The following is a 114,910-nucleotide window of genomic DNA, read 5'->3' as shown; positions in this document are numbered from 1 at the left end:
TTGGAAGTCGGCCCCGAAACAGGCGCCCCCTCCATTACCAAGGATTTGTCGTTGGCAGAGACTGCCGAACTGATCTACGGGGTTAATGCAGAGGGCGGTAGCGCCACGATCAACGTTGAAGGTAGCGCGCTCCTGAACAACGCGACGCTGACCGTCGCCGGCGTGCCGGGCGAATACATTGAAACCCGTGAGCACACGGTCATCCGCGCGGGGAAGATCGAAGGAGCGTTCGGCACGGTCTCCAGTAAGCTGGCCTTCATGACGGCGACGCTGACGCCCACCGATACGCAAGTCCACCTGACTTACGCCCGCAACGATGTTCCCTTCGAGCAAGCAGCAACGACCGAAAACGGCCAGGAATTTGCGACCCATATCGAAGCGCTGCAACCGGCCAAACCAGCAGCGCCCGCCCCCGTCGACGTGCCCACCGTTGCACAGGCAGCCGCAGCCAAACCCAGGATCGAAGCCCCGGCAATCAAACCTGCGGCGCCGCCAGAAATCACCAGCACCGCACCAGACCCCGGCGCCCCATTGCAAGCGGCCAAGCCAGTCGCAAAACCCAACGCCGCCATCAACGCCTTGCTCGGCAGCGATATGATGACCGCCGCCGACGCCATCGATCAACTGAGTGGCTATAACACTGCGGATCTGGGCAACGCCACCTTGAGCAGCATGGCGCCGATCAGCAGCGCAATGCTCTCGGCCATGGGCCAGAAAAACCCGGGGAGCGTGCATGCTGACGGTCAAGTCTGGGTTCAGGCCATCGGTAACAGCGGCAGTATCGGCAAACAGTTGGGCAGCTATGCGCTGAGACACTCGAGCAGAGGTGTGATGCTGGGAACCGACTGGGCCATCAGCCCGGATTGGCGCCTGGGCGTGATCGGCAGCAAGACGCAAACCCGGCTGGACAGCCGGCAGTTCGAGGGTCGGCTCGACAGTTGGCACCTGGGCGCCTATGCCTTGCGCCAGGACGGGCCATGGGCCCTGCGCCTGGGCGCCGTTTACGGCAATCATGACGGCAGCAACAAACGCCATGTGGTCTTCAACGGTTTCAGGGATCGCCTCAAAGGTCGTTACGATGCCCATGCGCAGCAGGTCTTTGGCCAGCTCGGTTACAACCTGAACATCGGGCACTTTGATATCGAGCCTTATGTCGACCTGGGCTATCAACGCTACCAACGCGATCGCTATTCAGAGAAAGGTGGCGACGCGGCGTTGCAGTTCAACGGCCAGACCCAGGACTATTTCCACAGCAACCTGGGCCTGCACCTCGCCCGGTCCTTCTCTCTTGACCAAGGCATGCGACTGACGCCGCGCTTGAGTCTCGGTTGGAAACATCACTACGGCGAGACCCGAGGCACTTCCCGCCAGGGCCTGGCCGGCGCAGGCAAGTCGTATACCGTCGAAGGCGTCGAACTGGACCGTGACAGCCTGCTCTTGGAAGCAGGGCTGGAGCTGGCCGTTTCGCCTCAGCATACCCTGGGGGTGAGTTACATGGGTGAAGCCGGCCAGGACAACCGCAACGGGGCGCTGACGGGCCAATGGCGAATGATGTTCTGACAAGCAAAAAAAAGGGGAGCACATGCCCCCCCGAGGTTAAACGTTTGTATCGAGGCTGTTAGCTCAGCCTTCGATCTCGATCAGGATCTCGCCCGGATTGACTCGGTCGCCCTTGGCGACATGAATGGCGGTGACCTTGCCGGCGATAGCCGCCTGCACTTCGGTCTCCATTTTCATGGCTTCGGTGATCAGCACCGCTTGGCCCGCCTTCACCACATCGCCCTCCTTGACCAGCACATCGACGATGTTGCCTGGCATGGTGGTGCTCACATGGCCCGGCGCAGTGGCTTGTTTGCGCTTGCTGCTGCCGCCGCCGACAAACTCATTGAGCGGTTCGAACACGACCTCTTCGGGCATGCCGTCGATGGACAGGTAGAAGTGCCGCTTGCCTTCAGCCTTGACGCCCACCCCGGTAATGTCGACGCGGTAGGTTTCGCCGTGAACGTCGATGACGAACTCGGTCGGCACGCCTTCACCGCTCGCCGAGCTCACACTGCCCGCCTCAGGGATTGGCAACAGCACTTCCGGGGTCAAGGTGCCGGCTTCGCGTTCTTCGAGGAACTTGCGGCCGATGTCCGGGAACATGGCGTAGGTCAGTACGTCTTCTTCGGATTTGGCCAGTGCGCCAATTTCGCCACGCAGCTTGGTCATTTCCGGTTTGAGCAGATCGGCCGGACGCACATCGATCACGTCTTCGCTGCCGATGGCCTGGCGGCGCAGCTTCTCATTCACCGAACCTGGAGCCTTGCCGTAGCCGCCCTGCAAATAGAGCTTCACTTCGTTGGTGATGGTCTTGTAGCGCTCACCGGCCAGCACGTTGAAAAACGCCTGGGTGCCGACAATCTGCGAGGTCGGGGTCACCAGGGGCGGGAAGCCAAGGTCTTCGCGCACCCGTGGAATCTCTGCCAACACCTCGTTCATGCGGTTCAACGCGCCCTGCTCTTTGAGCTGGTTGGCCAGGTTGGAAATCATCCCGCCCGGTACCTGATTGACTTGCACCCGGGTGTCCACCGCCGTGAACTCGCTTTCAAACTGGTGGTACTTCTTGCGCACCGCATAGAAATACAGGCCGATTTCCTGCAGCAATTCCAGGTTCAGGCCGGTGTCGAACTCGCTGCCCTTAAGGGCCGCGACCATCGATTCGGTGCCTGGATGGCTGGTGCCCCAGGCGAAGCTGGAGATCGCGGTGTCGATGTGATCGGCGCCGTTTTCGATCGCCTTGAGCTGGCACATCGCGGCCAGGCCAGCCGTGTCATGGGAGTGGACAAAAACTGGCAGCGACTGCTCGCTCTTCAGCGCCTTGACCAACTCACCCGTGGCATATGGGGTCAGCAGGCCGGCCATGTCCTTGATCGCCACCGAGTCGCAACCCATGGCTTCCATTTGCTTGGCCTGGGCGACGAAAGCCTCAATGGTGTGCACCGGGCTGGTGGTGTAGGCGATGGTGCCCTGAGCGTGCTTGCCAGAGGCCTTCACCGCCTCGATGGCGACCCGCAGGTTACGCACGTCGTTCATCGCATCGAAAATACGGAACACATCGATGCCGTTGACCGCAGCCTTGGCCACGAACGCCTTGACCACGTCATCGCTGTAATGGCGATAGCCCAGCAGATTCTGGCCGCGCAACAGCATTTGCAGACGAGTGTTGGGCAGCGCCGCGCGCAGTTGACGCAAGCGCTCCCACGGGTCTTCCTTCAGGAAACGCACGCAGGCGTCGAATGTTGCGCCGCCCCAGACTTCCAGCGACCAGTAGCCGACTTTGTCGAGCTTGTCGCAGATCGGCAGCATGTCTTCGGTGCGCATGCGGGTGGCGAGCAGCGATTGGTGGGCGTCGCGCAGGATTGTGTCGGTAACAAAGATCTTCTTGGACATGGTCATACTTCCTTACAGGCCTGCGTGGGCGGCAATGGCGGCGGCGATGGCCAAGGCCAGCTCTTCGGGTTTGCGCTTGATCGAGTAGTTGGTCAGCTCAGGATGGCTTTCGACGAAGCTGGTATTGAACTGGCCGCTACGAAATTCCGGATTGCGCAGGATTTCCTGGTAATACGCCGCGGTGGTCTTGACCCCCTGCAGGCGCATGTCATCCAGGGCCCGCAGGCCACGGTCCATGGCTTCTTCCCAGGTCAGCGCCCAGACCACCAGCTTCAGGCACATCGAATCGTAGAAGGGCGGAATGGTGTAGCCGGTATAGATCGCCGTGTCGGTGCGCACGCCTGGGCCGCCGGGGGCGTAGTAGCGGGTGATCTTGCCGAAACTGGGCAGGAAGTTGTTTTTCGGGTCTTCGGCGTTGATCCGGAACTGCAGCGCGAAGCCACGATGATGAATGTCTTCCTGCTTGACCGACAACGGCAGGCCGGAGGCGATGCGGATCTGTTCGCGAACAATGTCGATGCCGGTGATTTCTTCGGTGATGGTGTGTTCCACCTGCACCCGGGTGTTCATCTCCATGAAGTACACCTCGCCCTCGGCGAGCAGAAACTCCACGGTGCCGGCATTTTCGTAGCCCACGGCCTTGGCGGCGCGCACCGACAGGTCACCAATGTAGGCGCGCTGCTCAGGTGTCAGTTGCGGGCTGGGGGCGATCTCGATCAGCTTCTGGTTGCGACGCTGGATCGAGCAATCACGCTCGAACAGATGCACCACGTTGCCAAAGCTGTCACCCAGGATCTGCGCTTCGATGTGTTTGGGATTGACGATGCATTTTTCCAGGAACACTTCCGCCGACCCGAACGCCTTGGTGGCTTCGGAAATGACGCGCGGAAAGGCCTGTTCGAGTTCTTCACGGCTGTTGCAGCGACGGATACCCCGACCACCGCCACCGGACGTAGCCTTGAGCATCACCGGATAACCGATGCGGTCGCCTTCGGTCAGGGCCTCTTCGATGCCCGCTACGTTGCCTTCGGTGCCCGGCGTGACCGGTACGCCGGCCTTGATCATGCTGCGACGCGCTTCGGTCTTGTCGCCCATGCGGCGAATGACTTCAGCCGACGGGCCGATGAATTTGATCCCGCGTTCGGCGCAGATGTCCGCCAGCTCGGCGTTTTCCGAGAGAAAACCATAACCGGGATGCAACGCATCACAACCGGTTTCCACGGCCAGGTTCACCAGTTTGCGCGGGTTGAGATAGCCGGCCAGCGGATCGGCGCCGATACTGTGGGCCTCGTCTGCACGCTTGACATGCAATGCGTGGCGGTCCGCGTCGGAATAGACCGCGACCGAGCGAATGCCCATCTCGGCGCAAGCACGCACGATGCGGACGGCAATCTCACCACGGTTGGCGATCAGGATCTTTGTTATCACTTGGTGGTTCCCTTGAGCCGGTGGTACCACGACCTGGAGCTTCAGGTCGACGCGTGACCAGATGTAACAATCGGTCGCAGCACCACACTAGTCCTGGCTGGGGATTAACAAAAATGAATATTTATTGGGTCGTGCATAAGCAAAGACTTATAGTTGATCCATTCGTCCCGGGCCGGAGCCTATAGAAAATGCGTAAGTCATTGATGCGTATGACATTGCGTCAACTGCAGATTTTCAATGAGGTATGCGACCTGAGGTCTTACAGCCGCGCAGCCGACGAAATGTCTCTCACACAACCGGCCGTGAGCCTACAGATTCGGTCGCTGGAGGAGCTGATTGGCCAGCCGCTGTTCGAGTACGTAGGCAAAAAACTCTACATGACCGAGGCCGCCGAAGCCCTTCAACGCGCCAGCCGGGACATCTTCGGGCGCCTGGAAAACCTCGACATGCAATTGTCGGACATGCAGGGCTCGCTGCAAGGCCAACTGAAGCTGGCGGTGGAATCCAGCGCCAAGTACTTCGTGCCGCACCTGTTTGCCGCTTTCAAGCGCCAGCACCCGGAGGTCAACCTCAACCTCACGGTAGTCAATCGGGGCCAAGTGATCCGAAGGCTCTCGGACAACCGGGACGATTTGGTAATCATGTCCATGGTGCCTCAGGACATGGGCCTGGAATTCCTGCCATTTCTCAACAATCCAATCGTCGCCGTGGCGCCGCCCGACCACCCGCTGTGCCACATGGGCCCGCTGCGCCTGCAAGACCTTGAGCCGTATACGTTGCTGCTGCGCGAGCCGGGGTCAGGCACGCGGCTGGCCTGCGAGGAATATTTCAAGGAGAAACGGGTGCATTTCAGCCAGACACTGGAAGTGGCGTCGGCGGAGGCCCAACGCGAATGCGTGCTGGCGGGGCTGGGCGTGGCGCTGCTGACGCGCCACGCCGTAAGCCGGGAGCTGGTATCCGGCGCTCTCATCGAGTTGCCGGTGGAGGAGCTGCCGCTGTACCGCAGCTGGTGCCTGGTGCAGGCCAGGGCGAAGCGCCTGTCACCGGTGGCTCACGCCTTCCTGGCGTTCGTTCGCGGCGAGCGCGCTCAGATCATTGGCCTGGTTGGTCGTTTCGACGGGAAGCCGCCGGTGCTGCCTGCCAATAGTTGAATGCTGCTGCGTCCGGAAACTCGCTGATTTCGGCCAGCAACTGGCGCTGCTCATAGCGGTCTTCGATGGCACGACGGAACGCCATGCGGCGCTGGTCTTCCTGCTGACGACGGGTTTTGACGGCGCTGCGTTCTTCGTAGGACTGGGTCATGTCGAGACTCCCAAGACGTATACGGGAGCTTTACGATGAAGGCGCGGGATGACGGTTTGGCGGCGCGAGCGTTACAGAACGATGAATTCGGGCAAATGCCGTTTTGTGGCGAGGGGATTTATCCCCGCTCGGTTGCGCAGCAACCGCAAAAAACGGGGCCGCTGCGCGCCCCAGCGGGGATAAATCCCCTCGCCACAAAAGCCTCCTCGACAAAGAATCGGAGAGACCCAATCAGTCATCCAGCGCCTTCACCGACTTGGGCGACAGCCGCAGGCTGCGCAGGCTGCGCTTCACGCTCTTGAGATGGTTGACCAGGCTCGGGCCGCGCGCCATGGCGACGCCCATCGCCAATACGTCGATCACCACCAGGTGGGCAATGCGCGAGGTCAACGGCGTGTAGATCTCGGTGTCTTCATGCACGTCGATGGCCAGGTTCACCGTCGAAAGCTCGGCCAGTGGCGTCTGGCTCGGGCACAAGGTGATCAACGAGGCGCCGCTTTCGCGCACCAGGTTGGCAGTGATCAACAAATCTTTGGAGCGCCCCGACTGGGAAATGCAGATCGCCACGTCGGTGGGTTTCAGGGTGACCGCCGACATCGCCTGCATGTGCGGGTCGGAATAGGCCGCCGCCGTGAGCAGCAAACGGAAAAACTTGTGCTGGGCATCCGCCGCCACCGCGCCTGAAGCACCAAAGCCATAGAACTCGACGCGCTGAGCCTGAGACATGGCTGTGACGGCTTTTTGCAAGGCCACCGGATCGAGTTTCTCGCGAACCTCCATCAGGGTATGCAGCGTGGTGTCGAAGATTTTCAGGCTGTAGTCGGCGACCGAATCGTCTTCATGGATGGCAAACTGACCGAAGCTCGCACCCGCGGCCAGGCTTTGCGCCAGTTTGAGTTTCAGGTCCTGAAAACCCGAACAACCGATGGCTCGGCAGAAACGCACAATGGTCGGTTCGCTGATGCCAACGCTGTGGGCAAGATCGGCCATGGAGCTGTGCATCACGGCCGCAGGATCAAGCAATACGTGATCGGCGACTTTCAGCTCCGACTTGCGCAGCAGATGGCGTGACTGGGCGATGTGTTGCAACAGGTTCAAGGGACTGGACTCTTGTTATTGGCAGAAGCCGGGATGTAGCAAGCTTGTAGTTATACTACAAGAATCGGCTTTTTGCCCGCCCAATCCGTAACTCAATCTCCCGGTTTCATGCCGCATGCGTGCCATGTAGCAACGGCGGGCTAGCAATCATCCCGATTGGCCCATAACAACGCGGCCAACCCTTGGGCCTCAACCGGTCGGCTGATGAGATAGCCCTGAACCTCATCACAGTGTTCGGCTTTCAGAAATTCGAGTTGCTCTGGTCGCTCGACGCCTTCGGCCACCACTTTGAGCGACAACCCATGGGCCATTGCTATGATTGCCCGGGTAATGGCCGCGTCTTCGCTACCCTCCACCAGCCCACGAATGAACGCCTGATCGATTTTCACGTAATCCACCGGGATGCGCTTGAGATAACTCAGAGACGAATAGCCCGTGCCAAAATCATCGATCGCCAACTTGACGCCGAGGTCGCGCAATTGCTGGAACGTGGCGATGATGTGTTCGACGCTGTCGAGCAACTGGCTTTCAGTCAGCTCCAACTCCAGGTATTGCGGTGCCAGACCGGTTTCTTCCAGCACTTGCCGAACCAGGCTGACCAGCTTGCCCTGGCGCAACTGATGCACCGACAGGTTGACCGACACCCTGATCGGCGCCAGGCCCTCACGCTGCCATTGGCACGCCTGCCAACAGGCCTGGCGCAACACGAACTCGCCGATCGGCCCGATCAGCCCGGTCTCTTCGGCCAGGCTGATGAAGTCTCCCGGCGGGACTCGCCCCATGAGCGGATGATCCCAGCGCACCAATGCCTCGGCGGCGTTCAGGCGGCCTGTCGCCAGGCACAATTTGGGTTGATAAAAAACCTTCAATTGCTGCTCTTCCAGGGCCTTGCGCAGCTGGTTCTCCAGTTGCAGCCGCTCCAGCGTGCTGGCCTGAAGGCTGTCGGTATAGAACTGGAAATTGTTGCCGCCCAAATGCTTGGCATGTTGCATGGCCATGTTCGCCTGACTGACCAGCGTGGAAATCTCCCGCGCGTTGTCAGGCAACATACTGATGCCGATCGAGGCACTGACCACCAGTTCATGGCCCTCGATGGTCAGCGGCAGGCGCAGCTTGGCGGACAATCGGGTCGCCACCCGCGCCAGGCTGGAGAGGTTGCCGTAGGCATCGAACAGCACCCCGAACTCATCGCCGGATAAGCGGGCGATGGTGTCCGCTTCGGGCAATGCATTGATCAGACGGCGGGCCATCTTCTGCAACAGCTGGTCAGCAACATCATGGCCGAGGCTATCGTTGAGGAGCTTGAAACGGTCCAGGTCGATATGCAGCAATGCCAGGCTGCGTCGTCCGCCCTGGCGTACCCGTTGGTGGGCTTCGTGCAGGCGCTCGCGGAACAGTGAGCGGTTCGCCAGCCCGGTGAGTTCGTCGTAATGGGTCAGGTAGCGCATTCGCTCTTCGGACTCGCGCCGGGCCGAAAGATCGGCGAAGAAGCCCACGATATGGCTGACATTTCCCCGAGCATCACGCACCACGTTCAGTTGCAGCCACTGCGGATACAACTCGCCATTGGCCCGGGCCTCCACCAGCTCACCTTGCCAGGTGCCGTACTGCTTGAGCGCCTGGCGAATGACCGGGTAGTGCCGACGGGCATCACGACTGCATGGCAGATCGACCACATTGCGCCCGAGCATGTCATCGATATTAAAACCGGTGACCCGCGTGAAGGCCTGGTTGGCGGCCAGCAGCGCGTAATGCGGGTCAAAAATCACAATGCCTTCGCTGGCGGCCTCGAAAACCGTGGCCGCCAATTGGCGCTGTTGCTCGAGCTCTTTACGAGTGCTGATGTCTCGCCGGGTGCCGACCATGCGCAGCACTCGGCCACTCGGGCTGCGCTCCACGGCCCGACCGCGGTCTTCGATCCAGACCCAATGGCCATCGCCGTGACGTACGCGGTATTCGATCTGGTAGTCCTCGCTGCGGCCTTTGAGGTGCTCAACGAGGGCGCGTTTGAGGGCCGGCACGTCTTGAGGATGCAGGCGCGGGGTCAGATGGCTGAGCATCGCTGTGATGTACTCGGGCTCCAGGCCGAACAGTTCCTTGAGCTGGGTGTGATGGACTTCGTCGGTTTGCAGGTTCCAGTCCCACAGCCCCAACTCACTGGCCTTGAGCGCCAGGTCAAGACGCGCTTCGCTCTTGCTCAGGGCCTGGCTGGTCGCCTCCAGTTCGAGACTGCGCTGTACCACGCGCGCCTCCAGTCCTACCTGGGCCGACCGCAGTTTTTCCTCGGCGCAGCGGCGTTGTTCGACTTCCCGGCCAAGCGCCTCGTTGAGTTGCGCGCTACGGGCTTGCGCCTGCTGCAAATGTTCGATCAGCGCCTGATTCTGAAACCTTCGCAGCATGCCACTTTGTATCAACCGGTTGACCTGCCAGGCGACCACGCTGAGCGAGACCAGTACGACCAGCCCGAGCCAGCCCCATCCGCGCTGCTGTTCATCACCGCCCCAGAATAGATAACCGATGGCCGGCAACAGGCACGGCAAGGTAAAGGACAAAAATGCCGGGAGGCTCACGGCATAGGCAACGCTGGCCGACAGGGTAGCTGCGCCTATCAGGCCGAAGACCCAGGCTTGTTGCTCGAAGCTGTCAGTCGGAACCAGCGCGATGCCCGCCCCGGCCAACGTCAGGCCGGTCATTGCCGAGCCGAGCAAAAACATTCGCAGCCAGACCGGGTGCGCCTGACGGCTGGGTATCGCTGAATCGAAGGCTGCCACCTGAATGACCCGTAGCGCTACCAGCGAAAGCAACCAGACCAGCCAGACGCTGACCTGAAAATGACGCGAAGGCCCCCACAACAACGCGGCGCAAACCAGGCCGTTGACCAGCATGAACAGCGTGGGCAGCAGCGAACCCTGATACAACAGCCTTGTGCGTTCGACCGCCATTTCCGTGGCGTACTGCTTGCAGATGATCCGTGGTTCCACACAGGGGCCCGCCAGATCGGAATTTAGGGTCATAGGCACTTGTTCTTGTTCTTATTCAGCGGAGCATGGAGAACCCGAAACATTCAGCGAGCATACACAAGGCAACGGCCATCCCACACTGCCCAAGCTGATAAAAATGCTGAAAAAGTCGCTATTTCATTGGGTCACGGGCCCTTCAAGCGAGCCCCGGCAATGCCTGTGGCCCATGACCAACCGGTCATCCCCAACCGGTCTTTTATCGGCTCGCGCAAAGCTCGGTTTGCCCGGGGTGCCGCCGCACCCTAGAATGCCTCGATGCGCGATGATCTCTCCCTTCTGCTGAACTCCCTCAATGACGCCCAACGCCAGGCTGTAGCAGCCTCAGTGGGTCGACAGTTAGTCCTGGCCGGTGCCGGCTCCGGCAAGACCCGAGTGCTGGTGCACCGTATCGCCTGGTTGATCCAGGTCGAGAACGCCTCGCCCCACTCGATCCTGTCGGTGACGTTCACCAACAAGGCCGCTGCCGAGATGCGCCATCGCATCGAGCAGTTGATGGGCATCAACCCGGCCGGCATGTGGGTCGGCACCTTCCACGGCCTGGCGCACCGCTTGTTGCGGGCACATTGGCAGGAAGCCGGCCTGAGCCAGACGTTCCAGATTCTCGACAGCGACGATCAGCAGCGGCTGGTCAAGCGGGTGATCCGTGAGCTGGGCCTGGATGAGCAGCGCTGGCCGGCTCGTCAGGCCCAGTGGTTCATCAACGGCCAGAAAGACGAAGGCCTGCGCCCGCAACACATCCAGGCCAGCGGCGATCTGTTCCTGGCGACCATGCGCAGCATCTATGAAGCCTACGAGGCGGCGTGCCAGCGCGCTGGTGTGATCGACTTCTCCGAACTGCTACTGCGCGCACTGGACCTGTGGCGCGACCACCCAGGCCTGCTGGCGCACTATCAGAAGCGCTTCCGGCATGTGCTGGTGGACGAGTTCCAGGACACCAACGCCGTGCAATACGCGTGGTTGCGCCTGCTGGCCAAGGGCGGCGACAGCCTGATGGTGGTGGGTGATGACGATCAGTCGATCTACGGCTGGCGCGGCGCCAAAATCGAGAATATTCATCAATACTCGGCGGACTTTCCTGACGCCCAAGTGATCCGCCTGGAACAGAACTACCGCTCCACCGCCGGCATCCTCAAGGCCGCCAACGCCCTGATCGCCAACAATACCGGGCGCCTGGGTAAAGAGCTATGGACCGACGGCGGCGAAGGCGAAGCGATCAACCTCTATGCCGCCTTCAACGAACACGATGAAGCCCGCTACGTGGTGGAAACCATCGAGAGCGCGCTGAAAACCGGCCTGGCCCGCAGCGACATCGCCATCCTGTATCGCTCCAACGCCCAGTCCCGGGTATTGGAAGAGGCCTTGTTGCGCGAACGTATCCCGTACCGCATCTATGGCGGCCAGCGCTTCTTCGAGCGCGCCGAAATCAAGAACGCCATGGCCTACCTGCGCCTGCTGGAGGGCCGCGGCAACGACGCAGCCCTGGAGCGGGTAATCAACGTGCCGACCCGGGGCATTGGCGAGAAAACCGTCGAAGCGATTCGCGACCACGCGCGCCACAGCCATGTGTCCATGTGGGAAGCCATGCGCCAGCTGGTTGCCAACAAAGGCATGACCGGTCGCGCCGCCGGTGCACTGAAGGCGTTCATGGACCTGATCGAAGACCTGGCCACCAAATGCACGGACATGCCGCTGCATTTGATGACCCAGACCGTTATCGAGCAGTCCGGCCTGATCGCCTACCACGAAGCGGAAAAGGGTGAGAAAGGCCAAGCCCGGGTGGAAAACCTTGAGGAGCTGGTCAGCGCCGCCCGAAACTTCGAGAACACCGAGGAAGACGAGGAGTTATCGCCACTTTCGGCCTTCCTGAGCCATGCCTCGCTGGAAGCCGGCGACACCCAGGCCGACGAGCATGAAGACAGCATCCAACTGATGACCCTGCACAGTGCCAAAGGCCTGGAATTCCCCTACGTCTTCCTGGTGGGCATGGAAGAGGGCCTGTTCCCGCACAAGATGAGCCTGGAAGAGCCGGGGCGCCTGGAAGAGGAACGACGCCTGGCCTACGTTGGCATCACCCGCGCCATGCAGAATCTGGTGCTGACGTACGCCGAGACCCGGCGCCTGTACGGCAGCGAAACCTACAACAAGGTGTCGCGCTTCGTACGTGAAGTGCCCAAAGGCCTGATTCAGGAAGTGCGGCTGTCCAACAGTGTCAGCCGTCCGTTCGGCGGCGGCCAGCAGCAAAGCACCAGCAGCCTGTTTGGCGGCAGCGACATCCCGGAAACCGGCTTCAGTCTCGGCCAGACCGTACGACATTCGGTGTTCGGCGATGGCGTGATCCTCAACTTCGAAGGCGCCGGCGCCCAGGCACGGGTTCAGGTGAACTTCAGCGAAGGCAGCAAGTGGCTGATGCTGGGGTATGCCAAGTTGGAAGCGATCTAGAGATTTCGTAAGAAGCACCTTGCTGTGGGAGCAAGGCTTGCCCGCGAGGCGGTGGCACATTCGACACAGATGCGTCAGACCGATCGATATCGCGGGCAAGCCTTGCTCCCACGGGTCTCTCCCCTTCCCACATTAGCTTCCGACCGAACTTATTTCCTTTTCCTACAGCCCAAAGCGAACAGACCCTCTTGCGCGGCTGAACCTGAACCTCACCTGTCACGCAAAAGCCCGAAACACTCTGCCGCTAGCCAGCAACAGTTCACCTGTGCAACATGGCGCGCGTGCTATCCACAAATGGGAATGCCCTTATATGAAACGTTTTCTTAGCATCGCCATGGCGTTGTGCATCGGCCTGACGATGGCCATCGACGCCAATGCCGCCAAGCGCTTTGGCGGTGGTAAAAGCTCGGGCGCTGCCCCGACCCACCAGACCAGCCAGATGGCACCGTCCTCTGCGGCCGGCTCTACCGCGGCTACTGCGGGCGCGGCCGGTGCGGCTGGCGCCGCCACCAAGGCCAGCGGTGCTTCGCGCTGGCTCGGCCCCCTGGCCGGCATCGCCGCCGGTGGCCTGCTCGCCTCCATGTTCATGGGCGACGGCTTCCAGGGCATGCAGATCTTCGACATCCTGATCATGGCGGTCATCGCCTTCCTGGTCTTCCGCTTCATTGCCGCCCGTCGTCGCAAGCAGCAGGAGCAACTGGCTCCGGCCGGTCATGCGCCGATGCAACGTGAGGTGTTCAACCAGCAACCGGCCAGTGGTTCGATCTTCGGTGGTTCGGCAGCCCCCGTGGCTGCTCGTCCGGTGATCAATGCGCCAGCCTGGTTCAACGAAGAGCGCTTCATCGAAGCTGCGCGCAACCATTTCATGTCCCTGCAGCAACACTGGGATGCGAACGAAATGGACAAGATCTCTGAGTTCGTGACCCCGCAACTGCTGGAATTCCTCAAGCGCGAGCGGGCCGAACTGGGCGATGGCTTCCAGTCGACCTACATCGACAATCTGCAAGTACAGCTGGACGGTGTTGATGATCGCGCCGACAAGACCATCGCCACCCTGACCTTCAGCGGTGTGTCGAAGGACTCGCGCTTCGACAAGGGCGAAGCGTTCAGCGAAAGCTGGAACATGGAACGTGCCCTGGGCGATGACCAGCCTTGGCTGGTGGCCGGTATTCGCCAGAACGGTTGAACCTCTGCGCGTTTTGCATGTTGAAATAAAAGAACCCCGGCTCAGGCCGGGGTTTTCTATTTCACGGTTGCATCTATAGCGAGCTACTGTATAAACCGCTCCATATAAACCGCGCCATCGAGAAAGAGGATCCCGGACGTGGAAGAAATCATCGAACAATTGCGTGAAGCCAACGAACCCGTACCGGTTCCACTGGAGTTGCCTGACGAAGACTTGCTGGTAGAGATCGAAGAGCAGCTGTTCATCGATATTCCGTTCGTATTCAGAGAATTTTTGCTGACGGTCAGCGATGTCGTCTACGGCAGCCTGGAACCGGTGACCGTCACCGATCCACAGTCCCATACCTATCTGCCAGATGTGGCCGCCAATGCCTGGGATGCCGGTGTCGACCGTAGCCTGATCCCGATCTGCCAGGACGGCGACGACTATTACTGCGTCGAAGAAGACGGGACCGTGGTGCTGTGGCAGGCCGAAGAAGAGCTGATTGCCGAAGAAACCTGGGAATCCGTCTGGCACTGGGCCCGGGACGTCTGGCTGGAAAGCTGATCCGCCGCACGCCCGCCGTCGGTCAATGCCCGGACGATTCTTTGTGATTGTCCAGGGTCTCCAGCAAGGCCACCTGCATCCGCGTATGCAGCCGGACGAACCAGCGCCAGAGCAATGCCGCCACGGCCGTGGCCACCACCGCGATCAGTACCAGCAACTTGTTGGTCGGTAGAATACTGGCCGACAAGGCTGCCAAGAGCAGGAAAATCATCAGCAGCGAGAGGATCGGGATCACTTCTGCGATCACTCGACGCACGCGCTGGGTGTGACGGCCGGCCATCTCCGGCTTCACGCCCATTTCCGCCAGCAGCATCGACAACGCCTTGAGCTTGCGATACGCGGCGATCAAAAACGGCAGCGACAACAACAACGCCCCGCCCCAGATCAGCGCCTTCTGCCAACTCGGGTCGCTGATCCAGGCTTGCAGATAGGCCGACATCTGTTCGGCAAAGTAGCCACCGGCGATAAAAATCGCGATGACCAGCGCCAGGTTGATGCCCACCTGCAGCAAAATCCGCCGGATCATGGCGGCTAACAGCGCGCCCTCCCCTTGGGGTTGAATGCTGCGAAGCCACTCGCCATACATTCCCAGTACCCTCGACAACCGTTGGGGCATGACGGCAGCCAGCCTGACCGATAAAGGGTCGGCGGCCCGGATCAGGTAAGGCGTCAGCAGAGTGGTCAGTACCGAAACCGCGACCGCTACCGGATAAAGGAAATCGCTGGTGACCTGCAAGGTCATCCCCAGCGATGCGATGATGAAGGAAAATTCGCCGATCTGCGAAAGCCCCATCCCGACTCGCAGCGAGGTCCGCCCGTCGTTGCCGGCAATAAAGGCACCGAGGCCGCAAGATAGCACCTTACCCAGCACCACTGCGGCGGTAATCACGGCGATCGGCCAAGCGTATTGGAGCAATATGACCGGATCGAGCATCAGCCCGATGGCGACGAAGAAAATCGCGCTGAACAGGTCGCGCACCGGCTCCACCAGCCGCTCGATTTTCAGCAACTGCCGCGACTCGGCCATGATCGCACCGATCAGAAACGCTCCCAGCACCATGCTGTATTCCAGCTTTACCACCAGTAGGCAAAAGCCGAAACACAGGCCCAGCACGGTGATCAGCAACATCTCGTCGCTGTCGAACTTCGCCACGTAAGCCAGCAGCCTGGGCACCAGCAAAATGCCGATCACCAGCGCAACAATCATGAATAACGACAATTTGCCGACCGTGGAGAACACCTCACCGGAGCTGACCGTCCCGCTGACAGCGATGCTCGACAGCAAGGCGATAATGCCGATGCCCAGGATGTCCTCGACGATCAGGACCCCAAAGATCAGCTGCGCAAAGCGCTCGTTCTTCATCTTCAGGTCATTGAGGGCTTTGACGATGATGGTGGTCGAGGAGATGGCCAGGATTGCCCCGAGGAACAACGAGTCCATGGTGTTCCAGTCGAACCAGCGCCCGATTTCGTAGCCGATCCAGATCATCAACACAATTTCGAGGAACGCTGCGATGAACGCCGTGGCACCCACCTTGAACAACTTGCGCAGGCTGAACTCCAGCCCCAGGTAGAACATGAGGAAGATGACCCCCAACTCGGCCAGGGTCCTGATCGTCTCTTCGTCGTGGATGAAACCGAACGGCGGTGTATGCGGGCCGATGATGAAGCCAGCAACGATGTAACCCAGCACCACCGGTTGTTTGAAACGATGAAAGAGTACGGTGACCAGCCCCGCTGCCATCATGATGATTGCCAGGTCTTGAATAAAGCTGATGGCATGCATGGTGGGGCTCCCTGTTCAAATGACCTATCACAGAGCCGGATAAGCCCGTTTCCATTGTAGGAAATACCCTCGCAAGGGGCTTTTGAAGGGTACCACCGCGACTTCCGACAAAAAGACAGTGCAATATATGGAAACAGATCCACCGGGGCGTGACGGCTACCCCAGGCGCAGCGTCCCGATACTGGTAGTTTGAAAACCTTCCAGCACCCGCAGAGGTGCACTCCCGAAATTGCTGCCTTGAACCGTGAGTACGTTATGGAACCCGGAAACGCCCAGCTGTCGATGACGGTGTTGATGACCCCCGATATGGCCAATTTCTCTGGCAATGTCCATGGCGGCACCCTGCTCAAATACCTCGACGAAGTCGCCTACGCCTGCGCCAGCCGCTACGCCGGGCGTTATGTCGTGACGCTGTCGGTTGACCAGGTGATATTCCGCGAACCGATTCATGTCGGCGAACTGGTGACCTTTCTGGCGTCGGTGAACTACACCGGCAACACGTCAATGGAAGTCGGCATCAAAGTCGTGACCGAGAACATTCGTGAACGCTCGGTGCGCCACACCAACAGCTGCTTCTTCACCATGGTCGCGGTGGACGACCAGCGCAAACCCGCCGCCGTCCCGCCATTGCAACCGCAGAACAGCGAAGAAAAACGCCGTTACGAACAAGCCCAGCAGCGTCGGCAGATTCGCCAGGAGCTGGAGAGGCGGTATCAGGAAATCAAGGCGGATGGGCCTTAACAGATCCGCCCGGCTCGCGCCCATAGGGATGCGCGTTGATCAGAGGCTGATCGGTACAGCTTCGAACCTTACCCTTGGATGGGTGATCCGGTCCTGGGCGCGTACCAGTTCCAACTCGTAACTGGCACACGCCTGGGTTTCCAGCAGGACTTCGTGCACGGCTGCGGCCGTGAATTCGAGCGCCGCCACCAGACTGTCACCCAGCAACACCCGCGCCAGGAACAGTCCCGAGGTGAGATCACCCACGCCCACCGGCTGACGAGGGAAAGCGAGTAACGGGCGGCGCAGATGCCAGCTACCGTCGGCGGTCACCAACAACATTTCGAAACTGTCCTGCGGCTTGCCGGGATAGGCCAGATGCTTGACCAGCACGGCCTTGGGCCCGCGGGCCAGCAGCGAACGGGCCATGGCCAGGCAGTCCAGCAGCGACTGCGGCTTGCGGCCCGAAAAACTGTCCAGTTCCAGTTGGTTCGGGCACATGATGTCCGCCACGCAAGCAGCTTCTTCCAGCAGGAAATCGCTCACCTCGGGCGCCACGATGCAACCCTTCTCCGGATGCCCCATGACCGGATCGCACAAGTAAAGGGCCTTGGGATTGCACGCCTTGATCCGCTTCACCCCGGCCAGAATCGCCCGCCCTTGGGCGGCGCTGCCCAGGTAGCCGGACAGCACCGCGTCACAATTGCCCAGCTCGCCGATCGCCGCGATGCCCTCTACCAATGCCGGTATCTGATCAGAGGCAAGCACGTCACCGGTCCACTGTCCGTACTGGGTGTGATTGGAAAATTGCACGGTGTTGAGCGGCCACACGTTCACCCCAACCCGCTGCATAGGAAAGACTGAAGCACTGTTACCGGCGTGACCGAAGACCACATGAGACTGGATGGCAAGCAGATGAGGGGTACGTTTCATGCGGGACATTTCCGTAAAACGATTGAAATTCAAGCCGCGCAGTATGCGACTAAACACAGCCTGTACGACAGACCGGCGACACAGTTAAGCTGACAGCAACTTGTTGGAGCACTTCGTTCATGCTGACCCTTGGAAACATTTTCGTGCTGATGCTGCTGGCCACCGCCGGCGCCTGGCTGTGGCACAACCATGGCTTGCGCGAACGAGCGTTGGCGAGGGTCATGCAACATTGCGCCAACCTCAAGATCGAGCTGCTGGACGGCAACGTGGCGCTGAAAAAGATGGGGTTCGTCAAAGACGCCAGCGGACGCCGGCGCCTGGCCCGTATCTATAACTTCGAGTTCACCGTCACGGGTGAATCGCGCCATTCGGGCACCATTACCCAGTTCGGGGCCCACAGCGCGCAAATCGAGCTGGCGCCCTACCCAATGCCGTTCGAAGAGTCAGCGCCGACGCCGGTCGAACCGGTCCAGACCAAGCCTAGGGCCGAAGTCATCGAGTTGAGTCAGTGGCGTCAGGAACACAACAAGTGGAAGCCCTGAAGCAAGGCTGACTCACCGGCACCGACATTTCGCCACACCGGCTTGCAGCGCTGCCACGTCTTGAGGCCCATCAAAAATCAATTCGATTCGTGAGTCCTGGCGCCACTCGCTGGCCTGCCACCGCAGCGTCGCGCCCTCCAGTGCATTGGCTGAACGCCAGCCATCGGCGCTGTGGATAACCATCTTGGCCCGTTTCCAGCCGCAGCCTTGTAGCCAGTGCGTCAGCGTCGCCGTGTCCAGTCGCTGACTCGGATGCCAGCGCCAGCCAATACTCCAGCCACCTTCCTGTTGCTGATACAGGCAGATCGGCAATGTCGGGTCGGTCCAGATGGCCGGCATCTGCCCCATGTCCCTGGGTAGATTCACGTTATCCACAGCCCCGCTTCCGCGAGCCGCAAGACCTGGCAGTCGCTCGATCGGCAAGGCTGCCTGTTGGGTCCAATACAAGGCAATCTCCGGCAATTGCGCCGTGATGCCCAGGCGTTCGGTTTCGCTCAGGTGCTCGGATTTGTTCAGCACCACCAACCCTGCATCGGCCAGAGTTTGCCGTTGGGCCTCGGGCAACGGCGTGCCCTCCGCCATCGCTCGGGCATCGAGCACCAACACGCAAGGCTGAACCGCCAGCACGCCGAGCCATGGCACTTCGTTCAGTTGCCGCATCAACTGCGCCGGATGACCCAGGCCGGAGGGCTCGATAAACAGTCGATCCGGACGCGCCTTGCGCAGTAAACGAGCGAGGCCGATCTGAAAGGGCGCGCCGTTGACGCAACACAAACAGCCCCCGGCCACTTCGCCCAGTGCGATACCATCGGCAGCCTGGGTCAGTAGTGCCGCGTCTAGACCGATCTGACCAAACTCGTTGATCAGCACCGCCCAGCGCTCCTTCGCCGGGCGCTGCGCCAGCAATTGCTTGATCAGGCTGGTTTTGCCAGCACCCAAAGGGCCGGCGATGACGTGGGTGGGGATATTCTGCAACATAATCGGCGGCTTTCGATGGAGGTGAACATGCGGTTGATCGGCGGTTTGTTATTCGTGCTGACCTCAAGCCAGGCGCTGGCCCAGGCTTGTGTCGTGCATAGCCAGGCAGAACGGCTCGATGTGAAAGTCTGCCAGCAGAACCGCAATATTCCACCGAAACTGTTCGCCAACGGCTTCTGCCAGCCAAACCTTGCCGGACAAAAAGTCGAGGTACAGTACGTCGATCAATGCCCTGGCGGCGCGTTTGGCATCTGCAGCAATGCCCAGGTCGCCAATATGCCCTACCGCCAGGATATTCACTATTACGGCGTGGCCACCGATGCGGCCTATCTGCAGCCGTTTTGTGAAGGGCAAAGTCAGGGCAACTGGCGCACGCCTTAGGCGAGCCAGTCCAGAGTAAGGATCAACCGACGCTGCCCTGGCGGCAGCTGCGGCGAACGATGGATCAGGCCCCTGCCCTCGTTTCCGTGCCACTTCTCGCCTTTGAGCAGCGCCACATCACCGCTGACAAGTTGCTCAACCGCACGGGGATCACTCGGCTCAGCCTCAGGTTGCGCCAGACATCGACGATCCATCCCACCTTCCTTTAGCCACTGGCTGCCGGCACCAGCGTACGTGGTGATCAGCCGTACCGGCACATGGTCGACGTGAAAACGCGGGCACATGGCCTTGTCCAGCGTTCGCAGGCGCAGGCCGACACGTCTGGCACCCAGCAGGCAGGCAAACGCACTGATCAGCCAGGAGACATCGGCGATGAAGCCTTCATAGCCCTGCAGATCGCTAAAGCCTTCGGCGAGGCCTTCCAGTGCCGGTTGAGCGTCCTCCTGCGGCAGGTCGAGCACCTGCGATTCGGCCAGGGGCTGATCCATGGACAGCACCATGGCCGCAAAATCGCTGATGTGCGCCGGCAACTGACGTTGCCAGACCGCCAGATTGGTGTCGTCGTCCAGAATGTGCGTCAGGATCCGCGGGGTATCGCCCTGAACCTGGCGTACCTGTACTTCCCGCTTCGGACTGGGCGCCAACATCACGCTGCGACCTCCTCATGCCAGGGGCCGAACGGGTCCGGCAGCAAGCGCCAACTGTCGACGCCAAGGGCCATTTCCGCATCGCTGAGCAGGCAAGCGTCCAGTTCGGCGGTCAGTTGCGTGAAGTCGATATTCTGGCCGATGAATACCAGCTCCTGCCGGCAATCACCGGTGGTGGGAAGCCAGTTTTTCAGGATGGCTGCGGTACTTTCCTCATCTTGCGGCCATTGGCTTTTCGGCACAAACCGCCACCAGCGCCCGGCGAATCCATGCCGCATCAAGCCGCCGGCCTGGGACCAACTGCCCGCTTCCTCATGTTTGCTGGCCAGCCAGAAGAAGCCCTTGGAGCGCAGGAGCTTGCCATTGGTCCACGGACGGTCGATAAAGCTGAAAAAACGCTGGGGATGAAACGGCCGGCGCGCTCGGTAAGCCGTCGAGGCGATGCCATATTCTTCGGTTTCGGGCACGTGCTCACCGCGCAGTTCCTGTAGCCACCCCGGTGCTTGAGCCGCGCGCTCGAAGTCGAAAAGGCCTGTGTCGAGGATCTTCTCCAGCGGTACCTGGCCCATGACCATGGGAATAATGTGCGCCTGAGCGTTGAGCCGCTCCAGGATCGCGATCAACTCCTCCCGTTCGTGACGGCCGATCAAGTCGATTTTGCTGATCAGAATCACATCGGCGAACTCGATCTGCTCAATCAGCAGATCAGTAATGGAACGCTCATCCTCCTCCCCCAGGGTTTCGCCTCGTGAAGCGAGGCTTTCGGCCGCCTGGAAATCCAGCAGGAAATTGACACCATCGACCACCGTCACCATCGTGTCGAGCCGTGCCACATCGGCCAGGCTGCGGCCCTGTTCATCACGAAAAGTAAAGGTTTCCGCCACCGGCAAGGGTTCGGAAATCCCCGTGGACTCGATTAGCAGATAGTCGAAACGACCTTCCCTGGCGAGCTGGCCGACTTCTTCCAGCAGGTCTTCGCGCAACGTGCAGCAGATACAGCCATTACTCATCTCCACCAGTTTCTCTTCAGCCCGGCTTAGGGTGACATCTCGCTGAACTTCGCTGCCATCGATGTTGATCTCGCTCATATCGTTGACGATCACAGCGACGCGCAGGTTGTCGCGATTGCGCAGGACGTAATTGAGCAATGTGCTTTTACCGGCGCCGAGAAATCCGGACAGCACGGTTACAGGGAGACGACTGGGCACCAGGTATATCCTCATCGGGCGGGCGGCGCTGACGCGCTTGAACGCATGTCGCGGCTCTTTTTTCAGGCTTGGGTTCGGTTCTAGGCCAAGGCATTTTAATGTTATACTATAACAACTGAATTTGACCAGCCTTCGCTACTCAACCATTCCGATGAAAAAAAATGCGCCATTTTCTGAAATTCCTATTCGCAAGCCCAATGCTGCTGATGGCACTGGATGTCTCAGCCCACAGCTCTTTGTTGGCGAACTGCACTCGCAGCGCGAATTTACTGGCCTGCGTGGATGGGCAAGGCAATGCCTACAGTGTCATGACGGCCGGAAACACCCTTTACCTGCGAGGATTTGAAGTGAGTAGCCGTCGCTATTGGGCGCAAACAACCAGTCGTTATGGCCAGCTGACGTTCTTTACCGGGGTGGCTTCTAATGGAGAGAGCTGGGTCGGATACAGCCGGCGCGTGGGCTGGACGACAATCAATCGCTTCTCAAGCTCGGGTGGGAGCACCGGGAAGTTTTTATGCGGACGTATAAGCGGTTGCCAAGATGCACCACGCTGATGTTTCACGTGGAACGCTGCTAGAACTATCACTCTGAGCAAAATGAAACTGAGTTCATAAAAAATCCTGGCGGCATGAATTGTTATACTATAACGTGAATTTCATGCCTATGACGGATTTTGAACATGAACGCGTTAACTCTGCCAGATGTTGCTGCACAGGCTTCGCGCCAAGCCCTACCCCTCGATTGGGTGGGCATGCGCGGCATCGCGGTACCCGTATTGATCGACGGTCAACGTCTCACCGCGATCGCCGATGCCGGTGTCAGCCTTGACGACGGAGAGGCCCGTGGTATCCATATGTCACGCTTGTATCTGGCACTGGAGCTACTCGAAAACGCAGCGCTGTCTACCATGCTGCTACGCCAAATCCTGCAGCAATTCCTCGACAGTCACGCAGGCCTTTCCCACGAAGCTTCGCTGGGTATCCGAACCGACCTGCTGCTCAAGCGACCGGCGCTAGTCAGCCCATTGGCGGGCTGGAAGCGCTATCCGGTCAACATCGAAGCTCAGCTGAAACATGATGTGTTCCACGTGGAACTGAGTATTCAGATTGCTTATTCGTCCACCTGCCCTTGCTCGGCCGCACTCGCCCGTCAGTTAATCCAGCAGCAATTTGTAGACGACTTTGCCAATCAGGCACTCGAGCATGCCAGCGTCTTGGCCTGGCTAGGCTCCTCAAAAGGTATCGTCGCCACGCCGCACAGTCAGCGCAGTACGGCCACCGTGAATCTGCGGCTGAACGCAGGCGTCGACGATCTGCCACTGTTGTCCATCATTAATGAAGCCGAAGCAGCCCTCGGCACAGCTGTACAAACTGCGGTGAAACGGGCCGATGAGCAAGCCTTCGCGCTCGCCAATGGTCAAAACCTGATGTTCTGTGAAGACGCGGCGCGCCGGCTAAGCATGGCGTTGAGGCGATCACCCGACATCGCCTCTCTCGATGTGCGAGTCGTGCATGCCGAAAGTCTGCATGCCCATGATGCCGTGGCGCAAAGCCGTTGGGTTAGGGAGGCTCTGTGATCCGTTGCCAGTCATTGCGCTGGGGCGCCCCGGGCCACCCCCTCACCCCACCCTTGAACATAGAACGACCGGCGGGAAGCCTGACGGCCATCATCGGTGCCAACGGTTCGGGGAAAAGCAGCCTGCTGAAAGTGCTGGCCGGCCTGCAAAAACCTTTATCGGGCAAAGTCGAGCTGGATGTTCCACGTCGCGGCAGCGTCTCGTTTCTGGCGCAACAGCAACATCTGGACCGGCAATTCCCTATCAGCTTGCAAGAGCTAGTGGCAGCGGGATCCTGGGGTAGCAGGCACACGCCAGCCATGCGCCGCCATCGATTGAACGCCGTACTGCAAGACTGGGCGCTGGATGGCCTGGAGCATCGCTCGTTGATGGCGTTGTCTGGAGGTGAGCTGCAACGCGCCCTACTCGCCCGCTTGAGTCTGGCCCAAGCGCCTCTGCTGTTGCTCGACGAACCCCACGCCGCCCTCGACGAACAAGGCCAGGCGCTATTGTGGAAACACCTACACGGCTGGCACGCCGAGGGCCGCACCCTGGTGGTGGTTTGTCATGATCTCGCTGCGGTGCGCCAACATATTCCTCATACATTACTGGTCAGCCAGGCCGGCTGCACGCTGGGGCGCAGTGTCGATTTGATTGCCCAACAAGCCTTCACGCAGGTGGCCTGATGCTCGCGGCCACCCACCTCTGGCAACCCTTTCAGGAATTTGTCTTCATGCGCCGGGCACTACTGGGCGGCCTGGTACTTGCCTGCAGCACGGCACCGCTTGGTGTGTTTTTGATTCTGCGACGCATGAGCCTGATCGGCGACGCCGTTGCTCACGGCATCTTGCCCGGTGCAGCTCTGGGGTTCTGGTTCGCCGGGCTGAGCCTGCCCGCCCTGACGCTGGGTGGACTCGGTGCAGGCTTGAGCATGGCCGGGCTGGCGGCCTGGATCACCCGTCGCACCGGCCTGCGGGAAGACGCAAGCCTTGCGGCGATATACCCCATTTCCCTGGCCGCCGGCGTGCTGATTCTCGGTATGGCCGGCAAACGCCTGGACTTGCTCCACTTACTGTTCGGCTCCGCACTGGCGGTGGATGGCCCGACGCTCACCGGCATGCTCTGGGTTTCGGGAATCAGCCTGATCGCCATGGCGTTGATTTACCGTCCGCTGCTGCTCGACACCCTGGACCCTCTTTTCCTGCAAACCGTCAGCCGTCTGGGCCCTTTGGCCCATGGCGTGTTTCTGACCTTGGTCGTGTTGAATCTGGTCATCGGCTTCCAGGCCATCGGCGCGCTGATGGTGGTCGGCCTGATGATGTTGCCTGCTGCCGCTTCCCGATTCTGGAGCCGCCGTTTGCCGGCTCTGATGGGCGTTGCGGCGTTGCTTGGATGTCTGTCGGTGTGGCTCGGGCTGTTGTTGTCATTCCACTTTTCGCTACCCAGCGGACCGGCCATCGTGCTGGTAGCGGGCACGTTTTATTTGCTGTCCGTGGTGTTCGGTCCGGTGCACGGTTTGCTGCGCCGCCCGCCTTTACTCACATCCCAATGAGGTGTTTCCCGATGCGCGTTCTGCTCGTGCTGTTCAGTCTGATGCTGTCCTTGTCCACGTCTGCCGCCGAAAAGCTCCAAGTGGTGACCAGCTTCAGCATCCTTGCCGACATGACCCAAGAGGTCGGCGGTGAGCATATCCAGATCACCAACCTGGTTGGGCCGGACGCAGATGCACACACCTACGAACCCACGCCAGACGACGCCAAGGCGTTGCTCAGCGCAAAACTGATCATCAAGAATGGTCTGGGTTTTGAACCGTGGCTGGATCGCCTGGTCACCAGCACCGAAACCAGCGCCCCAGTGATCAGCGCCAGCCGCGGCGTTATTCCTCGTTCGCTGGATGAAGACGGCGAGACTGTTCCCGACCCGCATGCCTGGCATAACCTGGCGAACGCCGAACTGTATGTCAGGAACATCACCAAGGCGCTGGAAACCGCCGACCCGGCCCACAAGGCCGACTACGAACGTAACAGCCAGGCGTATCTGAAAAAGATCTACGCGCTGCTCGCCGATGCCAAGGCCAAGCTTGGCGCCTTGCCGCCGGGTAATCGCAGGATCGTCACGTCCCACGATGCTTTCGGTTACCTCGGCCAGGCCTATGGCATCGAGTTTATCGCGCCACAGGGGCTGTCCACTGAACGGGAACCCTCGGCCGCCGACGTCGCGGCGCTGATCACTCAGATACGCGAAGCGAAAGTAAAAGCCGTGTTCATGGAGAACATCAAAGACGCACGCCTGCTCAAGCAGATAGCCGCTGAAAGCGGTGCACACATCGGCGGCACGCTGTACTCCGATGCGCTCGCGGCCAGCGGACCGGCCAGTACCTTCACCGGGCTGTTCGAGTACAACCTCAATACATTGTACGAAGCGTTGAGCCGGCCATGATTTACAAGCGCTCTTGAACGAATGTCTGTGGGAGTAAAGCCTGCTCGCAATGCGGACAAGCCTTACTGCCACAGATCGACCAAATCCTGCTACAGAACGGGACTCAAGCCCTGGGCTTGACGGTCCCGCAATCCTGCCCCAACCATACGGCGCGAGTGTCCAGGCTGCCGTTCTGCTGGATGCCGGTGGCATTGAATGTGCCGTTGACCTGGGTAGTGAATTCCCGATCGCTCTGGAATGTCGCGACACCGTTGCCTTGGGCTTTCGGACAACTGAAACGAAACTTCCACTGATTGCCAGTGCGCTCGGTGATCTGCTGTTTGCACCCCGATTGCGGGTCTTGCAGCGGAATGTCGTTGGTCTGGACCTGTTCCGGGGTCAGGCATACGCGGATGCCCTTTCCGCCCATGGTGATGCCCTGCTTTTCCAGCATCGCCCGTTGCTCTGGGGTGATCTGGTTTTGCAGTTGGCCAAGAATCAGTTGCAGGTCTGGCAGATTCTGGTTGTCGACCTTCATATTGCTTGTAGTCAGTTCCCACAACCCTGGTTGAAGCATCTGCGCCTGAGCCGCCGCAGAAACCGACAAACCAACCGTCAGGGCCAAACCCAGCAGACAAACTTTCATCACAAGCACTCCAGAGGACAGTGGCCGTTAGACGTCTCCCACAGGCTTCGGTTCAGGCTCGGCAGACGTGAATTAAATAGCGACATCCGCCGTGGAACATGGTCTGTTAAGCATTGAAACTTCAGGAGCAAGGCCGCCCATGGATTACTTCGGTCCGCACGTTTTCGGTTACCTGATCGCACTGCTTCACACGTTGGGCTCCGTCGCCGCCGTTCACGCGGTGCTGACGGTACGCACCGCTCAGGGTTCCATCGCCTGGGCCCTGTCGTTGGTATTTATCCCCTACCTGACCTTGATTCCCTATCTGGTGTTCGGCCGGAGCACGTTCGACGGTTATATCAAGGCGCGCCGGCAAGCCAACGAAGAAATGCGCAAAGCCGTCTCCGAGCTCAACTGGCGGCCATGGGTCGAAGAAGCTCTCACCGCCCGCGCCTCTGAGGCCTATGCCTCGTTACGGGCGATGCCCAAGCTGGGGCGCACGCCGTGCCTGGCGAACAACCAGGTGCGCTTGCTCATCAATGGCTTCGCCACATTCGAGGCGATTTTCGAGGCCATTGATAATGCCCGGCAAGCCGTGCTGATTCAGTTTTTCATCGTCCACGACGACCGCCTCGGTCAACGTCTGAAAACGCTGCTCTTGAAGAAAGCCGCTGAAGGCGTCGCGGTGTATCTCCTTTATGACCGCATTGGCAGCCATTCCCTGCCCCACCGCTACGTTCAGGCGTTGCGCGACGGCGGTGTTCATGTCAAAGCTTTCGCCACCCGTAGCGGCTGGCTTAACCGTTTCCAGGTCAATTTTCGCAACCATCGCAAGATCGTCGCGGTGGACGGCGTCTTGGGATTCGTCGGCGGGCATAACGTGGGCGATGAGTACATGGGGGAAAAGCCGCCTCTGGCGCCATGGCGCGATACCCACGTCGAAGTACGCGGGCCCGTCGTGGCGAGCATGCAAGAGTCGTTTGCCGAAGACTGGTTCTGGGCGGCCCGTTCATTGCCACCGCTCATCTTGCCGGACGCGTACCCGGATGACGGCGTGCTCTGCCAATTGTTGGCCAGCGGTCCGGCCGACGCCTACGAAACCTGCTCATTGTTTTTTGTCGAGGCGATCCATGCGGCCAGCGAACGGGTCTGGATCACGACGCCCTATTTCATTCCGGATGAGGCGGTATTCGCTGCGTTGCGCCTGGCGGTATTACGTGGGGTAGACGTGCGCATCTTGCTGCCCTCTCGGCCAGACCATAAGGTCGTCTATGCCGCGTCGAGCCTGTATGCGTTTGAAGCAGTTCGAGCGGGCGTGCGGGTGTTTCGTTATGAGCCGGGGTTCCTGCACCAGAAAGTCGTACTGATTGACCGTGAAATCAGTGCCATCGGCAGCGCCAACCTGGACAATCGTTCGTTCCGGCTGAACTTCGAAGTGATGCTTCTGACCGTGGATATCTCGTTCGCTACGCAGGTCGAGCAGATGCTCGAGAACGACTTCGCCCAAGCGCTGGAAATAGACAAACAGGAAAGCCGGGAGACCCACCGCCTGCAGAAGATCGGCATGCGGATCGCCCGGCTTATCTCCCCGATACTCTAAGTGGCGCACATCGGGTCAAGGGGTATAGATGTCGTCGCGAGTCCAAGGCAATTCATGGCTGCCATCGGCGTGCGTCTTCACCGCCAGGATCTGGTGCAGGTTGATCCAGCCCTTGGCGAATGCGTAGGCGCATCCGGCCAGATAAAGGCGCCAGATCCGCAGCGCTTGCTCCGGTACTTCTTTGGCAGCGGCCGCAAGGTTATCTTCCAGTCGCTCACTCCAATGATCGAGCGTGCGGGCGTAATGCATGCGCAGGCTTTCCACATCGACAATTTCCAATCCCGCTTCGCTGATCTGGGCAGAAATCATCGACAGGTGCGGCAGCTCGCCATTGGGGAACACATACTTCTCAATGAATTCGCCCGCGCCCCGTCCGACCGGGCGGCCGTCGGTGTGCTTGGCGGTGATGCCATGGTTCATCACCAATCCGCCCTCGCGAACCGCGCCGAAAAGCGTTTTGCAGTATTGCTGAAGATTGGCATGGCCAACGTGTTCGAACATGCCGACGCTGACCACCTTGTCGAAGCGACCATCCTGGGGCAGATCCCGATAGTCCAGCAACTGCAACTCCACCTGACTCTCAAGCCCCTGCGCCTTGACCCGTTCGCGAGCGAGGGTCAATTGCGCCTGGCTGAGGGTGATACCAAAGACCCTGGCGCCAAATTCCTGGGCGGCGTAGCGGGCCAACCCACCCCATCCACATCCCACATCCAACAGATAATCACCGGGATGTAGCCGCAGTTTGCGACACAGATGACGAAACTTGGCTTGCTGGGCTTGTTCGAGGGTTTCGCTGCCGGTCTCGAAATAGGCACAGGAGTAGGCCATGTCGCTGTCGAGCCATAGCTGGTAGAACGCGTTAGAGAGGTCGTAATGATAGGAAATCGCTTTGGCGTCGGTTTCCTTGTCATGCGCTGAACGCACCGGCTGATTCTCAACATCGTCTTCAACCAGCGCTTGGCTCAGTTCATCACAGACTCGAATGACTTCGTTTATTGAACCTTCGAGCTCCAGCTTGCCTTCAACAAACGCCGCCCCCAACGCATTGAGACTGGGGTGGGTGAATTGCGCGACCATTTGTGGGTCCTTGACCACGATGGTGACGCTGGGATCGGCACCCAGCGTAAATTCATGGCCGTCCCAGAGCCGCAGCCGAAGCGGTAAATGCAGATTCTGTAAGGCCGGTGGAAGTTGCGCGAGCATGAGATATCCCCCCTTGTTTCAGACGTCTGAAATGAGGGTAGACCATCCTGGAAAAGTAGCAGCCTATGGAATTTATAGCCTTTTTCTATCGCGCTCACCCTCCCTCCCTTCTGAGGGTCATTTTCAGCATTTAGATCCCCGGGTGCGTTTGCTGAATAAGAGCCAGCCAACAAAGACCGGCACCCTGAGCAAACCCATTTGTTCCACGTGGAACTAAATTCTGCAAACCCACCCATCTCAATCCTGACCCTTGACCGAGGTATTCGAAAACGCACACATTACGCTCATAATTTTTCTCAAGCCGAGCGGGAGAAGAGCAATGAGCAACTACGACGTGATCATTCTGGGCGGCGGCCCTGGCGGGTATAACGCGGCGATTCGTGCCGGGCAGTTGGGCTTGAAGGCTGCCTGTGTCGAGGGTCGAGCCACCTTGGGTGGCACCTGCCTGAACGTTGGCTGCATGCCTTCCAAAGCGTTACTCCACGCCTCGGAGCTGTACGAAGCAGCCATGGGAGCGCCATTCGCCAATCTGGGCATCGAAGTCAGCCCCACCCTCAACCTTGCTCAAATGATGAAACAGAAAGATGAGAGCGTGGCGGGCCTGACCAAGGGTATCGAATTCCTGTTTCGCAAAAACAAGGTCGAATGGATCAAGGGCTGGGGCCACATCGACGGGCCCGGCAAAGTGACGGTCACCGGTGAAGACGGTAGCAAGACCACACTGAGCGCCAAGGACATCGTCATTGCCACCGGCTCCGAGCCTACTCCCCTGCCGGGTGTGGAGATCGATCAGCAGCGCATCCTCGATTCCACCGGGGCGTTGTCCTTGAATGAAGTGCCGCGCCATCTGGTGGTGATCGGCGCGGGCGTCATCGGTCTCGAACTGGGTTCGGTCTGGCGACGCCTGGGCGCACAGGTCACGGTGGTGGAATACCTCGATCGCGTCTGTCCTGGCGTGGATGGCGAGGCCGGCAAGACCTTGCAACGGGCCCTGGGTAAACAAGGCATCCAGTTCAAACTGAGCGCCAAAGTCACCGGCGCCACGTCCTCGGCCAGCGGCGTGCAATTGCGGGTTGAGCCGGCAGCAGGCGGTGAGACGCAGATCCTGGACGCAGACTATGTGCTGGTCGCCATTGGTCGCCGGCCGTACACCCAAGGGCTGGGGCTTGAGAACGTCGGGCTCAGCACCGACACGCGCGGCATGCTCGCCAACAAGGGCCACCGCACCGAAGCACCCGGCGTGTGGGTGATTGGCGACGTGACATCCGGGCCAATGCTGGCCCACAAGGCAGAAGACGAGGCCATGGCCTGCATCGAACAGATCGTCGGCAAGGCCGGCGAGGTCAACTATGAGCTGATCCCCAACGTTATTTACACCCGTCCGGAACTGGCCAGCGTCGGCAAAACCGAAGAACAGCTCAAGGCTGAAGGCCGTGCCTACAAAGTCGGGAAATTTCCGTTCACGGCCAACAGCCGGGCGAAGATCAACCACGAGACCGAAGGTTTCGCCAAAATACTGGCCGATGAACGGACCGATGAAATCCTCGGCGTACACCTGGTGGGACCAAGCGTCAGCGAGATGATCGGGGAATACTGCGTCGCCATGGAGTTCAGTGCTTCTGCCCAGGACATCGCCCTGACCTGCCATCCACACCCTACCCGCTCGGAAGCCTTGCGCCAGGCGGCGATGAATGTGGAAGGGATGGCGACACAGATGTAATGCGTGAATTCATCCACAACACGGTGGGAGCAACTTGCTCCCACCGTGCCTGGTTATACAAAAAAGGGTCAGTTAGCCGAGATCCGACGCTTGCGCTGGCGACGGTTGATCAATCCCAGCCCCACCGCCACCACCAACAGGCCACCGGCTATTTGCAGCCAAACCTTGTAGGGCCGCAACACCGAACGAATCGGCTCCAGGGCCTGGGTCACGTAGCGTTTGTCCGCGTTGCGGAAATCAGGATAAGGGCAGTGCCGGCCAAAATCCCAGGCCCAATCCACGTAAGGGCCATGCTGCACATAACGTTGATACAACGCACGTTGCTCCGCCAGGCTGGAGTCATACCCGACAGCGGCACATAACACCGCCGCAAACGCATGGCTGGTATGGGGCAGGTTATCGGCCGCCTGGCTCGCCAACGCCGTGGCGACATAACGATAGTGATAACGGGCGTCCGGTTGCGCAGCGCTGGCCTGCTGACGTTGCCACTCGCCTTCGGCCACCAGCGGACCGACCTTCAGTTCGACGGGTTCCAGGCTGTAGTTGCCGCCGAAAGTCGCGTAGTCCGGAGCCATCTCGTAACCCAGCAGTTCCATGCCCCATCTGCGCGCCACCCAGGACGCATTGAAATACGCCTCGGCCCGTCGAGTGGGCCACCACCTGGACTCGGCTTCCTGACGCAACTGCCCATAAGCTCGGGCCTGGTTCTGTAGCTCGACGTTGTCGAAGTAGTCCGGCGCCTCGTCGTAGCGTCCTTCTCGCAGCAAGCGGCGCCCCAGCAGATTGCGTAGGCTCGCGGCCACCGGCAGTTGCACGTAATTGTCGCGATCCTGTTGGCTCAACGGCGGCACAGCCGGGACTTGAGCATCGACGTACTGCTTGAGCTCGTCGACTGTCAGCACACGCTCAGCGACCGTAGCGGCGTCATACCAATAGATACTCTGGCTGCGGTAGAGTTGATCGAAGGCTTGAAGGTAGTCGCCCCGTTGCAAGGCCAGGATCGCGCTTTCACCTTCGACCCGACACTTGGGTTGCACCGACTCGTAATTCCAATCCGGCGTGCGTCGCTCGCCCCACGACTCGTCCTTCGGAAAAGCCTGGGCGGCTTTGGCATAAGCCGCCGCCGCGGCGCCTTTGTCACCGTCGCGCACCGCCAGTTTGGCCCGTAGCCACCAAGCCAGCCCGCTATCCCCGGCCTTTTCCAGGAATGCTTTGGCGGCGGCATAATCGCCTTGCTGATAGTTCACCGCCGCCAGACGGTCGGCATCCTCGAGGTTGTCACGGGTGCTGGCTTGCAGCAATTTGACGAGTCTCTTCTCGCCGGGCGGTTGCTCACCGAAAGACCAACCGATGCGGCTGAGCAACGAGGCGGTGAGCAGTTGCTGCACTGCTTTGCCTTTGAGCAGGCGCATCAACTGCTCGTCCGGCAGCTCGCCCAGGTCACCGACCAATTGCTTCAACGAACTGTAGCCGACCTCGGAGCCCAGCAGGTTCTGGCTGGCGTAGAGTTCAATGGCGCTGTTCCAATCGTTACGGGTGTAGGCAACCCGGGCTTCTTCGCCGAGGCTGGCGACACCCAGCTCCAACGGGTCGCTGAAGCCACTGATGCTCAACTGACGAGCCTGGCGGAACGCCTCTTGAGCCTGGTCCAGTAATACTGCCGGTTCACCGCTACCCGCCTCGGTGCTCATGACGAACAATGCTCGCCCCAGGGAATACGCAGCCCACGTGCTGCGCAGCCGGCGCTCGTTCGCCGGCAACGCGAGCAACTGACGGAACGAATCGACGGCTTGCGCATGCTCGCCAGCATTGAAGGCCGCCGCGCCGATCGCGTACAAGCGCAGTTCGGCAGGCAGATTCGCCGCTTCAGGGGTGACGTGCTGAATGTCGGTCAGCGCCCGCACACGCTCCACAACTGCTTGCTGCGGCGGGGTCAGGCCCAGCCGTTCGGCCTTGTTGCGTTGTTCGACGTAGGCAGGCAAATCACCGTAGCGCTGATCCGGGTTGGCCGTCGCATCGGTGGCCGGCTTGAGCCCGGCAATGGCATGGCCGAGGCGACTGATCTCGAAGCGAAAGCTGCCTTCGGGCAAATCCGTCAGCGATTGGCTGCGATTATCCAGCAGGCGCATCGGGAAGTCCGGTCCGCAGGCCAGCGCTTGACCCAACGGCAGGCTGAGGCTCAGGCAGAGCAGACGACTGGGCCACTTACGGGTAAACATTCAAACCTCCTTGGTCAATTTTCGTACAACGCGCCCAGCCAACGGCACGCTGGGCACCGGCGGCCAGGCGGCCTTCCTGAATGCGGGTGAAGGTAAGCAGTCCGGGAGTTTGTTGCAACGTGTACCCCGCCAGCGCGTCAGCACCGTCGCACGCGCCAACCACCAAGGTCAGACGCTGGGGCCAGGGACTGTCGAGGTTGCCCTGATTAACCAATTCAATATCGTAAAGTCCGTCCTGTTCCTGCACACGCAAGCCCAGCCGACTGTCCAGGCCGTCTCCCCGCGCCACGGCACCGAGGGTGGTCAAACTCCAGGCGCGTCGGTCCGCCGCCAGCGGCAGGCGAAACCAGATCAGCCCAGCCAGGTGGGTCGGCGGGTCGACGCGCAGTTCTGTCACCAGCCCGGCCACCTGCTGCGGCTCGGCCAGCAGCTCACGACGCTCGCCGCCTTGATCGATCGGCACTTCGCTTTCAACCACCGGCACCCCACTCTCCTGAGTCAACAGCGCCACGCCATACGCCGGCAGGGCCAGATAGAACGGTCGCGTGGTCACATCGCTCCAGCGCTCAGCCCAAAGCAAAGCCTGTTTCGGGTCGAACAGCCCCTGCCGGGGATCGCTGACCGCATGGACCTGCAACACGCTGCTGTCCACCGTCCGCAGCAGCCCTGGCAACGCAGGGCTGTCAAGCCAGGCCGGCAGCGCCGTGATGCTCAGCCCCAGCGTGGTGGGCAGGGTTTGCCGCAAGCGGGTCAGAAAAGCGCCATAGGCAGGCAACCGTGCATTGCCGGCGTCGTGATCGATCTCGATCCCTACTGGGGCCAGGCCTTGCGCTTGCCAGTCGCTCAGCAGTTGCTGGATCTGCGCGATCACATCGTCCTGATCCAGAAATTTGAGCTGACCGTCCAGGCGTATCACTGCGATCAGCGGTCGACCGTCCGCCTTGAGCAGTTGCGCATCGATCCGCGCGCGGCTCCAGCCAGCCTGGGGAAAGGCCTGCAAGGCAAGGATGCGCAGGGTGGAAAAGTCCCTATGGCTTTGACGCAGCGCCGGCACGTGGGCCTGCGTCCACTGGCGCTGCCAGACATAAAGTTGTTGATCGAGAGCCGGGGCCGCAGCCTGTTCACACCCGCTTAATAGCCATGCGGCAAGGGTCAGCGATAGCCGGAAAAGAAAAGCCATGGAATCTCAGCCCTCTAAAAAGGCTGGCAGATTAACCCCTCCCACGCCGAGCACAAATGAATTCAATCTCTGTACCTTGTCACTCAGGCTTACGCGCAATAATCACCTGACTCTTGGCCACCACCGCATCCAGCGCCTGCTTGATCTGCGCGCCGCGGGGCGAATTGAGCACCGCTTGCCAGGTGTCGGCCCAATGGTTGAGCAGCGGGTGGTCGGCATTGCTGAAATCGACTTTCGCTTCCCAGAACAACAGCATCCACATCGACCAGTAGAAACCGTACTGGCTGTGACTCAACACTTCCAGCCCGGCCTCGCTGACCATGGCCTTGAACTGCTCTTCGCTGATGATGCGAATGTGGTTGGGCTTCTGGAAATACTCCGGAGCGGCGATGTCCTTTTGCAGGTCTTCGGAGCTGGGGTGCGGCACGCTCAACAGGTACAGCGCGCCGGGCCGGCCGACCCGGACCAGCTCGGCGAGAAACTGCGCCGGGTCGTCGACATGCTCAATGACTTCCGTGGACACCACACGGGTGACCGTCCCATCGGCAATGGGCAGCGGGTTGCAGTCGGTCACATGGCATTCGACGTCACGCGCCGGAGTGTCGCTCAAGCGCTGACGGGTGGCCTCGACCTTGGCCGCGTCGATGTCGGCGATGATGATCTTCGCCCCACGCATGCCACAAAAATGCACGTTGCCACCGTCGCCGCAGCCAACGTCGAGCAACGTGTCTTCAGGCGTAACCGGGAAACCGCTGAACAACTCTCCGGTTTGCTGATTGAACCAGCCGCTGAGCATCGCATCGTGCAGCCCGAGCATATACGGATCGACCTTGTCGGCCGCGGGCGTTGCGGGCGCGGGCGTGCCCGAGGTGAGTTTCTTCAAAAGGCTCAGCATGAAGGGGCTCCAGAGACGGGAAGGACGGGACGGGCGGCACGCAGGCGCTCAACCAGTTGAGCGCCGCGCTGGCGCACGGGCATTTCAACCATCCGATAGTTGAGTTCACTCAACAGCCCGATCAGCGTCAAGGCACAGGCAAGGGCCAGCCAGGGATCACTCGCCACGTCCGGCGACCCCAGCGGGGCGAAACGAAACCACAGTTCGCGCAGCAGGAAAAACACCGGGATGTGGATCAGATAGATCCCGTAGGAGCGGCTGCCAACCCAGGTCAGCGCAGTTTTCAACGGGCTGCGGGGCAGCAGATAGTCCCGGTCATAGGAGGCCACCCACACCAGCACAGCACTGAGCAGCGCGATGACTCCGAGACGGTAGAATGACAGATTGAAATGCTCAGTCGCGATCCAGGCCATCACGCAGCCTAGGCCTGCCATCAGCAACACACCCAGCCCGGGCCAACGTAGCCACTTGGGTTCAAACCGCCAGTAATCGGGGCGCAAACTCCAGATCGACAGCAGCACGCCGAGGGCCAGGGCGTCTGTGCGGATGACCGAAAGCCACACCGCGCGCCAGGTGAAAAACTGCACCAGCACCACCGCCAGCAGCACCCAGACCAGATACCGGCGGGAGACGAACACCAGCAGCGGCAGAATCAAATAGAACTGCTCTTCCAGCGAGAGCGTCCAGTACACAAAGCTCGCACCATATTCATAACGCATGAATGCATCGGCAAAACGCAAATTGGCGAATTGCAGAAAACCGGCCAGGGTCGCCTGTACATTGGCTTGCACACTGCCGAACGCGCCGGAGCGATTGAAAAACAACGCAGCCAGCAGCATCAACACCAGCCAGAGCCACGCCGACGGCAGTAGGCGAAACGCCCGGCGAATCCAGAATTCCCGGGCAGTGGCCCAGAACTCCCGAGAAGTGTCACAACCGCGCAGTTGCGGGATCAGACTGCGGCCAATGACAAAGCCCGATATTGCGAAGAACAGATCCACGCCCCACCACAGCTGGAAGCTACCGGAAAGAGCCGCCAGGCGCGGCCACCCACCGGGAAACGGCATGCCTTGTACGTGATGAAACAGCACACCCATTACCGCAACGGCGCGCAACAACTCGATGTCCATGATTCGCTTGCTGCTCATGCCGAACTCCGGGCCGCAGGATCGGGTTTGCGGGCAATGATGACCTGGCTCTTGGGCATGAACTGATCAAGCACCTGCTTGATCGCCAAGCCATCGGGTTGCGTCAGCAGAGCCTGCCAGACGCTCGCCCAGCGCTCCATCAGCGGCGGGTACGGCGCCTGGATGCGATCACGCACCGCACCCTCAAGGTTGCGACCGGCCGCGCGTTCGCTGGCCCAGAAAAAAATCATGCCCATGACCCAGAAAAAGCCGCTGGCCTGGCGATGCTCGATGACCAGTCCCGCGTCCTCGACCAATGCCGCGAATCGTTCGGCACTGAAAATCTGCACATGATTGGGTGACCGGAAGTAACCCGGCGGTGCGATGCCTTGCTGCAAATGCTCGCCTACCGGGGCCGGCACGCTGAGCAGGTACTGCGCCCCTGGCCGGCCCATGCGCACCAGCTCGGCCATGAATGGCTCGGGTTGGTCGACGTGCTCAAGCACTTCCATGCACACAATTTTGCTCGCGCAGCCATCGGCCAGAGGCAACGGCAAGCTATTACTGACCAGGCTCAGAAACGGCGCGCGGGTCTGGGCCTCGACCTGGCGAGCCAGGTTTCGCACCTTGTCGTACTCGCTGTCGGTAAAAATCACCGAAGCGCCCTGGCGCACTGCAAACAAGGTCGCCACGCCCTCCCCGCAACCGACGTCCAGCAAGGTGTCCTGGGCGGTGATAGCGAAGCCTTTGAGCAGTTCGCCGCTGTCGTTGAGAAACCAGCCGTCGAGCATTGCATCGTAGAGGCCCACGTCACGGGGCGACACGGCGGCAGTCGATGGCGGCGCCACGGGTACGACGGGCGGCCTGAGCCACGCCAGCAACCGCCCGATCATGGCTGTTGCGCGTTCCGGCGACGCTCCAATATCTGTTCAAAAAAAACCCGCAGACGCTGCTCGGCGTTGGCCTGACTGCAGAACGTTTCCAGGCTGCGCACCGCATGGGCCGACATGCGGCGATAACGCTCGGGGTCGTTCTTGGCCACGTCATAGCTGGCGCGATAGGCCGAACACAGTGAGTCCCAATCGGTGACATAACGCAGCGTACGGAACGCTGCACGGGGGTCATGGGGCCAGGCCGTCAGTTCCTCAGTGCAATCAATGACAAAGGCATTGTCGTGGTCGATGTAATCGGCCATCGCCGTGTTCAAGGGCGCAATGGCCGGCCGGCCGCAGGACATGAACTCCATCAGCGGCAAGCACTGCCCTTCGCCGTAGGAGCTGTTGACCACGTAGCGAGTGGCCTCCACCAACCGCTCGTAATCCGCGTCCGCCAGGTAACCGTGGATCAGCACGATGCGACAACGGTATGACTGGTTCTTGTAGACGTGGTGCAGCATGTCGTTGAGTGCGGCGGTGACGTCGTGGTGGGTCAGCTTGAGCACCAGCGTTGCGTCAGGAACGTCGCGGAACGTCGCGCAAAATGCGCTGATCATGTCCTTCCAGTTCTTGCGTCCGTCGTAAGGGTTGAAGACCGACGTATACACCACCCCATCCAGAAGCAGCTCGCAGTCCTGGGCCGGAGCGTCAAAAACCAGCGCCGTACCGGCCTGGTGCGCTGGCGGGCCGTAGGGCCGCAGGTCGACGGTGCGGCTGTCGATCAAAAGCCCGCGCAACTGCAGTCGCATGTGATCGACCGTGGGTCGCTGGGCCAGCATCGCACCGCGCGCGTAAAACCGGTCCCATACCGGAGCGGCAATGGCGACGATAGGAAAATCGCCACCCATGACTTCCCGCACAGCGTTGACAGTGAAGCTGGAATGGGTAATCGCCATACCGGTCGCGCCAAGGACCACCCGCCAGTCGTGCCGTGGCTCACCCTGCCAGCTTTCGGTCGGGATGGTGCTGAACTCCCAGGCGAAGACGGGAATCGTCGGGCAGGCGTAGTGGGCATCAGTGCGATGGGGCGGGGAAAAGGACAGGAAGACACAATCCTCGCCACGCCCCAGGCAATCGGCATAGAGCTGATCGACTTCTTCTTCCGGTCGGGTCACTTCAACGACCTGCCCCAGCCGCTCCAGCACCGGGCGAAACTCCTTGAGCACGAAGTAATAGCTGTATTCGGGTTTGCCGAGGTTCGCCAGAATGTTGCTCTGATTGGTTTCCGAATAAACGATGATCAGCATGATGTGGAACCCACCTGGGCCAGCAGCGGCGCATTCTCGGCACGGCCTTGCGGGGCCAGGAAATCCACCAGGCGCTGCTGCACCGGGGCAAAGCCGCAATAACGCCGCATGCGCTCGTTCGCCGCCACCGCCATGGCCTGGTAGGCCTGCGGCTGATGCCGGGCCATGGCGTAGCTCTGCTGATAAGCCAGTTTCAATGAGCCCCAGTCGGGTCGATGGCGCAGGGTGCGGTACAAAATGCGCGAATCCTCCGGCCAGATGGTGGGTTCATGGCTGGACTTGACGATAAAGGCCACCTCGGTATCGATGTAGTCACGCATCGCCGTGTGGTCCGGCGCGATGACCGGGCGCGCGCAAGACATGAACTCCATCAGCGGCAGGCACAAACCTTCACAGCGCGAAGCATTGACGTAAAAACTCGCCGCGCCATACAAGCGGGCGAACTGTTCGTCTTCCAGATAGCCATGCATCACTACTACTCGACAGCTGAACGGCGATAGCTGAGACAACAGCGTGAGTAACTCGACGTAGTAGGTCGACAGATCGTTCTGAGTCATTTTCAGCACCAGCGTGGCGTCCTCGACGTCCCGCAATGCCCAACAAAATGCCGTGATCAAGTGATGCCAGTTCTTGCGACCGTCATCGGGGTTGAACACGCTGACATACACCACCCCGCTGACTTCGGTCTCCACCACCTGATGGGTATCGGGCAGAACCGCTTGGGGATGTTCTGGTGGTGCAGGCTCTGGAGTGGACTCGACAACATCGGGCAACGGCGGTGCCGGCCCTCTCAAAACCCTGCTCATCGACACGCGCACTGGCACAGGCACCAGGTCGCGGATCGCTTCTCGATACCAGCTCAGCAGGTTGTGCCTGAACAGCCACAGAGAACCCTGCTCGGGCTTACCAGTGGAAGCACGGAGGATTTCACGCAGGTAATGACGAGAAATGAATGCGCGCCGTCGCCAGGTCAGGGGCGGCTCGATGATCGGTTCCGGTAGTGGCTCGGGTTTTTCTTCCAGGAGCGGCGCAATCAAGCCATCGGCCGAAAGGCCAAGGGGGCGGCTGTCAATGATGCAGCCTTTGATCTGCAAGACCGTGCCCGGATTGACCGGTGTGATGGGATATTGCTCACGAACCGCAGCGAAGCGCTCCCACAGTGGCGTGGGCAAAACCAACACCGGGAAATCCTCGCCCAACGTACGACGGATCGCCTCGGCTGTGTGGCTGGACAAGGTAATCACCCGGCCATGGCGCGCCAGCGTGCGGCTCCAGTCATGCCGCAGGTCGTCATCCCAGTGCTCGGCCGGGATCGAGTCGAACTCCCAGGCCACCACGCAGACCATTGGGCATAGCAGATCGACAGGCGTCTTGTGGGGGGGTGAAAACGAGAGGAACAGGCAGTCCTGCCCCGTCTGCTGCAACGTTTGATAAAGCGGATCGACCTCGGTGACCGACGACACCACATGCACCCGACCCAGGCTTTCCAGCACGGGGCGATAAGCCTTGAGCACGAAGTAATAACTGTACTCAGGGCGGCCGAGGCTCTGGCTGATGGAGTGATCGTTTACGTCCGAGTAAAGAATGAAATTCATGGCATCCCATCATGGAGCGGCCATCCCGGCGACTCCACCTCATGACGGTCGACTCACGAACCGGCCCGGCCAGGAGGCCGTTGCTCGTCGATTGTCTGCGTACCCGTCTCGTTCTTGTTTTTAGTGGCCCTTGCCCCGTGGTTCGACTTGAAATCGACATCGCGGGGATCGTGACAAGGGGCATTCTAAACACATCCGCCAAGGGTTCGTGAACAGGCGGATGAGAATAAACCGGCTATAAATATGAGAACTGACCGGTCACGGTTTGTGTGGTTGAAATTGCTGCGAAATTGGCACAGATTGGCAACCAAACAACTACAACAAAAACTTCAATGGGCTGACTTTTTTTGTGGATTTCTCCGAACTTACGGAAATTTCCTACTTAAAACTGGCCACAGACGAAGTTGCATCATGAGGGCTGGTGCTTGAAAAAACGTCTGTTCGTTACAGGCCTCGGCGGTTTCGTGGGACGCCACCTCAAATCTCGCCTGGATGCTTGCCATGGCTCCTGGCAGGTGATGCCCGTGGCCACTCGCTATGACCTGACGGACAGCAAGACCCTTGAAGGGCTCTGGCCCGAGCTCCCCGATGCCGTGATTCACCTGGCGGGCCAGACATTCGTTCCCGAAGCCTTTCGCGATCCGGCCCGCACCCTGCAGATCAACCTGCTTGGCACGTTGAATCTTCTCCAGGCCCTCAAGGCTCGGGGGTTCTGCGGGACATTTCTGTATGTCAGCTCTGGTGATGTTTATGGCCAGGTCAGTAATGACGGATTTCCTATTACCGAACAACAACCCCCAGCCCCATGCAACCCATACGCAGTAAGTAAACTGTCGGCAGAACTGTTAAGTCTGCAATGGGGTATCAGTGAAGGCTGGCCTGTGGTGGTAGCACGCCCGTTCAATCATATTGGAACCGGGCAGAAAGAGCACTTCGTCATCGCGAGCGCAGCACGACAGATCTGCCGAATCCGGCAGGGGCTGCAAACGCCGCAACTCGCCGTAGGCGATATTGATGTCACACGCGACTTCCTTGATGTCGACGATGTTGTTTCGGCTTATCTCGCGCTGCTGGAGAAAGGAACATCTGGTCGAATCTACAATATCTGTTCGGGCCGTGAGCAAAGCGTACGCAGCCTGATCGAACAGCTCGCAGATATCGCTCAGGTCGAAATACAATTGACCCAAGACCCTGCACGCATGCGCGCGATGAGCCAACGACGCGTCTGTGGCAGCCATGCCCGACTGCACCAGATAACAGGATGGAAGCCGGATACAACAACACAACAATCCTTGAGAGCAATCCTATCCGACTGGGAAACACGGGTGCGGCAGGAATGAAAAAAACACGCCTAAAGGATCATCAGGGCAGGGCAGTCTGATGTTGCTAACCTTGCACCGCGCGCTGTGGAGCTACCGCGGTTTCGTCCTTGGCAGCGTCAAACGCGAGTTCCAGGCGCGCTATCGCAACTCTTTGTTCGGCGCGTTGTGGACCGTGCTCAACCCGCTGTCGATGATCCTCGTCTACACCGTGATTTTTTCCCACATCATGCGTGCCCGCCTGCCGGGGGTGGACGATGGCATGGCCTACAGCGTCTACCTCTGCGCCGGGCTGCTGACTTGGGGGCTGTTCGCCGAGATCACGACCCGCAGTCAGGGCATGTTTCTGGAAAACGCCAACCTGCTGAAGAAGATCAGCTTTCCCAGGATCTGTCTGCCGGTGATTGTGCTGTTCAACGCCGGGATCAACTTCGCGATCATCCTCGGGCTGTTTCTCGGTTTTCTGTTGATCACCGGCCGCTGGCCAGGAATGACGTTACTGGCGCTGGTGCCCTTGCTGGCCCTGCAAGTGATGTTCGCCGCCGGGCTGGGCATGTTGCTGGGGATCCTCAATGTGTTCTTTCGCGATGTTGGGCAACTGTTCGGCATTTGCCTGCAATTCTGGTTCTGGCTTACGCCCATTGTTTACCCGATGACCATCCTTCCACCGTCGATCCAGCAACTGCTGGCCCTCAACCCCATGACAGCGCTGATGCAGAGTTACCAGAATTTGTTTCTGTACAACCAGTGGCCGGTCTGGAGTTCGCTGACACCGCTATTGGTCATCGGCCTACTGATGTGCGTCACCGGTTTGCGGATGTTTCGACGCCGCGGCGGTGAAATGGTGGATGAACTCTGATGGGGCATTTACGCGTCAGTGGCCTGGGCAAGGCCTACAAGCAGTATCCGAACCGCTGGAGTCGGTTGTTCGAGTGGCTGATTCCCTTTTCCCGCCCGCGTCATCAATTGCACTGGGTCCTGCAGGGCGTCGATTTCGAGATCCAGCCCGGTGAAGCCGTCGGCATCGTCGGGGTCAACGGCGCGGGCAAAAGCACCTTGCTCAAAATGATCACCGGCACCACCCAACCCACCTGTGGCCACATTCAGCTGCGTGGCCGCGTCGCGGCGTTGCTGGAACTGGGCATGGGGTTCCACCCGGATTTCACGGGCCGCCAGAACGCCTTCATGGCCGGGCAGTTGCTGGGCATGCAAGTGGAGGAAATCGAAGCATTGATGCCGCAGATCGAAGGTTTTGCCGAAATCGGCGAGGCCATCGACCAGCCGGTACGCACCTACTCCAGTGGCATGCAAATGCGCCTGGCCTTCAGCGTCGCCACGGCCCGCCGCCCGGATATCCTGATCGTCGATGAAGCTCTCTCGGTGGGTGACGCCTACTTCCAACATAAAAGCTTTGAGCGCATCCGCAGTTTTCGCAAGGCCGGTACAACGCTGCTGATCGTGTCCCACGACCGCTCGGCGATTCAGTCGATCTGCGACAGCGCCATCCTGCTGGAACACGGGCGCATGGCCATGCGCGGCAAGCCGGAAGAGGTGATGGATTATTACAACGCGATGCTGGCCCAGCGCGAGGGTCAGATCGTCCGCCAGGAAATGCTCGCCAACGGCCAGGTACGTACCATCTCCGGCACCGGGGAGGCCGGCATTGTTGATGTTCAGCTGTTGAACAGTGAGGGCCAGCCGGTGGAAGTGGCCGAAATCGGCCAACCGATGGTGTTGCAGGTGCGGGTCGAGATCCGCCAGGACATCGAGCGGCTGGTGCTGGGTTTCCTGATCAAGGACCGCCTCGGTCAGCCCATGTACGGCATCAACACCCATCGCCAGGATAAAGCCGTGACCGACCTCAAGGCCGGCGAACGCGTCACCTTCCGTTTCAGCTTCGACATGCGCCTGGGCAAGGGCAATTACTCCGTCGCACTGAGCCTGTCCCGGCTGGATTCGCACCTGGACCGTAACTTTGAATGGCGCGACTACGGGCTGGTGTTCCACGTCATCAACAATCGCCAGGAAGATTTCGTTGGCTGTTCGTGGCTGCAGGCCCGCACCAGCATCCAGCGCGCGGCTTTACCCACGGCCGAAGCACTGACGCAAAAGGAACTGCCATGACTCGCCTGCTGATGGAATGCACCTACGTGTATGAACACCCGCAAGCCAATTCCGGGATTCAGCGGGTAGTGCGCAACGTCATCCGTGAATTGCCGGCCAAAGACCGGGAACGCGAACGCATTCCGGTGGTGATGCTGCAAGGCAAGCTGTACGAAGTAAAAAGTCTGGCGCCACTGCCCTCCAAGGGGTTGGACCTGGCCAGCTTGCGCGTGCGCCTGGAGCAATTTGCCAACCTGTTCTGGCTCAGGCACCGGACCCTGGAGCGGCGGCGCCCTTTCAGCCAGTCACGGTGGGCCCGTCTCATGCTCTACCTCGGTTGTCGGCTATTGGCCCTGGGCTTTCTGAGCATTCCGATGCGCGTGCTGGATCGTCTCCTCAAGCACCAGCACGTCCCGGCGCGTAGCGTGCCTCTGCAACACCGGCCCGGCGACCAACTGGTGCTGCTGGACTCTTCCTGGCACGCCGATTTCTTTCCTCTGGCCGAACAGCTCAAGCGCGATGGCGTCGGGATCGTCTCGGTGATCTACGACCTGATTCCCCTGACCCATCCGCAGTTCTGCGATGCCGGGCTGGTGAAGGTGTTCAATCATTGGTTCGACTGGATTGCCCGCACCGCTGATGGTTACATCGCGATCTCCAGCACCATCCGTGACCAGGTTCGCCAGGAGATGGAGCGGCGCGTCGGCGTAGATCAGGTAAGTGAACGCTGGTTCGACTATTTTCACCTGGGCAGCGAACTGGATTTAGTGGATGCCACCAGCGCCATCGACAGCAAACTGCTGCGAGTATTCACGCAGCCCGAGCCGGTGTTCCTGATGGTCAGTACCATCGAACCGCGCAAGAACCATGCTTACCTTCTGGATGCGTTCGACCGCGCCTGGGCCGCCGGTTCCCGGGCACGATTGTGCATCGTTGGGAAAATCGGCTGGAAATGCGAAACCCTGATCGAACGTATTCGGCGCCACCCGCAACTCAACAGCCGCCTGTTCATGTTCAACAATCTCTCGGACCATAGCCTGGAACATGCCTACCAACACGCTACGGCGCTGGTATTCCCGTCCTATGTGGAAGGCTTCGGGCTGCCTTTGGTGGAGGCCATGCAACGGGGCTTGCCGGCGATGGGCAGCGACATCGAAGTGTTTCGGGAAATCGGCGGTGAATTCATGGCTTATTTCGACCTCCACGACCCCCAGAGCCTGGCGGACTTGGTCACGGGCATGGAGCACAGCGGCGTGTTCCCGGCCAGTCGCCACCTTGATCAATGGCAATGGCTGAGCTGGCATCAAGCCAGTGCGCAACTGGTGGAACGCATCGAACACCATAGGGATGATGCGCGCATCGACAGGGAAACAGCATGCGGATAGCTCTCAACGCCCGGATTCTCCAAGCGCCACGCACCGGCATCGGTCATTACGTGGCCGAACTGGTCACTGCCCTGGCCGAGGAGCCGGACGTGCATTTATCGCTGTTCCACGGTTGGGGCTGGAGCGCCCAGTTACCGCAAGCGGCCACGCCAGGTTATTCGAGGTTTTCACCTTTGCTGCGACAGGTACCAGGAGCCTATCGGGCGCGCCGCTGGCTGGAGCAGAAACGCTTCGATCAGGGCCGTTCCCGTGCCATCGACCTGTATCACGAACCGAGTTTGTGGCCCCTGGCCTTCGAAGGGCCGACGGTAATGACCCTCCATGACCTGACCCACCTGCGCTACCCCGAGACGCAACCACCGGCACGCCTGAAAGAGATCGAGCGACGGTTGAACCGCGCCGTGGAGCAGGCGCACCTGATTCTGACCGACTCGCAGTTCATCGCCAATGAAACGATGCAGCATTTCGGCCTGCCCGCCGAGCGCGTTCGGGTCGCGCCACTGGGTGTCGCGGCGCGCTTTCATCCGCGCGATCCCGAGGTCATCGACGAGGTTCTCAAGGCCCATGGCCTGGAGCCAGGTGGTTATTTTTTGTGCGTCGGCACCCTGGAACCACGCAAAAACCTGTCATTGGCCCTGCGTGCCCACGCCGGCTTATCCGAATCGGTACGTCAGGCTTTTCCGTTGTTCATAGTAGGAATGAGCGGATGGCAGCGCGCACAGCTCAATGACGAGTTGAAAAGCGCCCTGGCGGGCGGTCATGTTTGTCTGGCGGGGTATCTGCCCGACGAGCAAGTTGCCCAGTTGCTGGCGGGGGCACGGGCGCTGATCTTTCCGTCGCTCTATGAAGGTTTTGGCCTGCCGGTGCTCGAAGCCATGGCCAGCGGCACCCCGGTGATTACCACGCGCTGCTCGGCGATGCCGGAAGTGGCCGGGGCGGCCGGCAATTATTGCGAACCCGACGATCCCCAGGGCATGCGCGAAGCCATGGGCCGGTTGATCGAAGATCGCCTGCATTGGCAGGCGTGTCGTGAAGCCGGGTTGCAACAAGCAGCGCTTTTTTCCTGGCAACGGTGCGCCAAGGTGACGGCCCAAGCGTATCGCCAGGTTCTGGGAGGTTGAATGCGAGTCCTGCACTTCTACAAAACCTATCTGCCGGACTCCATGGGCGGCATCGAACAGGTTATTTTCCAGCTGTGCGACAGCAGTGACCGATTGGGTATCTCCAACACCGTCCTGACGTTGAGCAACGATCCGGCCCCGGCTCCGATCGGCATCCGACAGCACACCGTTCATCAGGCCCGGATGGACTTCCAACTGGCCTCCACCGGATTTTCCTACAGCGTTTTCAAGAAATTTCGCGAGCTGGCGGCCGAAGCGGACGTGATCAATTACCACTTCCCCTGGCCGTTCATGGACCTGGTGCATTTTTGCAGCGCGGTGAAAAAACCCTACGTCGTCACTTATCATTCCGACATCATTCGCCAGCGGCTTCTGCTGAAGCTGTATCGCCCTCTGATGCGACGCTTCTTGAACGGCGCGGATCGCATCGTCGTAGCGTCGCCTAACTATGTGCACACCAGCGAGGTGCTCAAGGAGTACCGCAATAAGACCCAGGTCATCACCTACGGCTTGAACAAAGCCAGTTATCCACAGCCTGAGGCGGAACGCATCGCGCAGTGGAAGGCGAAACTGGGCGAGCGCTTCTTTCTGTTCGTGGGGGTGATGCGTTACTACAAGGGCCTGCACATTCTCCTCGACGCCCTCAAAGGTGTGGATTATCCAGTGGTCATCGTAGGTGCCGGTCCGCTGGAGAAAGAACTGCATGCCCAGGCTCAGGCGCTGGGCTTGCGCAACCTGCATTTCCTAGGACGCCTGGGAGATGAAGACAAAGTGACATTGCTGGAGCTGAGCTACGCCATCGTGTTCCCTTCGCACCTGCGCTCCGAAGCCTTCGGCATATCCCTGCTGGAAGGCGCGATGTTCGGCAAACCGATGATCTCCAGCGAAATCGGCACCGGCACCAGTTACATCAATATCCACAATGAAACCGGCCTGGTGGTGCCACCGAGCAACCCCGACGCTTTCCGGGAGGCAATGCGCACCCTGTGGGACAACCCGATACTGGCCAAGGAAATGGGCGGCAGGGCCGAAGACCGTTACCGGCAGTTGTTCACCTCCGAAGAGATGGGCCGCAAATGGGTGCAACTGTACGAGGCGTTGCTGGAGCAAAAAGCGCTTTCCTACGCGTAATACCAGCCCTTGAGGCGAGCGGACAAATCCCCTCGCCTCAAGGTTGCTCACCTCATTTCTCAGGCGTGCGTTTGCAAACCGGCAGCCGTACGCGGCATGCCGACGAACCCGGGCAAGGCTTCGATCCGCGCCAGCCACGCACGCACGTGGGCGTAGTCCTCCAGCGACACATTGCCCTCCGGGGCATGGGCGATGTAACTGTAGCCGGCGACATCGGCAATCGTCGCAGCATCCCCCGCCAGATACCTGCTGTTGCTCAAATGTTGATCAATGACTTTCAGCAAGCTATGGGAGCGGGAGATCGCATCTTCTGCGTTGTAGGGCGCGCCGAATACCGTGATCAGCCGCGCAGTGGCCGGCCCCGCATGGAGCGGCCCCGCTGCCACCGACAACCAGCGCTGCACCCGAGCGGCGCCGACCGGATCCGTTGGCAGCCAGCGGCCCTTGCCATATTTGTGCGCCAGGTACAGCAGAATGGCGTTGGAATCGGCCAGCACCATCCCGTCATCATCAATGACCGGCACTTGGCCAAAGGCATTAATTGCCAGGAAGTCTGCCTGTTTGTGGGCGCCTTTAGCCAGGTCGACGAAAATCACCTCGACGGGCAGCTCAAGCAAGGAAAGCATTAGTTGTACGCGATGTGCGTGGCCGGAAAGCGGGAAGTGATAAAGCTTGATGGGGTTCATGGTCGACTCCGCTGCAAATGACGCCATCAGCAGAACGGCGTCGATGGGGTCATCTTCCGCTTGAACTCAGGACTAGAGAATCACCCATATATGCAATCCATTGTTTCAAGCAACGAAACAATGTCTCAACCTTTCAACGCCGGATGCTCGCGCAATGCACGGACGATAAAATCAACAAAGCTGCGGACTCGCGCCGGCGCTTTGCGCCCGCCTTGATACACCACATGGATCGGCAGGGGTGGCAACTCGAAGTCAGCCAGAACGATCTCCAGTTCACCGTTGGCGACGTTGCCCGCCACCTGATAGGACAGGACCCGCGTCAACCCCAACCCCTGGCAGGCTGCCGTGATTGCGGCCTGGTTGGCTGTGACCACCAGTCTCGGCGCGGGCCGCACAGAAAGGGGTTGCCCTGCGTCGATGAACGTCCAGTTTCTGATCTGGCCGGTGGCCGATGAAGCGACCACTGGCGTGTGCTCCAGATCCTGCGGGTGTGCGGGTCGGCCATGACGAGCGAAGAGATCTGGAGAACCGCAAACCACCCGCCGCACTTCACCGACACGGACAGCGTGCTGGCTACTGTCGGGCAACTCGCCAATGCGCACGGCAATGTCTATGCCCTCCTCGACCATGCTGACAATACGGTCCAGCAACAAGGCATTGATGCTCATCTCGGGGAATCGCTGCAGGTAATCGACCAGCACCGGCGTGACAAATAACTGACCGAACAGCACCGGGGCGGTAATCGTCAATTGCCCGCGGGGCTGGGCGTGACTGCCGACCGCTGAATCCTCGGCTTCCTGCAGATCAGCCAGAATTCGCCGGCAGTCCTCGAGAAAGCGCTGGCCGGCTTCGCTCAGGTAGACGTTGCGGGTGGTGCGCACCAGCAAGGGTGTACCGATGCGTTGCTCCAACGCCGCCACGGCACGTGTGACGCTGGCCGCCGACAGGCCCAGGCGTCGCGCAGCCGCCGAGAAACCGGAGTCCTGGGCAACGGCGACAAAAACCTGCATTTCCTGAAACCTGTCCATTTAGCCCCCGATGAGAAACCCTGATACAAGTTGGTTGCGCACCTCAAATCAGCGCCGCACCGCCATTGTAGGGGGCCGCGCCAGCAAACCACAGAGCAACGCCACCGGGCACAGGAACATCGACCCGGTCAATTGCGGCTATGCTTGTTACCATCGAGCATACTTTCATGACAATTTAATGACTCGAACCATGACGTAAGTCTTGTGGACACGGGCTTACTCGCAAGCCCGTGTCCACAAGTTGCGTGCCTCACTGGCGTCCATCGGAAGGCCCCTTTTTGTGAACGTTTTTTACCGCGGCTTCACCCACCCCCTCGCCCCTCTCATCGCCCTGGCCGGATGTGCATTAATCATCCCCATGAGCCTGCGCCTCTCGCTGGGATGGTCCGATCCGCTGGGCTATCTGTCTGACCTGGGCAGCGGCGGGTTGCTGATCGTGCTGCTTTATCGTCGTCCCTGGTGGGTGGCATTACCCATTTTGCTGGTCTGGAGCATGCTGACGCTGGCCAGCATCGAACTGGTCAGTGCTGTCGGGCGCATGCCCACCCTGTCGGACCTGCCTTACCTGACCGACCCGCAATTCGTCGAAAACTCCACCAGCGGGGGCTTCGCCCATCCCTGGCTGGCAGGGCTGCAGCTGGCCGCGTTGCTGGTCTGGCTGATCGTACAGTGGCCCCGCCGGTTGTATCTGGCGCCTCGCTTGCCCCGCCACGCCTGGGCGCTGCCGGTAGTGCTTTTGCTCAGCCACAGCGTGGTGCAATCCTGGCGACCCAGTGAGGCAGACCAATGGAACCTGTTCAATCTTCCCCACCAACTCGTCACGGCGGCCGTTGCCGCCGGGCAGGATCGTACCCAGCTATGGCTTGAAGATGATGCAGTGGTTCAAGCCCCGCCAATGGAGGGTCTTACCCGGCTCGATCTTGAAGGTCAGAAAATCCTGCCTGCCCCAGGCCGGGCCCGCAACGTCCTGATCATCACCTTGGAAGGCATCCCCGGCGCCTATGTGGGCGTCAACCGCCAGGCCCTGAAAAGCAGCTATCAGGAAGACTTGATGCCGCACCTCAGTGCCTGGGCCCAGCGCGGTATGAATACCCCCGATTACGTCCTGCACAACCATCAGACCATTCGCGGGCTGTACTCGATGCTGTGTGGCGATTACGAAAAATTCGACGACGGCACACCCAAAGGCGTCGAGATGTTGAACCTGACCCGGCGCAATCAGGCTTGCCTGCCGGCCCAGTTGCGCCGCAATGGGTTCTCCACTCATTTCCTGCAAGGTGCGGGCCTGCGGTTCATGGCCAAGGACCGGATCATGCCGCACATCGGCTTCGACACCACCCTGGGCATGGACTGGTTCACCAAGCCTTCCTATCTGGAGTTCCCTTGGGGCAAGGACGATAAGACATTCTTCGAAGGCGCGCTGGATTACGTAGGGCAACTGCAACAGGCAAAGAAGCCCTGGATGCTGACGCTGCTGACGGTGGGTACGCACCAGCCCTACTCAGCGCCGGATGACTACCTGCAACGCTACGACACCGCCAAGCAGGCGGCCGTCGGTTACCTGGACGACGCGCTGGGCAACTTCATGTCGGGGCTGGAACGCCAAGGCGTGCTGAAAGACACCCTGGTGATCATCACCTCGGACGAATCCCACGGCATCGACGATGTGCGCCTGGCGTCATCCTGGGGTTTCAACCTGACATTGGCGCCGGAGCCATTGCCCCGGATCAAGTCAGGGGTTTACGGTCATGTCGACCTGACTGCCTCAGTCCTCGATTACTTCGGTTTCAAAGTGCCCAAGTCATTGTCCGGTCGCTCGATGTTCAGGGATTACTCAACGGGCCGAGAAATCATGTCGTTCACCAACGGCAAGCTGCGCTATCACGACGGTAAAGGCACGTTCACCGAATGCGATTTTCTGCAACGTTGCCGCTTTTACTCCAGCGAAGGCTTCATCACTGAGCGCGTCACTTATGGCGGGCAATACAGCGGTCAGCGCGCCAGGCTGATCAGCGCGCGAGGCTCGGCTCTGGACCGCAGCCTGCTACGCACCCCCCTCAACCAGCATTATCAGTTTGGCAGCGCCGATCAAATCCCGCTTCCGGCCCAGATCACCAACGACTGGACCGATAACCTGATCGGCGCCCAGTACCTGGAGATGCCCAAGGGCTCACAGACCCGCGTCAGCCTGACCATCCGCGCCCTGGGTCCGGACAATGCGGCCTATATTTCCCTCAAGGCCAAAGAGTTCGAGCAGGATGTAGCGATCGACCTGCCGACGGAAGTGGCGGTGACGCCCGAACAGCCGCTGGTGATGAACATCCGTTTCGATAACCCGCAACCCCGCAAGGCCTTCTCTTTCCATCTGCTGGGGCACGGGGTGGGCGCCATCGAAATCAGTGACTTCAGTGTCGTGACCGAACTGCCGGAGCAAACGGACCAGTCGGATTACCTGAACGTCGTCCAGGAAGACAGTGATGCTCAGTCCAGTTGAATGAACATCACGCAGCCCATGAGCAGCACTGAGCCTTACATCGCCCCGGGCTGAATTGATCAATGATTGACCCATTACTTAAGGATCGAACGCAATCAGCAGAGCGGCGCGCAATAACTCGCGCACCGCCTATGTTGACTGAATGGCTTTTTTGAAACCCAGGCTCAAGCTCTCGGCCTTAGCAAGCAGCAGACTAATCCAGCAACCGATGCAACTTGGCGTACTGCAACAGCATGATGGTTTTGCCGTCGCAGATATCTCCGGTTTCGATCATGCCCAACGCCTTGTCGAGGGGCATCTCCAGCACTTCGATTTCCTCGCCCTCGGCTTCCAGCCCACCGCCCTCATGCTGTTTATCTTCGTCGAAGTATTCACCGACGAAAAAATGCACGCGTTCGGTCACCGAGCCAGGGCTCATGAATGCCTCGAACACCTTGCGTACATCCTGAACGATATAGCCGGTTTCCTCCTGGGTCTCCTTGCGGATGCAGGTGTGCGGGTCGTCGTTATCCAGCAGGCCGGCACAGGTTTCGATCAATAGCCCCTCGTGGCCATTGACGAAGGCCGGGAAGCGGAACTGCCGAGTCAGCACCACAGTCTGCTTGGCCTTGCTGTACAACAGGATGGTCGCGCCGTTGCCACGATCGTAGGTCTCGCGGGCCAGTTCGCGCCATTGGCCATCGCGGCCGAGGTAGTCGTACGTGGTTTTACGCAGCACGTACCAGTTGTCCGAGAGCACTTCGACTTTCTTGATGCGCACGCGATCTTTGGTGTTTGCCAGTGTCATTCAGCCGTTCCATATCCAGTGTCTGAAAGCGGCAGAGCGGCCGTAAAGGCCAACGGCCTGCCATGATTGAGGGCAGGCTAGCAGAGGCAGGCTCGATCACTCCAGCGCGGTGGCAAACACCTTGCCGGGGTTCATCAACCCGGTCGGATCCAGCGTTCGCTTGATGGCACGCATCAACTCGATCTCCAGCGGATCCTTGAAATGGGCCGCCGCGGCCGGCTTGGCTTGCCCCAGGCCATGTTCGGCACTGATGCTGCCGTTGAAAGCGCTCGTCATCTGGTAGATGACCTGCATGATCGCTTGTTCCTGGGCCTTGAACGGGGCATCGGCATGGCCCAGCGGCTTGCTGATGTTGTAGTGCAGGTTGCCATCACCCATGTGACCGTAAGAAACAATGCGTACGCCGGGAAACGCCTGTTGCAAGGCGCTATCGGTGCGCTCGATGAACACCGGAATCTGGCTGACGGGCACGCTGATGTCATGCTTGAGGCTCGGTCCTTCATGATTCTGCGCCTCGGAAATACCTTCGCGCAGAGCCCACAATGCCGCAGCCTGAGTCTGGTTGCTGGCGATCACGGCATCGATCACCCACCCGGCCTCAAAAGCATGGCCCAGGCCACTTTCAAGCAACGACTCCAAAGGCGCGTCAGGCACCGTGTCGCGCAATTCGATCAAGGCGTACCACGGGTGCGGCCCCTGCAAGGGGTCACTGCAACCGGCCACATGGTCCAGAACGAACTCCAGGCTCTGGCACGACATCATCTCAAAACCCGTCAGACGGTCGGCGCACAGGCTGCGAACATGCCCGATCAGGTCTACGGCGGCCTGCGGAGAAGGCAGCGCGACCCAGGCGGTTGCCGTGCTGTGAGTCGCGGGAAACAACTTGAGCACCGCCGCCGTGATAATTCCAAGCGTGCCCTCTGAGCCAATGAACAGATGCTTGAGGTCGTAACCGGTGTTGTCTTTGCGCAGGCCTCGCAAGCCGTGCCAGACACGTCCATCGGGCAATACCACCTCCAGCCCCAGGGTCAGCTCGCGCATGTTGCCGTAACGCAGCACTGCCGTGCCACCGGCGTTGGTGGCCAGATTGCCGCCCACCGTGCAACTGCCTTCGGCCCCCAGTGACAGGGGGAACAAGCGACCGGCCTGGCTGGCGGCTTCTTGCAACTGCTGCAGAATCACCCCGGCCTCGACCGTAATGGTTTCATTGGCCAGGTCGATTTCGCGGATGCGCTTCATCCGGGTCAGGGACAACACCACCTGGCGGCCAGACGAATCAGGGATCGAGCCACCACACAATCCGGTGTTGCCGCCCTGCGGCACCAAGGCAACGTGGGCGTCATGGCAAAGCCGCACCACCGCCGCCACTTCTTCAGTGGTGGCCGGGCGCACAACCAGTGCGGCCCGGCCTTGATAAGCGTTACGCCAGTCAGTCAGGTAGCTGTACATAAGTTCAGGATCACGCACCAGCCCCGCCGCACCGACCACGTGCTCGACGCTTTGGATCAAGGTGTTCCAGGCCATAGGGTCGAGATCGGCCGAAGGGAGCGGATTGGGGGCTTGCATGACAGACTCCGGACGTTTGAATTCGGCTGCTGCAGCGCACATCGTGCGTTGCAGCAGTGGAAGCGACCGATTGAGATGAACTAGCTGCGCATCAGCTCAATGGCGGCACTTTTCTTGTGACGGATCACCGTCACCAGGTGCCAGGAGACAGACGCCGCTGCGAGGGCCAGGAAGACCGCCGAGATCGGCGTGGTGAGGAAACCGCTGAAGTTGCCATCCGAGAGCATCAGACCGCGACGCAGGTTGGTTTCCGCCATAGGTCCGAGGATGAAGCCAATGATGAACGGCGCAATCGGCAAGCCACCTTTGACGAAGCCATAGCCCAGCAAACCGAACAGCAACACCGCCCAGACGTCGAAGATCCGGCTGTTCAGGCCGAACGCACCGACTACGCAGAGCACCAGGATGATCGGCAGCAGAATGTGCTTGGGCACCGCCAACAGCTTGATGAAGATGCGCAGGCCGTAGAACTCCAGCACCAGCATCAGCAACGAGGCCAGGATCAGCGCGGCAAAAATGGTGTAGACCAGCGGCCCCTGACTGATGAACAACAGTGGGCCCGGCTGGATCCCGTGAATCATGAAGCCGCCAAGCATCACTGCCGTGGTGGTGTCACCGGGAATCCCCAGGGTCAGCAACGGGATCATCGCACCGCCAATACCGGCGTTGTTCGCGGTTTCACTGGCGACCACGCCCTCGATGGAGCCTTTACCGAATTCTTCCGGGTGTTTGGAACGCTTTTTTGCCGCGATGTAGGAAACAATGTTCGAGGTGCCAGCGCCGATGCCCGGCAGGATCCCGATGCCCAGGCCAATGAACGACGAGCGGGTCGCATTCGGCAACTGGCTGATGAACTCCTTGATTGAAAAACCAAAGCCCTTGACGCCCTTCATGCTGATGCTCTGTGGCTTGGCACGGTGGCTCAAGCGGGCGCTTTCGGCGAATTTCAGCACTTCGGCGACCGCAAACATCCCAATCATGACGGTCAGCATGGCGAAGCCACCGTTAAGACTCGGCAGGTCAAAGGTAAAGCGCCGGATGGCCTCGACCGGGGCGATCCCGACAGTCGAAAAGGCAAAGCCCAGGGCACCGGCAAACAACCCTTTGACCAGCGATCCGGTGGACAGTGTGGCAATCAGGGTTAGCGAGAAAACAGCGATGGAGAAATATTCGTGGGGACCGAAACTCAAGGCCACGTCAGCCAGGATCGGGGCGATAAACATCAACGCCGCAATGCTGAAAATCGTGCCCAGGAACGAGAACACCACGCCAATGCCCAGCGCTTTGACGCCCTGGCCCTTTTTCATCATCGGCGAACCATCGAACGTGGTGGCGATGGAGGCCGGCGTACCCGGTATGTTAAGCAATATCGCTGAAATCAGCCCCCCCGAGGTGGCGCCGACAAACAGAGCAACCAGCAGTGACAGACCTGTTGCCGGGCCCATCGAATAGGTCAGCGGCAAGCACAGGGCGATGGCCATGGTTGCCGAAAGACCGGGCACCGCACCAAAGACGATCCCCACTGCAACACCGAGAGTGATCAGGACAAATACATAGGGCGAGAATACGGCACCAAAGCCTTGTTGCAGGAGCTCAATCATCACCGTCCCCTAGAAATCCAATAGACCGATGGGCAGCATCAAATCGAAGCCCTCACGGAAGATCACAAAAATCAATGCTGCTGAAACGACCGCGATCAAGGCATAAAGCCAGTGCTTGACCTTCTGATCCGCGGGGGTCAACACGATGAATTGGGCGTAGAGGTAAAGCGCGGTCATGATCGCGAAACCGACGATTTCCAGCAGTGCGGTATAGAGCGTCACCAGCGCGATGGATTTGATAACGGTCGGGTAATCGATCGACTCAGGTGCTTCGGCGGGCTCGCTGGGTTCGGCACGTTGCTGGGGCAGTTTTTTCCAGGCCAGCAATTGCAACACACCCAACAGGCACAGCGCGCCGGAAAGAATCCAGGGCACAAAAGCGGCGTCGACAAAACTGCGGCGCGGCAGATTTGCAGTCAACAACAGGTACGCCACACCGGCACCGAGCATCGCCAGGCCGGCGAACAATTCATTTCTTTTGTAGGTATCCATACAGGATCCTCTTTCACTTGAAGGGCCGAGCAAAGGGGCGCCTGCCAATACGGTAAGCGCCCCCTCCTGTTTCCCAGGATTTACTTGGCTTTACGCATTTCGTCCTTGAACTGCATGAAGTCGTCACGGGTCTTGGTCAGGGTAGCAATGGCTTCTTCGGTGCCCTGGAAGCTGACAGGCTGCTTGAACGATTTCTTGAGTTCTTCAGCGTATTCAGGTTCTTCGGTGATTTTCTTCATGGTGTCAGCCATTTTCTTGACGATGGCCGGGTCTGTGCCTTTCGGGAAAGCCACGATGTAAGGCTTGTCCAGGACCAGATCCACGCCCTGCTCCTTGAACGTCTTGACGTCACCCAGCAGTGCGTTGCGCTCCGCGTTAGGCTGGCCCAGCGCAGTCATCTTGCCGCTGGCAATGTAGTCCTGAACCGAACCATAGCTGATAGCACCCAGGTCAATGCGCTTGCCCAGCAAGGCCACCACTTTTTCCGAAACGGTGCCGCTGTCGACCATCTTCAGTTTGACGCCGGCGAGCTTCTCGAACATCAACCCTTGCAGGTGCGAGAAATTGCCCATCTCGGTGCCGTAGGTGATGGTGCCAGGCTTGGCCTTGGCTTGTGAAATCAACTGGTCGAGGGTGTCGATACCCGAGCTTTTGGCAGAGACGAACACCGCGCCTTTATCGACGCCGGCGATGCAGGAGACATCAAACGCGTCGAAGCGATCTTCCGACAACCCTGCCACTTCGTTAACGATCATCTGACCGGTGTGGGTGAACAGAATGGTGTTGCCATCTGGCGCCGCGCTCTTGACCGCGTCGGCGGCAATGGTGCCGCCCCCGCCCGCCATGTTGGTGACCACCATGGACTTGCCTGTCAGCTTGGTGAAGTACTTGGCCATCATCCGTGCGTTGAAGTCGGTATCGCCGCCGGCGTTGGCAATAACCACCACCTGCACCGGACGTGTCGGCCAGTCGCTCGCATCAGCGGCAACGGCCGTTCCGGCCGTAAGGGTCAAGAAAGACGCGATGAGAGAGGCGCATAGTGTTTTTTTCATTATTTTTCTCCAGAGATGCTGCCGTAGAAGGTGTTGCTAGGGCGTTGGGTGTGACGAGGATGAATCGGGTGCGTGATCACCCTGCGCGCAGTGGCAATGCCAGACGGGAGCGCGGCTCGAGGCGAACGGTGCAAGGGGGTTTGCCGGGGCGAACAGATTTGACTGGCTGAAAAGCCGTGAGCCGCCTGGCGGGAGTGCGAAAACGGGAAGAGATGCGCCCCTGCACTTTTATGCAGAACGGGCAGAGAGCGATGCTGATGAGCCGTCGGAGCGAATGGCATAGCAGGGCCTGCGTCGATTTTATTATTTTATGTCATACGTTGTCGTACGACTTGGCCGATTATCGTCACCTAAAATAATTTTTGTCAACGCGGATATTTGTTGAATCGGTGAGAGGAGGAAGACGTGGCCTCATGTTTACGCTCATGAGGAGAAATGCGCGGGGGGAAGATCGGACGAGCGGCGGCTCAGGGATGCCCTTCAGAAGCCGGGATGTGAAGGGCAGCAGCCTATGACGCCAGGGTGCAGAGGAGACGAAATCACCTCCGCAACCCCGGCTGCCAAGGCTTACTCCACTGTCACAGACTTCGCCAAGTTACGCGGTTGGTCGACGTCTGTGCCCTTGAGCACGGCGACGTAGTACGACAACAACTGCAGCGGGATCGTGTAGAGGATCGGCGACAGGATGTCGTGGATGTGCGGCATGTGCACCACGTGAGTACCTTCACCATTGGTCATGCCGGCCTTCTCGTCGGCAAAGACAATCAGCTGGCCGCCACGAGCGCGCACTTCCTGCAGGTTGGACTTGAGCTTTTCCAGCAGCTCGTTGTTGGGTGCCACGGTGACCACTGGCATGTCGTTGTCCACCAGGGCCAGGGGGCCGTGCTTGAGTTCACCGGCCGGGTAGGCTTCAGCATGGATGTAGGAAATCTCCTTGAGCTTCAAGGCCCCTTCCATCGCCACTGGGAACTGGGCGCCACGGCCCAGGAACAGGGTATGGTTCTTCTCGGCAAACAGCTCGGCGATCTTTTCCACTGTGCTGTCCATGGCCAAGGCTTCGCCCAGGCGGGCCGGCAGGCGGCGCAGTTCTTCTACCAGTGTTGCCTCGACGCCCTCACCCAGCGTGCCACGCACCTGGCCCAAGGACAGGGTCAACAGCAACAAGCCCACCAACTGCGTGGTGAACGCCTTGGTCGACGCCACACCGATTTCACGGCCGGCCTGGGTCAGCAGGGTCAGGTCGGATTCGCGTACCAACGAACTGATGCCGACGTTACAGATCGCCAGGCTGGCGAGGAACCCTAACTCCTTGGCGTTACGCAAGGCGGCCAGGGTGTCGGCGGTTTCACCGGACTGGGAAATGGTGACGAACAGGGTGTCGGGTTGCACCACCACTTTGCGGTAGCGGAACTCGCTGGCGACTTCGACCTGACACGGAATACCAGCCAGTTCTTCCAGCCAGTAACGAGCCACCATCCCGGCGTGGTAGCTGGTGCCACAGGCAACGATCTGCACGTTGCGAACCTTGGCGAACAACTCGGCGGCCTGTGGCCCGAACGCCTGGACCAGCACCTGGCTCTGGCTCATTCGGCCTTCCAGGGTGCGTTGCACCACAGCCGGTTGTTCGTGGATTTCCTTGAGCATGAAGTGGCGGAACTCGCCCTTGTCGGCGGCTTCGGCGCCGTCACGGTATTGAACGGTCTCACGCTCCACGGCTTTGCCGTCGATGTCCCAGATCTGCACGCTGTCGCGGCGAATTTCGGCGATATCGCCCTCTTCCAGGTACATGAAGCGATCAGTGACCTGACGCAGTGCCAACTGATCGGAAGCCAGGAAATTCTCCCCCAAGCCCAGACCAATCACCAACGGGCTACCGCTGCGGGCGGCTACCAGACGATCCGGCTGCTTGGCACTGATCACCGCCAAGCCATAGGCACCGTGCAGTTCCTTGACGGTGGCCTTGAGCGCCGCAGCCAGGTCCATCAGGTCTTTAAGCTTATGATTCAGCAGATGGGCGATCACTTCGGTGTCAGTGTCGGAGGTGAATACGTAGCCGAGTGCCTTGAGTTGTTCACGCAAGGCTTCGTGGTTCTCAATAATGCCGTTGTGTACCACCGCCAAGTCGCTGGAAAAGTGTGGGTGGGCATTACGCTCGCACGGCGCGCCGTGGGTGGCCCAACGGGTGTGGGCTATGCCCAGGCGACCGACCAGCGGCTCGGCCTCCAGCGCCTGTTCCAGTTCGCTGACTTTACCTGGGCGACGCATGCGTTCGAGCGTCTCATCGTTGGTAAACACCGCCACACCGGCGCTGTCATACCCGCGGTATTCGAGGCGCTTGAGGCCTTCGAGCAAGATTGCTGTGATGTTGCGTTCAGCAACGGCGCCGACAATTCCACACATGCTATTTCTCCTGGCTGACAGACGCGCAGATCACATGGATCCCACGGGCCTGAATCTGATCGCGTGCCTCCACGGGCAGGCGATCATCGGTAATGAGGGTATGGACGCTGCTCCACGGCAGTTCCAGATTGGGGATTTTTCGGCCGATCTTGTCGGCCTCCACCATCACGATCACTTCGCGGGCAACCTCAGCCATCACACGGCTCAGGCCCAGCAGTTCGTTAAAGGTGGTGGTGCCTCGGACCAGATCGATGCCATCGGCACCGATAAACAACTGGTCGAAATCGTAGGAGCGCAGGACCTGCTCCGCGACTTGGCCCTGGAACGACTCGGAATGAGGATCCCAGGTGCCACCGGTCATCAACAGCACCGGCTCATGCTCCAGTTCGCTCAGGGCACTGGCGACATGCAGGGAATTGGTCATCACCACCAACCCCGGTTGCAGGCCGAGCTGAGGAATCATCGCCGCCGTGGTGCTGCCGCTGTCGATGATGATCCGCGCATGTTCACGGACCCGCTTCACAGCGGCCCGGGCAATGGCCTGTTTGTATTTGGAGACGGCTTGCCCGTTATCGGCGACCAACTCCTGCGGCATGGGCACCGCGCCACCGTAACGACGCAGCAGCAAGCCATTGGTTTCCAGTGCAGCGAGGTCCTTGCGAATCGTAACTTCTGAGGTTTCGAAGCGCTTGGCCAACTCATCGACACTGACCTCGCCCTGCTCTTGAAGCAAGGCAAGGATGTTGTGGCGGCGCTGTGGTGTGTTGCGCTTTGACATAAGGATAAGTTTCGATTCGAAAGATAACGTAAGCAATCAAAACCTATTGCAGTGAAATCGTCAAGGCGAGGGAAGAAAAATTCAGAAATCATAAACACAATGTGGGAGCGGGCTTGCTCGCGAAAGCGGCGTGTCAGGCGGTACTGCTTGACCTGATACACCACTTTCGCGAGCAAGACGGCTCCCACATAGGATCTGTGGATAACTTAGCTTTTCTTGATTTTTACCGGGCGCTTCCAACCATCGATGTTGCGCTGCCGCGCACGGGCCACAGCCAGTTGAGACTTATCCACATCCTGATTGATGGTTGAACCCGCCGCCGTGTTCGACCCATCACCGATGGTCACGGGCGCGACCAGCGAGTTGTTGGAACCGATGAACACGTCTTCACCAATGGTCGTCTGATACTTATTGGCACCATCGTAATTACAGGTGATGGTGCCGGCGCCAATGTTGGTGCGTGCACCAATTTCAGCGTCACCCAAGTAGGTCAAGTGACCGGCCTTGGCGCCTTCGCCCATGTGGGCATTCTTGAGCTCGACGAAGTTACCCACATGGGCGCGGGCTTCCAGCACGGTACCCGGACGCAGGCGAGCAAATGGGCCAGCGTCGCTGCCTTCGCCCATGACGGCGCCTTCGAGGTGACTGTTGGCCTTGATCACCACGCCTTTGCGCAGGGTACTGTCCTTGATCACACAGTTCGGGCCAATGACCACGTCGTCCTCGATGATGACCTTGCCTTCGAGGATAACGTTGATGTCGATGACCACATCGCGGCCGACGCTGACTTCACCGCGCACATCGAAACGGGCCGGGTCGCGCAGGGTCACGCCCTGCGCCATCAGGCGGCGGGCGGCGCGCAATTGATAGTGACGCTCCAGTTCAGCCAGTTGCCGGCGATCGTTGGCGCCCTGCACTTCCATGGCATCCAGCGGCTGCTCGGTGGCGACCACCAGCCCATCGTTGACAGCCATGGCAATCACATCGGTCAGGTAGTACTCGCCTTGGGCATTGTTGTTCGACAAACGACTCATCCAGTCGCCCAGTCGCTCAGCCGGCACGGCAAGGATCCCGGTGTTGCCTTCGGTGATCGCGCGCTGGGCTTCGTTGGCGTCCTTTTGCTCGACAATCGCTGTCACCTGCCCGTCGGCGTTGCGCACAATGCGACCGTAACCCGTGGGGTCGTCGAGTTCGACGGTCAACAGGCCCAATTGCTGGGGAGCAGCATGCTTGAGCAGGCGCTGCAAAGTATCGACTTCAATCAGCGGCACGTCGCCGTAGAGAATCAGTACTGTCTCGGCGGTAATAAATGGCACGGCCTGGGCCACTGCGTGGCCAGTCCCCAGTTGTTTATCCTGCAGGACAAAATTAAGGTCATCCGCCGCCAGGCGCTCACGCACGGCGTCCGCCCCATGGCCTATCACCACGTGAATGCGCTGTGGATCAAGTTGCCTGGCGCTGTGGATAACATGACCGAGCATGGAGTTGCCGGCCACCGGGTGCAATACCTTGGGCAGCGCCGAACGCATGCGAGTGCCTTGACCCGCCGCGAGGATAACGATTTCGAGAGACATGACTGGCTACCAATCCTGGGTGGTCAGCGGCTGCGACCAGATGATGAGTGTCGGGAAAAGAAAAAAGGGTAGCCGAGGCTACCCTTTTTAATCAATCACACAGAAAGCAGACGGCTTAGCCGCCGAACTTCTTGCGGATCTGCTGGACGGTGCGCAGCTGGGCTGCGGCCTCGGCCAGACGTGCAGCAGCAGAACCGTAGTCGAAATCTGCGCCTTTTTCGTTCAGGGCCTTCTCGGCAGCCTTGACGGCTTCCTGAGCGGAGGCTTCGTCCAGGTCGGCAGCACGTTGCACGGTGTCGGCAAGGACCTTGACCATGTTCGGCTGAACCTCGAGGAAACCACCGGAGATGTAATACACCTCGGCTTCCCCGCCCTGCTTGATCAAGCGGATCGGACCTGGTTTCAGATTAGTGATCAGCGGTGCGTGACCCAGAGCGATACCAAGATCACCCAGCTCACCATGCGCAACCACCATCTCGACCAGACCGGAGAAAATTTCCCCTTCCGCACTGACGATATCGCAATGGACTGTCATAGCCATCTGATTGCCTCAACCTAAATTAGCGCCCGTTGCCGGGCGCCGGGATTACAGTTTCTTGGCTTTCTCGATCGCTTCTTCGATGCCGCCGACCATGTAGAACGCTTGTTCTGGCAGGTGGTCGTAGTCACCGTTGAGGATGCCTTTGAAGCCAGCAATGGTGTCTTTCAGGGAAACGTATTTACCCGAGGCACCGGTGAAGACTTCAGCCACGAAGAACGGCTGCGACAAGAAGCGCTGGATCTTACGAGCGCGGGATACCAACTGCTTGTCGGTTTCCGACAGCTCGTCCATACCCAGGATCGCAATGATGTCCTTCAGCTCTTTGTAGCGCTGCAGCACGTACTGAACGCCGCGAGCGGTGTCGTAGTGCTCCTGGCCGATCACGTTCGGGTCCAGCTGACGCGAGGTCGAATCCAGTGGATCTACCGCTGGGTAGATACCCAGGGAAGCGATGTCACGGGACAGAACGACGGTGGCGTCCAAGTGGGCGAAGGTGGTCGCTGGCGACGGGTCGGTCAAGTCGTCCGCCGGTACGTATACCGCCTGGATCGAGGTGATCGAACCTTCCTTGGTCGAAGTGATACGTTCTTGCAGAACGCCCATCTCTTCAGCCAGGGTCGGCTGGTAACCTACTGCCGAAGGCATACGGCCCAGCAGTGCGGATACTTCAGTACCGGCCAGGGTGTAACGGTAGATGTTGTCAACGAACAACAGTACGTCGTTACCTTCGTCACGGAACTTCTCGGCCATGGTCAGGCCGGTCAGGGCTACGCGCAGACGGTTTCCCGGCGGCTCGTTCATCTGACCGTAAACCAGTGCCACTTTGTCCAGAACGTTGGAATCCTTCATCTCGTGGTAGAAGTCGTTACCCTCACGAGTACGCTCACCCACACCGGCGAACACGGAATAGCCGCTGTGCTCGATGGCGATGTTACGGATCAGTTCCATCATGTTTACGGTCTTGCCCACACCGGCACCACCGAACAGACCGACTTTACCGCCCTTGGCGAACGGGCAAACCAGGTCGATAACCTTGATGCCGGTTTCCAGCAGGTCGTTACCGCCTGCCTGTTCAGCGAAGGATGGCGCAGGACGGTGAATGCCCCAGCGCTCTTCGGTGGCGATCGGGCCAGCTTCGTCGATCGGGTTGCCCAGCACGTCCATGATCCGGCCCAGGGTCGCTTTACCGACCGGTACGGAGATGGCAGCGCCAGAGTCGATCACGTCCAGACCGCGCTTCAAGCCTTCGGTGGAACCCATCGCAATGGTACGAACCACGCCGTCGCCCAGCTGCTGCTGAACTTCCAGAGTGGTTTCCGCGCCTTGTACTTTCAGCGCGTTGTAGATGCTCGGTACGCTGTCGCGTGGAAATTCCACGTCGATAACGGCGCCGATGATTTGAACGATACGTCCGCTACTCATAGCTGGATCCTCTGAATATTTGAACCGTTAAACCGCGGCAGCGCCGCCGACGATTTCCGAGATCTCTTGGGTGATCGCAGCCTGACGCGCCTTGTTGTAGATCAGTTGCAAATCACTGATCAGATCACCGGCGTTGTCGGTAGCGTTCTTCATCGCGATCATCCGCGCCGCTTGTTCAGCTGCGTTGTTCTCGACCACCGCCTGGTAAACCTGCGACTCCACGTAGCGGACCATCAAGCCGTCAAGCAGCTCTTTGGCATCCGGTTCGTAGAGGTAGTCCCAGTGGTGCTTGAGTTCCTGTTCCGGGGTCGCCACCAGTGGAATCAACTGCTCCACGGTAGGCTGTTGCGTCATGGTGTTGATGAATTTGTTGGATACCACGGACAGGCGGTCAATACGGCCTTCCAGGTAAGCATCCAGCATCACCTTGACGCTGCCGATCAGATCATTGATCGACGGCTCTTCACCCAGGTGGCTGATAGCTGCAACGACGTTACCGCCGAAGTTGCGGAAAAAAGCCGCACCCTTGCTACCAATCACGCACAGATCGATCTCGACGCCTTGTTCACGGTTTACAGCCATGTCCTTGACCAGGGCCTTGAACAGGTTGGTGTTCAAGCCACCGCACAGACCACGGTCACTGCTCACCACAACGTAACCGACGCGCTTGATGGCGCGCTCGATCATGAACGGGTGGCGATATTCCGGGTTGGCGTTGGCCAGATGACCAATTACCTGGCGGATGCGCTCCGCGTAGGGACGGCTAGCAGCCATGCGCATTTGTGCCTTGCGCATTTTGCTGACCGCCACTTTTTCCATGGCGCTGGTAATCTTTTGCGTGCTTTTGATGCTCGCAATCTTACTGCGAATCTCTTTTGCGCCTGCCATGTAACACCTATCAGGTTAGCAAGCGGGAGCCTTGCGACTCCCGCTGCGGCTTACCAGGTTTGGGTGGCCTTGAACTTCTCGATACCGGCTTTCATGCCAGCGTCGATTTCGTCATTGAAGTCACCCTTCACGTTGATCTTCGCCATCAAATCGGCGTGATCGCGGTTGAAGTAAGCAATCAGCGCTTGTTCAAAGCTGCCGACCTTGGCGATTTCGACGTCAGTCAGGAACCCACGTTCAGCGGCATACAGCGACAACGCCATGTCAGCAATCGACATTGGAGCGTATTGCTTCTGCTTCATCAGCTCGGTAACGCGCTGACCATGCTCAAGTTGCTTACGGGTCGCTTCGTCCAGGTCAGACGCGAATTGGGCGAATGCCGCCAGTTCACGGTACTGAGCCAGAGCGGTACGGATACCACCGGAAAGCTTCTTGATGATCTTGGTCTGAGCGGCACCACCTACACGGGATACCGAAACACCGGCGTTCACAGCAGGACGGATCCCGGAGTTGAACATGGCCGATTCCAGGAAGATCTGACCGTCGGTGATGGAAATCACGTTGGTCGGAACGAACGCGGAAACGTCGCCAGCCTGGGTTTCGATGATCGGCAGTGCGGTCAGGGAACCGGTTTTGCCGGTCACTGCGCCGTTGGTGAACTTCTCTACGTACTCTTCCGAAACGCGGGATGCGCGCTCCAGCAGACGGGAGTGGAGATAGAACACGTCGCCTGGATAAGCTTCACGGCCTGGTGGACGGCGCAGCAGCAGGGAAATCTGGCGGTAAGCCACTGCCTGCTTGGACAGATCGTCATAAACGATCAGCGCGTCTTCACCGCGGTCGCGGAAGTATTCGCCCATGGTGCAACCGGAGTACGGTGCCAAGAACTGCAGCGCAGGAGATTCCGAAGCACTGGCAGCCACGATGATCGTGTTGGCCAGGGCGCCGTTTTCTTCCAGCTTGCGAACCACGTTGGCGATAGTCGATTGCTTCTGACCGATTGCCACGTAGACGCAGAAAATGCCGCTGTTCTTCTGGTTGATGATCGCGTCGATCGCCAGAGCGGTTTTACCGATCTGACGGTCGCCGATGATCAGCTCACGCTGGCCACGGCCGACAGGGATCATGGCATCGACAGCCTTGTAGCCAGTCTGTACCGGCTGGTCTACCGACTTACGCCAGATCACGCCTGGAGCAACTTTCTCGACCGCATCGGTCTCGGTGTTGTTCAGCGGACCTTTGCCGTCAACAGGGTTACCCAGTGCATCGACTACGCGACCCAGCAGTTCCTTACCTACCGGAACTTCGAGGATGCGGCCAGTGCACTTGGCGCTCATGCCTTCAGCCAGAGATGTGTATGCGCCCAGTACCACGGCACCTACAGAGTCTTGCTCCAGGTTGAGGGCCATACCGTAGACGCCGCCCGGAAACTCGATCATCTCGCCGTACATGACGTCGGCCAGACCGTGAATCCGCACGATGCCGTCAGATACGCTGACGACAGTGCCTTCGTTACGGGCTTGGGAGGTCACATCGAGCTTGTCGATGCGGCCCTTGATAATTTCACTTATTTCGGAAGGATTGAGTTGCTGCATTGCTCTGCTGCCCCTTCAAACTCAAGATTTCAATGCTTCGGCAAGTTTCGCGATTTTGCCGCGAATCGAGCCATCGATAACCAGGTCACCGGCGCGGATAACGACACCACCAATCAAGGCAGGGTCTTCCGTAACGTCCAGACGCACTTCCCGGTTGAGTCGTGCACTGAGAACCTTGGCGAGTTTGTCTTGCTGTTCTTGGTTCAATGCAAAAGCACTGGTCACTTCCACGTCTACCGACTTCTCTTGCTCGGCCTTGTACAGGTCGAAAAGAGCGGCGATCTCCGGCAGAAGCGGGAGACGGTCGTTTTCGGCAACGACGTGAATGAAATTCTGTGCCTTGGCATCGAACTTGTCGCCGCACACGTCAATGAACGTGGCGGCCTTTTCTGCGCTCGTCAGTCGCGGGGCCTTGAGCACGCGCTGCATGGTGTCGTCTTGCGACACCGCTGCTGCCAGGCCGAGCATGGCTGACCAATTGGCCAGTTGCTGGTGGGCCTGAGCGTGCTCGAAGGCCGCCTTAGCGTAAGGTCGGGCCAACGTGGTCAGTTCTGCCATGATCGCCCTCGCTTAAATTTCAGCAGCCAGTTTGTTTACCAGCTCTGCGTGCGCGTTTTGATCGATTGTGGCACCCAGGATCTTCGAAGCACCGCCAACAGCCAGGGCACCCACTTGGGCACGCAGGGCGTCTTTGACGCTGTTCAGTTCCTGTTCGATCTCGGCTTGAGCCTGAGCCTTCACACGGTCAGCTTCGACGCGAGCCTGTTCACGGGCTTCGTCGACAATCTGGGTACCGCGTTTCTTGGCTTGCTCGATGATTTCAGCTGCCTGAGCTTTCGCTTCGCGCAGTTGCTGACCCACTTTCTCATGGGCCAACTCCAGGTCGCGAGCTGCTCGGCTGGCAGCGTCCAGACCATCCGCGATCTTCTTTTGACGTTCGTGCAATGCCGCAATGACCGGAGGCCATACGAACTTCATGCAGAACAGTACAAAAATCAGGAACGCAACGGACTGGCCAATCAGGGTCGCATTAATGTTCACGCCAACACCTCGCAGTTACGTTGTCCATCACACCAATCTACTCGAGACATCCGAGTAATCAGCCAGCGATTTGACCAACGAACGGGTTCGCAAAGGTGAAGAACAGAGCGATACCAACACCGATCATGGTCACGGCGTCGAGCAGACCAGCCACGATGAACATTTTAACTTGCAGCATTGGAACCATTTCTGGCTGACGCGCGGCGCCTTCCAGGAACTTGCCGCCCAGCAGGCCGAAACCAATTGCGGTACCCAGTGCGCCCAGGCCGATCAACAGTGCAACAGCGATAGCGGTTAGACCAACTACAGTTTCCATCTTTCCTCCCGACTTTTACGTCGTATGGTTTAGGTTTTTTAGATTAAAGCGGTAAAACAAATCGTTTCATCAAGCCCGTTCGGGCCCCTTCCCGTTTAACCGGGAAGGACATCAGACTAGTCGAGACTGGCCTTAATGGTTTTCTTCGTGCGCCATCGACAGGTAGACGATGGTCAGCATCATGAAGATGAACGCCTGCAGGGTGATGATCAGGATGTGGAACACAGCCCACGCCCACTGCAGAACCACACCCAGGCCGCTGAGCCAGAGCAGACCGCTGCCGAACATCACGGCGATCAGGATGAACACCAGCTCGCCGGCATACATGTTGCCGAACAGACGCAGGGCCAGGGAGATCGGTTTGGCGATCAGGGTCACGAATTCCAGAAGGAAGTTCACCGGGATCAGCAAGGCCTGAACGAAAATGTTCTTGCTGCCGAACGGATGCAGGGTCAGTTCGCCGATGAAGCCGCCGATGCCCTTGACCTTGATGCTGTAGAAAATGATCAGTGCGAACACCGAGAACGCCATGCCCAGGGTCGCGTTCGGGTCGGTAGTCGACACGGCGCGGAACGGAATGTGCGAATCGCCGGAGATCAGGATGGCCAGCTGAGGAATCCAGTCGACCGGTACCAGGTCGATGGCGTTCATCAGGAACACCCAGACGAAGATGGTCAGTGCCAGCGGTGCGATCACCGGGCTACGCCCGTGGAAGCTGTCTTTCACGCTGCCATCGACGAATTCGACCAATACTTCAACGAAGTTCTGCAGTGCACCAGGCTGACCGGAAGTCGCCTTCTTCGCCGCCATGCGGAAAAGAAGTACGAAGATCAGACCCAGTGCGACCGACCAGCCGAGCGTATCGACGTGGAAGGCCCAGAAGCCCATTTCCTTGGCTTCTGCTGCGGTGTGAGCAAAGCCCCAGCCGCCATTGGGTAGCTGCCCGAAGGTCAGGTTCTGCAAGTGGTGCTGGATATAGCCCGAAGCGGTTGTCTCTGCCATGGTTGCCTCAAACGCCCTAAGGTCTCGAAAGTCTTGTTCTCATTAGCAGGGGAGCGAACCAGCTAACCAGTTGGGTCAGCACGAAGACGCTGAATACAGCCAGCGGCGCCAGTGGCTTCACACCTGCGAACGTCAATGCAAACAGCACTGCCGTCAAAATCAGTTTCCCCGCCTCACCGGCATAAAATGACCGGACGATGGCTTGGGCTGCTCGGGCGCCGGAAAACCGAAATGCCCTGTGAGCGAAATAAATATTGGGAAGCAAGGCTATCAGGCCTCCGCAAAGCCCTGAGTATCCGGCGACGACTCCCTTCCATTGCCAGAGCGCCAAAGCAGCGATCAGTACAACGACGAATTGGGTCATCAACACCGGGAAAACAGCCAGACGATGGAACGGCAAGCGGTTTGGCGTGCGTGTTTCCATCACTTTTGCTCTCCAATGGTCGGCCGCCATAATTCAATAACTTGGCATAATTTGTGCCGACAAAATGCGCGCAGAGTATAGGGGCGGTTCTGCCCCTATTCAACTGCCAGGTAGTGATTTCCGACTGCGCGCTACAAGCGCAATTGTTTCAGCGAATGTGCGCAAGGACACCTTGCAGCTCATCGAGGGAGTTATAACCGATCACCAATTGCCCTTTGCCCTTCTTGCCGTGGCGAATCTGCACCGCAGAGCCTAGCCGCTCGGCCAGGCGCTGCTCCAGGCGTGCGATATCCGGATCGGTTTTCGGGGCTTCGACAGGGGCCGGCTTACCACTGAGCCACTGACGAACCAATGCCTCGGTCTGGCGCACGGTCAGACCTCGTGCGACAACGTGTCGCGCCCCTTCAACCTGTTGATTTTCCGGCAAACCGAGCAATGCCCGGGCGTGACCCATTTCCAGATCGCCATGGGACAGCATGGTCTTGATGACTTCCGGCAACGCAATCAGGCGCAACAGGTTCGCCACGGTCACGCGGGACTTGCCCACTGCTTCGGCGACCTGCTGTTGGGTCAGCTGGAACTCCTGCTGCAATCGCTGCAGGGCCACTGCCTCTTCGATCGGGTTGAGGTCTTCGCGCTGGATATTCTCGATCAGCGCCATGGCGATGGCGGTTTCATCCGGTACATCGCGGACCATCGCCGGAATGGTTTCCTGGCCGGCCTGCTGGCTGGCTCGCCAGCGACGTTCGCCGGCAATGATCTCGAAGCGCCCGTTGGCGATCGGCCGAACCACGATCGGCTGCATCACGCCCTGGCTCTTGATCGACTGGGCCAGCTCTTCCAGCGCCTGCGGGTCCATGTCTCGACGCGGCTGATATTTGCCGCGCTGGATCAGGTCCAGCGGCAGGTGCTGCAACTCGCGCTGATCGACCTGTACGGCCTGCTCTTCCAGCGAACTGACAGTGGGACCACTGAGCAGTGCATCCAGTCCACGTCCGAGACCTCGTTTCTTGACGGCCATGGGGTTTCCTTAAGTTGGCTGGGCAGCAGCGGTGCGTGGGTTTCGGCGCTGACGGCGAACCATCTCGCCCGCCAGGGCCAGGTAGGCCAGCGCGCCCCGGGATTGTTTGTCATAGGCCAGGGCCGGCATGCCGTAACTCGGCGCTTCGGCCAAACGGATGTTACGCGGAATGACCGTGTCGTAGAGCTGCTCGCCGAAGTGTTCCTTGAGCTGGGCCGATACGTCGTTCATCAGGCTCAGGCGCGGGTCATACATGGTCCGCAGCAGGCCCTCGACTTTCAGCTCCGGGTTCAGCAGCTCGGCAATGCGCTTGATGTTATCCACAAGGTCGCTCAAGCCTTCCAGGGCGAAGTACTCGCACTGCATGGGGATAATTACTCCATCGGCGGCCACCAGAGCGTTGAGGGTCAGCATCGAAAGCGAAGGTGGGCAGTCGATCAGGATGTAATCGTAATTTTCCCGAATCGGCGCCAAGGCGCTGCGCAAGCGGCTTTCCTTCATCTGCATTTCCAGCAGAACCACTTCGGCCGCCGTCAGGTCACGGTTGGCCGGTAGCAGTTGGTAACCGCCGTGCTCGGAGAAATGCATGGCCTGGCCCAGATCGCATTCGCCGATCAGGACATCGTAAATGGAGTTTTCCAGCCCATGTTTATCCACACCGCTACCCATGGTGGCGTTGCCCTGTGGATCGAGATCGATCAGCAACACCCGGCGCTTGGTCGCGACCAGGGATGCTGCGAGGTTGATGCAGGTGGTGGTTTTACCCACACCACCCTTCTGGTTCGCTATCGCGAATACCTTAGCCATTGTTGCTTGTATTCCCAATCATGCCGTGCGGCGCAGTATCAGCAGATGGCGTTGGCCTTGGCAACCGGGTACGGCCAGGGCGTGTTCGCTATCGAGGTGGAAGTCTGCCGGCAATGCTACCAGCTCATCGGCCGGATGAACGCCCTTCATTGCCAGCCAGCGCGTATCGGCATCGCCCAGGTGGCGAGTCCAGTTGCTGAAGTTCTCCATGCTGCTGAATGCCCGGGAAATAATCCCGTTGAAAGGCTGGGCAGGCTGGAACGCTTCGACACGGCTGTGGATAACTTGCAGGTTATCCAGTTTGAGTTCGAGTTTTACCTGAGTCAGGAAGCGGGTTTTCTTGCCGTTGCTGTCCAAGCAGGTCACTTGCGAGCGCGGAAACAGGATCGCCAGCGGGATGCCCGGCATGCCACCGCCACTGCCGACATCGAGCCAGCGACCGTCTTCGATGAAGGACATGACGCTGAGGCTGTCGAGCAGATGGCGCGACACCATCTCATCCGGATCGCGCACGGCGGTCAGGTTGTAGGCCTTGTTCCATTTGATCAACAGGGCCAGATAGCCCAGCAGTTGCGCGTGCTGGGCTTCGGTCAGGCTGACGCCGAGCTGACGGGCACCTGTGGATAACTCTTCGGCGTGTTGCGAGGTGACCATCGAACTCAAGCGCTTTGCTCCAACTGACGGCCCGCGCCGCGTTTTTTCAAATGAATCATCAACAGGGAAATCGCCGCCGGGGTCACACCGGGGATGCGCGAAGCCTGACCCAGGGTCTCAGGGCGAGTAGCACCGAGCTTGCTCTGAATTTCTTTCGACAGCCCGGAAATGCCCGTGTAATCGATATCCACAGGCAGTTTCGTATCTTCACTGGCGCGCAGTCGGGCGATTTCGTCCTGCTGACGGTCGATGTAGCCGGCGTATTTGGTCTTGATCTCAACCTGTTCGGCCACTTGCGGATCTTGCGCGCCCTGGCCGGTGACTTCCACCAGCCCGACGTAATCGATTTCCGGGCGGCTCAAGAGGTTGAGCAGGTTATATTCGTGGGTCAACGGCGTACCGAATTTCGCTGCAATGGCATCGCCCTGCTCGGTGCCTGGACGAACCCAGGTGCTTTTCAGACGTTGCTCTTCGAGCTCGATACTCTCGCGTTTCTTGCAGAATGCAGCCCAGCGAACGTCATCGACCAGCCCCAGCTCACGACCTTTCTCGGTCAGGCGCAGGTCAGCGTTGTCTTCACGCAGGATCAGGCGATATTCGGCACGGGAAGTGAACATCCGGTACGGTTCCTGAGTCCCCAGGGTAATCAGGTCATCCACCAGCACACCGATATACGCCTCATCGCGGCGCGGGCACCAACTGTCTTTGCCCTGGGCGCGCAGCGCGGCGTTGGCTCCGGCCAACAGGCCTTGGGCACCGGCCTCTTCGTAACCGGTGGTGCCGTTGATTTGTCCGGCAAAAAACAGGCCGCCGATGACTTTGGTTTCCAGGCTGTACTTCAGGTCCCGCGGGTCAAAGTAATCGTATTCGATGGCATAGCCCGGACGAACGATGTGGGCGTTTTCCATGCCGCGAATCGATTGCACGATCTGCAGTTGCACATCGAACGGCAGGGACGTGGAAATTCCGTTCGGGTACAGCTCATGCGTCGTCAGGCCTTCGGGTTCGATGAAGACCTGATGGCTTTCCTTGTCGGCAAAACGATGGATCTTGTCTTCGATCGACGGGCAGTAACGCGGGCCGACCCCTTCGATCACGCCGGAATACATGGGCGAACGATCCAGGTTGGCAGCAATGATCTCGTGGGTACGGGCGTTGGTATGGGTGATCCAGCAGCTCACCTGTTTCGGGTGCTGCGCTTTGGAGCCCATGAACGACATGACCGGAATCGGCGTATCGCCCGGCTGCTCCGTCATCACCGAGAAATCCACAGACCGGCCATCGATGCGCGGTGGCGTACCGGTTTTCAGGCGACCGACACGCAACGGCAGCTCACGCAAACGCTGAGCCAGTGCGATTGAGGGTGGATCACCTGCGCGACCGCCGGAATAGTTCTGCATGCCGATGTGGATAAGTCCACCGAGGAAGGTCCCGGTGGTCAGCACCACGGAATCGGCGAAGAAGCGCAGGCCCATCTGGGTCACGACACCACGCACCTGATCCTGCTCGACGATCAGGTCGTCGGCTGCCTGTTGAAATATCCACAGGTTCGGCTGGTTTTCCAGGATTTCGCGGACAGCGGCCTTGTACAGGACACGGTCGGCCTGGGCACGAGTAGCCCGTACGGCCGGGCCTTTGCGGCTGTTCAATACGCGGAATTGGATACCGCCCCTATCGGTGGCCATGGCCATCGCGCCACCAAGGGCATCAATTTCCTTGACCAGGTGGCTTTTGCCAATTCCACCAATGGCAGGGTTGCAGCTCATGGCGCCGAGGGTTTCCACGTTATGCGTCAGCAACAGGGTTTTAGCCCCCATGCGTGCTGATGCAAGTGCTGCCTCGGTACCGGCATGACCGCCGCCGATGACGATCACTTCAAAACGGGAAGGGAAATCCACCACGCACCTCGTGCCTGCTTAATTCAGGTAATTCGGAAAATAGATTTGAGCCTGGCCTTGAGCGTTTTTCGAGCCAGGTCGGCAAGTATAGGGACTTCCCCTTTCCTAAAGAACCCTTTGCACAAAATTTAACCAGCTGTGGAAAAGTCGAGGTTAAAGAAATTAAAAAGAAAGAAATTTATAAAACCTTTGTTTTTATGTTTATTCTTACTGACCGACGTTTCTGTGGATAAAGCTCTGAAGGCCTTTATATCCGATATGTACAGAGATTCAAAACCCTGTGTCCAGGTGGGGCTGAGGGGGTTGGATAACCGGTGTAAGCCTGTGGATGAATGGGGTGGTTATCCACAGGGGCTGTTATCTTCAGTTTTTAAGGGGGTTTATCAACTGAGCTCAGGGTCAGTTATTCACAGGGCTTAATCCACCGTAAAACTGGCCCTTGGGCCAACTATCGGCCACAGACAAGCCGCCAAGCGGGGCAATCGTTTCAAGAAAGGGAAGAAACCTGGCTGCATGGGCTCGTTGGATGGTCCAGAGCAGCCGGTTCTTTAGGGATGGGTTACTTACCGATGCAGAAGCTGGAGAAGATTCGACCAAGCAGGTCATCAGAGCTGAAGGCCCCGGTAATTTCCCCGAGAGATTGCTGGGCCTGGCGTAAATCTTCGGCCAGGAGCTCACCGGCGCCGGCGAGGGTCAGTTGCGCGCGACCGTGCTCCAGCGACGCGCTGGCATGGCGCAACGCCTCAAGGTGCCGACGACGGGCGCTGAAGCTGCTTTCCGAAGTCTGCTCATAACCCATGCAGGCCTTCAAATGTTCGCGCAGCAACTCCAGTCCCATATCCGCGGATTTCGCGCTGAGGCTAATGGTGACGTGGCCATCACCACTGACCTCCAGGGTTACAGGTTCCCCGGTCAGGTCGGCCTTGTTACGAATCAGCGTGACTTTCGAAGGGGCTGGCCGGGTTTCCAGAAACTCTGGCCACAACGCGAAAGGATCATCGGCTTCCGGGGCTGTGGCATCGACCACCAACAAGACCCGGTCAGCCTCGCCAATGGCTTTGAGCGCACGCTCCACGCCTATTTTTTCCACATGGTCGTCGGTATCGCGCAGGCCGGCTGTGTCGACTACATGCAGGGGCATGCCATCGATGTGGATATGTTCACGCAGAATATCCCGGGTGGTGCCGGCGATCTCGGTGACAATCGCGGCCTCACGGCCTGCCAAGGCGTTGAGGAGGCTGGATTTGCCTGCATTTGGCCTTCCGGCGATCACCACTGTCATACCATCGCGCAACAGGGCGCCTTGCCCGGCTTCGCGCAGTACTGTGGATAACTCATCGCGGACTTTGTCGAGCATGCTGAGCACGTGGCCATCGGCGAGAAAGTCGATTTCTTCCTCAGGAAAGTCAATCGCTGCCTCGACGTAGATCCGCAGGCCGATCAGTTGCTCGGTGAGGTTATGCACACGCTGGGAAAAAGCGCCCTGCAGGGAACGCAACGCATTGCGCGCAGCCTGTGCAGAACTGGCTTCGATCAAATCAGCGATGGCTTCGGCCTGGGCCAGGTCGAGCTTGTCGTTGAGGAACGCGCGTTCGCTGAACTCGCCTGGCCGTGCAAGACGACAACCCAGTTCAAGGCAACGTTTGAGCAACATGTCCAGGACAATCGGCCCGCCATGACCTTGCAGTTCCAGCACATCTTCGCCGGTGAACGAATTGGGGCCGGGGAAATACAAGGCCAGGCCCTCATCGAGCACCTGCAGGTCATCACTGAAAAAAGGGCCGTAGTGAGCAAACCGTGGTTTGAGTTCTCGACCGCTGATGGCCTTGGCCGCGACGCTGGCCAGAGGTCCCGAAATACGGACGATGCCGACTCCCCCACGACCTTGGGCAGTTGCTACGGCGGCAATGGTTTCACGAGGTGCGCTCATAAACCGGTATCCAGACAAAAGTGGCAGATAGCAAAACGCCCCACTAGGGGGCGTTTTGTGTGGTTATCCACAGAGCAAGTTACGCCTCGGCTTTTTTCGCAGCCGCTTCGATCTTACGCGTGATGTACCACTGCTGGGTAATGGACAATACGTTGTTCACCACCCAGTACAGCACCAGGCCCGCAGGGAACCACAGGAAGAAGAAGGTGAAGATGATCGGCATCATCTTCATGACCTTCGCCTGCATCGGGTCCGGAGGTGTTGGGTTCAACTGCTGCTGGATGAACATGGTTGCGCCCATGATGATCGGCAGGATGAAGAACGGATCCTTGATCGACAGGTCGGTGATCCACAGCATGAACGGTGCCTGACGCATCTCCACGCTTTCCAGAAGCACCCAGTACAGCGCCAGGAACACAGGCATTTGTACGAGAATCGGCAAGCAACCACCCAGCGGGTTGATCTTCTCTTTCTTGTACAGCTCCATCATGGCCTGGGACATTTTCTGCCGGTCATCGCCATGTTGTTCTTTCAAGGCGGCCAGCTTCGGTGCCACTGCGCGCATGCGGGCCATCGATTTATAGCTGGCGGCTGACAACGGGAAGAAGATCCCTTTGATCAGCATGGTCAGGAAGATAATCGACCAGCCCCAGTTACCGACGAGGCTGTGGATATGTTGCAACAGCCAGAAGATCGGCTGGGCAATGAACCACAGGAAACCGTAGTCCACGGTCAGTTCCAGACCTGGGGACAACTCTTTCAATACCGCCTGGCTCTTTGGACCGGCATACAAAATAGCGCTGGTTTCAACGGTTGCACCTGGTGCCGCGGTCAATGCTGGACCGGTGTAGCCGACGATGTAGTTGCCTTTGCTGTCTTTACGCGTCTGGACGACGTTGTTTTCGCCTTTCTGCGGAATCCAGGCGGTTACAAAATAGTGCTGCAACCAGGCAACCCAGCCACCTTGTACGGTTTCCTTGAGCTGCGCCTTGTCCATGTCTTTCATGGACACTTTCTTGTACGGCTCCGAACTTGTCCACAGGGCAGCGCCCAGGTAAGTCGCGGTGCCGGTGGCAGTGCTCGAGGATGGATCGGAACTGGCGTCACGCTTCAATTGCGCAAACATCGCACCAGACCAGGGCTGTGCGCTCTGGTTGTCGATCAGGTAGGAAACGGTCACGTCATACAGGCCACGTTTCAACGTGAAACGTTTGATGTAGTTGACGCCGTCCTTGCTGAACTTCAGGTCCACGACCAATTGGTCCTGACCGTCGGCCAGTTGATAAGTCTTCTTCTCGGAGGAATAAACCGGGCGACCGGCCGGGTTGGCGTCCGGACCGTTGGCGCCGATCAGACCACTTTGGGCCAGGTAGGTCCGCTCATTGCCGTTATCGAACAGCTGGAATGGAATTTCCGGATGGTCCTGGCGGCGCGGATACAACGGCAGCTTCAACTGAGCGACGTCACCACCTTGTGGATCGATTGCCAGATCGAGCACGTCGGTCTTGATCTGGATCAGATCCTTGCTTGCAGCCACAGGGGCTTCGGCAGGAGCAGTGGTATCGCTTGCCGCGCGCGGGATGTCGTCATTGCTGGCGGTATTATTGCCAGTCGTGGTGTCCGGCAAGCTCGGTGCGGTATTGCTGGCTGCAACATTCTGAGTCGGCAAGGCTGCCTGGCCATAGTCCTGGTTCCATTTAAGAACCATGACGTAGGACACGATTGCCAGGGCGACGATCAGGATCGTGCGTTTGATATCCATGATTACTCGGCCATCGAAGAAGAACGGGAGGTAGGGATAGGCGGAACCGGGTCATAACCGCCGGGATTCCACGGATGACACCGACCTAAACGACGAAAGGTCAGCCAGCCACCGCGCAGAAGGCCATGATTTTCTATGGCTTCATACGCGTAGCAAGAACAACTGGGGTAGAAACGACAGTGACTGGCCATCAGGGGACTAATGGCGTAGCGATAAAACTGGATCGGAACGAGTGCCAGTTTACGCATCGGGACTGTCTACCCCTACAGTTTCGGTGTTGACTGCTGGCGGTGCTGGCTTGTTACGAGCCAAGCGCTTCCAGAGTTTGCCGAAATGCTGAATCAATTCGGGGTTTTCTACGTCACCCAAACCTTTGCGCGCGACGATAACAATGTCCCAACCGACCAGTGAATCCTGGTTCAGACGAAACGATTCGCGCATCAGACGTTTGAGGCGATTGCGCTGAACGGAGAGCTTGACGCTCTTTTTCCCGATAACCAGCCCTAGTCGGGGGTGATCAAGATCGTTGCTGCGCGCAAGGAGCAGGAGATTTTTCCCCGGAACCTTGCCGGTAGGGGAGTCAAAGACTGCCTTGAAATGCCGGGGTGTAAGCAGACGCTTTTCCCGACTGAAGTCCTGACTCACCTCCAGTGCCGGATTATCAAACTGCCAGACGCGCACGACCTTTGGCGCGGCGACGCGACAGGACGGCACGACCGTTCTTGGTAGCCATGCGAGCACGGAAACCGTGGGTACGAGCGCGTTTGATAGTGCTTGGTTGGAAAGTACGTTTCATGTCGTGTTACCTGGGTTCGTCCACAACGGGCCGGAATGGCCCCCGTTTTAAGAGACCGGGGATTCTAGAGAAAGCAAGCCTCTAGGTCAATTTCCAACCAGCGTTTACTTCAAATAGATGTCCTGCTTGGACGGCGGCTTCATCTCAGGCCTCCGGATATAGAAATAAAAAGAAGGGAATTATTTAAAGCTTTTCTGTAAAGCTTATAAAAGCAAGGCTGGCACCTTTCTGTGGATAACCATGTCTAGCCCTTGTAATTCGCCATGTACAGAGAATGACAAGTACAGGGGAAAGCAGTGTTCTGCCTGTGCTGCACCGTCGGATAAGCTGTGTGTGGAATGGTCAGTTATCCACAGGACGGTTATCCACCGAGTTCAACCCTCACTTGTGTAACGGGCTCAGGGGCGGTTATCCACAGAGCTTATCCACCGACCGCCTGTCGTCTTGCGCTGGGTTAAGGCATTGATAAATCATGGTAGATGAGCAACCTGCATGTGGATAAGTGGACGTCCGCTCGCTACAATGGCCGCTTGTTTTTGCCTCACCGGCTTTCAACTTAGGGGATATCCGTGTCAGTGGAACTTTGGCAGCAGTGCGTGGAGCTTTTGCGCGATGAGCTGCCTGCCCAACAATTCAACACTTGGATCCGTCCGCTACAGGTCGAAGCCGAAGGCGACGAGTTGCGCGTCTACGCACCGAACCGTTTCGTTCTCGACTGGGTTAACGAAAAGTATCTGGGGCGGGTCCTTGAGCTGCTTGATGAGCACGGCAATGGCATGGCGCCTGCGCTGTCCTTATTAATAGGCAGTAAACGCAGCTCGGCACCGCGCGCCGCGCCCAACGCACCGTTGGCAGCTGCGGCCTCCCAGGCCCAGGCCGTAGCAGCGCCGGTTAACCATGCCGCGCCGGCCCCTACGCCGGCCCCGAGCAAACGTAATGCCCAAAAGGTGGCCGAGGTCAGCGAGGAGCCCTCACGGGACAGCTTCGACCCAATGGCCGGCGCCAGTTCCCAACAAGCTCCGGTGCGCGCCGAACAGCGCACCGTTCAGGTCGAAGGTGCACTCAAGCACACCAGTTACCTGAATCGCACCTTTACCTTCGAGAACTTCGTTGAAGGCAAGTCCAACCAACTGGCGCGGGCGGCAGCCTGGCAAGTCGCGGACAACCCCAAGCACGGCTATAACCCGCTCTTCCTTTATGGTGGCGTGGGCTTGGGTAAAACCCACTTGATGCATGCGGTGGGTAATCACCTATTAAAGAAGAACCCGAATGCCAAGGTCGTGTACCTGCATTCCGAGCGTTTCGTGGCCGACATGGTCAAGGCGCTGCAACTGAACGCGATCAACGAGTTCAAGCGTTTCTACCGTTCGGTGGATGCGTTGCTGATCGATGACATCCAGTTCTTCGCCCGCAAGGAACGCTCCCAAGAAGAGTTCTTCCATACCTTCAACGCATTGCTTGAAGGCGGGCAGCAGGTCATTCTCACCAGTGACCGCTACCCGAAAGAAATCGAAGGTCTTGAAGAACGTCTCAAATCGCGCTTCGGCTGGGGCCTGACGGTCGCTGTCGAGCCGCCGGAGCTGGAAACCCGGGTGGCGATCCTGATGAAGAAGGCTGATCAGGCCAAGGTCGAACTGCCTCACGACGCTGCCTTCTTCATTGCCCAGCGTATCCGCTCGAACGTACGTGAGCTCGAAGGCGCCCTCAAGCGGGTCATCGCTCATTCGCACTTCATGGGCCGCGATATCACCATCGAGTTGATTCGCGAATCCTTGAAAGATTTGTTAGCGCTTCAAGACAAGCTGGTTTCTGTGGATAACATTCAGCGCACGGTTGCTGAATACTACAAAATCAAGATATCCGACCTGCTTTCCAAGCGTCGTTCGCGTTCAGTGGCCCGCCCGCGTCAGGTGGCGATGGCCTTGTCCAAGGAACTGACCAACCACAGTCTGCCGGAAATTGGCGATGTGTTTGGTGGACGCGACCACACCACGGTGTTGCACGCCTGTCGTAAGATCAATGAACTTAAGGAATCCGACGCGGACATCCGCGAGGACTACAAGAACCTGCTGCGAACACTGACCACTTGATGACCACCAGCGCAGCTTATTAAGGCAAGGGACTAGACCATGCATTTCACCATTCAACGCGAAGCCCTGTTGAAACCCCTGCAACTGGTCGCAGGCGTCGTCGAACGCCGCCAGACCTTGCCGGTACTTTCCAACGTGCTGCTGGTTGTCGAAGGCCAGCAATTGTCGCTGACCGGTACCGACCTGGAAGTCGAGCTGGTCGGTCGTGTACAGCTTGAAGAACCGGCCGATCCGGGGTCCATCACCGTGCCGGCGCGCAAGCTGATGGACATCTGCAAAAGCTTGCCTAACGATGCGCTGATCGACATCAAGGTCGATGAGCAGAAGCTCGTGGTCAAGGCCGGCCGCAGCCGTTTCACCCTGTCGACCCTGCCGGCCAACGACTTCCCGACTGTGGAAGAGGGCCCAGGCTCGCTGACCTGCAGCCTTGAGCAAAGCAAACTGCGCCGTTTGATCGAACGCACCAGCTTCGCCATGGCCCAGCAGGACGTGCGTTACTACCTCAACGGCATGCTCCTGGAAGTGTCCGCCGGTATCATCCGTGCCGTCGCTACCGACGGTCACCGTTTGGCCATGTGCTCGATGCAGGCCGATATCGGTCAGCCTGACCGCCATCAAGTCATCGTCCCGCGCAAAGGGATCCTGGAGTTGGCACGCCTGCTGACCGAGCCGGACGGCAATGTCAGCATCGTCTTGGGCCAACACCATATCCGCGCCACCACGGGTGAATTCACTTTCACGTCGAAGTTGGTTGATGGCAAGTTCCCTGACTACGAGCGCGTGCTGCCCAAAGGCGGCGACAAGCTGGTCCTGGGTGACCGTCAGGCCCTGCGAGAGGCGTTCAGCCGTACTGCGATCCTGTCCAACGAGAAGTACCGCGGCATCCGTCTGCAACTGGCCAACGGTCAATTGAAAATCCAGGCGAACAACCCGGAGCAGGAAGAAGCGGAAGAAGAAGTGGGCGTTGAATACAACGGCGGCTCCCTGGAAATCGGTTTCAACGTCAGCTACCTGCTCGACGTCCTGGGCGTGATGACCACTGAGCAAGTGCGTCTGATTCTGTCGGACTCCAACAGCAGTGCGCTGGTGCAGGAGTCCGATAACGACGACTCGGCCTACGTCGTCATGCCGATGCGTCTGTAATCATGCCCAGCAGAAGCTAGATGTCCTTAAGTCGCGTCTCGGTCACCGCGGTGCGCAATCTGCACCCGGTGACCTTCTCCCCTTCCCCCCGCATCAATATCCTTTACGGCGCTAACGGCAGCGGCAAAACCAGCGTTCTGGAAGCTGTTCACCTGCTGGGGCTTGCCCGGTCGTTTCGCAGCACCCGTCTGTTACCGGTCATCCAATACGATCAGTTGGCCTGCACGGTGTTTGGGCAGGTGGAATTGGCTGAAGGGGGTCATAGCGCCTTGGGGATTTCGCGGGATCGGCAAGGCGAGTTCCAGATTCGCATAGACGGACAGAACGCCCGCAGCGCTGCGCAGTTGGCGGAGATCCTGCCGTTGCAGTTGATCAATCCGGACAGCTTCCGCCTGTTGGAGGGCGCGCCGAAGATTCGTCGACAGTTTCTCGACTGGGGTGTGTTCCACGTGGAACCACGGTTCATGGCCACGTGGCAGCGCTTGCAGAAGGCGCTGCGCCAGCGAAATTCCTGGCTGCGGCATGGTACACTTGACGCCGTTTCGCAAGCGGTTTGGGACAGGGAACTGTGCCAGGCCAGCGCTGAAATAGATGAATACCGCCGCGCTTACATCAAAGCCTTGAAACCGGTGTTTGAGCAGACCTTGAGCGAACTGGTTGAGCTTGAGGGGCTGACGCTCAGCTATTACCGGGGCTGGGACAAGGACCGGGAGCTGAGCACCGTACTGGCTGGCTCGCTGCAGCGGGACCAGCAGATGGGCCATACCCAGGCTGGACCGCAACGCGCTGACTTGCGCCTAAGACTGGGCGCACATAATGCCGCGGACATCTTGTCCCGGGGGCAGCAGAAGTTGGTGGTGTGTGCCTTGCGTATTGCCCAGGGCCATTTGGTCAGCCAGGCTCGACGCGGTCAGTGTATTTATCTGGTGGATGACTTGCCGTCCGAATTGGACGAAGCCCACCGTCGCGCGCTCTGCCGCTTGCTGGAAGACTTACGCTGCCAGGTTTTTATCACCTGTGTAGATCACGAATTACTGAGGGAAGGCTGGCAGACGGAAACGCCAGTCGCTCTGTTCCACGTGGAACAGGGCCGTATCACCCAGACCCACGACCATCGGGAGTGAAGGCATTGAGCGAAGAAAACACGTACGACTCAACGAGCATTAAAGTGCTGAAAGGCCTGGATGCCGTACGCAAACGTCCCGGTATGTACATTGGTGACACCGACGATGGCAGCGGTCTGCACCACATGGTGTTCGAGGTGGTCGACAACTCGATCGACGAAGCCCTCGCCGGCCATTGCGATGACATTAGCATCATCATCCACCCGGATGAGTCCATCACTGTTCGCGACAACGGTCGTGGCATCCCGGTAGACGTACACAAGGAAGAAGGCGTTTCCGCAGCCGAGGTCATCATGACCGTGCTGCACGCCGGCGGTAAGTTCGATGACAACTCCTACAAGGTATCCGGCGGTCTGCACGGCGTCGGTGTATCGGTCGTGAACGCACTGTCCGAGGAGCTTGTGCTCACCGTTCGCCGCAGCGGCAAGATCTGGGAACAAACCTACGTCCACGGTGTGCCTCAGGCGCCGATGGCCATCGTAGGCGACAGCGAAACGACCGGTACCCAGATTCACTTCAAGGCTTCCAGCGAAACCTTCAAGAACATCCACTTCAGCTGGGACATCCTGGCCAAGCGGATTCGTGAACTGTCCTTCCTCAACTCCGGTGTCGGCATCGTCCTCAAGGATGAGCGCAGCGGCAAGGAAGAGCTGTTCAAGTACGAAGGCGGCCTGCGTGCATTCGTTGAATACCTGAACACCAACAAGACCGCGGTCAACCAGGTGTTCCACTTCAACGTCCAGCGTGAAGATGGCATTGGCGTGGAAATCGCCCTGCAGTGGAACGACAGCTTCAACGAGAACCTGTTGTGCTTCACCAACAACATTCCGCAGCGCGATGGCGGTACTCACCTGGTGGGTTTCCGTTCGGCGCTGACGCGTAACCTGAACAACTACATCGAACAGGAAGGCCTGGCGAAGAAGCATAAAGTCGCCACTACCGGTGACGATGCCCGTGAAGGCCTGACGGCGATCATTTCGGTGAAAGTGCCGGATCCGAAGTTCAGTTCCCAGACCAAGGACAAGTTGGTGTCTTCCGAAGTGAAGACCGCGGTAGAACAGGAAATGGGCAAGTACTTCTCCGACTTCCTGTTGGAAAACCCCAACGAAGCCAAGTTGGTGGTCGGCAAGATGATCGACGCCGCCCGCGCCCGTGAAGCCGCGCGCAAGGCCCGTGAGATGACCCGCCGCAAAGGCGCGCTGGACATCGCCGGTCTGCCGGGCAAACTGGCCGACTGCCAGGAGAAGGACCCTGCCCTGTCCGAACTGTACCTCGTGGAAGGTGACTCTGCTGGCGGTTCCGCCAAGCAGGGCCGCAACCGCCGCACCCAGGCCATCCTGCCGCTCAAGGGCAAGATCCTGAACGTGGAGAAGGCACGCTTCGACAAGATGATCTCCTCGCAGGAAGTCGGCACGCTCATCACTGCGCTGGGCTGTGGTATCGGCCGCGATGAGTACAACATCGACAAGCTGCGTTATCACAACATCATCATCATGACCGACGCCGACGTCGACGGTTCGCACATCCGCACCCTTCTGCTGACGTTCTTCTTCCGTCAGTTGCCGGAGCTGATCGAGCGAGGCTACATCTATATCGCCCAGCCGCCGCTGTACAAGGTCAAGAAAGGCAAGCAAGAGCAATACATCAAAGACGACGACGCCATGGAAGAGTACATGACGCAGTCGGCCCTGGAGGATGCGAGCCTGCACCTGAACGAAGAGGCCCCGGGCATTTCCGGCGAAGCTCTCGAGCGCTTGGTTAACGACTTCCGTCTGGTGATGAAGACCCTCAAGCGCCTGTCCCGCCTGTACCCGCAGGAGCTGACCGAGCACTTCATCTACCTGCCGGCCGTCAGCATGGAACAGCTGTCCGATCACGCAGCGATGCAGGATTGGCTAGCCCAGTACGAAGTTCGTCTGCGCACTGTAGAGAAGTCTGGCCTGGTGTACAAAGCCAGCCTGCGTGAAGACCGTGAACGTAACGTCTGGCTGCCAGAGGTCGAACTGATCTCCCACGGTCTGTCGAACTATGTCACCTTCAACCGCGACTTCTTCGGCAGCAATGACTACAAGACCGTCGTCTCTCTGGGCGCGCAACTGAGCACCCTGCTGGACGAAGGCGCCTACATCCAGCGCGGTGAGCGCAAGAAAGCCGTCACCGAGTTCAAGGAAGCCCTTGAATGGCTGATGGCCGAAAGCACCAAGCGCCACACCATCCAGCGCTACAAAGGTTTGGGCGAGATGAACCCGGACCAGCTGTGGGAAACCACCATGGACCCAGGTTCGCGCCGGATGCTGAAAGTCACCATCGAAGATGCCATTGGCGCAGACCAGATCTTCAACACCCTGATGGGTGATGCGGTCGAACCTCGTCGTGACTTCATCGAAAGCAATGCGTTGGCGGTGTCTAACCTGGATTTCTGATCCAGCCACCCTGCCCCAACGAAAAAGGCCAACGCATATGCGTTGGCCTTTTTTTTCGCTTGTGGGTCCTAACTCGCTACCGAAGCCTCACTCCCCGCTGCCACGCTTTCCAACCGATACCCATACCCATAAATCGTCAGCAACTGCCAACCCCGATCCGCCGTCAGCCCAAGCTTGTTGCGCAGGCGGTAGATGTGGGTGTCGAGGGGGCGGGACGAGGTCATTTCTTCGTGGGTCCAGAAGCGTTCGTAGAAATATTCCCGGGACAGTGGGCGGCCCAGGTTGGCGAACAGGCAGCGGGCCAGACGGTACTCTCGTTCGGTGAGGCTGATGGGCATGCCGGCGCGGGTGACGGTGAGTTCGGCGTCGTCGAATTCCAAGTCGTTGAATACCAGCACGTCGCTGGCTGGAGCGCGTTGCAGGTTATGGCGCCGCAACACGGCGGTGACCCGGGCCTTGAGTTCGTTGGGCCTGAAGGGTTTGCTCACGTAATCGTCGGCTCCGGCATTGAGGGCCTGGACCACATCGTGCTCGCCGTCGCGGCTGGTGAGCATGATGGCGGCCGGTGGCGAGTCCATGTGCTCTCGCGTCCAGCGCAGCAGCGACAACCCGCTGATGTCGGGCAATTGCCAGTCGAGAATCAACAGGTCAAAGGTTTCCCGGCGCAGTTGCCGCAAGAGGTCTTCGCCGCGTTCGAAACTGTGCAGGGCCCAGGCTTGCTCACCCCTGCCGGGGATTTGTTGTAGTGTCTGTTCCACCCGGCGCAGCTCCGCCGGTTCGTCATCCAGTATGGCGACACGCATGGGATGCGATTCCTTGATCTCGAAAGTAACGGACATCATCAGGGTGGCCATGCAATCTGAACAAATATTCCACTCGCCCGATGCAGTGTCGACGAGCCGATAAGTTGTCGGGTTGCAGGTTCCCCTGTCGCTGGCAGTGACAATACCGGCTCATGACGCTCAGGGAAAGGCAGCAGCGCGCCGCCTATCGAGTCCGCTATAGTCTTTGGTCTTCAGCCTATCGGTGCGACGCGCGACCTCCATGAAAAAAAACTCTCGTTCTTTTGTTCCGTCAGGGTGCCTATGAGCAACCAGCGCCGTCGTGAAAGTCGTGAACCGACCCAAGTCCAACGTATGTTTCGCCAATGGGTGCGGGAATGGTTGTGGATAAGTCTGGTTCTGTTGCCGCTCACCGCGCTGTTATCATTCAGTACCCAGCCCACTCGCCACGGGCCAGAGGCGGCGTTGTTGTCGGTGCTTGTGGTTGCCGTCGTGCTGGGCTTGCTATTGCTGCGCCCTCGCCTGGCGTTATGGACGACAGTGGGTGGAATGAGTGTGGCCCTGCTGATCAGTGTCGTACTCGGGGCTGAAGGCTGGTGGTGGTCGCCCATGGCGAGCGTGCTGGGTATCGTGTTTGGCTATCTGATCTGGAACTGGCGTCGCCTGAGCGTGGTGCTGGCCTACTTTGGCTGGGAACTGGCGCGCCTGGATGCGGAACCCAAAGTGTTCCCCGAACGGCGTCGTGCCCCTTACACGGGCAGTGACCGCTTGCAGGGCCAGATCATGGCTCTGGAACAAGCCATGGGGCGAACCCGGGACACCCGCCGCTTTATTGCTGACGGCCTCGAATACTTGCCTGTGGCCACAATGATCAGCGATCCCCAAGGCAGGATATTGCTCGGTAACCGCAGAGCTCGAGAGCTTTTCGGCCATGGCTTGGCGGGGGGCGATGTATTGGAACATCTCGCACAGCTCGGTTACCCAGGACTGGAACGTGGGCAGCCTCACCGGTTATCCACATTGCCACTGGTGGAGTTTCGCGACAGTCGAGAGCGAAGCTTGCGTCTGGAACGCGCGCCGCTTTTGCCTGTTGATGGTGAGGCGCCGATTGGCTGGTTACTGAGCCTCATCGACCTGAGCGCGGAGCGCGAAGCCGAAGAGCAACGCAGCGTGATGCTGCGTTTTTTGTCCCATGATTTGCGCGCGCCCCACTCAGCGATCCTGGCCCTGCTGGATGTGCAGCGGCATCAGACGGGGGCGAATAATCCGCTCTTCGATCAGATCGAGCGCCAGGTGCGTCGCGCCCTGGAATTGACCGACGGCTTCGTGCAATTGGCCAAGGCCGAATCCGAAGCTTACCAGTTCCAGCCGACGCTGTTCGCCATGCTGGTGCTGGATGTACTTGACCAGGCGCTGCCGATTGCTCAGGTAAAACGCATCCAGTTGATTCATGAAATAGAGGATGAAGAGGCGATGGTGAGGGCGGATCAACCATTGTTGACCCGTGCCCTGTTCAATCTGCTGGAAAATGCCATCAAGTACAGCGCGCCCGACGCCTGCATTTCGCTACAGGTTCATTGCACGTCGGGGTGGTTGATCTGCAACGTCGCCGACCAAGGCAAGGGCATCAGTGCCGAAGAACTGCCGGACCTGTTCAGTCAGTACCGCCGGTTTTCATCGGCCCAAGGGGTTGATGGCATTGGCTTGGGATTATCGATGGTCAAGGCAGTGGTTGACCATCACGGGGGGAAAATCGAATGCCATAGCGTGGTCGGTAAAGGCACGACGTTCAGTCTGCGATTCCCGTTGTTGGCAGAGTAAAGATCGTCCGAACGCGGCCCGAGCTTTCGGACGATCTTTTGCTGCTATAAAAACTTATGCACCTGGAGGCGGGTTTTATGTGTTTATGAAATATGCATTAAAAACAAAGACATAAGGCACAAAAGTAACGGATTTCAAAAAAACGGTACACAGGTTATCCACAGATATCAAACAGCGGCTTGTTCCGTGGGCACTTCCGCGACGGGGCCGGGGGGAAGCGAACCCATCTCCCGTTGTGTCTGTTCATTCCAGGCTTGTACGCGCTCGTTGAGATCGGCAATGGCGCGGGGACCGCTACCTTCGGCATACATCGGTTCGCCGATTACCACGGTGATGACGCCCGGGGTCCGGAGCCAGCCACCCTTGGGCCAGAACTTGCCGGCATTGTGTGCAATCGGCAGCACTGGCAGGTTAGCATTTACCGCTAAAGCGCTACCACTGCGGGAGAATTTTCCGATGGTCCCGTAGGGAACGCGTGTCCCCTCCGGAAAGATCAGCACCCAAACCTTGTCCTTGAGCAGCTCATCGCCTTTTTTCGCCACCTGTTTGAGAGCCACCTTGGGGTTGTCCCGGTCAATGGCGATTGGACGCAGCATTGCCATGGCCCAACCGAAAAAAGGTACGTACAGCAATTCGCGTTTGAGCACTTGGCTCAGGGGCTCGAAGTAAGCCGACAGGAAGAACGTCTCCCAGGTGCTCTGATGGTTGGACTGGATCACGCACGGTTGGTCAGGCACGTTTTCGGCGCCTTTTACTTCATACCGTATCCCCAGAAAAACCTTGCTCAGCCACAGCGCGCAACGGCACCAGTACACATTGATAAAACGGTAGCGCGTTCTGAACGACATGAACGGTGCGACAAAAAAACTCAAGGAGCACCACAACAACGAACTGGTGCCCAGCAGCAGGTAAAAGAGAAAGGTTCTGATGGCCTGCAATATCGACATAGCGGCATTTACCGTTGCGGGCAATGCCCGCCTGTTGAAGCGCTTCCCGAACAGTCCTTGATCAGGATGTCTTGGGAGCTCTAATTGTGGATAAGTTCAGCGGCAATCGCCGCCAAGTCTTCAAAAATCAAGGTGCCCACCGGCAGGGTCTTGCCCAGAGTCTTTTCGCCTTTCCCGGTCTTTACTAAAACTGGCTGACAATCGACGGCCTTGGCCGCCTCCAGGTCACCGAGGCTGTCGCCGACGAACCACACACCCGCCAGCGCTACGTCGTAATACGCGGCGATGGTTTTCAACAGGCCGGGCTTCGGCTTGCGGCAATCGCAACCTTCGTCCGGCCCGTGTGGGCAATAGACAATCAGCCCGACTTCCCCGCCCTGCTCGGCCACCAATTCGCGCAAGCGCTCATGCATGGCCTCAAGGACCGCCAAGTCGTAGTAACCGCGGGCAATGCCCGACTGGTTGGTGGCAACCGCCACCGTCCAGCCGGCCTTGCTCAACTGCGCAATGGCTTCGATCGAACCGGGGAGTGGCAACCACTCCTCCACCGATTTGATGTAAGCGTCGGAGTCGTGATTGATCACTCCGTCCCGATCGAGAATCAGCAGTTTCAACAGCAGCCCCTCAACCCAGCATGGAAATGTCGGCAATATTGAGGAACAGGCCCCGCAGGCGGGCCAGCAGTGCATAGCGATTCTTGCGCACGTCCTCGTTGTCCGCATTCACCATCACGGCTTCAAAGAACGCATCGACAGGATCGCGCAGTGCTGCCAGGCGTGCCAGCGCTTCGGCATACTCGCGCTTTTCCATAAGCGGTTGCACAGACGTAGACGCCTGCTGGATAGCCGAGTTGAGAGAGAACTCCACGGCGTTATCAAAGTAACGTGCCTCAGGTACGCTGAAAATGGTCGGCTCGACCTTGCTCAACAGATTCGACACCCGCTTGTTCACCGCCGCCAGGGCTGCCGCTTCCGGCAATTGGCGGAAAGCCTGCACCGCTTGTACGCGCTGGTCGAAGTCCAGGGCCGAACCCGGCTTCAGGGCGCGTACCGATAGGTAGGTGGCCACATCGACGCCTTCGTCTTCATAACGCGCACGCAGGCGGTCGAAGATGAATTCCAGCACCGCATCGGCCAAGCCGGCAGATTTGACCTTGCTGCCGAACGCGTTGACGGCGAATGCCACGGCGTCGTTCAGGTCCAGATCCAGTTTCTTGTCGATCAGGATTCGCAGCACGCCCAACGCCGCACGACGCAGGGCGTAAGGGTCTTTGCTGCCGGTGGGCAGCATGCCAATGCCGAAGATGCCCACCAGGGTGTCGAGCTTGTCGGCAATGGCCACGGCCGCACCGGTCAGGGTGGTCGGTAGCTCTGCACCGGCACCGCGCGGCATGTACTGCTCGTTCAGCGCCAGGGCCACGTCTTGCGGCTCGCCGTCGTTGAGGGCGTAGTAGTAACCGGCGACACCTTGCATCTCCGGGAACTCACCAACCATTTCGGTGGACAGGTCGCACTTGGACAGGATACCGGCCCGCGCCGCGCGCTGAGCGTCGCCGCCGATGCGTGGAGCGATGAAGGCGGCCAGTTTCGACACGCGCTCGGCCTTGTCGTAGACGCTGCCAAGTTTTTCCTGGAACACCACGTTCTGCAGGCGTTCGTTGAAGCTTTCCAGAGGCTGTTTCTTGTCTTGCTTGAAGAAGAACTCGGCGTCGGTCAGGCGCGGACGAACGACTTTTTCGTTACCGGCGATGATCTGCTGTGGGTCCTTGCTTTCGATGTTGGCCACCGTGATGAAGCGCGGCAGCAACTTGCCTTCGGCGTCGAGCAGGCAGAAGTATTTCTGGTTGTCCTGCATGGTGGTGATCAGCGCTTCCTGGGGCACTTCAAGGAAACGTTCCTCGAACGAGCACACCAGCGGCACTGGCCATTCCACCAGCGCGGTCACTTCGTCCAACAGGTTTGGCGGCACGATGGCGGTGCCTTCCTGCTGGGTGGCCAGCTCTTCGGTGCGCTTGCTGATCAGTTCGCGGCGCTCGTTGGCGTCGGCCAACACGTAGGCCGCACGCAGGTCGGCCAGGTAGTTGGCCGGCGAGGTGATGCGCACGCTCTGCGGATGATGGAAGCGATGGCCGCGGGAATCGCGACCGGCCTTCTGCGCCAGAATCGTGCAATCGATGACCTGATCACCTAGCAGCATCACCAACCATTGGGTCGGACGCACGAACTCTTCCTTGCGCGCGGCCCAGCGCATGCGCTTGGGAATCGGCAAGTCATTGAGGGAGTCTTCAACGATGGTCGGCAACAGGCTGACGGTCGGCTTGCCCTTGATGCTCTGGCTGTAGCGCAGCTTCGGCCCGCTCTGGTCGATTTCGCTCAGGTCCACGCCACACTTCTTGGCGAAACCCAGCGCGGCCTGGGTCGGATTGCCGTCGGCATCGAACGCGGCCTGGCGTGGCGGGCCGTCGAGGTTGATGCTGCGGTCCGGCTGCTGCGTCGACAGGGCGGTGATCAGCACGGCCAGACGACGTGGCGCGGCGTAGACATGCTTGGCTTCGAAGTTCAGGCCAGCGGCTTGCAGGCCTTTTTCGATACCGGCCAGGAATGCATCGGCCAGGGTGTTCAGGGCTTTGGGTGGCAGTTCTTCGGTGCCCAGTTCAACCAGAAAATCTTGAGCACTCATTGTGCAGCCTCCAGCTTAGCCAACACTTCATCACGCAGATCCGGGGTCGCCATCGGGAAGCCCAGCTTGGCACGGGCCAGCAGGTAGGCTTGCGCAACGGAACGCGCCAGGGTGCGCACACGCAGGATGTATTGCTGGCGCGCGGTCACGGAAATTGCCCGGCGTGCATCCAGCAGGTTGAAGGTATGGGACGCCTTCAACACCATTTCGTAGCTCGGCAACGGCAGCGGCTGGTCCAGTTCGATCAGGCGCTTGGCTTCGCTTTCATAGAAATCGAACAGTTCGAACAGCTTCTCGACGTTGGCGTGTTCGAAGTTGTAGGTCGATTGCTCCACTTCGTTCTGGTGGAACACGTCGCCATAAGTCACCTTGCCGAACGGGCCGTCAGCCCACACCAGGTCGTAGACCGAATCCACACCTTGCAGGTACATGGCCAGGCGTTCCAGGCCGTAGGTGATTTCGCCGGTGACCGGGTAGCACTCGATGCCGCCGGCCTGCTGGAAGTAAGTGAACTGAGTCACTTCCATGCCGTTGAGCCAAACTTCCCAACCCAGGCCCCAAGCGCCCAGGGTTGGTGATTCCCAGTTGTCTTCAACGAAACGAATGTCGTGCACCAGCGGGTCGAGGCCGACGTGCTTGAGCGAGCCCAGGTACAGCTCCTGGAAGTTTTCCGGGTTCGGTTTCAGCACCACCTGGAACTGGTAGTAGTGCTGCAGACGGTTCGGGTTTTCGCCGTAGCGGCCGTCAGTCGGGCGGCGGCTGGGCTGCACATAAGCGGCGTTCCAGGTTTCCGGGCCGATGGCACGCAGAAACGTGGCAGTGTGGAAAGTGCCGGCGCCTACTTCCATATCGTAGGGCTGAAGTACCACGCAACCTTGCTCGGCCCAGTATTGCTGGAGGGCGAGGATCAAGTCTTGGAAGGTACGCACGGCTGGCGTAGGCTGGCTCACGAAATTCACCTGTTTCTTGGGCTGCGATTTAAAGAGCGGGAGTATACCCGATTCGTTCGTGCGCACGCCCCCTGGAGCCTTATGCCACGCTGCTTTTGGTGTTCTGACGATCCGTTGTACATGGCTTATCACGATCAGGAGTGGGGCACGCCGCTGCGCGATGCGCAGGGTTTGTTCGAGTTGCTTTTGCTCGAAGGGTTCCAGGCCGGGCTGTCCTGGATCACCGTTTTGCGCAAACGCGAGCGCTACCGGCAAGTGCTGTTCGGCTTTGACGTACAGCGGGTGGCGCAGATGAGCGATGCCGAGATCGAGGACCTGATGCTCGACCCCGGTATCATCCGCAACCGCCTCAAGCTCAAGGCCGCCCGCCGCAACGCCCAGGCCTGGCTGGCCCTGGAGGATCCGGTGGCGTTCCTCTGGTCGTTCGTGGGCGACAAGCCGGTCATCAACCACTTCAAGGACCGCTCCGAAGTGCCGGCCATCACGCCCCAGGCCATCGCCATGAGCAAGGGCCTGAAAAAAGCCGGGTTCACCTTCGTCGGGCCGACCATTTGTTACGCCTTGATGCAGGCCTCGGGCATGGTCATGGACCACACTCAGGACTGCGACCGTTACGCCGAGCTGGCAAACGGTGGTTAGAATAGCCGCCTCGCAACACGCCCATGAATTCAGGAGTGACCTGTGGATAAGTTGAAAGGCGCCTTGCTGGTCGGCGCTCTGCGGTTGTTTGCCCTACTGCCCTGGCGCGCGGTGCAGGCATCGGGTTCGGCCATTGGCTGGCTCATGTGGAAGCTGCCCAACCGCTCCCGCGACGTGGTGCGGATCAACCTCGCCAAGTGTTTTCCGGAGATGGACCCGGCCGAGCGCGAGCGCCTGGTGGGCCAGAGCCTCAAGGACATCGGCAAATCCCTGACCGAAAGCGCCTGCGCCTGGATCTGGCCGGCCCAGCGCTCCATCGACCTGGTGCGGGAAGTCGAAGGCCTGGATGTATTGAAAGAAGCGCTGGCCTCCGGCAAAGGCGTGGTCGGCATCACCAGCCACCTGGGCAACTGGGAAGTGCTCAACCACTTCTATTGCAGCCAGTGCAAACCGATCATTTTCTACCGCCCGCCCAAGCTCAAGGCGGTGGATGAACTGCTGCAAAAACAGCGGGTACAGTTGGGCAACAAAGTCGCGGCCTCCACCAAGGAAGGCATCCTCAGCGTCATCAAAGAGGTCCGCAAGGGCGGCCAGGTGGGCATCCCCGCCGACCCGGAACCGTCCGAATCCGCCGGTATTTTCGTGCCCTTCTTCGCCACCCAGGCCCTGACCAGCAAGTTCGTACCCAACATGCTCGCCGGAGGCAAAGCCGTCGGCGTCTTCCTCCACGCCCTGCGTCTGCCCGACGGCTCCGGCTACAAAGTCATCCTCGAAGCGGCGCCAGACGCCATGTACAGCACCGACACCGAAACCTCCTGCGCCGCCATGAGCCAAGTGGTGGAGCGCTACGTACGGGCCTACCCGAGCCAGTACATGTGGAGCATGAAACGCTTCAAGAAACGTCCGCCGGGCGAGGCGCGGTGGTATTGAAGGCTTGTTGCTTCATATGAGCGACACAGGATTTGTGGTGAATGCAGGATCTGGGACCAAAAACCCACGTGGGGGCCGAGCTTGCTCGCGATGACGGCAGCACATGCAACATCAATGCAAGCACACCCACCGCTATCGCGAGCAAGCTCAGCTCCCACAGGGATTTGTGATGGATGCGATGTTTGTGAACAACCCGGAAAAACTGTGGGAGCGAGCCTGCTCGCGATTGCGCCCAGACGGCGGCCGCTGAATCAACCGACTCCCTCTCCTGTGGCGAGGGGATTTATCCCCGCTGGGCTGCGCAGCAGTCCCAACCAAGGGTTCGTTTTATCTAACGGACTGTCACCGCAACCGTCGTTGAAGTTGCGAAAAGTTTTGAAGTTTTGAAAGCCGAATGCCCTAAGCTTGCTTCTTCCCAATCAGCCAAGGACGCGTCAATGAGCATTCGAGGTAAAGACCGCCAGATCGATAACATCGAGTTCAATGTCAGCGACATCGCCCGAAGTAAAGCCTTCTATGCAAGCGCATTCGGCTGGAGTTTCGTCGACTACGGCCCGACCTACACCGAATTCAGCGACGGTCGCCTGACCGGTGGCTTCACGACCGGTGAACCTGTACGCCCGGGTGGCCCGTTGATCATCCTGTACGCCGATGACCTTGAGCGTACCCAACTCAGGCTCGAAGCCGCAGGGGCGGCCATCAGCCGTGACGTGTTCGCTTTCCCAGGTGGCCGACGTTTCCACTTTATCGATCCGGACGGCTATGAATTGGCGGTGTGGTCGGCTTCCTGATGGCTGAGCAAAAACGTCAAGCGAGGATCCACCTTCGAGGGTGTCACCGCCACGATCTCGGCGTGCACGACATCTTCCGCCACGAATGGATCGCTGCCGATCCGATCCTCAAGCTGGGCTAGCGTGGCCCCACTCGCCAACCCCATTTCCCACCGCAGCACTTGTAACCCTTGATGGCTAAAGGCTATCTTCCGATAATCCCTCCCCTCAAAAAAGCACATAAGGATTTGCTGTGAAGAAGCTCTACCTGGCTCTACCGGTCTGCGCACTGCTGCTCCAAGGTTGCGGCGTGACCATGACCCGTTATGAACCCAATTTTCAGAACGTTCAGCAGCTCAAGCAAAATGAGCCCATGCAGTACCTGCGCGAAGCACAGGTGAACGCTGATTCAGGCCAAGGGTCGTTGATGGTGCGCTTGAACCCGATTTCTTCGCCCGTGGGCAGCGTTCCATTGCACATCCAGGCAGCCATCAACGATGAACTCCGTCAGGCTGGCCTGCTGGACCCTCGTGCTGATCGGCAGCTGCAGGTTCAATTGATCAAGAGCCAGCTCACCGCAGGCATGAGCAGCGGTCACGGCGAACTGGCTGCACGCTTTACGCTGCGCAAAGGTGATCAGGTTTTATACGAAACCACTAAAGATGTGCAGCGTGATTGGGACAGCAGTTTCTTCGGTCCGATCGCCATTCCGGCTGCCGCGAACAACTACAACCCTATGGTGCAGGACCTGCTCAAGAGCTTGTACAGCGACCCACAGTTCACTCAAGCATTGAAGTGATAAAAAAAAAAAGAGCCGCGATTGCGGCTCTTTTTTTATCGGTGTCAGCCCCGTGGAATGTGGGCGTCGACAGCGGAGTATTTCATGCGGTTATTGTCGACCCAGTTTTTCAGCAGCGCATTGACCTGCCGGTTGAAGGTGTCGGTGATGGCGGCCTTGGGTGTATTACCTGCTAGCGGCAGGAACCAGATGCCCATCCACGTATTGACCGCATCATGATTGCTGGCCTTGTCCAACGCTTGACCATGATCGTCCAGGGTTTCCAGGCTCATGCTGTACTGGTCGGTTGCCAACGCAGGGATGATCGTGAACGTGAAGCCACTGATGAACGCCAGGACCATTTGCCCACCGCCTGGCGCATGGTTGTACACCTTCAATCGAAGGCTGTAGTCACCTGGTTGCTTCTGGAACTCGTCGAAAACCACGCGTCCAAAGAGCCCTGATTCATCGAAGGTTCGTTTCAGCTCGGGCTTGAGCATGTCACGAGCTTGCGGTACCTCGGTGGCCTTGGCATTGTCGGGTTCGCCCTGATAGAAATCGAAGTCGACATAGACGTTCGGCTTGTTCGAGTAACTGGCCATTGAAGGCATATTTACGGGTGCTACTTCATCTTTGGTGAAACTGGCGCATCCACTGAGGCTCAAGGCCAAGGTAAGGCCTATGGCTTTTCCGAATTGCATATCAACTTCCTTGCGTAATTTTCAACAGGCCGCTCACGGAGGAGCACGAATTCTAGCGGGACCCGTTTGAAATCAAAAGGCCATCATGCCAATAGCCTGCATCCATTGCCTCCAAGCACGATAAAGAGAAAAGTAATTGTTCTCAAAAATAACCAGCCAGGAATACCCCACACCCCCCTGATTCACTAATCAAGGAGTCACGCTCATGAAAATCGACTTCACCGGACGCCACGTCTTAGTCACCGGCTCCACCAGCGGTATCGGCTTTGCCACAGCCAAAGGCTTCCTGGAAGCCGGCGCCCACGTGGTCATCAATGGCCGCAGCGAGAGCAGCGTGGAGGACGCGTTGCAGCGGTTGGGTGACCTTGCTTCAAAGGCCGCTGGCTTTGTGGGTGACCTTAGTCATGAGGCTGGCTGCCGGGCATTGATCGCCAAACACCCAAGCTTCGATATCGTCATCAACAACTTGGGCATTTTCAAACAGGAAGATTTTTTCGAAACATCGGACAGCGAATGGCAGCGCTTCTTCGAAACCAACGTGATGTCGGGCGTACGTGTCTCCAGGGCTTACGCGCCGGGCATGGTCGAGCGTGGTTGGGGGCGGATTGTGTTTATCTCGTCGGAATCGGGCCTGAATATTCCGGCCGACATGATCCACTATGGCTTCACCAAAACCGCCCAACTGTCCATTGCTCGCGGCCTGGCCAAGCGCCTCGCCGGCACGGGTGTCACGGTGAACTCAGTGTTACCGGGGCCGACGCTTTCCGAAGGGGTTGCCCAGATGCTCCAGGCAGACGTCGAGCGCAGCGGGGACAGCCTGGAAAAGGTCGCAGCAGATTTCGTCAATCAGCACCGCAGCACCTCGATTATTCAGCGCGCCGCGCGCGTCGAGGAGGTTGCCAACATGATCATCTATGTCAGTTCGGAGCAGGCTTCGGCCACCACGGGTGCGGCGCTGCGGGTCGATGGTGGCGTGGTGGACAGCATCGTTTAGGATCCCGCGACACGGTGCAAAAAAACGCCGCTTCCTCATGAGAGATAAGCGGCGTTTTTTGTTTTGGAAGCAACATGGGTTGATTCGACCGGCTTTCGGAGCGGTGATGGGGATTGTTCAGCCCACTCTGTTTTCCATCAGGCGATCCGAGCCGCCTTCAGCGACACGGTTTTCGATCAAGCGATCCGAGCCGCCTTCGGCCACGCGGTTTTCGATCAGGCGATCCGAGCCGCCTTCAGCGACACGGTTTTCGATCAGGCGATCCGAGCCGCCTTCAGCTACGCGGTTTTCGATCAGGCGATCCGAACCGCCTTCGGCTACGCGGTTTTCGATCAGGCGATCCGAGCCGCCTTCGGCTACGCGGTTTTCGATCAGGCGATCCGAACCGCCTTCGGCTACGCGGTTTTCGATCAAGCGATCCGAGCCGCCTTCAGCTACGCGGTTTTCGATCAAGCGATCCGAGCCGCCTTCGGCCACGCGGTTTTCGATCAGGCGATCCGAACCACCCTCAGCGAGCGTAGGTTGAACAAAAGAAGTCGCGAACGCATTGCCGAGGGACAGTGCCAGAAGCGAGCCAACGAGAGTTTTGCTGAGAGTGTTCATGTCCTGATCCTTTTATTCGTGTTTGAGTGAGTTAGACGGTGACGTGCAAACGGACGTCGACGTTGCCACGTGTTGCGTTGGAGTACGGGCAAACCTGGTGAGCCGCGTCGACCAGCGCTTGAGCATCGGCTTGATCCAGACCTGGCAGGCTGATGTGCAGGTCGATGTCCAGACCGAAACCGCCAGGAATCTGGCCGATGCCAACGTGTGCCGTGATCGAGGCGTCAGCAGGAATGCTGCGTTTGCTCTGGCTGGCGACAAACTTCAGTGCGCCGATGAAGCAGGCCGAGTAGCCGGCTGCGAACAGTTGCTCAGGATTAGTGGCTTCACCGCCGGCACCACCCAAGGCTTTTGGCGTGGCCAGTTTCACGTCGAGAATCTTGTCGCTGGAAACAGCACGGCCATCACGGCCACCGGTGGAGGTTGCGACTGCGGTATAGAGAACGTTCATGGTGTTTCCTCTCTTGCTGTTAGGTTTGATCGATTTTGATTTGCGCTAAATGTTTGTGCGCTAACCAGTTGCGATAAAGTTAACGGACAAATAGTTAGCGCGCAAGATAAATTTTTAAGAATTTATCAGCTTTGACTTAACCATTTGATATTAAAAGAGATTTATTTCTAAGGAGGCGCAGTGCCGCCAGCTTAGGTGGGCCCGAGGTGAGCAAAGGGGAAGGAGGTGCTAGGGGGTATCAGCGGGGCCAGCCCAATTGCAGGCCTTCGGAGAGAGGGGTTCAAAGCGCAAGGATGGTCTTCTGGATCGTTTCCACGCTTGCGTGGGAATGCCGCCAGGGACGCTCCGCGTTCCGCTTCTGGAAGGAGACGCAGAGCGTGGACACGATCAATTCCGATCGATGAGGCAAAACCAACCCGACTAAGCAACAGCCACTCGGTTGCGCCCCAACGCCTTCGCCCGATACAGGGCCTTATCCGCATCGTTCATCAAGCTGTGAAGATCCTTTTTACAGGCCTCCGTAGACGCGACGCCGAGGCTGGCTGATATGCATTGAACAGGTTCGATCATCAGACCCGCAATCGTATCAATGAGCTGTTCTGCAATCTGGGTGGCGACCTCAATAGACGTATCCGGCAGCAAAATGGCGAACTCTTCCCCACCCAGCCGGCCGTGAATGTCCGTCGCCCGAAACGACGAACTGATGACCACCCCCATCTCGCGCAAAACCTGATCCCCGACCTGATGGCCGTAGGTGTCGTTGATGCGCTTGAAGTGATCCATGTCCAACATGACGGCGCACAACCCTACTCGGTTGGCCTTACATTCGTCATAAAGCTGCTGGGCATGCTCGAAAAAAGCCCGCCGACTCTTCAGGCCGGTCAGTTCATCGGTTTGGGCGGCACGGGTTGAAATGCTGTTTGCCTGTTCCATTTCACGTGTGAGTCGAAAAGCGGTTTCCAGTGCCTGGGCCATTTTGTGTGTAGCGCGGGCCGCAAATGCTGCGAACACCAAAATCGACAGGGCGATGCCCACTTGAATCGGCGACGGTTGAAACAGCAGCCAGGCGGTGCATGGCAATAGAACCAGACCAATGGAGACCAGGGTCATGTCGCGATAGGCGGAGTAGCAAGACACCGCGCTGACGGACATCCCGACGGTAAAGAGCATGACCAGTGCCTGCGACAAAAGATCGTCCGCCGGCATGACAACGAATGCGCCGCCTCCCCAAATGCTGGCGGACAACACGAGCGTGATCCAGTATTTGCGCTCCCAGCGTTCAGGCGTGCGCTCACTTTCGTCGCTGCGAACATAGGCAACAAACAACCCGATGCGCAGCAGCGTCGATGCGGTCAGGATGGCCAGCCAGCCAAAGATGACGCTGTGTTCAAAACGGTCCCAGCACAACCAACACAGCATGATGGCTGCGAGATAGCTCCCGAACACCGCCGAAACGGATTGGCGAAACAGTTGCTGCAGTCGGTCAGTTCGCACCTGCTCGGCTATGAAGAAATCCTGGTCACTCCGTGATCCTGAGCCATGCATGTGATCCACCTGATCGTGATGCAGCTTAAAAAGCGATTGTGGCACCCTGCCACCAACGCAAACAACTGAATTACACCCACGGCCCCAATTGAACCAAAACCCCGTGGCGAGGGAGCTTGCTCCCGCTGGGCTGCGAAGCAGCTCTAACCATTCCTACAGACAACTCGTATCATCTTCTTTACAAGATCAGGCGGGAATCAATCCTGCTTCTCGGTAGCTCAAGATCAGATCATCGAACAGACCAACATCCGCCCGAGTTCGCGCGATTAACTGAGCACCCGCAACAGCGGTGTAAATGGCGCGGGCGCGGCGTTCGCATTCTTCTGCCCTGCCTGCTTCAGCCTCTGCCAACAGCTGGGCGAGCCATGTCACGTTAACGTCCGCAAAAGTCCTTATCTCCCGTGACACCTCCTCGGGAAGGTCTTCGTATTCCGCTGCCATGAAGCTGGACAGACAAAGCTTGTTGCCGTCTTCAAGCGACTTTCGAAAAATGGAGGGGTACAGCTGCAAGCACTCCTTCGGATCGGAATTGGCGGCACGTATCTCTTCAAGCATGCGCAGCGCGTCCTGCCAGTAGCGTTCAGCAACCGCCGCAGCCAGGCCCGCCTTGCTCGGAAAGTGGTAGTAGATGCTGGCGTTCTTGATACCCACCTGGTCGGCAATGCTACGGAAATTGATTCCACTGTAACCGTGCAGCTGCGCAGCGGATCTGGCCGCCGCCAGGATGGCTTCTCGAGCATTTTCGTTCACGTTGCCACCTCGCTTCGAGTGTTCCACTCATTCATGCGCCCGGATTCTACTCTCTGATGAGCTTACCTGCCAATTGTCAGGTAGGGGCTTGACAGTACCACGGCCTCGCCTCAGTCTTTACCTACCAATTGACAGGTAGGTGCACAAAATCATGACTTCTTCCCGGCAGCGCATTGATGTTCCCACTCATCCCACGATGAAAATCTACGATTGGTTCAACGGTCCTTACCCCGCCCGAGTGCGCATTGCCCTGGCGGAAAAAGGCTTGTTACCAAACATCGAATTTGTATCGGTGAATCTCTGGACCGGTGAACACAAGAAACCTGAGTTCCTGGCCATCAATTACTCCGGGACCCTGCCCGTACTGGAGCTGAACGATGGGACGCGGATCGCGGAGTGCACGGCGATTACCCAATATCTGGATAGCCTGGACGGTCATCCGACGCTGACGGGCGAAACGCCTGTTGAAAAAGGCATCATCCATATGATGACCAAGCGTGCCGAGATCGAGTTTCTCGATGCCGTCAGCGTGTACTTCCACCATGCCACGCCTGGCCTCGGCCCAGATGTCGAGCTGTACCAGAATGCTGAGTGGGGCGTCAGGATGGGCGATAAGGCGATCAGAGGCATGCGCTATTTCGACAACCTTCTCAAAGACCAGCCCTTTGTGGCGGGTGACAAGTTTTCGATGGCCGACATTGCGGTACTGGGGGGGATGATCTTCGCCTCGCTGGTGAAGCTCCCCGTTCCTGATGAGTGTGCTGCATTGCGAGCCTGGCACGCCAGGATGCAAGAGCGCCCTAGCGTCGAGACATGGCGTGCCATGGTCGAACGTGACGCTGCGTAGCACTGATAGTGACTCCAGCGCCAGCATGAAAAAGGGGCAAGGGCTAATGCCAGCCAGTTAAGGATCAAACGACACAAACCTGTGGGAGCAAAGCTTGCTCGCGATGGCGGCAGCCCCGTCAACGCGTTGTCGACTGGCTCACCCCAATCGCGAGCAAGCTTTGCTCCCACAGGTTTGGGGCTTAACTGACTGGCATTAGGGCAAGCCCAACGCGCTCATTGTTTACGGGTTACTCGACTTGCGACAGCTTGGCGTCGTCGCAACCGGCAGCACGGCACTCGCGCTCGACAGCTTTGAGTATGACGATACGCGCCTCGGTCTTCTCATTGGCACAGTCCAGGTAGAGCAGGCCATCGTTGGAACAGGCGTTGTCACGAATCTTGATCCACTGGATTTGAGCGGCTTTCACCTTTTTCTTTTGATCCGGGGTCAGGGCACTCATGGTCTTCTTGTATTGATCATTGATTTCCTGATCCGACTGAACCATTTTCAGCGACGCGCAATAGGTCCTGTCATAAGCGTTTCTAGGGTTATCGCAACTCATCGCAGATGCCGATGCTGATGCCATTGCCAGCAATGCCCCAACCCACAAAGACTTGATCACCATTTCTCTCCCTGAATGCCCTCTATTCATTAGAGGTCGCGGCGGGGAATTTATCATGGGGGTTGTTGAACAATGAAGCAGATCCTAGGGGGCATTCGGCCCGAACAAGGGGCAAATGCTGATAGGGGGTCGGGAGCAAGAAGCAGGAAGCATCGCTATTGTTGACCGACCTGCGCCTGAGGAGCTCTCAAGGTATCGCAGCCTGGTGAACACGTATCGCAAGCTGTTCCAAATCGCTGAGATCGGTTGACGGTCTCCCGGCGACCTTGGCTGCCTCGTCCCAGCGGCGCAAACGCAGGCTGTCGGCAAACAATGGGTCGGCCTCGAAGGCCTCCGCTTCACGGGGCGTCATCGGCCCACCCTGCCAGTCAAGGGTCTGCCGGCTGGCCTCACTCAACCCCGCCAGATAAGCCGGATCGCGCCAGCTCAGGTAACGCTTGGCGTCTACATGCCGCGCCACCAACCCCGCCAGGCGCTGGGAGAAGCCCAACCCCCGCAGCCAGTTTGCGCCCACCCGCTCATGACCTCGACGGCCCAGGCCGGCCATTGAATTTTCCGCCGTCAGCGGCGCACAGAAGTGCCCGACATCATGGCAGAAAGCGGCCAGCACCAGCTCCTCATCCGCCCCTTCGTCACGCGCCAGTTCGGCGGCCTGGACCATGTGTTCGAGCTGGCTGAGCGCCTCGCCGATGTAGTCCGCCTGCGCCTGCTGGCGGCACAGGGCAAACAGCCCGGCCACCGCCTGCCCCGCCCTCATGCGACGCACGCCTGCGACCATTCTTCTTCGCCGAGCAACGCCGCCAGGCTGCGCTCGCCGAGGCCGAGGCCGACGCTCATGCCCAGGCCGGTGTGCATCAGTACGGCGCTGACGCCTGTCCCGGCTTGCACCACGCTGAACGGGCCGGGTCCGCGCGAGCCGTATACGCCCTGCCAGCGTTCCAGCACCTGCAGCTTGCCGTCCAGGGTGTGCTCGGCCAGCGCCAGCATGAGGTCGTCCACGCCCTCGGCATTGAACGGCGAGGCGTCGCTGCCGTAGTCGTGGGAATCGCCGATGATCAGCTCGCCATAGGGCGTCGGGCTGACCAGCAGGTGGATGCCGTGGATTTCCAGTTCTGGCTGCTCGTGGCGGATCTGCGCGCGGATGGCTTCGGCTTCCGGCAGATCGGCGAAGGCGCCGTAATGCACGCAGCTGAGGCCGGTAAGCACCGCATGTTGCAGGTCCAGCGGCTGTTGCAGGCGGGCGCGCAGCATCTGCAAGCGACACACCGAAGGCTGGAGCGCGGCCAGCGGCTCGGCCAGCAACGTCTGATAATCGTGTCCGGAGCAGACCACGATGTGCCTGGCGCTGAAACTTCCGGCGCTGGTCAGGGCGCTACCTGGCTCGACGTCACGCACCAGGGTGGAGAAGTGGAACTGCACGCCCAACCCGCGCAGGTATTCGACGATCTGTGGCAGCGCCTCACGGGAATACAGCTGCTGGTCGTCGAGGCCATGCAGGGCGGCGCGATGGTGGGCGAAACGTCCGCCGTACAGTCCATGCAGGGCTGCGCCGCGCAGTAGCTCGACGCGGTAGCCCTGTTCACGGGCGCGGCCCGCGCAGAAGGCTTCGAGCAAGGCTTCTTCGGCTTCGCTACGTGCAAACAGCAGTGAGCCCTGTTGCTTGAGCTGCAGGCCGGCGGCCTGGCCCAGCTCGGCCCACAGGCCGCGGGATTGGCGGGCCAGCTCGAGCATGACGCCGGGTGCCTGGCCAGTGACCAGGGCCTGGCCGAAGTTGCGGATGGAGGCGCCGAGCGGCGTGTGGCTGCGCTCGAACACACGTACCTTGAGGCCGCGCTTGGCGCCGGCCCAGGCATGGGCGAGGCCGAGCATGCCGGCACCGACGATCAACAGATCGCAGTCGTGCTGACTCATGGGGAAACTCCTGGAACGAAAAAGGTGGCCGCCAACGCAGCCGGATGAATCAACGTGCAGCAACGATGGGCAGAACCCCTCTGACAAGGCTGGCGTGTGCTGAAGCAAACCCGCGTTGCACTGTCAGCAGGGTTCTGCCGGCCATGTCACTGGGCTACAGGTTCGGACTTGCCGTCGTAGCGCTTGCGCCATTCAGCGAGGATCTTGTCGCGGTTCTCCGAGGCCCAGGCGAAGTCGTTCTTGATCAGGCGCTGCTCGTAGTCAGCGGGCAGTTCCTGGAAGCGCTCGGCGATGCCCGGCTGGGCCAGCACGGCGAAATTCGCCTTGTATAGGTCCATGGCCTCGCGGCTGGCGGAGAAGTCGGCGAGCTTCTTCGCCGCTTCCAGCTGCTCGGTGCCCTTGATGATGCCGGTGGCCTCGATCTCCCAGCCCAGGCCTTCCTTCGGCAGGACGATGTCCAGCGGCGCCCCCTTGCGCTTGAGCTGCACTGCCGGGTACTCGAAAGAGATGCCAATGGGGAACTCGCCAGCGGCGGCCAGCTTGCACGGCTTGGAACCGGAATGGGTGTACTGGCCGATGTTTTGGTGCAGCTTGTCCATGTAGGCCCAGCCCTGCGGCTCGCCGAAGGTCTGCAGCCAGGCGCTGACGTCGAGGTAGCCGGTGCCGGACGAAGCCGGGTTGGGCATGACGATCTTGCCCTTGTACACCGGGTTGGTCAGGTCTTCCCACTTGGTCGGCTTGGGCAGGCCCTGCTTCTCGGCCTCGATGGTGTTGAAGCAGATGGTCGCGGCCCACACGTCCATGCCGACCCAGGCCGGCGGGTTGGCGGCGTCGCGGTAGTTGGCGCCGATCTTGTCCAGGTTGGCCGGGGCGTAGGCTTCGAGCATGCCCTGCTGCTTGAGTACAGCCAGGCTCGAGCCGGCCAGCCCCCACACCACATCGGCCTGCGGGCGATCCTTCTCGGCCAGCAGCTTGGCGGTGACGATGCCGGTGGAGTCGCGTACCCACTTGATCTCGATATCCGGGTGGAGCTTTTCGAAGGCGGCCTTGTAGGCGGCCAGCTGTTCCACTTCGAGGGCGGTGTACACGGTCAGCTCGGTGTTGGCCTGGGCCTGCATGGCGCAAGCGGCGAGCAGGCCGGCGGCCAGAGCGGTACGTTTGAACATGAAGAGCTCCTTGGTTGGCATTGCGTGGCGTTGGTTATTCGAATTCAGTTGGCTTGCGGGCTCTCGCCCCGGGCCAGGCGAGCGTTGATGGCGTCGATCACCGACGGCAGTTCGGCGAGGGTGTCGATCAGGTAATGTGGCCGGCTCGGCGCGAACAGCGCGTCGATGCGCGTGCGCTCGGCCTCGCGCTGCGCGGGCGTCAGGGCCTGGTACTGCGCCCAGTCAAGGCCCAGGAAGTTGCCGGAGAAGCGCAGCGCCACGGTCCACATGCCGGCGCTGCGGCCTTCGAGGATGCCCGGCTCGGTGTCGTCGACCTTGACGCAGGCGGCCACATCGTCGAGGCCGAGGGCGATGACGTTGGCCAGCGCCTGGGCCGGGCTCGGCCGGCCCTTGGGCACCTCGTCGGTGGCCACCACGTGGTCTGGGCGGTATCCGTTGGCGGCGGCCAGCTCGACCACTTTGTCCATCACCTGTTTGGGATAGCCGGAGCAACTGCCGAGCTTGAGCCCGCGCTCGCGCAGCGCGGCGATACACGCCAGGGCGCCGGGGATCAGCGCCGAGTGCTCGCCGACCTTGGCGATCTGCAACGGCATGAAGCGCTCATAAATCGCCGTCACATCTTCGTCGCTCGGCAGACGGCCGAAGCGGCGTTGGTAGCGCTCGGCAATCGCCGGCAGGTTGCACAGGGCGCGGATGTGGTCCCACTTGCCCATGCCCATCGGCCCACGCGCTTCGTCCAGGCTGATCTCGACGTCGAAACTGGCGAAGGCCTCGACGAAGATGCGGGTCGGCGCGAAGGAGCCGAAATCGACCACGGTGCCGGCCCAGTCGAGAATGGCGGCGTGCAGGCGGTCGGGGTGTTGGTAGTGCATGGCAGTCTCCAGGGTAATCAATGGCCGGCGGCCGTGCGCCAGGCTTGGGCCCGACGCAGCACGCCGCGTGAGGCCCCCGCCAGCAGCAGCGAAACCGCGGCCGAGGTGAGCAGGATCAGGGTGGACATGGCGGCGGCGCCGCCGACATTGCCGGCGTCGTCCATGTTCAGCACGGCGATGGCGGCGAGCAGGCTGTCCGGGCTGTAGAGGAAGATCACCGCCGACACCGTGGTCATCGCCGAGACGAACAGATAGCGCAGGATGTCGAGCAACGCCGGCAGGCAGATCGGCAGGGTGACGCGCAAAAAGTGGCGCAGCAGTGGCACCTTCAGCGACAGCGCGGCGGCCTCGAACTCGCCATCGAGCTGGCGCAGCGCAGCGCTGGCGGTCAACTGCGCGGTAGTCAGGAAGTGCGCGATGGTACACGCCACCAGCAGGGTCAGGCTGCCATACAGACCGTGCAGCGGATTGCCCGGCAGGTTGAAGAAAAACACGTAGCCCAGGCCCAGTACCAGCCCCGGCACCGCCATCGGCACGAAGCTGAGCAGGCGCAGGGCCTGGGTCAGCGGGCTCTGCCGGGTCTTTTCCAGCAGGTAGGCGCCGGTGAAGGTCAGCAGGCTGCCGAACACGGCCGTGCAGCTGGCCAGCATCAGACTGTTGCGGTACACCTGCCAGCCGCCGGGCAGTTCGGAAAAAACGTAGTGGTGCAGCGACAGCGACAGGTCATAGGGCCAGAACTTGACCAGCGACGAGTACATCGCCATGCCGAACACGCCGAGCAGCGCCGCGCAGATCAGCAGCACCACGGCGAGAAAGGCCAGGTCGCGGCGGCGCGACGGTTGCGGGTGGTAAACCTGGGCTCGGCCGCTCATTGCCTCGCGCTGACGACGGCGCAACCACAGGTCGACGGCGAAGCTCAACAGCGCCGGCAGCAGCAGGACCATGCCGATCAGCGCGCCGCGGCCGAACTGCTGCTGCCCGACCACTGCTTTGTAGGCCTCCAGCGCCAGCACCTGATAATCGCCGCCGACCACCATCGGCACGCCGAAATCGGTGATGCACAGGGTGAACACCAGGCAGAAGGCCGCGAACACGCCCTGTCGGCTGCCTGGCCAAGTGATGCTGCAAAATGCCCGCCACGGTGACGCGCCCATGCTCGAGGCGGCGTCGAACAGGCGCGCATCGGCCAGGGCCAGAGCCGAAAGCAACACCATCAGCGCATGGGGGAAGGTGTAGATGGCTTCGCCGATGACGATGCCCCAGAAGCCATAGATATTGTCCGTGAGCAGGTGCCGGAGCGCGCCCTGGTTGCCGAACAGGTAGATCAGCGCAATGCCCGGCAATATCGACGGTGCCAGCAACGGTAGCAGGGAAATGCCGCGCCACAGGCCCTTGGCCGGCACGCAGGTACGCTGCAGCGCATAGGCGAAGGCGTAGGCCAGCGGCACGACAATGGCGGCCACGGTCAGCGAGACCGCCAGACTGTTGCCCAGCAGCCAGCGGAAGTTGGCACTGGTGAACAGCTCGGCCGCCGCCGTCAGCCCACCGCCCTGCCCGGGTTCGCTGGCGAAGCCGCGCCAAAGCATGGCCAGTAGCGGCAGCAGCACGGCGAGCACCAGCAACACCAACAGCAACCACTGGCCACCGTGAACGAATATCCGGTCGGCCAGGTCGGCAGGCAGGCGCCGCGCGCCGGCCTGGGGCTTGCTCAGCAACACCTGCTCCATCAGACGAACACCTGCAGGCTGCGCGGCGGCAGGGCCACCCAGATATGCGAGGCGGCCAGGCGCGGCATGGCGTCCGGCGCCAGCTCGGCAAGCAGGGCATGCCCCGGCAGGGCGTCCAGCTCGAAACTCAGGCGGCAGCGATTGCCAAGGAAGGTGATCTCACGCATCTGTGCGCTGAACAGGTTGTCTTCGTGTACCGGCGGGTTGACCACCACCGCCTCGGGGCGGCAAAACAGGCGACCGCGTTCAGCCGGGCGGACGCCGTGCAGACGCAGGCTCAGTTCGCCAACCCGGGCGTGCTCGCCGTCGCGCTCGTAGGGCAGCCAGTTGCCCTGGCCGACGAACTCGGCGACGAAAGGTGTGGCGGGCGCGCGATAAATCTCCTGGGGCGCGGCGTACTGCTCGACCCGGCCGTGATTGATCACCGCGATACGGTCGGCCATGAGCATGGCCTCGTCCTGATTGTGGGTGACCATCACGGTGGTGATACCCAGGCTCTTCTGTAATCGGCGCAGCTCACCGCACAGGTGTTCGCGCACGCGAGCGTCGAGGGCCGACATCGGTTCGTCCAGCAGCAGTAGTTGGGGCGCCGGCGCCAGGGCTCGGGCCAGGGCCACGCGCTGTTGCTGGCCGCCGGAGAGCTGGCCGGGATATTTCTGCTCGCTGCCCTTGAGGTCGACCAGCTCGAGCATCTCGGCGATCCGCCCACGGATCGTCTCGCGGCTGTTGCCGGCCAGGCCGTAACCGATGTTCTGGGCCACCGTGAGGTTGGGAAACAACGCGTAGGATTGGAACAGAATGCCGTAGTCGCGGGCCTGCGGTGGCAGCGTGGAGACATCCCGGTCGCCAAAGAAGATCTTGCCGCCGTCCTGGCGCTCCAGCCCGGCGATGCAGCGCAGCAGCGTGGTCTTGCCGCAGCCCGAGGGGCCGAGCAGGCACACCAGCTCACCGGCAGAGACGTCCAGCGACACGCCATCCAGCGCCTGAAAGGCACCGAAGGCCTTGTGGATGTCGCGCAGTTGCAAGCTGACCGTAGCCATGGCGGAACCTCGTCGGTGGAATACGAGGCCCATCTTGGACACGGGGTGCTAAGGCTTTATGGCAATTGGGCAAAAGCTGCTGATAGTGGCATCGGTGGATTTATGTAGTGCTTTCACCCAAAAGGCGAGCGCGAGGCACCCTACGAGGTGCTCGCGGCTTCCCGCGCCAACGCCAGAAAGACCGCCGGCAGGCGCGCGCTGCGGCGCTCCTTGAGGCAGTAGAGGTATTCGGCAATCAGCGGTGCCCCTTCCAGCTCGATCACCCGCAACTCGGTACTGGTCGGCACTTCGTGGCGGGCGATGATGCTGATGCCGATATTGCGCAGCACCGCTTCACGAATCGACTCGCGGCTGCCAATCTCCAGTAACGAGCCGAGCGCCACGCCGGCGTCGCGCAGCAACTGCTCGGTGAGCACGCGAGTGGTCGAACCTTTCTCGCGCATCAACAGGCAGTGCCCGGCCAGGGCCGCGAGCGGCACACGCTCCCGCGCGGCCAGTGGATGACTACGGTGTACGGCCAACACCAGTGGATCGTGGCCCAATAGCAGGCGAGTCAGCCGCGGGTCCTCGACCAACAGCGAGGAAGCGGCAAGGTCGACGCGGTAGTCCTCCAATGCCTCGATCACCTGCTGAGAGTTACCGATCTCCAGCGTCACCTCGCACTGCGGCAGTTGCTCGCGAAAGCGCCGTACCAGGTCGAGCATGTAATAAGGCGCAGTGGCGCCGATGCGCAGGGCGCCTTGTACCTGACCGCAGTTGCGCAAAAAGAACTCGATATCGGCCTCCTGCTGCAGCAACTGCTGCACCATGGGCAGCAGGCGCACGCCTTCATCGCTCAGGGTCAGACGTCGACCCCCACGGTAAAACAGCTCGACGCCGTACTGCCCTTCGAGGTTGCGGATTTGCGTGGTGACCGTGGGCTGGCTGAGGCCGAGCTTCTTCGCCGCCTGGGTGATGCTGCCCAGTCGGGCGACCATGTGGAAGGATTTCAGCTCGGCGAAGGACATGATGGATACGGCTCTCGGTGCGTGAGCAAACGTTACAGCTTGGACGTGACAGGACGTCAGTAAATCATGACGGGCAGATCGACTTGCAGCGTTTTGTGATGCGTTACAACAACGTCAGGTGCCATAGCGAAAACCGACCCTCTGGCTCCGAATTTCAAGGTAAAACGCAGCCTTGTTTATTCCGCCACAGCCACCCTTCCATCAAGCTACGAATCCTTGCGCCATTGCCTACAACTACGCCAGAATCCGCCCGCTTGTGCGCCTTGACCATGGATTCTAATGTTTTCCTGCCACTGCCCATCAGTGGTCGGGTTTAGTAGCCCGTTGGTATTTAGTAAGGTGCAAGGCTCCTATCAGTCAGGTATTTCCATGCCTGTATTTGATGGCGGCTGTGCGCAGGGCGCCCTCGGGCGCGCCGGCTTGCTAAGTCCCCGGTCTACTAACCTGCGTACAGCTGCCACCCCTTGTTTAGTAGCTAGAGGGTTGCGGCGTCACTTACAGGACTTAGTACATGTTCAAGCCTACCCCGAATCCGCCAGAGGCGGACCAAGCTTCCCCGCGAACCAAATCCAACGCCAAGAAACACGATGAAGCGACTAATCGCGCCTTGGATTATTACCTGCGACCCAAACCAGAAAAGTCCGAAGAGGCGTCCCAACCGGGCCAGCTCTTCACCGTCGCAAAAAACGCCGACAACGAATGCCTGCTAGCCAACCTCAGCGAAACCCTGGCGGCAGCCGATGCGATGGTCAGCAACCTGGCCTTCGACCTGGAAGGCCCGCGCCGTCACATCCTCCTCGGCGTCCAGCAACTGATAGAGTTGAGTTCATTGCTGGCGAATCGGGTGTTGGATAACGTTGATCCGCGATAGCCCGTGATCTTGCGGGTCTTTCCGTGACGCCGCATATTTCCGAGCATAAAAAAACGGGCCTGCATTCCCACGCAGCCCCGTTTTTTCACCACCCGATCAGATCAAAACGCCGGCAAAACCGCGCCTTTGTACTTCTCAAGAATAAAAGCCTTCACTTCCGGCGTATGCAGCGCCGCCGCGAGCTTCTTCATCGCCTCACTGTCCTTGTCATCCTCACGCGCCACCAGAATATTCACATACGGCGAGTCGCTACCTTCAATCACCAATGCATCCTTGGAAGGATCAAGCTTGGCCTCCAACGCATAGTTGGTATTGATCAACGCCAGATCCACCTGGGTCAGCACCCGCGGAATGGTCGCGGCTTCCAGCTCACGGAATTTCAGATCCTTCGGGTTCTCAACAATGTCCTTGGTAGTCGACAGGATGTTGTTGGAATCCTTCAGCGTGATCACCCCGTGCTTCGCCAGCAGCAACAGCGCACGGCCGCCGTTGGTGGCGTCGTTGGGGATGACCACGTTGGCACCGCCTGGCACTTCTGCCAGTGTCTTGAACTTGCTGGAGTAAGCGCCCAAAGGTTCCAGGTGCACGCCGGTCACGCTCACCAGGTGGGTGCCCTTGGCCTTGTTGAACTCATCCAGGTACGGCTGGTGCTGGAAGAAGTTGGCGTCCAGGCGCTTTTCGGCGACTTGTACGTTTGGCTGGATGTAGTCGGTGAAGACTTTGACCTTGAGGTCGACGCCTTCTTTGGCCAGGGCCGGTTTGACGAATTCGAGGATTTCCGCGTGTGGCACCGGCGTTGCCGCGACGGTCAGGGTGTCGGCGGCGTGGGCGGAAAATGCTGCGACGGCAGCGAAGGCAACCAGTAGTTTTTTCATTCAGCTAACTCCTTTTTAGGCGCCCGCTCTCGGCGCCTGCCAGCGAATGGCCGGCTCATGGTTTATTGGCCGCGAGGCCTTATTTTCTAGAGAAATGCACAACCAGTTTGTCGCCCACGGTTTGCAGGACCTGAACCAGCACCAGCAGCAACACCACCGTGACCACCATCACATCGGTCTGGAAACGTTGATAACCGAAACGGATCGCCAGGTCACCCAAACCACCGGCACCGACCACACCGGCCATGGCCGTGTAGGACACCAGCGTAATCGCTGTCACCGTAATCGCGGCAAAAATGCCTGGACGGGCTTCCGGCAGCAAGGCGTTGACGATGATCTGCCGGGTCGTCGCGCCCATGGCCTGGGTCGCTTCGATGATGCCGCGATCGACTTCGCGCAAGGCGGTTTCCACCAGGCGGGCGAAGAATGGCGTCGCGCCGACCACCAATGGCGGAATCGCTCCGGCCACGCCCAGGGAGGTGCCGGTGATCAATACCGTGAACGGAATCATCACGATCAACAGGATGATGAATGGCAGCGAACGCAGGATGTTGACGATCAGCGACAGCAATGCATAAACGCCCCGGGCTTCGAGCAACTGGCGCGGGCTGCAGAGGAACAGCAGCACCCCCAGCGGCAGGCCGAGCAGCACGGTAAACAACAGCGAGCCGAACAGCATCAGCAGGGTATCGCCGGTCGCCAGCCAGATTTCCAGCCAATCGATGTTGGCGAAGAATGAATTCAACAGTTCCATCAGCGCAGCACCTCCATGTGGACGTCGGCCGCGGTGAAGCGGGCGAATGCCGCCTCCATGTCACCGCCGGTGACGGCGAGGGTCAGTTGCCCGTAGGGGGTGTCTTTGATGCGGTCGATACGACCGGCCAGAATGCTGTAGTCCACGCCGGTTTCCCGGGCGACGGTGCCGAGCAATGGCGCGTAGGTCGCTTCGCCCTGGAATGTCAGACGCACGATGCGCCCCGGTACGTGGGCGAAATCGTCGCGCTGTTCGCTTTCGTCGATCTGCTCGTCTTCCTGGACAAAACGCTTGGTGGTCGGGTGCTTGGGGTGCAGGAACACCTCGGCCACCGGTCCTTGCTCGACGATCACGCCAGCGTCCATCACCGCCACTTCATCGCAGACGCGGCGGATCACGTCCATTTCGTGGGTGATCAGCACGATGGTCAGCTTCAGCTCGCGGTTGATCTCGGCCAGCAGTTGCAGTACCGAGGCGGTGGTTTGCGGGTCCAGTGCGCTGGTGGCCTCGTCGCACAGCAAAATCTTGGGTTTGGTCGCCAGGGCGCGGGCGATGCCGACGCGCTGCTTCTGGCCACCGGACAACTGCGCCGGATATTTTTTGGCGTGGTCGGACAAGCCTACTCGCGCCAGTAACTCGGCGACGCGCCGGTCAATTTCGCTGCGGGACAATTCGCCCGCCAGCGTCAGGGGCAGCGCCACGTTGTCGGCCACGGTCTTGGATGCCAGCAGATTAAAGTGCTGGAAAATCATCCCGACCTGCTGACGGAAACGTCGCAGGCCGCTGGCGTCCAGGGCGGTGACTTCCTCGCCGTCGACGATGATCTTGCCGCCGCTGCTGTCTTCCAGGCGATTGATCAGGCGCAGCAGGGTACTTTTTCCCGCACCGGAATGGCCAATCAGGCCGAAGACCTGACCGTTCTCAATCGTCAGACTGGTCGGGTGCAGGGCGGGGATATCCTTACCGGCAACCCGGTAGGTTTTAAAAACGTTTTGAAACTCGATCACGTAGCGAACCTTGTGGGGCGCGTTGGAAAAGGATCAGCGGTTAGCCGGGCGCGCATTTTAGCCTGTCCGTATAGAGGTTCTTAGCATTTATTTGCGATTGAACCAGCCATTTGGCAATAAGGCGATCAAAGGCCATAAAAAAGGAACACGGCCAAACGGCATAGGTCACTCATTAAGCCACTCGAAAATGCCCGGGTATGGAACCTGCGGTATCGAACTCAAGAGTCCTGGCCTCCGGGATCGCAAAGAGGAGTTATGCCTGATGAGTACCAAAAAGCCCACGGTCAACAAGAGCCAACTGGCCGGGACCGACACCCTGGATCGCGGCAACACCAACGCCAAGCTTGAGAGCCTGGAGCAGTTTCGCTCCGACGCCACCGAGCAGGCGTTACGCACCAATCAGGGCGTAAAGATTGCCGACAACCAGAACACCCTGCGGGTCGGGGCCCGTGGCCCCTCGCTGCTGGAAGACTTCATCATGCGTGAGAAGATCACGCACTTTGACCATGAGCGCATCCCGGAGCGCATCGTTCACGCCCGCGGTACTGGGGCCCATGGTTACTTTCAGAGCTATGAAGCACATTCGGCACTGACCAAGGCCGGATTCCTACAAGACCCAAGCAAGAAAACCCCAGTGTTCGTGCGTTTTTCCACCGTGCAAGGTCCACGGGGTTCCGGCGACACGGTGCGGGACGTCCGTGGCTTTGCGGTCAAGTTCTTCACCGATGAAGGTAACTTCGACCTGGTGGGCAACAACATGCCGGTGTTTTTCATCCAGGATGCGATCAAGTTCCCCGACTTTGTCCACGCGGTGAAACCCGAACCCCACAATGAAATCCCTACCGGCGGCTCAGCCCACGATACGTTCTGGGATTTCGTCTCGCTGGTGCCTGAATCGGCACACATGGTGATATGGGCGATGTCCGACCGGGCCATTCCGAAAAGCCTGCGGAGCATGCAGGGCTTTGGTGTGCACACCTTCCGCATGATCAACGCCGAAGGCAAAGGCAGCTTCGTCAAATTCCACTGGCGCCCAACAGTCGGTACTTGTTCGCTGGTGTGGGACGAAGCCCAGAAACTGGCGGGTAAGGATACGGACTACCACCGTCGCGATCTCTGGGAATCGATCGAGATGGGGGACTACCCGGAATGGGAATTCGGCGTACAAATCGTCGCCGAGGAAGACGAGCATAAATTCGACTTCGACCTGCTCGACCCCACCAAGATCATCCCGGAAGAACTCGTGCCCATCACGCCGTTGGGCAAGATGGTGCTCAACCGTAACCCGGACAATTTCTTCGCCGAGGTCGAGCAAGTCGCCTTCTGCCCTGGGCATATCGTGCCGGGTATCGACTTTTCCAACGACCCGTTGCTGCAGGGCCGGCTGTTCTCCTACACCGATACGCAAATCAGCCGACTTGGTGGGCCGAATTTTCATGAGTTGCCGATCAACCGGGCGATCACCCCGGTGCACAACGGCCAGCGTGACGCCATGCATCGCACCACCATCGACAAGGGCCGCGCCTCCTACGAGCCGAACTCTATCGATGGCGGCTGGCCGAAGGAAACCCCGCCAGGTCCTGCGGACGGCGGCTTCGAAAGTTATCCAGAGCGCATCGATGCCCACAAGATCCGTCAACGCAGCGAGTCGTTTGGCGATCACTTTTCCCAGGCGCGGCTGTTCTACAAGAGCATGAGCCCCCACGAACAGGAACACATCATCGCCGCCTATAGCTTCGAATTGGGCAAGGTGGAGCGGGAGTTTATTCGGGCGCGGCAGGTGAACGAGATATTGGCCAACATCGATCTGGAACTGGCCGCGCGGGTGGCCAAAAACCTCGGGCTGCCAGCACCCACCGCCTGCACCGTGGATGTACCGAAGCCTTCGCTGGAACAATCCCCCGCCTTGAGTCAGGCGAACCTGCTGTCCGGGGACATCAAGACGCGCAAGGTGGCTGTTCTGGTGGCCGACGGCGTCGATGGGGCGATTATCGATGCGTTCAAGCAGGCCCTGGAAGCCAAGGGGGCTCACGCCAAAGTGCTGGGGCCAACCTCCGCACCAGTCACCACCGCCGATGGGCAAACGCTGCCGGTGGATGCGTCCATGGAAGGTATGCCGTCCATTGCCTTTGACGCGGTATTCGTGCCAGGTGGCGCGGAATCGATCAAGGCGTTGAGCGCTGACGGCGTGGCGTTGCATTACGTGCTGGAGGCCTACAAGCACCTGAAGGCCATCGCCCTCAATGGCGAAGCGCGGCAACTGTTGGTGTTGTTGAAGCTGGAGGCGGATGCGGGGCTGATTCCTGACGCGGATGCTGGCAAATTCCAGACGTTCTTCGACGCGATGGCCCAGCATCGGGTGTGGGCGCGGGAACCTAAGGCGAAGGCGATTCCGGCTTGATGAGTGTCTGAAAGTGGCTGGTTGCTGGTAGGACGCTATCGCGAGCAAGCTCGCTCCCACAGGGTTATGTGTCGATCACTAAACTGTGATCACCCTAGATCCAATGTGGGAGCGAGCTTGCTCGCGATG

At 59.5% G+C, this 114,910-nt stretch carries 103 protein-coding genes (1 of these 103 only partly in view); 35 read left to right on the top strand and 68 right to left on the bottom strand.

Annotated elements, in window-relative coordinates; translation table 11 throughout:
• Positions 1–1,560: the 3' portion of an autotransporter outer membrane beta-barrel domain-containing protein gene (locus AAIS01_RS09780; protein WP_343468797.1), read on the top strand. Its footprint begins 618 nt before the window's first position; only the last 1,560 of its 2,178 coding nucleotides appear in the window; the start codon falls outside the window, past its left edge; its stop codon occupies positions 1,558–1,560.
• 63 nt (positions 1,561–1,623) lie between these two features.
• Here AAIS01_RS09780 and oadA read toward each other — a convergent pair whose 3' ends face one another.
• Positions 1,624–3,432 (bottom strand): sodium-extruding oxaloacetate decarboxylase subunit alpha, encoded by a 1,809-nt coding sequence (gene oadA / locus AAIS01_RS09775; RefSeq protein ID WP_343468796.1) that lies wholly within the window; start codon positions 3,430–3,432, stop codon positions 1,624–1,626.
• 12 nt (positions 3,433–3,444) lie between these two features.
• Positions 3,445–4,860 (bottom strand): acetyl-CoA carboxylase biotin carboxylase subunit, encoded by a 1,416-nt coding sequence (locus AAIS01_RS09770; RefSeq protein ID WP_092399521.1) that lies wholly within the window; start codon positions 4,858–4,860, stop codon positions 3,445–3,447.
• 188 nt (positions 4,861–5,048) lie between these two features.
• Between AAIS01_RS09770 and AAIS01_RS09765 the strand changes: the two genes are divergently transcribed.
• Positions 5,049–6,011 (top strand): LysR family transcriptional regulator, encoded by a 963-nt coding sequence (locus AAIS01_RS09765; RefSeq protein WP_343468795.1) that lies wholly within the window; start codon positions 5,049–5,051, stop codon positions 6,009–6,011.
• Here the strand turns inward: AAIS01_RS09765 and AAIS01_RS09760 are convergent.
• From AAIS01_RS09760 to AAIS01_RS09750, 3 genes are all read right to left on the bottom strand, one after another.
• The gene (locus tag AAIS01_RS09760; RefSeq protein WP_343468794.1) at positions 5,953–6,162 is read right to left on the bottom strand and encodes a PA3496 family putative envelope integrity protein; all 210 of its coding nucleotides are present in this window, start codon (positions 6,160–6,162) and stop codon (positions 5,953–5,955) included. The genes AAIS01_RS09765 and AAIS01_RS09760 overlap by 59 nt on opposite strands.
• Before the next feature lie 231 nt (positions 6,163–6,393).
• Positions 6,394–7,260 carry a transcriptional regulator HexR gene (gene hexR / locus AAIS01_RS09755; protein ID WP_003187110.1) on the bottom strand — a complete coding sequence of 289 codons (867 nt, stop codon included), beginning with the start codon at positions 7,258–7,260 and terminating at the stop codon, positions 6,394–6,396.
• A 140-nt stretch (positions 7,261–7,400) separates the two neighbouring features.
• Positions 7,401–10,274 (bottom strand): putative bifunctional diguanylate cyclase/phosphodiesterase, encoded by a 2,874-nt coding sequence (locus tag AAIS01_RS09750; RefSeq protein ID WP_343468793.1) that lies wholly within the window; start codon positions 10,272–10,274, stop codon positions 7,401–7,403.
• 261 nt (positions 10,275–10,535) lie between these two features.
• Between AAIS01_RS09750 and uvrD the strand changes: the two genes are divergently transcribed.
• The 3 genes from uvrD (at position 10,536) to AAIS01_RS09735 (ending at position 14,451) form a co-directional block, all read left to right on the top strand.
• Positions 10,536–12,719, top strand: a complete 2,184-nt coding sequence (uvrD, locus tag AAIS01_RS09745) for a DNA helicase II (RefSeq protein WP_343468792.1) — start codon at positions 10,536–10,538, stop codon at positions 12,717–12,719.
• Positions 12,720–13,029: 310 nt separating this feature from the next.
• Entirely contained in the window at positions 13,030–13,905 is an 876-nt protein-coding gene (locus AAIS01_RS09740; RefSeq protein WP_092399531.1) for a Tim44 domain-containing protein, read from the top strand.
• 138 nt (positions 13,906–14,043) lie between these two features.
• The gene (locus AAIS01_RS09735) at positions 14,044–14,451 is read left to right on the top strand and encodes an SMI1/KNR4 family protein (RefSeq protein WP_003187120.1); all 408 of its coding nucleotides are present in this window, start codon (positions 14,044–14,046) and stop codon (positions 14,449–14,451) included.
• 22 nt (positions 14,452–14,473) lie between these two features.
• Here the strand turns inward: AAIS01_RS09735 and AAIS01_RS09730 are convergent, their stop codons facing one another.
• Entirely contained in the window at positions 14,474–16,237 is a 1,764-nt protein-coding gene (locus tag AAIS01_RS09730) for a cation:proton antiporter (RefSeq protein WP_343468791.1), read from the bottom strand.
• A 255-nt stretch (positions 16,238–16,492) separates the two neighbouring features.
• Between AAIS01_RS09730 and AAIS01_RS09725 the strand changes: the two genes are divergently transcribed.
• A complete protein-coding gene (locus AAIS01_RS09725; RefSeq protein ID WP_047226692.1) occupies positions 16,493–16,978 on the top strand; it encodes an acyl-CoA thioesterase in 486 nt (161 codons plus the stop codon).
• A 39-nt stretch (positions 16,979–17,017) separates the two neighbouring features.
• On the opposite strand, the gene pdxY is transcribed toward AAIS01_RS09725, so the two are convergent.
• Complete coding sequence (pdxY, locus tag AAIS01_RS09720) at positions 17,018–17,890, bottom strand: pyridoxal kinase PdxY (RefSeq protein WP_343468790.1); 873 nt, start codon at positions 17,888–17,890, stop codon at positions 17,018–17,020.
• A gap of 119 nt (positions 17,891–18,009) precedes the next feature.
• On the opposite strand from pdxY, the gene AAIS01_RS09715 reads away from it, so the two are divergent.
• Positions 18,010–18,432, top strand: coding sequence for a DUF3301 domain-containing protein (locus tag AAIS01_RS09715; protein WP_343468789.1), 423 nt, complete (start codon positions 18,010–18,012; stop codon positions 18,430–18,432).
• A 12-nt stretch (positions 18,433–18,444) separates the two neighbouring features.
• On the opposite strand, the gene AAIS01_RS09710 is transcribed toward AAIS01_RS09715, so the two are convergent.
• Positions 18,445–19,410 carry a CobW family GTP-binding protein gene (locus tag AAIS01_RS09710; protein WP_343468788.1) on the bottom strand — a complete coding sequence of 322 codons (966 nt, stop codon included), beginning with the start codon at positions 19,408–19,410 and terminating at the stop codon, positions 18,445–18,447.
• Between the two features lie 27 nt (positions 19,411–19,437).
• On the opposite strand from AAIS01_RS09710, the gene AAIS01_RS09705 reads away from it, so the two are divergent.
• The gene (locus AAIS01_RS09705; protein WP_343468787.1) at positions 19,438–19,791 is read left to right on the top strand and encodes an NADH:ubiquinone oxidoreductase; all 354 of its coding nucleotides are present in this window, start codon (positions 19,438–19,440) and stop codon (positions 19,789–19,791) included.
• Here the strand turns inward: AAIS01_RS09705 and AAIS01_RS09700 are convergent.
• Positions 19,788–20,438 carry a DUF1826 domain-containing protein gene (locus AAIS01_RS09700; RefSeq protein WP_343468786.1) on the bottom strand — a complete coding sequence of 217 codons (651 nt, stop codon included), beginning with the start codon at positions 20,436–20,438 and terminating at the stop codon, positions 19,788–19,790. The two genes, AAIS01_RS09705 and AAIS01_RS09700, sit on opposite strands and share 4 nt — an antisense overlap.
• The gene (gene zigA / locus AAIS01_RS09695) at positions 20,438–21,661 is read right to left on the bottom strand and encodes a zinc metallochaperone GTPase ZigA (protein WP_431191917.1); all 1,224 of its coding nucleotides are present in this window, start codon (positions 21,659–21,661) and stop codon (positions 20,438–20,440) included. The genes AAIS01_RS09700 and zigA overlap by 1 nt, the downstream gene beginning before the upstream one ends.
• 146 nt (positions 21,662–21,807) lie before the next feature.
• Between zigA and AAIS01_RS09690 the strand changes: the two genes are divergently transcribed.
• From AAIS01_RS09690 to AAIS01_RS09670, 5 genes are all read left to right on the top strand, one after another.
• Positions 21,808–22,200 carry a glutamine synthetase gene (locus tag AAIS01_RS09690; RefSeq protein WP_343468784.1) on the top strand — a complete coding sequence of 131 codons (393 nt, stop codon included), beginning with the start codon at positions 21,808–21,810 and terminating at the stop codon, positions 22,198–22,200.
• Positions 22,201–22,325: 125 nt separating this feature from the next.
• Positions 22,326–23,222: a GTP cyclohydrolase FolE2 gene (gene folE2 / locus AAIS01_RS09685; protein WP_343468783.1), complete on the top strand. Its 897-nt coding sequence runs from the start codon at positions 22,326–22,328 to the stop codon at positions 23,220–23,222.
• Positions 23,219–23,887, top strand: coding sequence for a metal ABC transporter ATP-binding protein (locus AAIS01_RS09680; RefSeq protein WP_343468782.1), 669 nt, complete (start codon positions 23,219–23,221; stop codon positions 23,885–23,887). Before folE2 ends, AAIS01_RS09680 begins: the two co-directional genes overlap by 4 nt.
• Positions 23,887–24,753, top strand: coding sequence for a metal ABC transporter permease (locus AAIS01_RS09675; RefSeq protein WP_343468781.1), 867 nt, complete (start codon positions 23,887–23,889; stop codon positions 24,751–24,753). The genes AAIS01_RS09680 and AAIS01_RS09675 overlap by 1 nt, the downstream gene beginning before the upstream one ends.
• Positions 24,754–24,764: 11 nt before the next feature.
• The gene (locus AAIS01_RS09670; RefSeq protein WP_343468780.1) at positions 24,765–25,640 is read left to right on the top strand and encodes a metal ABC transporter substrate-binding protein; all 876 of its coding nucleotides are present in this window, start codon (positions 24,765–24,767) and stop codon (positions 25,638–25,640) included.
• A 103-nt stretch (positions 25,641–25,743) separates the two neighbouring features.
• Here AAIS01_RS09670 and AAIS01_RS09665 read toward each other — a convergent pair whose 3' ends face one another.
• Positions 25,744–26,265, bottom strand: coding sequence for a DUF3617 domain-containing protein (locus tag AAIS01_RS09665; RefSeq protein ID WP_343468779.1), 522 nt, complete (start codon positions 26,263–26,265; stop codon positions 25,744–25,746).
• Between the two features lie 139 nt (positions 26,266–26,404).
• Between AAIS01_RS09665 and cls the strand changes: the two genes are divergently transcribed.
• Positions 26,405–27,844 (top strand): cardiolipin synthase, encoded by a 1,440-nt coding sequence (gene cls, locus AAIS01_RS09660; protein WP_343468778.1) that lies wholly within the window; start codon positions 26,405–26,407, stop codon positions 27,842–27,844.
• 15 nt (positions 27,845–27,859) lie between these two features.
• Here cls and cfaB read toward each other — a convergent pair whose 3' ends face one another.
• Positions 27,860–29,047: a C17 cyclopropane fatty acid synthase CfaB gene (gene cfaB / locus AAIS01_RS09655; protein ID WP_343468777.1), complete on the bottom strand. Its 1,188-nt coding sequence runs from the start codon at positions 29,045–29,047 to the stop codon at positions 27,860–27,862.
• Between the two features lie 319 nt (positions 29,048–29,366).
• Here cfaB and lpdA point away from each other — a divergent pair, with 319 nt between their 5' ends.
• On the top strand, positions 29,367–30,767 hold the full coding sequence (gene lpdA, locus AAIS01_RS09650; protein WP_343468776.1) for a dihydrolipoyl dehydrogenase: 1,401 nt from the start codon (positions 29,367–29,369) through the stop codon (positions 30,765–30,767).
• Positions 30,768–30,835: 68 nt separating this feature from the next.
• Here lpdA and AAIS01_RS09645 read toward each other — a convergent pair whose 3' ends face one another.
• The 7 genes from AAIS01_RS09645 to AAIS01_RS09615 form a co-directional block, all read right to left on the bottom strand.
• A complete protein-coding gene (locus tag AAIS01_RS09645; RefSeq protein WP_343468775.1) occupies positions 30,836–32,986 on the bottom strand; it encodes a hypothetical protein in 2,151 nt (716 codons plus the stop codon).
• Positions 32,973–34,166: a DUF3142 domain-containing protein gene (locus AAIS01_RS09640; RefSeq protein ID WP_343468774.1), complete on the bottom strand. Its 1,194-nt coding sequence runs from the start codon at positions 34,164–34,166 to the stop codon at positions 32,973–32,975. The genes AAIS01_RS09645 and AAIS01_RS09640 overlap by 14 nt, the downstream gene beginning before the upstream one ends.
• A gap of 79 nt (positions 34,167–34,245) precedes the next feature.
• Positions 34,246–35,061, bottom strand: a complete 816-nt coding sequence (locus AAIS01_RS09635; RefSeq protein ID WP_343468773.1) for a class I SAM-dependent methyltransferase — start codon at positions 35,059–35,061, stop codon at positions 34,246–34,248.
• Positions 35,055–36,209: an acyltransferase family protein gene (locus AAIS01_RS09630; RefSeq protein ID WP_343468772.1), complete on the bottom strand. Its 1,155-nt coding sequence runs from the start codon at positions 36,207–36,209 to the stop codon at positions 35,055–35,057. The genes AAIS01_RS09635 and AAIS01_RS09630 overlap by 7 nt, the downstream gene beginning before the upstream one ends.
• A complete protein-coding gene (locus AAIS01_RS09625) occupies positions 36,206–37,081 on the bottom strand; it encodes a class I SAM-dependent methyltransferase (RefSeq protein WP_343468771.1) in 876 nt (291 codons plus the stop codon). Before AAIS01_RS09625 ends, AAIS01_RS09630 begins: the two co-directional genes overlap by 4 nt.
• Positions 37,078–38,370 (bottom strand): glycosyltransferase, encoded by a 1,293-nt coding sequence (locus tag AAIS01_RS09620; protein ID WP_343468770.1) that lies wholly within the window; start codon positions 38,368–38,370, stop codon positions 37,078–37,080. Before AAIS01_RS09620 ends, AAIS01_RS09625 begins: the two co-directional genes overlap by 4 nt.
• Positions 38,364–39,965: a glycosyltransferase gene (locus AAIS01_RS09615; RefSeq protein ID WP_343468769.1), complete on the bottom strand. Its 1,602-nt coding sequence runs from the start codon at positions 39,963–39,965 to the stop codon at positions 38,364–38,366. The genes AAIS01_RS09620 and AAIS01_RS09615 overlap by 7 nt, the downstream gene beginning before the upstream one ends.
• Positions 39,966–40,390: 425 nt before the next feature.
• Between AAIS01_RS09615 and AAIS01_RS09610 the strand changes: the two genes are divergently transcribed.
• From AAIS01_RS09610 to AAIS01_RS09585, 6 genes are read left to right on the top strand one after another with little or no spacing between them, the layout of a single operon-like run.
• Positions 40,391–41,305, top strand: coding sequence for a GDP-mannose 4,6-dehydratase (locus AAIS01_RS09610; protein ID WP_343468768.1), 915 nt, complete (start codon positions 40,391–40,393; stop codon positions 41,303–41,305).
• A gap of 40 nt (positions 41,306–41,345) precedes the next feature.
• On the top strand, positions 41,346–42,143 hold the full coding sequence (locus AAIS01_RS09605; RefSeq protein ID WP_186654773.1) for an ABC transporter permease: 798 nt from the start codon (positions 41,346–41,348) through the stop codon (positions 42,141–42,143).
• Positions 42,143–43,408, top strand: coding sequence for an ABC transporter ATP-binding protein (locus tag AAIS01_RS09600; protein ID WP_343468767.1), 1,266 nt, complete (start codon positions 42,143–42,145; stop codon positions 43,406–43,408). Before AAIS01_RS09605 ends, AAIS01_RS09600 begins: the two co-directional genes overlap by 1 nt.
• Positions 43,405–44,772 carry a glycosyltransferase family 4 protein gene (locus AAIS01_RS09595; protein WP_343468766.1) on the top strand — a complete coding sequence of 456 codons (1,368 nt, stop codon included), beginning with the start codon at positions 43,405–43,407 and terminating at the stop codon, positions 44,770–44,772. The genes AAIS01_RS09600 and AAIS01_RS09595 overlap by 4 nt, the downstream gene beginning before the upstream one ends.
• Positions 44,763–45,893, top strand: a complete 1,131-nt coding sequence (locus AAIS01_RS09590; protein ID WP_343468765.1) for a glycosyltransferase family 4 protein — start codon at positions 44,763–44,765, stop codon at positions 45,891–45,893. Before AAIS01_RS09595 ends, AAIS01_RS09590 begins: the two co-directional genes overlap by 10 nt.
• A complete protein-coding gene (locus AAIS01_RS09585) occupies positions 45,894–47,024 on the top strand; it encodes a glycosyltransferase family 4 protein (RefSeq protein ID WP_343468764.1) in 1,131 nt (376 codons plus the stop codon).
• Positions 47,025–47,083: 59 nt separating this feature from the next.
• Here AAIS01_RS09585 and AAIS01_RS09580 read toward each other — a convergent pair whose 3' ends face one another.
• Complete coding sequence (locus tag AAIS01_RS09580; RefSeq protein ID WP_343468763.1) at positions 47,084–47,710, bottom strand: glutathione S-transferase family protein; 627 nt, start codon at positions 47,708–47,710, stop codon at positions 47,084–47,086.
• Positions 47,711–47,835: 125 nt separating this feature from the next.
• Positions 47,836–48,738, bottom strand: a complete 903-nt coding sequence (locus AAIS01_RS09575) for a LysR family transcriptional regulator (RefSeq protein ID WP_343468762.1) — start codon at positions 48,736–48,738, stop codon at positions 47,836–47,838.
• A 280-nt stretch (positions 48,739–49,018) separates the two neighbouring features.
• Between AAIS01_RS09575 and AAIS01_RS09570 the strand changes: the two genes are divergently transcribed.
• Entirely contained in the window at positions 49,019–51,232 is a 2,214-nt protein-coding gene (locus AAIS01_RS09570; RefSeq protein ID WP_343468761.1) for an LTA synthase family protein, read from the top strand.
• Between the two features lie 193 nt (positions 51,233–51,425).
• On the opposite strand, the gene nudK is transcribed toward AAIS01_RS09570, so the two are convergent.
• The 26 genes from nudK to rpmH form a co-directional block, all read right to left on the bottom strand.
• Positions 51,426–52,019, bottom strand: a complete 594-nt coding sequence (gene nudK / locus AAIS01_RS09565; protein ID WP_343468760.1) for a GDP-mannose pyrophosphatase NudK — start codon at positions 52,017–52,019, stop codon at positions 51,426–51,428.
• Between the two features lie 96 nt (positions 52,020–52,115).
• The gene (locus AAIS01_RS09560; RefSeq protein ID WP_343468855.1) at positions 52,116–53,543 is read right to left on the bottom strand and encodes an FAD-binding oxidoreductase; all 1,428 of its coding nucleotides are present in this window, start codon (positions 53,541–53,543) and stop codon (positions 52,116–52,118) included.
• 122 nt (positions 53,544–53,665) lie between these two features.
• Positions 53,666–55,186: a tripartite tricarboxylate transporter permease gene (locus AAIS01_RS09555; RefSeq protein WP_343468759.1), complete on the bottom strand. Its 1,521-nt coding sequence runs from the start codon at positions 55,184–55,186 to the stop codon at positions 53,666–53,668.
• A 9-nt stretch (positions 55,187–55,195) separates the two neighbouring features.
• Positions 55,196–55,678, bottom strand: coding sequence for a tripartite tricarboxylate transporter TctB family protein (locus AAIS01_RS09550; protein ID WP_343468758.1), 483 nt, complete (start codon positions 55,676–55,678; stop codon positions 55,196–55,198).
• Between the two features lie 80 nt (positions 55,679–55,758).
• Positions 55,759–56,730, bottom strand: coding sequence for a tripartite tricarboxylate transporter substrate binding protein (locus AAIS01_RS09545; protein WP_092399603.1), 972 nt, complete (start codon positions 56,728–56,730; stop codon positions 55,759–55,761).
• Positions 56,731–57,297: 567 nt separating this feature from the next.
• The gene (gene glmS / locus AAIS01_RS09540; protein WP_343468757.1) at positions 57,298–59,130 is read right to left on the bottom strand and encodes a glutamine--fructose-6-phosphate transaminase (isomerizing); all 1,833 of its coding nucleotides are present in this window, start codon (positions 59,128–59,130) and stop codon (positions 57,298–57,300) included.
• Between the two features lies 1 nt (position 59,131).
• Positions 59,132–59,908 (bottom strand): DeoR/GlpR family DNA-binding transcription regulator, encoded by a 777-nt coding sequence (locus AAIS01_RS09535; protein WP_092399607.1) that lies wholly within the window; start codon positions 59,906–59,908, stop codon positions 59,132–59,134.
• A gap of 206 nt (positions 59,909–60,114) precedes the next feature.
• Positions 60,115–61,482 (bottom strand): bifunctional UDP-N-acetylglucosamine diphosphorylase/glucosamine-1-phosphate N-acetyltransferase GlmU, encoded by a 1,368-nt coding sequence (gene glmU / locus AAIS01_RS09530; RefSeq protein ID WP_343468756.1) that lies wholly within the window; start codon positions 61,480–61,482, stop codon positions 60,115–60,117.
• A 115-nt stretch (positions 61,483–61,597) separates the two neighbouring features.
• Positions 61,598–62,023 (bottom strand): F0F1 ATP synthase subunit epsilon, encoded by a 426-nt coding sequence (locus AAIS01_RS09525; protein WP_186611301.1) that lies wholly within the window; start codon positions 62,021–62,023, stop codon positions 61,598–61,600.
• Between the two features lie 45 nt (positions 62,024–62,068).
• The gene (gene atpD, locus AAIS01_RS09520) at positions 62,069–63,445 is read right to left on the bottom strand and encodes a F0F1 ATP synthase subunit beta (RefSeq protein WP_092399611.1); all 1,377 of its coding nucleotides are present in this window, start codon (positions 63,443–63,445) and stop codon (positions 62,069–62,071) included.
• Between the two features lie 27 nt (positions 63,446–63,472).
• Positions 63,473–64,333 (bottom strand): F0F1 ATP synthase subunit gamma, encoded by an 861-nt coding sequence (gene atpG, locus AAIS01_RS09515; RefSeq protein ID WP_092399613.1) that lies wholly within the window; start codon positions 64,331–64,333, stop codon positions 63,473–63,475.
• 50 nt (positions 64,334–64,383) lie between these two features.
• Entirely contained in the window at positions 64,384–65,928 is a 1,545-nt protein-coding gene (atpA, locus tag AAIS01_RS09510; protein ID WP_025216279.1) for a F0F1 ATP synthase subunit alpha, read from the bottom strand.
• A gap of 21 nt (positions 65,929–65,949) precedes the next feature.
• Entirely contained in the window at positions 65,950–66,486 is a 537-nt protein-coding gene (locus AAIS01_RS09505) for a F0F1 ATP synthase subunit delta (RefSeq protein WP_047230096.1), read from the bottom strand.
• A gap of 12 nt (positions 66,487–66,498) precedes the next feature.
• Positions 66,499–66,969, bottom strand: a complete 471-nt coding sequence (locus tag AAIS01_RS09500) for a F0F1 ATP synthase subunit B (protein ID WP_047230097.1) — start codon at positions 66,967–66,969, stop codon at positions 66,499–66,501.
• A gap of 58 nt (positions 66,970–67,027) precedes the next feature.
• The gene (gene atpE, locus AAIS01_RS09495) at positions 67,028–67,285 is read right to left on the bottom strand and encodes a F0F1 ATP synthase subunit C (protein ID WP_003097235.1); all 258 of its coding nucleotides are present in this window, start codon (positions 67,283–67,285) and stop codon (positions 67,028–67,030) included.
• 132 nt (positions 67,286–67,417) lie between these two features.
• Positions 67,418–68,287, bottom strand: a complete 870-nt coding sequence (atpB, locus tag AAIS01_RS09490) for a F0F1 ATP synthase subunit A (RefSeq protein WP_092399617.1) — start codon at positions 68,285–68,287, stop codon at positions 67,418–67,420.
• Positions 68,288–68,303: 16 nt separating this feature from the next.
• Positions 68,304–68,711, bottom strand: a complete 408-nt coding sequence (locus tag AAIS01_RS09485; protein ID WP_047230099.1) for a F0F1 ATP synthase subunit I — start codon at positions 68,709–68,711, stop codon at positions 68,304–68,306.
• Positions 68,712–68,859: 148 nt separating this feature from the next.
• Positions 68,860–69,732, bottom strand: coding sequence for a ParB/RepB/Spo0J family partition protein (locus AAIS01_RS09480; protein ID WP_003207098.1), 873 nt, complete (start codon positions 69,730–69,732; stop codon positions 68,860–68,862).
• A gap of 9 nt (positions 69,733–69,741) precedes the next feature.
• Positions 69,742–70,539 (bottom strand): ParA family protein, encoded by a 798-nt coding sequence (locus AAIS01_RS09475; protein ID WP_003187199.1) that lies wholly within the window; start codon positions 70,537–70,539, stop codon positions 69,742–69,744.
• A gap of 18 nt (positions 70,540–70,557) precedes the next feature.
• Complete coding sequence (rsmG, locus tag AAIS01_RS09470; RefSeq protein ID WP_343468854.1) at positions 70,558–71,193, bottom strand: 16S rRNA (guanine(527)-N(7))-methyltransferase RsmG; 636 nt, start codon at positions 71,191–71,193, stop codon at positions 70,558–70,560.
• 5 nt (positions 71,194–71,198) lie between these two features.
• Positions 71,199–73,091: a tRNA uridine-5-carboxymethylaminomethyl(34) synthesis enzyme MnmG gene (gene mnmG, locus AAIS01_RS09465; protein WP_343468755.1), complete on the bottom strand. Its 1,893-nt coding sequence runs from the start codon at positions 73,089–73,091 to the stop codon at positions 71,199–71,201.
• Between the two features lie 559 nt (positions 73,092–73,650).
• On the bottom strand, positions 73,651–75,021 hold the full coding sequence (gene mnmE / locus AAIS01_RS09460) for a tRNA uridine-5-carboxymethylaminomethyl(34) synthesis GTPase MnmE (protein WP_343468754.1): 1,371 nt from the start codon (positions 75,019–75,021) through the stop codon (positions 73,651–73,653).
• A gap of 79 nt (positions 75,022–75,100) precedes the next feature.
• Complete coding sequence (gene yidC, locus AAIS01_RS09455; RefSeq protein WP_343468753.1) at positions 75,101–76,783, bottom strand: membrane protein insertase YidC; 1,683 nt, start codon at positions 76,781–76,783, stop codon at positions 75,101–75,103.
• Between the two features lie 2 nt (positions 76,784–76,785).
• A complete protein-coding gene (gene yidD / locus AAIS01_RS09450) occupies positions 76,786–77,031 on the bottom strand; it encodes a membrane protein insertion efficiency factor YidD (protein ID WP_010465488.1) in 246 nt (81 codons plus the stop codon).
• A complete protein-coding gene (gene rnpA / locus AAIS01_RS09445; RefSeq protein WP_047230119.1) occupies positions 77,024–77,428 on the bottom strand; it encodes a ribonuclease P protein component in 405 nt (134 codons plus the stop codon). Before rnpA ends, yidD begins: the two co-directional genes overlap by 8 nt.
• 16 nt (positions 77,429–77,444) lie before the next feature.
• Positions 77,445–77,579, bottom strand: a complete 135-nt coding sequence (gene rpmH / locus AAIS01_RS09440) for a 50S ribosomal protein L34 (RefSeq protein WP_003213577.1) — start codon at positions 77,577–77,579, stop codon at positions 77,445–77,447.
• 569 nt (positions 77,580–78,148) lie between these two features.
• Here rpmH and dnaA point away from each other — a divergent pair.
• Genes dnaA through gyrB form a run of 4 tightly spaced genes read left to right on the top strand, consistent with a single transcriptional unit; the run spans position 78,149 to position 84,359 of the window.
• Complete coding sequence (gene dnaA, locus AAIS01_RS09435) at positions 78,149–79,669, top strand: chromosomal replication initiator protein DnaA (protein WP_343468752.1); 1,521 nt, start codon at positions 78,149–78,151, stop codon at positions 79,667–79,669.
• A gap of 39 nt (positions 79,670–79,708) precedes the next feature.
• Positions 79,709–80,812, top strand: coding sequence for a DNA polymerase III subunit beta (dnaN, locus tag AAIS01_RS09430; protein ID WP_007903001.1), 1,104 nt, complete (start codon positions 79,709–79,711; stop codon positions 80,810–80,812).
• A gap of 20 nt (positions 80,813–80,832) precedes the next feature.
• Complete coding sequence (gene recF, locus AAIS01_RS09425) at positions 80,833–81,936, top strand: DNA replication/repair protein RecF (RefSeq protein ID WP_063323653.1); 1,104 nt, start codon at positions 80,833–80,835, stop codon at positions 81,934–81,936.
• Between the two features lie 5 nt (positions 81,937–81,941).
• Positions 81,942–84,359, top strand: a complete 2,418-nt coding sequence (gene gyrB, locus AAIS01_RS09420) for a DNA topoisomerase (ATP-hydrolyzing) subunit B (protein ID WP_047230120.1) — start codon at positions 81,942–81,944, stop codon at positions 84,357–84,359.
• 68 nt (positions 84,360–84,427) lie between these two features.
• Here gyrB and AAIS01_RS09415 read toward each other — a convergent pair whose 3' ends face one another.
• Positions 84,428–85,162 carry a response regulator transcription factor gene (locus tag AAIS01_RS09415; RefSeq protein WP_214916214.1) on the bottom strand — a complete coding sequence of 245 codons (735 nt, stop codon included), beginning with the start codon at positions 85,160–85,162 and terminating at the stop codon, positions 84,428–84,430.
• A 282-nt stretch (positions 85,163–85,444) separates the two neighbouring features.
• Here AAIS01_RS09415 and AAIS01_RS09410 point away from each other — a divergent pair, with 282 nt between their 5' ends.
• The gene (locus tag AAIS01_RS09410) at positions 85,445–86,962 is read left to right on the top strand and encodes a sensor histidine kinase (RefSeq protein ID WP_343468751.1); all 1,518 of its coding nucleotides are present in this window, start codon (positions 85,445–85,447) and stop codon (positions 86,960–86,962) included.
• A 167-nt stretch (positions 86,963–87,129) separates the two neighbouring features.
• Here the strand turns inward: AAIS01_RS09410 and AAIS01_RS09405 are convergent, their stop codons facing one another.
• From AAIS01_RS09405 to glyQ, 4 genes are all read right to left on the bottom strand, one after another.
• On the bottom strand, positions 87,130–87,909 hold the full coding sequence (locus AAIS01_RS09405; RefSeq protein WP_343468750.1) for a lysophospholipid acyltransferase family protein: 780 nt from the start codon (positions 87,907–87,909) through the stop codon (positions 87,130–87,132).
• Between the two features lie 80 nt (positions 87,910–87,989).
• On the bottom strand, positions 87,990–88,529 hold the full coding sequence (gmhB, locus tag AAIS01_RS09400; protein ID WP_343468853.1) for a D-glycero-beta-D-manno-heptose 1,7-bisphosphate 7-phosphatase: 540 nt from the start codon (positions 88,527–88,529) through the stop codon (positions 87,990–87,992).
• A 4-nt stretch (positions 88,530–88,533) separates the two neighbouring features.
• Positions 88,534–90,588 (bottom strand): glycine--tRNA ligase subunit beta, encoded by a 2,055-nt coding sequence (glyS, locus tag AAIS01_RS09395; RefSeq protein WP_343468749.1) that lies wholly within the window; start codon positions 90,586–90,588, stop codon positions 88,534–88,536.
• Positions 90,585–91,538, bottom strand: a complete 954-nt coding sequence (gene glyQ / locus AAIS01_RS09390; RefSeq protein ID WP_003177094.1) for a glycine--tRNA ligase subunit alpha — start codon at positions 91,536–91,538, stop codon at positions 90,585–90,587. The genes glyS and glyQ overlap by 4 nt, the downstream gene beginning before the upstream one ends.
• Positions 91,539–91,619: 81 nt before the next feature.
• On the opposite strand from glyQ, the gene AAIS01_RS09385 reads away from it, so the two are divergent.
• The 4 genes from AAIS01_RS09385 (at position 91,620) to AAIS01_RS09370 (ending at position 94,676) form a co-directional block, all read left to right on the top strand.
• Positions 91,620–92,177, top strand: a complete 558-nt coding sequence (locus tag AAIS01_RS09385) for a DNA-3-methyladenine glycosylase I (RefSeq protein ID WP_343468748.1) — start codon at positions 91,620–91,622, stop codon at positions 92,175–92,177.
• A 42-nt stretch (positions 92,178–92,219) separates the two neighbouring features.
• Entirely contained in the window at positions 92,220–93,107 is an 888-nt protein-coding gene (locus AAIS01_RS09380; protein ID WP_343468747.1) for a lysophospholipid acyltransferase, read from the top strand.
• A 437-nt stretch (positions 93,108–93,544) separates the two neighbouring features.
• Complete coding sequence (locus tag AAIS01_RS09375) at positions 93,545–93,898, top strand: VOC family protein (protein ID WP_343468746.1); 354 nt, start codon at positions 93,545–93,547, stop codon at positions 93,896–93,898.
• A gap of 232 nt (positions 93,899–94,130) precedes the next feature.
• Positions 94,131–94,676, top strand: a complete 546-nt coding sequence (locus AAIS01_RS09370; protein WP_343468745.1) for a hypothetical protein — start codon at positions 94,131–94,133, stop codon at positions 94,674–94,676.
• Between the two features lie 44 nt (positions 94,677–94,720).
• Here the strand turns inward: AAIS01_RS09370 and AAIS01_RS09365 are convergent, their stop codons facing one another.
• Positions 94,721–95,356, bottom strand: coding sequence for a hypothetical protein (locus AAIS01_RS09365; RefSeq protein ID WP_343468744.1), 636 nt, complete (start codon positions 95,354–95,356; stop codon positions 94,721–94,723).
• A gap of 205 nt (positions 95,357–95,561) precedes the next feature.
• Here AAIS01_RS09365 and AAIS01_RS09360 point away from each other — a divergent pair, with 205 nt between their 5' ends.
• A complete protein-coding gene (locus tag AAIS01_RS09360) occupies positions 95,562–96,350 on the top strand; it encodes an SDR family NAD(P)-dependent oxidoreductase (protein ID WP_343468743.1) in 789 nt (262 codons plus the stop codon).
• Between the two features lie 117 nt (positions 96,351–96,467).
• Here AAIS01_RS09360 and AAIS01_RS09355 read toward each other — a convergent pair whose 3' ends face one another.
• The 4 genes from AAIS01_RS09355 to AAIS01_RS09340 all read right to left on the bottom strand — a co-directional run bounded on the left by AAIS01_RS09355 (position 96,468) and on the right by AAIS01_RS09340 (position 99,699).
• Entirely contained in the window at positions 96,468–96,953 is a 486-nt protein-coding gene (locus tag AAIS01_RS09355) for a phage infection protein (protein WP_343468742.1), read from the bottom strand.
• Positions 96,954–96,984: 31 nt separating this feature from the next.
• Positions 96,985–97,404 carry an organic hydroperoxide resistance protein gene (locus AAIS01_RS09350; RefSeq protein WP_030139009.1) on the bottom strand — a complete coding sequence of 140 codons (420 nt, stop codon included), beginning with the start codon at positions 97,402–97,404 and terminating at the stop codon, positions 96,985–96,987.
• Between the two features lie 420 nt (positions 97,405–97,824).
• Complete coding sequence (locus AAIS01_RS09345) at positions 97,825–98,949, bottom strand: GGDEF domain-containing protein (RefSeq protein ID WP_343468741.1); 1,125 nt, start codon at positions 98,947–98,949, stop codon at positions 97,825–97,827.
• 186 nt (positions 98,950–99,135) lie between these two features.
• Positions 99,136–99,699, bottom strand: coding sequence for a TetR/AcrR family transcriptional regulator (locus AAIS01_RS09340; protein ID WP_343468740.1), 564 nt, complete (start codon positions 99,697–99,699; stop codon positions 99,136–99,138).
• Positions 99,700–99,850: 151 nt separating this feature from the next.
• Between AAIS01_RS09340 and AAIS01_RS09335 the strand changes: the two genes are divergently transcribed.
• A complete protein-coding gene (locus AAIS01_RS09335; RefSeq protein ID WP_431191919.1) occupies positions 99,851–100,546 on the top strand; it encodes a glutathione S-transferase in 696 nt (231 codons plus the stop codon).
• A 229-nt stretch (positions 100,547–100,775) separates the two neighbouring features.
• Here AAIS01_RS09335 and AAIS01_RS09330 read toward each other — a convergent pair whose 3' ends face one another.
• The 8 genes from AAIS01_RS09330 to AAIS01_RS09295 all read right to left on the bottom strand — a co-directional run bounded on the left by AAIS01_RS09330 (position 100,776) and on the right by AAIS01_RS09295 (position 108,873).
• Positions 100,776–101,153, bottom strand: coding sequence for a lysozyme inhibitor LprI family protein (locus tag AAIS01_RS09330; protein ID WP_343468739.1), 378 nt, complete (start codon positions 101,151–101,153; stop codon positions 100,776–100,778).
• Between the two features lie 184 nt (positions 101,154–101,337).
• Positions 101,338–101,907 (bottom strand): HD domain-containing protein, encoded by a 570-nt coding sequence (locus AAIS01_RS09325; protein WP_343468738.1) that lies wholly within the window; start codon positions 101,905–101,907, stop codon positions 101,338–101,340.
• A complete protein-coding gene (locus AAIS01_RS09320) occupies positions 101,904–103,061 on the bottom strand; it encodes a TIGR03364 family FAD-dependent oxidoreductase (protein WP_343468737.1) in 1,158 nt (385 codons plus the stop codon). Before AAIS01_RS09320 ends, AAIS01_RS09325 begins: the two co-directional genes overlap by 4 nt.
• A 146-nt stretch (positions 103,062–103,207) precedes the next feature.
• A complete protein-coding gene (locus AAIS01_RS09315) occupies positions 103,208–104,227 on the bottom strand; it encodes a putative 2-aminoethylphosphonate ABC transporter substrate-binding protein (protein WP_343468736.1) in 1,020 nt (339 codons plus the stop codon).
• Positions 104,228–104,271: 44 nt separating this feature from the next.
• Entirely contained in the window at positions 104,272–105,099 is an 828-nt protein-coding gene (gene phnX / locus AAIS01_RS09310; RefSeq protein ID WP_343468735.1) for a phosphonoacetaldehyde hydrolase, read from the bottom strand.
• Positions 105,100–105,116: 17 nt separating this feature from the next.
• The gene (locus AAIS01_RS09305; RefSeq protein ID WP_343468734.1) at positions 105,117–106,826 is read right to left on the bottom strand and encodes a putative 2-aminoethylphosphonate ABC transporter permease subunit; all 1,710 of its coding nucleotides are present in this window, start codon (positions 106,824–106,826) and stop codon (positions 105,117–105,119) included.
• Complete coding sequence (locus tag AAIS01_RS09300) at positions 106,826–107,866, bottom strand: putative 2-aminoethylphosphonate ABC transporter ATP-binding protein (RefSeq protein WP_343468733.1); 1,041 nt, start codon at positions 107,864–107,866, stop codon at positions 106,826–106,828. The genes AAIS01_RS09305 and AAIS01_RS09300 overlap by 1 nt, the downstream gene beginning before the upstream one ends.
• A gap of 140 nt (positions 107,867–108,006) precedes the next feature.
• On the bottom strand, positions 108,007–108,873 hold the full coding sequence (locus AAIS01_RS09295; protein WP_343468732.1) for a LysR family transcriptional regulator: 867 nt from the start codon (positions 108,871–108,873) through the stop codon (positions 108,007–108,009).
• 511 nt (positions 108,874–109,384) lie between these two features.
• Between AAIS01_RS09295 and AAIS01_RS09290 the strand changes: the two genes are divergently transcribed.
• The gene (locus tag AAIS01_RS09290; RefSeq protein ID WP_343468731.1) at positions 109,385–109,744 is read left to right on the top strand and encodes a DUF6124 family protein; all 360 of its coding nucleotides are present in this window, start codon (positions 109,385–109,387) and stop codon (positions 109,742–109,744) included.
• A 101-nt stretch (positions 109,745–109,845) separates the two neighbouring features.
• On the opposite strand, the gene AAIS01_RS09285 is transcribed toward AAIS01_RS09290, so the two are convergent.
• The 3 genes from AAIS01_RS09285 to AAIS01_RS09275 all read right to left on the bottom strand — a co-directional run bounded on the left by AAIS01_RS09285 (position 109,846) and on the right by AAIS01_RS09275 (position 112,380).
• Entirely contained in the window at positions 109,846–110,619 is a 774-nt protein-coding gene (locus tag AAIS01_RS09285) for a MetQ/NlpA family ABC transporter substrate-binding protein (protein WP_343468730.1), read from the bottom strand.
• A 79-nt stretch (positions 110,620–110,698) separates the two neighbouring features.
• The gene (locus AAIS01_RS09280; protein WP_047229776.1) at positions 110,699–111,373 is read right to left on the bottom strand and encodes a methionine ABC transporter permease; all 675 of its coding nucleotides are present in this window, start codon (positions 111,371–111,373) and stop codon (positions 110,699–110,701) included.
• On the bottom strand, positions 111,373–112,380 hold the full coding sequence (locus AAIS01_RS09275) for a methionine ABC transporter ATP-binding protein (RefSeq protein ID WP_343468729.1): 1,008 nt from the start codon (positions 112,378–112,380) through the stop codon (positions 111,373–111,375). The genes AAIS01_RS09280 and AAIS01_RS09275 overlap by 1 nt, the downstream gene beginning before the upstream one ends.
• 262 nt (positions 112,381–112,642) lie before the next feature.
• On the opposite strand from AAIS01_RS09275, the gene katE reads away from it, so the two are divergent.
• A complete protein-coding gene (gene katE / locus AAIS01_RS09270; RefSeq protein WP_343468728.1) occupies positions 112,643–114,781 on the top strand; it encodes a catalase HPII in 2,139 nt (712 codons plus the stop codon).
• Positions 114,782–114,910: the final 129 nt, after the last annotated feature.

It is taken from the genome of Pseudomonas halotolerans (assembly GCF_039581215.1).
In the GTDB taxonomy this organism is placed as follows: Bacteria; Pseudomonadota; Gammaproteobacteria; order Pseudomonadales; family Pseudomonadaceae; genus Aquipseudomonas; species Aquipseudomonas tehranensis.
This window is presented reverse-complemented; position numbering and strand designations above follow the sequence as displayed.

What these genes read in the sequence shown, in the direction of transcription:
- AAIS01_RS09760 (WP_343468794.1), bottom strand. Translation starts at nt 6,162, where the DNA reads ATGACCCAGTCCTACGAAGAACGCAGCGCCGTCAAAACCCGTCGTCAG.
- AAIS01_RS09750 (WP_343468793.1), bottom strand. Translation starts at nt 10,274, where the DNA reads ATGACCCTAAATTCCGATCTGGCGGGCCCCTGTGTGGAACCACGGATC.
- AAIS01_RS09315 (WP_343468736.1), bottom strand. Translation starts at nt 104,227, where the DNA reads ATGTTCAAACGTACCGCTCTGGCCGCCGGCCTGCTCGCCGCTTGCGCC.
- atpB (WP_092399617.1), bottom strand. Translation starts at nt 68,287, where the DNA reads ATGGCAGAGACAACCGCTTCGGGCTATATCCAGCACCACTTGCAGAAC.
- atpE (WP_003097235.1), bottom strand. Translation starts at nt 67,285, where the DNA reads ATGGAAACTGTAGTTGGTCTAACCGCTATCGCTGTTGCACTGTTGATC.
- AAIS01_RS09345 (WP_343468741.1), bottom strand. Translation starts at nt 98,949, where the DNA reads ATGCATGGCTCAGGATCACGGAGTGACCAGGATTTCTTCATAGCCGAG.
- AAIS01_RS09605 (WP_186654773.1), top strand. Translation starts at nt 41,346, where the DNA reads ATGTTGCTAACCTTGCACCGCGCGCTGTGGAGCTACCGCGGTTTCGTC.
- AAIS01_RS09715 (WP_343468789.1), top strand. Translation starts at nt 18,010, where the DNA reads ATGCTGACCCTTGGAAACATTTTCGTGCTGATGCTGCTGGCCACCGCC.
- glmU (WP_343468756.1), bottom strand. Translation starts at nt 61,482, where the DNA reads ATGTCTCTCGAAATCGTTATCCTCGCGGCGGGTCAAGGCACTCGCATG.
- AAIS01_RS09635 (WP_343468773.1), bottom strand. Translation starts at nt 35,061, where the DNA reads ATGCTGAGCCTTTTGAAGAAACTCACCTCGGGCACGCCCGCGCCCGCA.
- recF (WP_063323653.1), top strand. Translation starts at nt 80,833, where the DNA reads ATGTCCTTAAGTCGCGTCTCGGTCACCGCGGTGCGCAATCTGCACCCG.
- AAIS01_RS09405 (WP_343468750.1), bottom strand. Translation starts at nt 87,909, where the DNA reads ATGTCGATATTGCAGGCCATCAGAACCTTTCTCTTTTACCTGCTGCTG.
- pdxY (WP_343468790.1), bottom strand. Translation starts at nt 17,890, where the DNA reads ATGAAACGTACCCCTCATCTGCTTGCCATCCAGTCTCATGTGGTCTTC.
- yidD (WP_010465488.1), bottom strand. Translation starts at nt 77,031, where the DNA reads ATGCGTAAACTGGCACTCGTTCCGATCCAGTTTTATCGCTACGCCATT.
- AAIS01_RS09485 (WP_047230099.1), bottom strand. Translation starts at nt 68,711, where the DNA reads ATGGAAACACGCACGCCAAACCGCTTGCCGTTCCATCGTCTGGCTGTT.
- AAIS01_RS09285 (WP_343468730.1), bottom strand. Translation starts at nt 110,619, where the DNA reads ATGAAAAAACTACTGGTTGCCTTCGCTGCCGTCGCAGCATTTTCCGCC.
- cls (WP_343468778.1), top strand. Translation starts at nt 26,405, where the DNA reads ATGGATTACTTCGGTCCGCACGTTTTCGGTTACCTGATCGCACTGCTT.
- atpG (WP_092399613.1), bottom strand. Translation starts at nt 64,333, where the DNA reads ATGGCAGGCGCAAAAGAGATTCGCAGTAAGATTGCGAGCATCAAAAGC.
- yidC (WP_343468753.1), bottom strand. Translation starts at nt 76,783, where the DNA reads ATGGATATCAAACGCACGATCCTGATCGTCGCCCTGGCAATCGTGTCC.
- rpmH (WP_003213577.1), bottom strand. Translation starts at nt 77,579, where the DNA reads ATGAAACGTACTTTCCAACCAAGCACTATCAAACGCGCTCGTACCCAC.
- AAIS01_RS09410 (WP_343468751.1), top strand. Translation starts at nt 85,445, where the DNA reads ATGAGCAACCAGCGCCGTCGTGAAAGTCGTGAACCGACCCAAGTCCAA.
- glyS (WP_343468749.1), bottom strand. Translation starts at nt 90,588, where the DNA reads ATGAGTGCTCAAGATTTTCTGGTTGAACTGGGCACCGAAGAACTGCCA.
- AAIS01_RS09325 (WP_343468738.1), bottom strand. Translation starts at nt 101,907, where the DNA reads ATGAGGGCGGGGCAGGCGGTGGCCGGGCTGTTTGCCCTGTGCCGCCAG.
- AAIS01_RS09560 (WP_343468855.1), bottom strand. Translation starts at nt 53,543, where the DNA reads ATGGCCTGGAACACCTTGATCCAAAGCGTCGAGCACGTGGTCGGTGCG.
- AAIS01_RS09290 (WP_343468731.1), top strand. Translation starts at nt 109,385, where the DNA reads ATGTTCAAGCCTACCCCGAATCCGCCAGAGGCGGACCAAGCTTCCCCG.
- AAIS01_RS09730 (WP_343468791.1), bottom strand. Translation starts at nt 16,237, where the DNA reads ATGCATGCCATCAGCTTTATTCAAGACCTGGCAATCATCATGATGGCA.
- AAIS01_RS09620 (WP_343468770.1), bottom strand. Translation starts at nt 38,370, where the DNA reads ATGCTGATCATCGTTTATTCGGAAACCAATCAGAGCAACATTCTGGCG.
- AAIS01_RS09505 (WP_047230096.1), bottom strand. Translation starts at nt 66,486, where the DNA reads ATGGCAGAACTGACCACGTTGGCCCGACCTTACGCTAAGGCGGCCTTC.
- rsmG (WP_343468854.1), bottom strand. Translation starts at nt 71,193, where the DNA reads ATGGTCACCTCGCAACACGCCGAAGAGTTATCCACAGGTGCCCGTCAG.
- AAIS01_RS09595 (WP_343468766.1), top strand. Translation starts at nt 43,405, where the DNA reads ATGACTCGCCTGCTGATGGAATGCACCTACGTGTATGAACACCCGCAA.
- AAIS01_RS09365 (WP_343468744.1), bottom strand. Translation starts at nt 95,356, where the DNA reads ATGCAATTCGGAAAAGCCATAGGCCTTACCTTGGCCTTGAGCCTCAGT.
- AAIS01_RS09590 (WP_343468765.1), top strand. Translation starts at nt 44,763, where the DNA reads ATGCGGATAGCTCTCAACGCCCGGATTCTCCAAGCGCCACGCACCGGC.
- AAIS01_RS09375 (WP_343468746.1), top strand. Translation starts at nt 93,545, where the DNA reads ATGAGCATTCGAGGTAAAGACCGCCAGATCGATAACATCGAGTTCAAT.
- AAIS01_RS09350 (WP_030139009.1), bottom strand. Translation starts at nt 97,404, where the DNA reads ATGAACGTTCTCTATACCGCAGTCGCAACCTCCACCGGTGGCCGTGAT.
- AAIS01_RS09300 (WP_343468733.1), bottom strand. Translation starts at nt 107,866, where the DNA reads ATGGCTACGGTCAGCTTGCAACTGCGCGACATCCACAAGGCCTTCGGT.
- AAIS01_RS09740 (WP_092399531.1), top strand. Translation starts at nt 13,030, where the DNA reads ATGAAACGTTTTCTTAGCATCGCCATGGCGTTGTGCATCGGCCTGACG.
- nudK (WP_343468760.1), bottom strand. Translation starts at nt 52,019, where the DNA reads ATGACACTGGCAAACACCAAAGATCGCGTGCGCATCAAGAAAGTCGAA.
- phnX (WP_343468735.1), bottom strand. Translation starts at nt 105,099, where the DNA reads ATGCACTACCAACACCCCGACCGCCTGCACGCCGCCATTCTCGACTGG.
- uvrD (WP_343468792.1), top strand. Translation starts at nt 10,536, where the DNA reads ATGCGCGATGATCTCTCCCTTCTGCTGAACTCCCTCAATGACGCCCAA.
- AAIS01_RS09725 (WP_047226692.1), top strand. Translation starts at nt 16,493, where the DNA reads ATGGAACCCGGAAACGCCCAGCTGTCGATGACGGTGTTGATGACCCCC.
- AAIS01_RS09535 (WP_092399607.1), bottom strand. Translation starts at nt 59,908, where the DNA reads ATGTCAAAGCGCAACACACCACAGCGCCGCCACAACATCCTTGCCTTG.
- AAIS01_RS09630 (WP_343468772.1), bottom strand. Translation starts at nt 36,209, where the DNA reads ATGAGCAGCAAGCGAATCATGGACATCGAGTTGTTGCGCGCCGTTGCG.
- AAIS01_RS09670 (WP_343468780.1), top strand. Translation starts at nt 24,765, where the DNA reads ATGCGCGTTCTGCTCGTGCTGTTCAGTCTGATGCTGTCCTTGTCCACG.
- AAIS01_RS09305 (WP_343468734.1), bottom strand. Translation starts at nt 106,826, where the DNA reads ATGGAGCAGGTGTTGCTGAGCAAGCCCCAGGCCGGCGCGCGGCGCCTG.
- mnmE (WP_343468754.1), bottom strand. Translation starts at nt 75,021, where the DNA reads ATGAGCGCACCTCGTGAAACCATTGCCGCCGTAGCAACTGCCCAAGGT.
- AAIS01_RS09600 (WP_343468767.1), top strand. Translation starts at nt 42,143, where the DNA reads ATGGGGCATTTACGCGTCAGTGGCCTGGGCAAGGCCTACAAGCAGTAT.
- AAIS01_RS09690 (WP_343468784.1), top strand. Translation starts at nt 21,808, where the DNA reads ATGCGCCATTTTCTGAAATTCCTATTCGCAAGCCCAATGCTGCTGATG.
- AAIS01_RS09645 (WP_343468775.1), bottom strand. Translation starts at nt 32,986, where the DNA reads ATGTTTACCCGTAAGTGGCCCAGTCGTCTGCTCTGCCTGAGCCTCAGC.
- AAIS01_RS09550 (WP_343468758.1), bottom strand. Translation starts at nt 55,678, where the DNA reads ATGGATACCTACAAAAGAAATGAATTGTTCGCCGGCCTGGCGATGCTC.
- AAIS01_RS09525 (WP_186611301.1), bottom strand. Translation starts at nt 62,023, where the DNA reads ATGGCTATGACAGTCCATTGCGATATCGTCAGTGCGGAAGGGGAAATT.
- AAIS01_RS09320 (WP_343468737.1), bottom strand. Translation starts at nt 103,061, where the DNA reads ATGAGTCAGCACGACTGCGATCTGTTGATCGTCGGTGCCGGCATGCTC.
- AAIS01_RS09545 (WP_092399603.1), bottom strand. Translation starts at nt 56,730, where the DNA reads ATGAAAAAAACACTATGCGCCTCTCTCATCGCGTCTTTCTTGACCCTT.
- AAIS01_RS09280 (WP_047229776.1), bottom strand. Translation starts at nt 111,373, where the DNA reads ATGGAACTGTTGAATTCATTCTTCGCCAACATCGATTGGCTGGAAATC.
- AAIS01_RS09360 (WP_343468743.1), top strand. Translation starts at nt 95,562, where the DNA reads ATGAAAATCGACTTCACCGGACGCCACGTCTTAGTCACCGGCTCCACC.
- AAIS01_RS09330 (WP_343468739.1), bottom strand. Translation starts at nt 101,153, where the DNA reads ATGGTGATCAAGTCTTTGTGGGTTGGGGCATTGCTGGCAATGGCATCA.
- atpD (WP_092399611.1), bottom strand. Translation starts at nt 63,445, where the DNA reads ATGAGTAGCGGACGTATCGTTCAAATCATCGGCGCCGTTATCGACGTG.
- AAIS01_RS09765 (WP_343468795.1), top strand. Translation starts at nt 5,049, where the DNA reads ATGCGTAAGTCATTGATGCGTATGACATTGCGTCAACTGCAGATTTTC.
- AAIS01_RS09335 (WP_431191919.1), top strand. Translation starts at nt 99,851, where the DNA reads ATGACTTCTTCCCGGCAGCGCATTGATGTTCCCACTCATCCCACGATG.
- dnaN (WP_007903001.1), top strand. Translation starts at nt 79,709, where the DNA reads ATGCATTTCACCATTCAACGCGAAGCCCTGTTGAAACCCCTGCAACTG.
- AAIS01_RS09355 (WP_343468742.1), bottom strand. Translation starts at nt 96,953, where the DNA reads ATGAACACTCTCAGCAAAACTCTCGTTGGCTCGCTTCTGGCACTGTCC.
- atpA (WP_025216279.1), bottom strand. Translation starts at nt 65,928, where the DNA reads ATGCAGCAACTCAATCCTTCCGAAATAAGTGAAATTATCAAGGGCCGC.
- AAIS01_RS09615 (WP_343468769.1), bottom strand. Translation starts at nt 39,965, where the DNA reads ATGAATTTCATTCTTTACTCGGACGTAAACGATCACTCCATCAGCCAG.
- AAIS01_RS09665 (WP_343468779.1), bottom strand. Translation starts at nt 26,265, where the DNA reads ATGAAAGTTTGTCTGCTGGGTTTGGCCCTGACGGTTGGTTTGTCGGTT.
- katE (WP_343468728.1), top strand. Translation starts at nt 112,643, where the DNA reads ATGAGTACCAAAAAGCCCACGGTCAACAAGAGCCAACTGGCCGGGACC.
- AAIS01_RS09675 (WP_343468781.1), top strand. Translation starts at nt 23,887, where the DNA reads ATGCTCGCGGCCACCCACCTCTGGCAACCCTTTCAGGAATTTGTCTTC.
- glmS (WP_343468757.1), bottom strand. Translation starts at nt 59,130, where the DNA reads ATGTGTGGAATTGTCGGCGCCGTTGCTGAACGCAACATCACAGCAATC.
- AAIS01_RS09700 (WP_343468786.1), bottom strand. Translation starts at nt 20,438, where the DNA reads ATGTTGGCGCCCAGTCCGAAGCGGGAAGTACAGGTACGCCAGGTTCAG.
- AAIS01_RS09415 (WP_214916214.1), bottom strand. Translation starts at nt 85,162, where the DNA reads ATGCGTGTCGCCATACTGGATGACGAACCGGCGGAGCTGCGCCGGGTG.
- AAIS01_RS09480 (WP_003207098.1), bottom strand. Translation starts at nt 69,732, where the DNA reads ATGGCCGTCAAGAAACGAGGTCTCGGACGTGGACTGGATGCACTGCTC.
- oadA (WP_343468796.1), bottom strand. Translation starts at nt 3,432, where the DNA reads ATGTCCAAGAAGATCTTTGTTACCGACACAATCCTGCGCGACGCCCAC.
- AAIS01_RS09475 (WP_003187199.1), bottom strand. Translation starts at nt 70,539, where the DNA reads ATGGCTAAGGTATTCGCGATAGCGAACCAGAAGGGTGGTGTGGGTAAA.
- AAIS01_RS09295 (WP_343468732.1), bottom strand. Translation starts at nt 108,873, where the DNA reads ATGTCCTTCGCCGAGCTGAAATCCTTCCACATGGTCGCCCGACTGGGC.
- folE2 (WP_343468783.1), top strand. Translation starts at nt 22,326, where the DNA reads ATGAACGCGTTAACTCTGCCAGATGTTGCTGCACAGGCTTCGCGCCAA.
- zigA (WP_431191917.1), bottom strand. Translation starts at nt 21,661, where the DNA reads ATGAGGATATACCTGGTGCCCAGTCGTCTCCCTGTAACCGTGCTGTCC.
- AAIS01_RS09640 (WP_343468774.1), bottom strand. Translation starts at nt 34,166, where the DNA reads ATGGCTTTTCTTTTCCGGCTATCGCTGACCCTTGCCGCATGGCTATTA.
- AAIS01_RS09585 (WP_343468764.1), top strand. Translation starts at nt 45,894, where the DNA reads ATGCGAGTCCTGCACTTCTACAAAACCTATCTGCCGGACTCCATGGGC.
- AAIS01_RS09575 (WP_343468762.1), bottom strand. Translation starts at nt 48,738, where the DNA reads ATGGACAGGTTTCAGGAAATGCAGGTTTTTGTCGCCGTTGCCCAGGAC.
- cfaB (WP_343468777.1), bottom strand. Translation starts at nt 29,047, where the DNA reads ATGCTCGCGCAACTTCCACCGGCCTTACAGAATCTGCATTTACCGCTT.
- AAIS01_RS09705 (WP_343468787.1), top strand. Translation starts at nt 19,438, where the DNA reads ATGCGGTTGATCGGCGGTTTGTTATTCGTGCTGACCTCAAGCCAGGCG.
- AAIS01_RS09580 (WP_343468763.1), bottom strand. Translation starts at nt 47,710, where the DNA reads ATGAACCCCATCAAGCTTTATCACTTCCCGCTTTCCGGCCACGCACAT.
- AAIS01_RS09385 (WP_343468748.1), top strand. Translation starts at nt 91,620, where the DNA reads ATGCCACGCTGCTTTTGGTGTTCTGACGATCCGTTGTACATGGCTTAT.
- AAIS01_RS09555 (WP_343468759.1), bottom strand. Translation starts at nt 55,186, where the DNA reads ATGATTGAGCTCCTGCAACAAGGCTTTGGTGCCGTATTCTCGCCCTAT.
- lpdA (WP_343468776.1), top strand. Translation starts at nt 29,367, where the DNA reads ATGAGCAACTACGACGTGATCATTCTGGGCGGCGGCCCTGGCGGGTAT.
- AAIS01_RS09625 (WP_343468771.1), bottom strand. Translation starts at nt 37,081, where the DNA reads ATGATCGGGCGGTTGCTGGCGTGGCTCAGGCCGCCCGTCGTACCCGTG.
- AAIS01_RS09710 (WP_343468788.1), bottom strand. Translation starts at nt 19,410, where the DNA reads ATGTTGCAGAATATCCCCACCCACGTCATCGCCGGCCCTTTGGGTGCT.